Raw genomic sequence first — 113499 nt, forward strand, 5'->3', positions numbered from 1 at the left:
TGGGCGCGCTGGTGGCGGGCACCGTCGGCACGCGCGCCGCCGCGGCGGGCACGGCCGCCGTCCTGGCGGCCGCCGCGGGCGCCGGGGCGGCCGCCGGCGGGACGGGCGGGGCCGTGCACGCCCTCGCCGCGGTGGCCGCCGCCCTGGCCGCCGCCCTCCTGACGCTCCGGCACGCGGTGCGCCGCCTGGGCGGGGTCACCGGCGACGTCCTCGGCGCCCTCGTCGAGGTCGCCGGCACCGCCGCGCTGGTCGCGCTGGCCGCCGTTCCGCCGGTCCACTGAGCCACCGGTGCGGGCAATGCTTGATCCAAAAGGACGAAAGCGGTCATCGGGAGGACTACCATCGGGCTACGTGACGAGCATCAGCCTTGACAGCGCAGACCTGGTCGGCCTCGACGCCGACGCGATCGTGATCGGCGCCTCGCCGGCCGGGGCGGGCGCCGCGCCCGCCGCCGGCGCGGACGGCCTCGACCGGGCGATGGACGGCCGGCTCGCGGACGCGCTGACCGCGCTCGGCGCCACCGGCAAGGCCGGCGAGATCACCAAGCTGCCCTCGCTCGGCGCCGTCACCGCCAAGGTCATCGTCGCCGCCGGGCTCGGCGAGGCCCCCACCGCCGAGGACCTGCGCCGCGCCGCCGGCGCCGCCGTCCGCGCGCTCGCCGGCACCGGACGGGTCGCGGTCGCGCTGCCCGCCGGGTCCGCCGAGGAGGTCGGGGCCGTCGCGCTCGGCGCGCTGCTCGGCGCCTACTCCTTCGACGCCTACCGCACCGGCGACGGCCGCAAGGCGCCCGTCGCCGACATCCGGCTGGTCGCGCCCGCGGCCGAGGAGGCCGCCGTCGAGCGCGCCCGGATCCTCGCCGCGTCGGTGAAGCTCGTCCGCGACCTGGTCAACACCCCGCCGTCGCACCTGTCGCCCGAGGACCTCGCCGACGAGGCGGGGCGGGTCGCCGCCGAGTCCGGCCTCTCGATCGAGGTGCTGGACGAGAAGGCCCTCGTGGAGGGCGGCTACGGCGGCATCGCGGGCGTCGGGCAGGGCTCGGTGAACCCGCCGCGGCTCGTCCGGCTCGCCTACACCCACGCCGAGGCGTCCCGGACGCTCGCGCTGGTCGGCAAGGGCATCACCTTCGACTCCGGCGGCCTGTCCCTCAAGCCGACCGACGCGATGGACTGGATGAAGTCCGACATGGGCGGCGCCGCGGCGGTGCTCGGCGCGCTCGCCGCGATCGCCAAGCTCGGCCCGAAGGTCAACGTGGTCGGCTACCTCGCCATCGCCGAGAACATGCCGAGCGGCACCGCGCAGCGCCCGTCCGACGTGCTGCGCATCTACGGCGGCAAGACCGTCGAGGTCCTCAACACCGACGCCGAGGGCCGCCTCGTCATGGCCGACGCCCTCGTCCGCTCCGGCGAGGACTCCCCCGACCTGATCGTCGACGTCGCCACGCTCACCGGCGCGCAGCTCGTCGCGCTCGGCACCCGGACCACCGGCGTCATGGCCAACGACGACGGCGTCCGCGAGAAGGTGGTCGCGGCGGCCGAGCGCGCGGGCGAGCCGTCCTGGGGCATGCCGCTGCCGGCGGAGCTGCGCAAGGGCCTCGACTCGGCGGTCGCCGACATCGCCAACATCAGCGGCGAGCGCTGGGGCGGCATGCTCGTCGCCGGGACGTTCCTGAAGGAGTTCGTGCCGGACGGCGTCAAGTGGGCGCACCTCGACATCGCGGGCCCGTCCTTCAACAAGGGCGAGGCGTACGGGTACACGCCGAAGGGCGGCACCGGCGCCGCGGCCCGCACGCTCGTCCAGATCGCCGAGGACGTCGCCGCGGGAATTCTGTAGCGGGCCGCCCGCTTTCACCTGGCGGAGAGCAGAATAGGGTTTCTCATGGCGGCGGGGGCCCGCTACCGGTGCGCCCCGCCCGGCCCTGACGAACGGCTAGGGGGCGCCGCGACCCACGCGGTGCCGCGACAGGGGAAAGGGAGCGTCCAGTGGCCAACAGCGGCCCCTTCGACATCGTCGTCCTGGGTGCCGGCAGCGGCGGATACGCGTGCGCGCTGCGCGCCGCCGAGCTCGGCAGGTCGGTCGCGCTCATCGAGCGGGACGAGTCACTCGGCGGGACGTGCCTCAACCGAGGCTGCATCCCCACCAAGGCGCTGCTGCACGCGGCCGAGGTGGCGGACCAGTCCCGCGAGGCGGCGAAGTTCGGTGTGAAGACCACGTTCGAGGGCATCGACGTCGCCGGCGTGAACGCCTACAAGGACAAGGTCGTCTCGACGACCGTGAAGGGCCTCACCGGGCTGATCAAGTCCCGGGGCATCGAGGTCGTGCACGGCACCGGGCGGCTGACGGGCCCGACCACGGTCGAGGTCACCGCGCCCGGCGGCGGCACCACCGCGATCGAGGGCGGGCACATCGTTATCGGCACCGGGTCGCAGCCGAAGTCGCTGCCCGGCCTGGAGATCGACGGCGAGCGCGTCATCTCCAGCGACCACGCGCTGCGGCTGGAGCACGTCCCGGGCTCGGTCGTCGTCCTCGGCGGCGGCGTCATCGGCGTGGAGTTCGCCAGCGTGTGGCGCTCGTTCGGCGCCGAGGTCACGATCGTGGAGGCGCTGCCCCACCTGCTGCCGCAGGAGGAGGAGTCCAGCTCCAAGCGGCTGGAGCGCGCGTTCCGCAAGCGCGGCATCAAGTTCGAGCTCGGCACCCGGTTCGAGAGCGCCAAGACGACGCAGGGCGGCATCTCCGTCACCCTCGAAGGCGGCACGACCGTCGACGCCGAGCTGCTGCTCGTCGCGGTGGGGCGCGGCCCGGTCTCCGACGGCATCGGCCTGGCCGAGGCCGGCGTCGAGACCGAGCGCGGATTCGTCAAGGTCGACGAGTACTGCCGGACGAACGTCCCCACGATCTCGGCGGTCGGCGACCTGATCCCGACGCCGCAGCTCGCGCACGTCGGCTTCGCCGAGGGCATCCTCGTCGCCGAGCGGCTGAGCGGGCTCACCCCGCCGCCGATCGACTACGACGGCGTGCCCCGCATCACCTACTCCGACCCCGAGGTCGCCTCGGTCGGCATCACGTCCGCGGTGGCCCGCGAGCGCGGGCACCAGATCAAGGAGTTCACCTACGACCTGGCCGGCAACCCCAAGAGCAAGATCCTGGGGACGCAGGGCGAGGTCAAGGTGATCGCGTCCGTCGACGGCCCCGTCCTCGGCCTCCACATGGTCGGCGCGCGCGTCGGCGAGCTCATCGCGGAGGGCCAGCTCATCTACAACTGGGAGGCCCTGCCGGGTGAGGTCGCCCAGCTGATCCACCCCCACCCGACCCAGTCCGAGGCGGTCGGCGAGGCCCACCTCGCCCTCGCCGGCAAACCACTGCACGTGCACGGCTGAACGCCGCACAAGTAATACGAAGGAGTCGCTGAGACATGCCGGTCTCCGTCACCATGCCCCAGCTCGGCGAGAGCGTCACCGAGGGCACCGTCACCCGCTGGCTCAAGAAGGAGGGTGAGCGCGTCGAGACCGACGAGCCGCTCCTCGAGGTGTCCACCGACAAGGTCGACACCGAGATCCCCTCGCCCGCCTCGGGCATCCTGACCAGCATCACCGTCGCCGAGGACGAGACCGTCGAGGTCGGCGCGGAGCTGGCCGTCATCGGCGACGAGGGCGACGCGCCGTCCGGCGGCGGCGCCCCCGCCGCGCAGGAGGCGCCCGCTCCGCCGCGGCAGGAGGCTGCACCGCAGGAGGCTCCCCCGCAGGAGGCTCCGCAGCAGCAGGCCCAGCAGCAGGCGCCGCCGCCCGCCGCGTGGCCGCCGCCCGCTCAGCAGCAGCCCCCCGCGCCGCCGGCCCCCGCCCCGGCCCCGCAGCCCGCCCCGCCGCAGCAGGCGCCGCAGCAGCCCGCCCCGCAGGCGCCCGCGCCGGCCCCGGCCGGGCAGGCGCAGCCCGAGGCCCCGTCCGGCGACGGCCCGTACGTCACGCCGCTGGTGCGCAAGCTCGCCGCCGAGCACGACGTCGACCTCGGCACGGTGAAGGGCACCGGCGTCGGCGGCCGCATCCGCAAGCAGGACGTCCTGGAGGCCGCCCGCGCGGCGCAGCAGGCCGCCCAGCAGCAGGCCGCCGCCCCGGCCCCGGCCCCGGCCCCGGCCGCGCCGCAGGCCCCGGCCGGCCGGCACGCCGCACCCGCACCCGCGGGCGCCCCGGCCGAGCAGCTCGCGCTGCGCGGCCACACCGAGAAGATGTCCCGGATGCGGCAGACGATCTCCCGCCGCATGGTCGAGTCGCTGCAGGTGTCGGCGCAGCTCACCACCGTGGTCGAGGTGGACATCACCAAGATCGCGCGACTGCGGGAGCAGGCGAAGGCCGACTTCCAGGCCCGCGAGGGCGTCAAGCTGTCGTTCCTGCCGTTCTTCGCACAGGCGGCGGTCGAGGCGCTCAAGGCGCACCCGAAGCTGAACGCGGTCATCAACAGCGAGACCAACGAGGTCACCTACCACGACGTCGAGAACCTCGGCATCGCGGTGGACGTCCCCGAGCGCGGCCTGATGGTCCCGGTCGTGCACAACGCGGGCCAGCTGAACCTCGGCGGCCTCGCGCAGCGGATCGCCGACCTCGCCGACCGCACCCGCGGCGGCAACGTCAGCCCGGACGAGCTGGCCGGCGGTACGTTCACGCTGACCAACACCGGCAGCCGCGGCGCGCTGTTCGACACCCCGATCCTCAACCAGCCGCAGGTCGGCATGCTCGGCACCGGCGCCGTGGTGAAGCGCCCGGCCGTCATCGACGACCCGCAGCTCGGCGAGGTCATCGCGGTCCGGTCGATGGTCTACCTGGCGCTGACCTACGACCACCGCCTGATCGACGGCGCGGACGCCGCCCGCTTCCTCGCCACGATCAAGCACCGCCTGGAGGAGGGCAACTTCGAGGCCGATCTCGGCTTGTAGACGGAGTCGGGCACAAGCCGAGGCCGTCGGCCCGGGGGCGCGGAGGGCGTCCCCCGGCGGAGAACTCGGCCTCTGAGTCGCGTCTGCTCGCGTCGGAGCGCCGCCGTGCCACATGGCCGGCGGGGCTCCGCGCGTCCGGGGAAACGCGGGACCGCGTTGAGATTCTCAGCGACCGCCGGCGCCGTCGGCCTAGGCTGGGGGTATGAGGGTCACCGTCACGGGCTCGTCGGGCCTCATCGGCTCGGCGCTGGTGCAGTCGCTGCGGGAGGACGGCCACGACGTCGTCCGGCTGGTCCGGCGCGAGCCGGCGCGGGACGACGAGGCGCGCTGGTCCCCGGCGGACGGGTGCGTCGACAAGGACTCCCTGGAGGGCGCGGACGCCGTCGTCCACCTGGCGGGCGCCGGGATCGGCGACCGGCCGTGGACGAACGCCTACAAGCGCAGGATCAGGGACAGCCGCATCGTCGGCACCCGGACCCTCGCGGAGGCGATCGCGGCGGCGCAGCCGCGGCCCCGCGTCCTCGTCTGCGGGTCGGCGATCGGCTACTACGGCGACACCGGCGGCCACGAGGCCGACGAGAAGACCCCCATGGGCCAGGGGTTCCTCGCGGCGCTCGTCCGCGACTGGGAGGCCGCGGCCACGCCCGCGCGGGAGGCGGGCGTCCGGGTCGTCCACCCGCGGACCGGCATCGTGCTGACCCGCGCGGGCGGGATCCTCGGCCGCACGCTGCCGCTGTTCAGGCTCGGGCTGGGCGGCACGCTGGGCGACGGCCGCCAGTGGACGAGCTGGATCTCCATCGCCGACCAGGTCGCCGCGCTGCGGTTCCTCATCGACCACGAGCTCGACGGTCCGGTCAACCTCACCGCGCCGAACCCGGTGACGAACGAGACGTACACGAGGGCGCTCGGCCGCGCCCTGCACCGGCCGGCGCGGCTGGCGGTGCCGCGGTTCGCGCTGCGGGCGGCGCTGCGCGGGTTCGCCGACGAGGGGCCGCTGATCAGCCAGCGGGTCCTGCCGCGCCGCCTGGCGGACGCGGGGTTCCGGTTCGCGCACGAGCGGATCGAGGAGGCTCTCGCCGCCGTCCTGTGAGCCCCAAGATTCGTCAAAGTCCCGGCCGGCCCCATTCGGTAGCCATACGGTGACATTGGGACACAGCCCGGCTCAAGAGGAGAGTGAATGAGCACCGACGGACAGCCGCACATCCTCGCGATCGGCGGGGGCAGCTTCGTACCGGACGGCAGGCAGGGGCTCGCGCCCAGCCCGCTGCTGCGCTACGCGTTCGACCTGACCGGGCAGGACCGCCCCCGGGTCTGCTTCCTGACCACGGCGGTCGGCGACGGCGACGCCTACATCGCGCGCTTCTACACCGCGTTCGCCTCGATGGACGCCGAGGTCAGCCATCTGGCGCTGTTCCCGATGCCGAACATCGCGGACGTCCGGGCGCACCTGCTCACCCAGGACCTCGTCTACGTGTCGGGCGGCAGCGTCGCGAACCTGCTCGCGCTGTGGCGGCTGCACGGCCTCGACGAGATCATGCGGGAGGCGTGGCAGGAGGGGGTCGTGCTGTCCGGGCAGAGCGCGGGCGCGCTGTGCTGGCACGTCGGCGGCAACACCGACTCGTTCGGGCCGCGGCTCACGCCGCTGACCGACGGCCTCGGCCTGCTGCCGTACTCGTGCGGCGTCCACTACGAAAGCGACCCGCAGCGGCGCCCGCTGCTGCAGCAGCTCGTCGGCGAGGGGACGCTGCCGGGCGGGTACGCGGCCGACGAGTCGGTCGGCCTGCACTACGTGGGCACCGAGTTCGTCCAGGCGGTCGCCTACCGGCAGGAGGCGGGCGCCTACCGCGTCGAACCGGACGGGCCGGGGACGGCGAAGGAGACCCGGCTGGAGCCGCGCCTGCTCGCCGCACTCTGACGTCCATCCGGCCGGTTCGCGGCATAAGCTGGCCGGGTGAGCGATGTGGACGTACGCGAGCTGGTGGTGGTGCACGCGGGGTTCGGCACGGCGGCCGTCCCCTACCCGGAGGGGTGGGAGCTGCAGAAGCGCACCCACGCGCTGCGGGTGGACGACGCCGTCCCGGACACCGTCCTGCTGCTGGAGCACGAGCCGGTGTACACGGCGGGCAAGCGGACGGAGGCGCTGGACCGGCCGTTCGGCGACCCGGGGGCGCCGGTCATCGACGTCGACCGCGGCGGCAAGATCACCTGGCACGGTCCGGGGCAGCTCACCGGCTACCCGATCCTCCGGCTGCCCGACCCCGTCGACGTCGTCGGCTACGTGCGGCTGCTGGAGCAGATGATGATGGACGTCTGCGCCGACCTCGGCCTGAAGACCGCGACCGTGGAGGGGCGCAGCGGCCTGTGGGTGCCGGGCGCCCCGGACCGCAAGATCGGCTCCATCGGGATCCGGGTGGCGCGCGGCGTGACGATGCACGGCTTCATGCTCAACTGCGACAACGACCTCGGCTGGTTCGACCGGATCGTCCCGTGCGGGATCAAGGACGTCGGGTCGACGAACCTCAGCCGGGAGCTCGGCCGGGACGTCGCCGTCGCCGAGGTCGTCCCGCTGGTGGAGCGGCACCTCGCCGCGGCGCTGGGGGCGGCGGAGACGTTCCACCGCACCACGGCCCAGCTGGGCGTCTGACGGGAGGGTCCGCCCGGCGGGAGACTCCAGGCCCGCCTCAGGCCATGACCTTGTAGACGGACTGGCCCTCGGCGGCGGCCGCCTGGAAGAACGCCGTCAGTCCCTCGTAGGCGGGCCGGAAGAGCTTGTCGCGGGCGGCGCCGTCGAGCCTGCCCGCGTCCTGCACCCCGGCCCGGCCCATCGCCGCCGGGTCGTACCGCCCGGCGACCTTCCCGAACGGCGTCGCGGTCAGGTGGTCGGCGGTCGGCTTGACCCGGTCGGGCGCGAGGTAGATGACGTCCATGCCCAGTTCGTCGGCGCCGTCCTCGGTGAGGAGCCGGCCGCCGCACACGACGTCCGCCTCGGGCTGCCGCCCCTCCCACGGGTCGCCGGTGACGAGGTAGTGCATCGCCTGCCACGCCCAGCCGAGCTCGAACAGCTCCGCGGCGCCGCGCCGGCGCCAGTTCGCGTCACCGAAGACGTGGCGGGCGATCCGACCCGGATCGGGCTCCCCCTCCAGCACGGGCGGCACCCTGAGGTACGACATTGCCAGACCCACGGTGGTCCTCCTGCTGACGCTGTTGCGTGACGACAGGGAGTCACCCTAGAGAGATCCACTGTCGAGCACGTCCGAAACACGCGAATCGGCTGCGCGATCGGGGTACTGTCATACGTTCGAGATCGCTCCGATACGGCTTTGAGGCCCCGTCGGCCGGTGTGCCGGCACCGTAGATCGCGACGTAGTCTGGGACGCGTGACGACGGTGACACCCGAGGGGCGCAAGCTCCTGCGCGTCGAGGCGCGCAACAGCCAGACGCCGATCGAGCGCAAGCCCGACTGGATCAAGACGCGGCTGAAGATGGGCCCGCAGTACCGCGAGCTCAGCGGGCTGGTGAAGTCCGAGGGCCTGCACACGGTGTGCCAGGAGGCCGGCTGCCCCAACATCTACGAATGCTGGGAGGACCGGGAGGCCACGTTCCTCATCGGCGGCGACCAGTGCACCCGGCGCTGCGACTTCTGCCAGATCGACACCGGCAGGCCGCAGGCGCTCGACCGCGACGAGCCGCGCCGCGTCGCCGAGTCCGTCGCCACGATGGGGCTGAAGTACGCGACCGTCACCGGCGTCGCCCGCGACGACCTGGAGGACGGCGGCGCCTGGCTGTACGCCGAGACCGTCCGGCAGATCCACGCGGCGATCCCCGGCTGCGGCGTCGAGCTGCTCATCCCCGACTTCAACAACGTGCCGGAGCAGCTCGCCGAGGTCTTCTCGTCCCGGCCGGAGGTCCTGGCCCACAACGTGGAGACCGTCCCGCGGATCTTCAAGCGGATCCGGCCCGGGTTCCGCTACGAGCGCTCCCTGGAGGTCCTCACCAAGGCCCGCGAGGACGGCCTCGTCACCAAGTCGAACCTGATCCTCGGCATGGGCGAGACCCGCGAGGAGGTCTCGCAGGCGCTGCGCGACCTGCACGAGGCCGGCTGCGAGCTGGTCACGATCACCCAGTACCTGCGGCCGAGCCCGCGCCACCACCCGGTCGAGCGGTGGGTGAAGCCGGAGGAGTTCGTCGAACTGTCGGCGGAGGCGGAGGAGATCGGCTTCGCGGGCGTCATGTCGGGGCCGCTCGTCCGGTCCAGCTACCGCGCCGGACGCCTTTACAAGCAGGCGATCGAGGCGCGCGCTTAGCGGGGGTTGTCGGGTCAGGCGGCTGACCCGACTATCCTTGGATTCATGTCGAAAAAGCCCACGGACGGTGCCCAGGAGCGTCCGGGCCGTCTCAAGCAGATCCGCATGGTCGCCCAGGTGCTCCGCCAGGCCGACCCGAAGGCCCTGCCGATCGTGTTCGCGTCCGCGATCGGCACTCTGGTCGTCGTCATCGTCATCGGGCTGATCGCCGGCCAGCTGTGGTTCTTCGTGCCGCTGGCCGTCCTCGCGGCGCTCGCGGTCGGCATGATCGTCTTCGGCCAGCTGGCGCAGCGCGCGCAGTACAAGGTGATCGCGGGGCAACCGGGCGCGGCCGCCGCGATCCTGAAGAACATGCGCGGCAACTGGACGGTGACCGAGGCGGTCAGCGGCAACCGCAACCTCGACATGGTGCACCGCGCGGTGGGGCGCCCCGGCGTGATCCTGGTGTCGGAGGGCCCTCGCAACCGGGTCGGCCCGCTGCTCGGCGCCGAGAAGAAGCGCATCTCCCGCGCCGCCCAGCAGGTCCCGATCTACGACGTGCAGGTCGGCGACGACGAGGGCCAGATCCCGGTGGACAGGCTGCAGCGCCACCTGATGAAGCTTCCCCGCAACCTCAACAAGGGCCAGGTGTCGGAGCTGAACGACCGGCTCCAGGCGCTCCCCCGGTCGATGCAGATGCCGAAGGGCCCGATCCCGAAGGGCGCGAAGATGCCGCGGGGCCCGAAGCCGAAGATGCGGTGAGAGGACGGGTGAGGACGGCGCCCCCGCGGGGGCGCCTTCTCGTGCGCGCCTCGCTGCTGACGACGATCTAGATGTTGACGACGACCGTGCCGCCGGCGCGGTCGTGCAGGCCCCGGTAGTCGCGGTCCCAGAACAGCGCGGGCAGGACGAGGAGGATCAGCGCCGTCCTGGCGAGGCTCCGGCCGAGCCCGACGAACGGCCGCCCGTCCAGCCGCATGACGCGGATGCCGCAGAGCCGCTTGCCGATCGTCACGCCGAGGAGCGCGGTCAGCACCCAGGCCTGCAGCCCGAAGATGAGCAGCGTCCACGTGCTGCGCTCCGCCGGGTCCCAGCCGAACGCGCGCGCCAGCAGGCTCGCGACGAGCATCGACAGGGCCCAGTCGACGAACAGCGCGACGAGCCGCCGGCCGTAGGAGGCGACGGCGCCGCTGCCGCTCTCCGGCAGCCCGAGCCGCTCGCCGGGCCGGCCGAGATCGGCGCCCGCCGCTCCCGCCCCGCTCAGCCACGTCTGCGTCCACCGGGGACCGGCCGCCCGGCCCTTACCACCGCTCATGGCCCCTACGCTATCCCGTCCCGCGAGGGGTTCCGCCGCGCCTCCCCTCCACCGGCCGGGAGTGACGCGTAACACAGCGGAAACATATGGGACACCGCCGGGAAACGGCGCCGCCGTAGCTTTTCCAGAAGCCGAGATGTGCCCTGAGGAGGCCGGATGTTCAGCAGCGCCGAAGAGGTCCTGAGCTACATCAGGAACGAGGGTGTGCGATTCGTCGACTGCCGTTTCGTGGACCTGCCCGGCAAGATGCAGCACTTCACGTTCCCGGTGGAGAGTTTCGGCGAGAGCGTCTTCACCGAGGGGCTGATGTTCGACGGGTCGTCCGTCCGCGGCTTCCAGGAGATCCACGAGTCGGACATGCTCCTCCTCCCGGACCCGACCACCGCCGTCGTCGACCCGTTCCGGCAGCACAAGACCCTCAACCTGAACTTCTTCGTCCACGACCCGCTGACGGGCGAGCCGTACAGCCGCGACCCGCGCAACGTGGCGAAGAAGGCGCAGGACTACCTGCGCGGCACCGGCATCGCCGACACCTGCTACTTCGGCCCCGAGGCCGAGTTCTACATCTTCGACGACGTCCGCTTCGAGACGAAGCAGAACGCCGGCTACTACTACCTCGACTCGGTCGAGGGCGCCTGGAACACCGGCCGCGAGGAGGCGGGCGGCAACCTCGGCGCCAAACCCCCCTACAAGGGCGGCTACTTCCCCGTCCCGCCGATGGACCATTACACCGACCTCCGCTCGGAGATGGTGTCGCAGCTCCTCAACGTGGGCATCCACGTCGAGATGCAGCACCACGAGGTCGGCACCGCGGGCCAGGCCGAGATCGACTTCCGCTTCGACACGCTGCTGAAGACGGCCGACCAGCTGCTGCTCTACAAGTACATCGTCAAGAACGTCGCGCGCGCCGCGGGCAAGACCGTCACGTTCATGCCGAAGCCGATCTTCGGCGACAACGGCTCCGGGATGCACTGCCACCAGTCCCTCTGGAAGGACGGCTCGCCCCTCTTCTACGACGAGGTCGGCTACGCGGGCCTGTCCGACAACGCCCGCTACTACATCGGCGGCCTGCTGAAGCACGCCCCGTCCCTGCTGGCCTTCACGAACCCGACCGTGAACAGCTACCACCGCCTCGTCCCCGGCTTCGAGGCCCCGGTCAACCTGGTGTACTCCCAGCGCAACCGCTCGGCCTGCATCCGCATCCCGATCACGGGCTCGAACCCGAAGGCCAAGCGCGTCGAGTTCCGCGTCCCGGACCCGTCCTGCAACCCGTACCTGGCGTTCTCCGCCATGCTCATGGCCGGCCTGGACGGCATCCGCAACAAGATCGAGCCCGCCGAGCCGGTCGACAAGGACCTCTACGAGCTGCCGCCCGAGGAGGCCCGCGCCATCCCGCAGGTCCCCGGCAGCCTTCCCGAGGTCCTCGCGGCCCTGGAGGCCGACCACGACTACCTCCTTGAGGGCGGCGTCTTCACCCCCGACCTCATCGAGACCTGGATCACGATGAAGAACGAGTTCGAGATCGACCCGATCCGGCTCCGCCCGCACCCCCACGAGTTCGAGCTCTACTACGACATCTAGCAGGCCCGAGAGGCGCGCTGACGTGGCACTACGTCAGCGCGCCTCTTCGTGGTTCCGCCTCTGTTCCGCGCGCACTGCGCCTCTTCCTCGTCCCCCGCGACTGGCCGCCGGACGACGCGGCCCGCATCAAGGGCCTGCGCCACCGCCACGACCAGATCTCACCGAGTTCACCGGCACCCCTGCTCATGCTCGGCGGCCGGCTCCCCACCCCTGCACCGTGAACTCGGTTCGCCGGCTGGGGTGCGGGACTGGGATCATGTGGCTGGAGGGCGGCATGAGGGGTCAGGCCGGACGCGTCCTGCGGGACATCGAGGCACTGCGGCATGCCGCACATGGACTGCTGTCCGACAATCGGCGGATGTCCGCGGAAGCGGCCGCGGCGGCCGCGCACCTGCGGCGGGCGGCGGCTCGGGAGCGGCTCAAGGACGTTCCGGTCCCGAAGACGTCCGCCAAGCTCAGGCGGATGCGGGCGCTGATCGGGGAGGCCGCCGCCGACGGCGGCAAGGTCGTGGTCCTGCCCGGCTTCCCGGAGGTGCTGGACGCCGTCCGGGAGGCCCTCGGGACGTTCGCGCCCGTGACCGCCGGGACCCCGCCCGGCCGGCGGCGGGAGATCGCGGACGCGTTCGCCGCCGCGTCGGGGCACGCCGTCCTGCCGGCCGAGATCGGGGTGGACGGCCTGGACCCGCGCGGCGCGTCCATGGTGATCGTCTGCGAGCCGCAGGAGGATCCGGACCTCGCGGCCGCGATGATCGGCCGCGTCCACGGGGCGGGACGGGCGGGGCCGCTGCTCGTGCACAGGCTGGTGGCGCCGGGCACCGTGGACGAGCGGGTGGCGGACGACCCCGCGCGGGTCATCCGGGACGAGCGGTCCGCGGGTTCCTGACTGTGCCGCGTTTCGTCACGGGCCGCTGGCATTATGTCCGCCGGAGGGCGAGATGCCGGATCACGTCAGGCGTGTCCTGCGGGACATCGAGGCGCCGCGGCGCGCGGCGCGCGGACTGCCGGCCGAGTGCCGGCAGGTGTGCGCCGACGCGCCGGCGGCGCCCGCGCCGCCGCCGCCGGCGGACCCGCTGCCCGGGATCCGCCCGCGGGACGAGGCGGCGGAGCCGCTCGTCGCCGCGCTCCATCGGCTCGTGCACGGGAGCCCGGACGAGCCGTTCGGCCTCCACGAGTCGGCCGGGCGGACGATCGGCCGCGCGCACGGATCGGGGCGGCCCGGAGTCGTCCGGGTGCACCGGCCGGTGACGCCTGGCACGGTGGACGAGTGGATCGGCGAGGGAACGGGATGACGGACGCGGCCAAGGACGTCCTGCGAGGCGGGTACGCGCTGCTCGGCGCGGCGCGCGATCTGATCGCCGACCACCGGCGCGCCCTCGGCGCGGTGCACGCGGCGCTGGCGCCGCTGCGGTCCGAGGCGGCGCGCGAGCAGCTCGGGTCGATCCCGCTCACGCGGCTGAAGGACGTCACGGACGGCCGCCTGCGCCTCGGCCCGCTGGAGGAGGCGGGGTTCGCGAGCGTCGCGGACGTCCTGGTGGCGACCCCGTACCGGCTCCAGCTGCTGCCGGGCATCGGGCCGCAGACCGCGCGGCAGCTCCACGCGGCGGCGGCCAGCCTGGCGGAGGCGGCGGAGCGGTCGGCGACGGTGCGGGTCGACGTCGAGCGGCGGGACGAGGCGATGACGCCCGTCGTCGTCGCGCTGCACCGGCTGGTGAACGCGGGGCCGGAGCTGCCGCGGGCCCGCGCCGCCGCCGAGGAGGTGGACGAGCGGTTCGCGCCGCTGGTGCACGACGCGCGGCCCGCCGGGTCGTGGTGGCGGCGGATCCTCGCGGGGCCGGCGAAGCGGGAGCGGGCGCGGGAGGCGGTCGGCGAGCTCGCGGAGGCCCTCCGGGCCGAGGAGCGGCGGGACGCCCGGCTGCTGATCTCGCAGGCGTCGGTCGACCTGCTGCGCCCCGACGCCTCCCCTGACGAGGCGTGGATCGACTTCGAGCTGCGCGCGTCCGACTACCAGACCCTGCTGGCCGAGCTGGCGGCGCTGGATCCCGAGCGGGGCGCCGCCGAGGGGTTCCTGCCGGGCGATCTCGCGGCGCGGGTGAAGGCGCAGCCGCTCGACGACGCGTTCCGGCGGGTGTCGCTGCGCGGCTACCAGTCGTTCGGGGCGCGGTTCGCGCTCGTCCAGCGGCGGGTGATCCTGGGCGACGAGATGGGGCTGGGCAAGACGATCCAGGCGATCGCCGCCATCGCCCACCTGCGGGCCGAGGGGGCGACGCACTTCCTCGTGGCGTGCCCGGCGAGCGTGCTGATCAACTGGGTGCGGGAGATCGAGACGCGCAGCACGGTGGCGGCGCATCCGCTGCACGGCCCGGGGCGCGCGGCGGCGCTGCGGAAGTGGGCCGGGGACGGCGGCGTCGCCGTGACGACGCTGTCCACGCTGCACTCACTGGACGTCCCGCCCGACCTGCGGGTCGGCATGTTCGTGGTGGACGAGGCGCACTACGCGAAGAACCACGAGACGCGCCGCGCGCAGGCCGTCGCCCGCTGGTGCGGGCGGACCGAGCGCGTCCTCTTCCTGACCGGCACCCCGATGGAGAACCGGGTCGAGGAGTTCCGGAGCCTGGTCGCGCATCTGCGGCCCGAGGTGGCCGAGCGGGTCCGGCCGAGCGACGCGGCGATGGGCGCGCGGGCGTTCCGGTCGGCGGTCGCGCCGGTCTACCTGCGCCGCAACCAGCGGGACGTGCTCGTCGAGCTGCCCGAGGTCGTGCACGTGGACGAGCTGGAGGAGTTCAGCCGGGCCGACGCGGCGGCCTACCGGCGGGCGGTGGCGGCCGGCAACTTCATGGCGATGCGCCGGGCCGCGTACGCCGTCCCGAAGAAGTCGGCCAAGCTCGGCCGGCTGGTGGAGCTGGTCGAGGAGGCCGAGGCCAACGACCTGAAGGTGGTGGTCTTCTCCTACTTCCGGGACGTGCTGGCCGCCGTCCAGGGCGCGCTCGGCCCGCGGGCGCGCGGGCCGATCTCGGGCGCGACGCCGCCGGAGCGCCGGCAGGAGATCGTGGACGCGTTCACCGCCGACCCCGGGCACGCCGTCCTGCTGGCGCAGATCCAGGCGGGCGGGGTCGGCCTCAACCTGCAGGCCGCGTCCGTGGTGATCCTCTGCGAGCCGCAGGTGAAGCCGACCATGGAGACGCAGGCGGTCGCCCGCGCTCACCGGATGGGGCAGGTGCGGACGGTCCAGGTGCACCGGCTGCTGACGCCCGGCGGCGTGGACGAGCGGATGCTGGAGATCCTCCAGGTCAAGAGCATGCTCTTCGACGAGTACGCCCGCCGCAGCGATCTGGCCGAGCAGACGCCGGACGCGGTGGACGTCTCCGAGCAGGCCCTCGCGCGGCAGATCGTCGCGGAGGAGCAGGAACGGCTCGGGACCTAGCGCCGGGCCCGGCGTCCGGCCCCGGGCCCGTCACGTCCCCGGGACATGAAGACCACCGGCCGGCCCTTGCCCCGGTCCTGTCGTAGATCTCGTGCCGTCGCGTGTCTCGACGTGCCCCATCGGTCCCCCCGAAACGATGATGGTGTGGACTCGGACGGCCACCCGGCGATCGCCGCAGATCCTCTGAATACCGGCTCTTCCTCGCCGAACGCCCCCGGTCGGGCAGGGAAGAACGCGTGGGGGCGCCGTGTTCACGTCGGCGAGATCGGACGATCAAAGGGGATGTCATGGCCGAGGTCAGGGTCGAGCGGACCGAGGACGGGTTCCAGGCCGTCAACGCGCGGGGCGCGAAGGTCGCCATCGGGGACGGGGACGCCGAGGGCGTCTTCACGCCGGTCGAGCTGCTGCTGGCGGCGCTCGGCGGCTGCGAGCTGGTCACCGTGGAGCCGCTGACCGCGCAGCGCGGGCACCGGATGGCGCGGCTCGCCGCGACCGTCCAGGCCGACAAGGTCGCGACGAGCACGCTGGGCACGATCACGGTCACCTACGACGTGGAGCTCCCCGAGGGCGACGAGAAGGCCGGGGACGTCCTGAAGGCGGTGGCGGCGCGCGTCCACGAGCGGTACTGCACGGTCGGCGAGGCCCTCCGGGAGCCGAAGAAGGTCGTTCAGGTCGTCTAGCCGCAGGTCGCGCCCGCGGCCGGCAGCCGGCCGCGCAGGAGGTAGGCGTGCACGGCCGAGCGGACGCAGGAGTCGCCGGTGTCGTAGGCGCCGTGCCCCTCGCCCTTGTAGGTGAGGAGCGCGGCGCGCCCGCCGAGCGCCTTCGTGAGCGCGGGCGCCCACGCGTACGGGGTGGCCGGGTCGCCGGTGGTGCCGATGACGAGGATCGGCGCGGCGGACGGGGCCGACACCTCGCGCGCCGCGCCGTCGCCCGGCACCGGCCAGCCGGTGCACTGGAGCAGGCCCCACGCCATGGACTCCCCGAAGACCGGTGAGGCGTCGCGGAACGCCGGCAGGAGGCGGCGGACGTCGGCGGGCGTGTAGCGGTCGGTGGTGTCGGCGCAGGTGATGGCGGTGCCGGCGGCGGCCTGGTCATCGTAGGTCCCGTCCTGCGCCCGGCCGTTCCGGACGTCGGCGAGCATCAGCAGCAGCGTCCCGTCGCGGCGTTTCGCCGCGTCCACCAGGCCCTGGGCGAGGTACGGCCAGGCGTCCCGGGAGTACAGGGCGCCGGCGACGCCGGTCGTGCCGAGGCTCTGGGTGAGCTTCCGCCCGGACGCGGCGCGGAGCGGCTTCCGGTCGAGGCCCGCGAGGATCCGGCGGACGGACGCGGCGACCGCCGGCCCGTCCGTGCCGAGCGGGCACGCCTTGCGGCCGAGCCGGGCGCAGGCGGCGGCGAAGTCGCCGAGGGCGCGCTGGAACGCGGCGGACTGCTGGAGCGCGAGGTCCGCGGTGCCGATCCCGGTGTCGACGGCGCCGTCGAGGACGGCCCGCCCGACCCTGCCGGGGAACCGGTGGGCGTAGCCGGCGCCGAGCCGGGTGCCGTAGGAGACGCCGAAGTAGTTCAGCTTCTCCTCGCCGAGCGCGACCCGGATCGCCTCCATGTCGCGGGCGGCGTTCACGGTGCCGACGTAGGGCAGCAGGCCGCCGGAACGCTTCGCGCACTCGCGCACGAAGCCGGCGCGGCCGTCGATGTACGCGGTCTCCTCGGCGGCGGTGTCGGGGGTGTCGTCCAGGGCGGCGAGCGCGTCAAGCCGCCGGTCGTCCGAGCACCGCACGGGGGTGCTGCGCCCGACGCCGCGGGGGTCGAAGCCGATCAGGTCGTACCCGGCGCGGAGGGCGGCGTACTCGCCGGCGGTGCGGGCGAGGGTGCCGACGCCCTCGCCGCCGGGTCCGCCGAAGTTGAACAGCAGCGAGCCGGCGCGTCCGCGCCGTCCGGTCGCCGGCACCTTGACGAGCGCGAGGCCGATCTCCGGACCGGACGGCCGGGTGTAGTCGAGCGGCACCCGGAGCGTCGCACAGCGGATGCCGGCCGGGGCCGGCGGGCCCCCCGGCGGCGGCGACGGCAGGCCGGTGCAGCGCTTCCAGGCCGGGGGCCGGACCGCGGCCGGGACGGCGGGCGGCGCCGGAGCCGTGCCGGCCGCCGCGCGGGTGACGCCCGCGGTCGTGCTCCGGAGTCCGCTCGTCCCGGCGAGGGAGATCAGTCCGGAAACGGCCAGCGCGGTGGCGAAGACCACCACAATGCCGGGTATGGCCCAGAATCTGGCCATTCGTCCCTCCGTTCGTCTCACGGGGGGCGATCACGACCTACCCAGGGCCTTCTATGCTGACTCCTGATCAACTCCATAGGCTCCACACGAGGAGGGAGCGCGGCGGTATCGGTCCGGCGTCCCCGAGGCCCCTCCCCCGAAAGTCCGGATGCCGCATCAGGGTCGTACTACTCAAGGCTGAGACGAAGACCATTCATTGCGGTGATCTCATTCAGGGGGCCCTGAGGCAAAGATAGGTAGCATGGCTCAACCCGCCCCCCCAGCAGCCCGCAGAGGCCAGGCCGTCGCAAGGATGCGGCGCCGGGTGCTCACCGCGCCACCGGTCTGGCGTGAGCTCCTGCTGGTCGTGCTGTTCTACACCGGATATACGCTGACGCGCATCGTTCTGGTTCAGGACGGCACCGGCCCGGCGTTCGCCCACGCCGACGACGTCCTGCGCCTCGAACGCCACCTGGGGCTGGACGTTGAGCTGCACCTCAACCAGACGCTGCTGGCCGTCCCGTGGCTGGCGCGCACCGCCAACATCTTCTACGCCACGATGCACTTCATCGTGACGATCGGCGTCGTCGTCTGGCTGTACCGCTACCGGCCGCAGCACTACCGGTGGCTCCGCGCGTCCATCATGATCGCCACCGGGGTGGCGCTGATCGGCTTCTGGCAGTACCCGCTCGCCCCGCCGAGGTTCCTGCACAGCGAGGGCTTCGTCGACCCGGTGACCGCGCTGCACTCGCTCGGCCTGTACGCCAGCGACGCGTCCGGGAGCCTGACCAACCAGTACGCGGCGATGCCGTCGATGCACGCCGGCTGGGCGCTGTGGTGCGGGATCATCCTGGTCAGGCTGGCGTCGCAGCTGTGGGCCAAGATCCTCGGCGTGCTGTACCCCGCGACGACCGTGTTCGTCATCCTGTCCACCGCCAACCACTACGTCCTGGACGCGGTGGCGGGGATGGCGCTGATCAGCGGCACGCTGTGGGTGTCGTGGCTGCTCTACGTGCGCTGTCCGGCACCGATCCTCATCGCGCGGGCCCGCGTCGCGCACCGGCTCGCGCAGCGCACGGGACGCGGCGCGAGCCGCTCCGGGGCCGGCTCGGCGACCGCGCCGTGCCGGGCCACCAGATCCTGACCGGCGTACTCCCCCGGTAGTAGGGCCCTCCTCCGGGAGGAGGCCGGCTCCCGGCGTCCTCAGTCGGCGCCGTAGAAGACGCGGTCGACGACGGCCCGCGCGCGGCGGGCGTGGCGGCGGTAGTCCTCCAGCAGGTCCCCGGTCCCTGGATAGCCGAGGACGCGGGTGACCGCGGTGCGCTCCCGGTGGTGGTCGGTCGGCAGCAGGTCGGACGCGCGGCCCCGCACCAGCATGATCGAGCCCCGGATGCGGGTCGCCAGGCACCACGCCTCCGTGAGGACCTCGGCGTCGCGGGCGTCCAGGACGCGGGCGGCGACGGCGGCGTCCAGCGCGTCCAGCGTCCGGGGGGTGCGCAGCGCCGGGACGTCGTGGGCGTGCTTGAGCTGCAGGAGCTGCGCGACCCACTCGACGTCGGCGAGGCCGCCCGGCCCGAGCTTGGTGTGCAGCCGCCGCTCGACGCCGCGCGGCAGCCGCTCGGACTCCATCCGCGCCTTCAGCCGCCGGATCTGCCGGACGGCGTCCTCATCGATGCCGCCCTCCGGCCAGCGGACCGGGTCGATCAGCGCGCGGAACCGCTCGCGCAGCCCCTCGTCGCCGATCAGCGGGTCGGCGCGCAGCAGCGCCTGCGCCTCCCAGGGCTCCGACCAGCGGGCGTAATAGGCGGCGTAGGACGCGAGGGTCCGCACCAGCGGGCCCTGCCGGCCCTCCGGGCGCAGGTTCGGATCGATCTCCAGCGGCGGGTCGGGGGCGGGCAGCGCGAGGAGGCGGCGCAGCTCCTCGGCGACCGCGTGCGCGGCGCGCCCGGCGGCGGTCTCGTCCGCACCGGGCAGCGGGTCGTGCACGAACATCACGTCGGCGTCGCTGCCGTAGCCGAGCTCGTGCCCGCCGAACCGGCCCATCGCGACGACGGCCAGCCGGGTCGGCAGCGGCGCCCGCGACTCCAGCTCGATCTTGTTGACTGCTGCTTGCAGCGCGGCCTCGATCGTGACGGCGGCGATGCCGGTGAGCGCGTCCCCGACCGTCCGGACGTCGGCCCGGCCGAGCAGGTCGGCGACCGCGACGCGGAACAGCTCCCGGCGGCGCAGGCCGCGCACCACCGCGACCGCCTCCTCGGCCGGCCGGCCGCCCTCGGCGTGCCGGCGGACGGCCGCGAGCGCCTCCGCGCGCAGCGCCTCGTCCGGGCGCGGGGCGAGGTCGCCCTCGCCGCCGAGCAGCGCGACCGCCTCGGGGGCGCGCAGCAGCAGGTCGGTGGCGTAGCGGCTGGAGCCGAGCACCCACGCCATCCGCTCGGCGACGGTCACCTCGTCCCGCAGCAGCCGCAGGTACCAGGGGGTGGTGCCGAGGGCGTCGCTGACCTGCCGGAACCCGAGCAGGCCCGCGTCGGGGTCGGGCGCGTCGGCGAACCAGCCGAGCATCACCGGCAGCAGCGTCCGCTGGATCGCGGCGCGCCGCGAGACGCCCGAGGTCAGCGCCTCGATGTGGCGGAGCGCGCCCGCCGGGTCGGCGTAGCCGAGCGCCTCCAGCCGGATGCGCGCGGCCTCCGGCGTGAGCCGCGCCTCCTCTCCGGGCAGCCGCGCCACGGCCCGCAGCAGCGGCCGGTAGAACAGCTTCTCGTGGATGCGGCGGACCTCGCGGGCGTGCCGCCGCCACAGCGCGCTGAACTCCCCGACCGGGTCGGTGCGCAGCCCGAGGGCGCGGCCGAGGCGGCGCAGGCCGTCCTCGTCGTCGGGGACGAGATGGGTGCGGCGCAGCCGGTGCAGCTGGACGAGGTGCTCCACCCGCCGCAGGAACCGGTACGCCGAGGTGAGCGCCGCCGCGTCGTCGCGTCCGACGTAGCCGCCGCGGGACAGCTCGGCGAGCGCGCCGAGGGTGGCCCGGCCGCGCAGCGTCTCGTCGGCGCGGCCGTGCACGAGCTGGAGCAGCTGCACCGAGAACTCGACGTCGCGCAGCCCGCCCGGCCCGAGCTTGAGCTGCCGCTCGGAGTCGGCGGTGCGCCGGCCCAGGTCGGTCTCGACGCGGCGCCGCATGGCCTGGACGTCCTCGACGAAGCTCTCCCCCTCCGCGGCCTTCCACACGATCGGGGTGATCACGTCGAGGTAGCGCTCGCCGAGGCCGGCGTCCCCGGCGACGGGACGGGCCTTCAGCAGCGCCTGGAACTCCCACGTCTTGGCCCACCGCTCGTAGTAGGCGCGGTGGCTGGCGAGGGTCCGCACGAGCGGCCCCGCCTTGCCCTCGGGACGCAGCGCCGCGTCCACCTCCCAGAGCGCGCCCTCCTCGGTGCTGGCCGAGCAGGCCCGCATCATCGCCGACGCCAGCCGGGTCGCGGTGCGCAGCGCGGCGTCCTCGTCCGCGCCCTCGCTGGTCCCACTGGCGCCCCGCGCTTCCGCCACGAAGACCACGTCGACGTCGCTGACGTAGTTCAGTTCCCCGCCCCCGCACTTGCCCATGCCGATCACGGCGAGCCGGCACGTCTCGTGCCCGGGGACGCCGGCGCGGGCGATCGCGAGGCCCGCCGCCAGCGCGGCGGCGGCGAGGTCGGCCAGCTCGGCGGCGACCTCGGCGACGTCCGCCGCGCCGATCAGGTCGCGGCCGGCGAGGCCGAGCAGCCGCCGGCGGTAGGCGACGCGGAGCGCGACGAGGGCGTCCTCGGCCCCGGCCACGGGCTCCGCCGCGGACGGGTCGGCGCCCACCGCGGCCAGCAGCTCCGCCCGGACGTCCGCGGGCGCCGCCTGGCCGTCGCGCAGCACCCGCCAGTGCCCGGGATGCCGGGCCAGGTGGTCGCCCAGCGCGGCGCTCACGCCGAGGACGGCGGTCAGCCGCTCCCGCGTGCCCGGCTCGGCGGCCAGGGCCGCGCGCAGCCCGGCGCCCTCGCCCTTCTCCTCGGCGCACGCGAGGAGGCGCAGCAGCCCGTCCAGCGCGAGGTCGGGGTCGGCGGTGCCGCCGAGGGCGTCGAGCAGCTCGTCGGCGGGCCGCGCGCCGGCGGTGCGCTCGGCGTCCCGCAGCAGCCACTCGGCCCGCGCGGCGTCGGTGAAGCCGAGCCGCGCGAGGCGCCCGGCGAGGGAGGAGGAACGGCGTTCTGGCGTCCGGGACTCGGTCACAGCGTCAACCGTAATCCGGTTGGGGCTCGGAGCGTAGCTCGTCCGTTCGAATGGCGGTCAGAGGACCGCAAGGAGCCGCTTGCGCTCGAACTCGGTCACCTGCCGGCGGTAGTCCTCCCATTCGTGCCTCTTGTTGCGCAGGAAGAAGTCGAACACGTGCTCGCCGAGGACGTCCGCCATCAGCTCGCTGCGCTCCATCGCGTGGATCGCCTCGTCGAGGTTCTGCGGCAGCGGCTCGATGCCGAGGGCGCGCCGCTCGGCGACGGTGAGCGCCCAGACGTCGTCCTCCGCGCCCGGCGGCAGCTCGTAGCCCTCCTCGATGCCCTTCAGCCCGGCGCCGAGGATCGCCGCGAACGCAAGGTAGGGGTTCGCGGCCGTGTCCAGCGACCGGAACTCGATGCGGGTCGAGTGGCCCTTGTGCGGCTTGTACATCGGGACGCGGACGAGCGCCGACCGGTTGTTGTGGCCCCAGCAGATGTAGGACGGGGCCTCTCCCCCGGCGCCGGCCGCCGAGCCGACGTTGCCCCACAGCCGCTTGTAGGAGTTCACCCACTGGTTGCAGACGGCGGTGATCTCCGCGGAGTGCCGCAGCAGCCCCGCGATGAACGCCCGCCCGACCTTGGACAGCTTGAACTCCGCGCCCGGCTCGTAGAAGGCGTTGCGGTCGCCCTCGAACAGCGACATGTGGGTGTGCATGCCCGAGCCGGGGTGCTCGGTGAACGGCTTCGGCATGAAGGACGCGTTGACGCCCTGCTCCAGCGCGACCTCCTTCATCACCAGCCGGAAGGTCATGATGTTGTCGGCGGTGGTGAGCGCGTCGGCGTAGCGGAGGTCGATCTCCTGCTGGCCCGGGGCGCCCTCGTGGTGGCTGTACTCCACCGAGATGCCCATGGACTCCAGCATCATGATCGCGTTGCGCCGGAAGTCGTGCGCGGCGCTGTGCGGGGTGTGGTCGAAGTAGCCGCCGGAGTCGGCGGGCTCGGGCTCGCTGCCGTCCTCCGGCTTGTCGTTGAGCAGGAAGAACTCGATCTCGGGGTGGGTGTAGAAGGTGAACCCGAGGTCGGCGGCGCGCCCGAGCGCGCGCTTCAGCACGTAGCGGGGGTCGGCGAAGCTCGGCGTCCCGTCCGGCATGAGGATGTCGCAGAACATGCGGCCCACCCCGGGGGACTCCGACCGCCAGGGCAGCACCTGGAAGGTGGACGGGTCCGGCTTGGCGATCATGTCGGCCTCGTAGACGCGGGCGAAGCCCTCGATCGCCGACCCGTCGAAGCCGATGCCCTCGCCGAACGCTCCCTCCAGCTCGGCGGGGGCGACGGCCACCGACTTCAGGAACCCGAGCACGTCGGTGAACCACAGCCGGATGAAGCGGATGTCCCGCTCCTCCAGGGTGCGGAGCACGAACTCCTGCTGTCGCTCCAAAGCCTTCTCCCTCGGTACTGCCCTGCCGATGTCATGGGGCGGGGGACGTATGCCGGCCGCGAGAGACGGTCCGGCTACCTTGCAGTATGCCCGGTCGCTGTTACCGGGACGTTACGTTCGTACGTTCCCGCTGACCGGAAGATATCCGACTACTCGGCGTCCCCGATCCGCGCGGCCGCCGGATCGAGGACGCGGGCCAGGAACGCCCTGGTCCGCTCGTGCGACGGGGCGGCGATCACCTGCTGCGGCGGGCCCTCCTCGACGACCACTCCGCCGTCCATGAACACCACCCGGTCGGCCACCTCCCGCGCGAAGGACATCTCGTGCGTGACGACGAGCATGGTCATCCCGGCCTCGGCGAGACCGCGCATGACGCCGAGGACGTCGCCGACGAGCTCGGGGTCCAGCGCGGACGTCGGCTCGTCGAACAGCATCACCTCCGGGCCCATCGCCAGCGCGCGGGCGATCGCCACGCGCTGCTGCTGCCCGCCGGACAGCTGCGCCGGATAGGCGCCGACCTTGTCGGCCAGCCCGACCCGCTCCAGGTTCTCGCGCGCGATCCGCTCCGCCTCCGCCCGGTCGCGCTTCAGCACCTTCCGCTGCGCGATCACGACGTTGCCGAGGGCCGTCAGATGCGGGAACAGGTTGAACGCCTGGAACACCATGCCGATCCGGCGGCGGACGGCGTCGATGTCCACCTCGGGGTCGGTGACGTCGGCGCCGGCCACCCGGACCGTCCCCGCGGAGGGCTCCTCCAGGAGGTTCACGCACCGCAGCAGCGTCGACTTGCCCGACCCGGACGGGCCGATCACGCAGACGACCTCGCCCGGCCCGACATGGACGTCGACGCCGCGCAGCACCTCGTTCGTCCCGAACGACTTGCGCAGGCCGCTGATCTCGATGGCGCCGCGCGCCGTGCTCTCTCCGAGGCTCGTCATCGCTGCCCCCTGCGCTGCCGCGCCTCCAGCCGCCGCGCCAGCAGGCTCAGCGGGATCGTGATGATCAGATAGCAGATCCCGGCCACGATGATCGGGGTGGTGTTGCCCACCTGGCCCGCCAGGTCGCGGCCGAACTTCGTCAGCTCCCGCTGCTCCAGGGTGATGCCGAGGAAGAGCACCAGCGAGGAGTCCTTGCAGAGCAGCACCAGCTGGTTGGTGAGCGGCGGGATGATGATGCGGAACGCCTGCGGGATGACGATCGACCACATCGCGCGGGCGTGCGACATGCCGAGCGAGCGCGCCGCCTCCGTCTGGCCCCGGGGGACGGCCTCGATGCCGGCCCGGATCGTCTCGGCCATGTACGCGCCGGCGGCGAGGCCGAGGGCCAGGCCGGTCTGCCCGACGGCGCCGCCGGGGACGGTGGTGCCGAAGGCCAGCGGCACGCCCACGCTGATGAAGATGAAGATCAGCAGCAGCGGGAGGCCGCGGAAGACCTCGATGAAGGCGGCGGCGAACCACCGGTACGGCGCGACCGACGACAACCGCATCAGCGCGACGGCGAGGCCGAGCACCAGGCCGATCCCGAAGCCGGTGACGGTGTACACGGCCGTGTTGCGCAGCCCGACGGTGATGACGTCGGGGAACAGGTCCTTCGCGACGTCCCCGTTGGCGAAGTTGAGCCGCAGCGTGGGCCAGTCGGCCAGCAGGACGAGCAGCAGCACGACGGCGGCGAAGAGCCCGTACTGCCCGCCGAGCGACAGCTGCCGGCGGCGCCGGCGGGACAGCCCGCGCGGCGCCGCCGTCCCGACCGGTTCCGCGGTCACGAGCCGCCGCCGGCGGCCGCGGGCATTGGACCGATCCACTTCTCGTAGATCCGCTTGTACGTGCCGTCCGCCTTCGCCTGCGCGATCGCCTGGTTGGTGAGCTCGACCAGCTCGGGGTTGTGGTCCTTGCGCATCCACATGCCGTACTGCTCACCGGTGTTCAGGTTCGCGACGATCTCGAAGCCGGAGTTCGCCGGGTCCTTCAGCCAGCCCTTGACGACCGGGTCGTCCTGCACGATCACGTCGACCTGGCCGGTGCGCAGGCCGTCCAGCTCGGCGGTGGAGTTGTCGAACGAGCGCGGGTCGAAGCCCTTGCCCTTGACGTAGTCCTCGCCGGTCGTCCCCGCCTGGGAGCCGAGCTTGAGCTTCCTGGACTTCACGTCGTCCAGCGAGGCGACCCCGCTGCCCTTCTTCGCCATCAGCGACTGCGTGGCGTCGAAGTAGGGGTCGGAGACGTCCATGAACTTCACCCGGTCGGGCTTGATGGTCATGCCGCCCATCTGGATGTCGCACTTGCCGGCGTTCAGCGCGGCGCCCGTCTTCATCGTCTCGAACGGGGTGTCGACGACCTTCTGCGTGACGCCGAGCTTCTTGGCGACGAGGTCGATGATGTCGACGTCGAAGCCGACGACCTTGCCGGTCTTCTTGTCCTCCGACTGGAACGGCGGGTACGGCAGGTGGGTGCACGAGGTCAGCGCACCCTTCTCGATGAGCTTCACGCCCTGCACGGTGGCGCCCTCGTCGCCGCCGCAGGCCGATGCCGTCAGCACCAGGGCCGCAAGGCCGGCGCCCAGTGCCCATCGCACGGTCCCTCTGGACACTTTTCCTCCTGTTCGAGCATGTTTCTGATCATCGAACTATCGCACGCCGCCCGCGCGCCCGGCAGGGGCGTCCGGGTGGGACGGCCATGACCGACCACGGAGATCCGTTTCCCGGAACTTGACCTGACGATCATGGCCGCTCGACGGAGTGATCATTAGCGTGGGAAGGGCCGTGGACATCTCTCTTCTTCTCTCGATGAGCGACCGGGTGCCCGCGCTGGCGACCCCGTCGGCCATGCACCCGGAGTCGTGGCGGCTGTGCGCGCAGGTGGAGGCCTGGGCCCGCGGCCGGGGCCTCGTGCTCGGAGACCCCGACACCTCGCCGCTCGGCCGGGCCCGCTGCGAGCGGCTCGCCGCGCGCGTGCTGCCGTCCGCCGAGCTCGCCGGGGTGGACCTGTTCGCCCGCTGGCTGACCTGGACGCTCGCGCTGGACGACACGATGGACCGCCCGCCGCTCGCCGACAGCGGCAGCGCCGTGCACGCGCTCTACGACGACCTGCTGCGCGCGATGCGGCGCGGCCACGCCCGGCCGGGCGCGCGCCCGCTGGAGGCGGCGCTGGTGGAGCTGTGGCAGGCCACGTCCAAGGACATGAGCCGCGACTGGCGGCGCAGGTTCATGCTGCAATTGGAGTCGCACCGGGACGGGTGCGCGGAGGAGGCGGTCAACCGCCGGATCCGGCACGTCCCGACGGAGGCGGAGTACACGCCGCTGCGCCGGCGCGCGTGCGGGCCGTTCATGTACGACCTGGTCGAGCCGGTGCTCGGCGTCGAACTGCCGGCGCGGCTGCTGCGCACGCCGCGCTGGAAGACCGTCGCCGACGGGGTCGCCGACGTCGTGGCCTGGTCCAACGACCTCGCCTCGCACGATCTGGAGGCGGCCCGCGGCGACGTCCACGACCTGCCCGCCGTGCTGTCGCGCTCGCGGGGGCTGGACGCCGCGCAGGCCGCCGCCGCCGTCGCCGACAAGATCGTCGACCGGCTGGAGGAGGCGTGGGCGGCGGCCCGGCGGCTGCCGGAGATGCTGGAGCGGCTGGAGCTGACCGTCGCGCAGCGCGCCGCCGCCGCGCAGGTCGTCAAGGTGCTCCTGGACACGCCCCGCGCCCACATGGACTGGCTCGCCGAGTCCGGCCGCTACGAGCCCGAGTCGGCGCCCGGCCCGCTGCGCCTGGACGCGCTCGCCTCGCTGCGCTGACCGCCGGCGAGCGCGTCGCCGGACCGGGTGCGGACGTACAGGACGCGGCGCCCCATCCGGTGTCCGGTGACGAGCCCGCAGGCGCGCAGGACGCCCAGATGCTGGCTGACCGCCCCGGCCGTGACGCCCAGCCGCCGGGCCAGGTCGGTCGTCGAGGCGGGCCGGGCCAGCGCGGCGAGCAGTTCGGCGCGGCGGCGGCCGACGAGCGCGGCGAGCGCGTCGGCCCGCGGCGCGTCCGGCGGCCCCGTCTCCCAGAGCGTCGCGACCCCGCGCGGCGGATAGCTGAGCATCGGCTGGTAGGGCGGCACCATGACCGACACGTTCGGCCAGACGAACGCGCTCGGCACGAGCAGCATCCCGCGGCCCGCCGGCTCGCCGCGAAAGCTCCAGCGCCGGTCGACGGTCAGCGTCCCGGCGTGCCAGGACACCGCCTCGTGCAGGTCGCCGAACACCCCGGCGGCCCCTTCGGCGGCGAGCGCGCCCGTGCGGCGCAGCACGTCCCCTTCGAGGAGGTCGCGGACGCGCGGCCAGTACGGCTCCACGGCGACCTCCCAGTACCGTTCGAGCAGATCCGCGAGGCGCTCCAGGGTGCGCTCCGGCTCGGCGGCGAGCGCCAGCCGCGCCGGGGACGGCCGGGCGCCGCGCTCGGTCCAGCGCAGCTCGGCCGCGACGACCTCGGGCGGCGTGGCCCGGACGATCTCCAGTTCGGCGGCGAGGTCGGGCAGCGGCGTCCCCGGCGGCGGGGTGAGGAAGTCCGGGATGTAGCCGGCCGGCGGGACGACCTCGCGCAGCGGCTCCAGGCCGAGCCCGCGCAGCCGCGGCCGGACGGTGCGCACCCACGGCAGGTGCAGCGCGTGCCCGGACGGGTCGGCGAGGACCCGCAGGCTGCGCACCATCTCCCACAGCGGCGAGAACGCGAACCGGACCCGAGCCACGTCGTCCGGCGCGAACACGAACTCGATCATTTAGTCCAGGCTAAATGATTGTCGCGGTCGCGGCGGACCGCCCACCATCGAGCGAGTGACCACTCTGGAAGACACTCCCGTCGGCCCCGCCCCGGGCCGGGTCGCGGCGTTCCTGCGTCCCCGGGTCGGCGGGTTCCCCCGGCCGTTCTGGGTGCTGTGGGCGGGGACGCTGCTCAACCGCCTCGGCACGATGGTCGAGCCGTTCCTCGGCCTCTACCTGACGACCGTGCGGGGCCTGTCGCTGGCGCAGGCCGGCGTCGTGATGGCCGTCCTCGGCGCGGGCTCGCTCGGCGGGCAGATCGCCGGCGGCATGCTCGCCGACCGGCTCGGCCGGCGCGCGACGCTGACGCTCGCGACCGTCGGCACCGGCGCCGCGATGCTCGCGCTCGGCTACGCCCAGGGGATCGCCGCGATCGTCGCGGCGGCGCTGCTGCTCGGCGTGCTGCTGGACATGTACCGGCCGGCCGCGCAGGCGATGGTCGCCGACATCATCTCCCCCGCCGAGCGACCGCGCGCGTTCGGGCTGCTGTTCTGGGCGATCAACCTGGGCTGGGCCGTCGCGATGGTGCTCGGCGGGGCGCTCGCGCAGCGGGGCTTCCTGTGGCTGTTCTGGATCGACGCGCTCACCTGCGCCGGGTTCGGGCTGCTGGTGTGGCGGGCCGTCCCGGAGACGCGGGCGCGGGACGCCCGCGCCGAGCGGCGCGGCGGGTTCGGCCGCGCCCTCCGCGACCGCGTCATGGTCGGCTACGTGCTGGTCACGCTCGTGTACACGTTCGTCCTCATGCAGGGGATGACGACGATGCCGCTCGCCATGAGGGAGGACGGGCTCGGCCCGCAGGCCTACGGCCTCGCCATCGCCGCGAACGGGGTGCTGATCATCATCGTCCAGCCGCTGGTGAACGCGTGGCTGGCGCGGCGCGACCACAGCCTGGTGATGGTCGCCGGGTTCCTCCTGGTCGGGGCCGGCTACGGGCTGACCTCCCTGGCCTCGACGGTCGCCGCCTACACCGCGACGATCCTGGTGTGGACGCTCGGGGAGATCACGGCCGCGTCCGTCCTGCAGGCGGTCGTCGCCGACCTCGCGCCCGCCGACCTGCGCGGCCGGTACGGCGGCCTGTACGGGATGGCGTGGTCGGGCGGCTTCCTGCTCGCGCCGCTCGGCGGCACCCAGCTGCTCGGCGCCGGCGGGGCGCCCGCACTATGGCTGACCTGCGCCTTCCTCGCCTTCGTCGCGGCGGCGGCGCAGCTCGCGCTGGCCCCCGCGATCAGGCGCCGCCGCGCCGCCGCGCTCGCCGCCCACTTCTCGTCAAAGTGACGAAACCACCTCCGGCGTTCTACTCTGGGGGCGTGGCACAGCTCAGGATCGCGCTCGCGCAGGTGAACCCGACCGTCGGCGACCTCGACGGCAACGCCGACCTGATCGTGGAATGGAGCCGGCGCGCCGCCGACGCGGGCGCGCACCTGGTCGCCTTCCCCGAGATGATGCTGACCGGCTACCCGGTGGAGGACCTCGCGCTCCGCGCGTCCTTCGTCGAGGCGTGCCGGCGGGCCCTCGACCGGCTCGCCCGCCGGCTCGCCGAGGAGGGCCTCGGCGACCTGCCCGTCGTCACCGGCTACCTGGACCGGCGGTCCGTCGGCCTCGTCCGCTCCGGGCAGCCCGCCGGCGCGCCGCTGGACGCCGCCGCGTGGCTGCACGGCGGCGAGGTGGTGGTGCGCTCCGCCAAGCACCACCTGCCGAACTACGGCGTCTTCGACGAGTACCGCGTCTTCGTCCGCGGCGACCGGCTGCCGGTCGTCCGCGTCCACGGCGTCGACGTCGCGACCGTCATCTGCGAGGACCTCTGGCAGGACGGCGGCCCGGTCAGCGTCACCTCGGCGTCCGGCGCCGGGCTGCTGCTCGCCATCAACGCCTCGCCCTACGAGCGCAACAAGGACGACGTCCGCCTCGACCTGTGCGCCGAACGCGCCCGCGAGGCCGGCTGCGCCCTCGCCTACGTCAACATGGTCGGCGGCCAGGACGAGCTCGTCTTCGACGGCGACTCCGTCATCGTCGGCCCCGACGGCACGCCCCTCGCCCGCGCGCCCCAGTTCGTCGAGCACCTCCTCGTCGCCGACCTCGCGCTGCCCGCCGCCGCGCCCGCCGAACCCGGCCGCACGCCCGTCGACGCCCGGGACGGCACCACGATCACCATCGAGCGGCACCTCCTCACCCCCGACCCGCTGCCCGCCTACCCGGTGCTGCCGCAGAGCTCCGCCGAGCCCATGGACGACCTGGGCGAGATCTACGCGGCGCTCGTCCTCGGCACCCGCGACTACGTCCGCAAGAACGGCTTCCGCTCGGTCGTCCTCGGCCTGTCCGGCGGCATCGACTCCGCGCTCGTCGCCACCATCGCCTCGGACGCGATCGGCCCGGAGAACGTGCACGCCGTCCTGCTCCCCAGCCGCTACTCCTCGGAGGGCTCCGTCGTGGACGCCGAGGACCTCGTCAAGCGCCAGGGCGTCAACTCCCGCATCGTCCCCATCGCGGACATGGTGGACGCGTTCGAGAAGCACCTCGACCTGCACGGCCTCGCCGCCGAGAACCTCCAGGCCCGCATCCGCGCCAACGTCTGGATGGGCCTTTCCAACGAGCACGGCCACCTCGTGCTGACGGGCGGCAACAAGAGCGAGCTCGCCACCGGCTACTCCACCCTCTACGGCGACTCCGCCGGCGGCTTCGCCCCCATCAAGGACGTCTTCAAGCTCACCGTCTGGGAACTAGCCCGCTGGCGCAACGCCCAGGCGGGCGTCGACCTGCCGTTCCTGCACCCCTTCGGACAGGAGCCCATCCCGGAGGCGATCATCGTCAAGGAGCCGTCGGCCGAGCTGCGCCCCGACCAGCGCGACCGCGACACGCTCCCCGAGTACACCGTCCTCGACCCCGTCCTCGCCGACTACGTCGAACGCGACATGGGCCGCGAGTCCCTCATCGCCGCCGGACACGCCCCCGACCTCGTCGACCGCGCCATCCGCCTGGTCGACCTCGCCGAGTACAAGCGCCGCCAGTACCCCCCGGGCCCCAAGATCACCCCCAAGAACTTCGGCCGCGACCGCCGCCTCCCCATCACCAACGCCTGGCGCGAAAGAGAGAAGTAGCCCGGCCGCCCGCCCGGACCGGCCCTGCACAGAGCTGAGCGACGGGGGTTCCAGGGGGTCGCCCCCCTGGGCTAGCCCCTGTGGTGGCTTTCGCCCGGCCAGGCCTCCTCGGGCCAGGCGGGGACCTGCTCGGAGGCGTCGGGGTCGATGCCGGGGACGGTCTGCTCGCACCAGACGACCTTGCCGGCGGCGGTGCGGCGGCTGCCCCAGCGGTGGGCGAGCTGGCTGACGACGAGGAGGCCGCGGCCGTTCTCGTCGTCGTCCTCGGCGCGGCGCAGGCGGGGCAGCGCGGCGGAGCGGTCCAGCACCTCGCAGACGAGGGTGCGTTCCAGGAGGAGGCGCAGCTCGATGGGGCCGGGCGCGTAGCGGAGCGCGTTGGTGATGAGCTCCGAGGCCAGCAGCTCGGTGGTGTAGTCGAGTTCGTCGAGGCCCCATTCCGCGAGGCGGGAGCGGACGAGGCCGCGGGCGCGGCGGACGGCGGCCGGGTCGGCGGGCAGCGTCCAGGAGGCGTAGCGGTCCTCGGGGAGGCGGCGCAGCCGGGCGATGAGGACGGCGATGTCGTCGCGGTGCTCGTCGGCGTAGACGCCGGCGAGGGTCGCCTTGGCGAGCTCCTCCATGGGGCGGTCGACGGAGTCGGCGCCGAAGATGCGCTGGAGGCGGGCGAGGCCGTCGTCGATGTCGCGGCCCCGGTTCTCGACGAGGCCGTCGGTGTAGATGACGAAGAGGCTGCCGTCCTCGACGGTGAACTCGCGGCTCTCGATGGCGGCGCCGCCGGCGACGCCGAGCGGCGGGGCGGGCGGGACCTTGAGGTACTCGTTGCCGCCGGTCGGGTCGGCGAGCAGCGGCGGCAGGTGGCCGGCGGAGGCGATCTCGATCGTGCCGGTGGTCGCGTCGTACACGGCGTACACGCAGGTGGCGAAGTGCGGCTCCTGCTCACCGAGCTCGATCATCAGCTCGTGCATGACGTGCAGGGCCTCGGCGGGCGGCAGCTCCAGGTTCGCGAGGGTGTGCAGGGCGGTGCGGAGCCGTCCCATGGTGACGGCGGCGCGGACGCCGTGCCCGGCGACGTCGCCGACGATCAGGGCGACGCGGGCTCCGGGCAGCGCGATCGACTCGTACCAGTCGCCGCCGACCTCGACGAGTTTGCTGCCGGGCAGGTAGCGGTGCCGGACCTCGACCGAGGACGGCGCGGACAGCCGCATCGGCAGCAGGCTGCGCTGCAGCGCCAGCGCGGTCGCGCGCTCGCGGCTGAACAGCCGGGCGTTGTCGATGACGATCGCGGCGCGGGCGGCGAACTCCATGCCGATCTCGACGTCGTAGGCGTCGAACTTTCGGAACCCGGGGATGCGGGTGCAGGCGATGAAGCCGAGCAGGGTGTCGCGGGCGATCATCGGCAGCAGCACCATCGACACATCCGACAGCAGCTCGCCGGCCGGGCCGCGCCGCCACAGCCGGCCGATCTCGCCGGCCGCCTCCAGCGTGATGTGCGGCAAGTGGACGGGCCGGGCCGTCTCCATCACCTGCCGGTACGGGGTTCCTTCGGGGAACACGAGCACTTCGCCGACGGGGAACGTGGACGTCCAGGCCGGGTTGTTGTCGTCGGAGGTGACCGCGATGCGGCGCAGCACCGCCGAGCCGGACTCGCTGTGCACCTCGTCGGAGGCGACAAGGCTCTCCAGCACCAGCACGGACGCGGCGTTGCAGTAGTGCGGGACGACGACGTCGACGAGGCCGCGGGCGGACTGGTCGAGGTCGAGGGACGCGCCGAACCGGGTGAGCTGGTCGTCCATCAGCGCGCGGCGCATGAGGGCCGGGTCCTGGTAGCGCTCGCTGGGCGGCAGCTCGACCCGGACGAACAGCAGCGCGGCGGGCGCCGCGCCGGGTCCGCCGCCGACCATCGGCTGCACGGTGACGAGGGCGGAGGCCCCCTGCTCGCCGCGCAGGACGGTCATGACGCCGTTGCGCTCCTGGTCGCCGACCTCCAGGAGGACCTCCAGCTCGGCCTTGGCCTCCTCGCCCACCAGGTCGGTGGCCGGGCGGCCGATCAAATCCTCGGGGGCCCGGCCGAGGACGCCCCGGGCGTTCGGCCCGCACTGGACGATCCGCCTGGCCCCGTCGATGCCCAGGACCAGAGTCCTGGACGCCGAATCGGTGGCGGGCGCATCGCCTCGCGGCGCCATGACGGATCTCACCTGACGCGCTCCAGACAGCCGGTCGTCCTAGCACTACCCAGCGACAGTATGGGGCATGACACCGTCGCCAGGGGAGAAGATCACGCTTACCGTGCCGAAATCGCTTCGCTTCCGTCGTCCGCGCGTCATCGCGCGACCGTTCCGATGCCCCGCAGGAGGGTGTCGACGACGGCCTCGGCGTGCCCCTCGGGAATGGTCTCCTGCGGCCTCCGCGCCAGCAGCGAGCCGAGGAGCATCGACATCGCCACCTCCACGTCGAGGTCGGCGCGCAGCTCCCCGGTCTCGACCCCGCGCCGCAGCACCCGGCGGACGATGTCGCGGCGCGGCTCGATGATGTCGCGCTTGTAGCGGGCGTACAGCTCGGGGTACCTCTCGGCGCCGCCGGCGACGTTCCAGAAGCACCGGGAGTACCGGCGCTTGCGCTCGTCGGTCAGCGCCCGCGCCAGTTCGGCGAGGTCCTCCCGGACGGACGCGCCGGACGGCTCGGGCAGCGGCGCCTTCGCCGCGCCGAGCGCGTCCAGGATGAGCGCGTCCTTGCTGGGCCAGCGCCGGTAGATGGTGGTCTTGCCGACGCCCGCGCGGGCGGCGACCGCCTCGATCGACAGGCCCGCGAGCCCCGGCTCCTCGGCGAGGAGGTCGAGGGTCGCCTCGATGATGGCCTTGTCGGCGCGCTCACTGCGGGGCCGCCCGCCGTGCCGCCGGTCCGTCTCGCTCATGGCGTGTTCACGCTCTCACACCGCCGCCTTCTCCGGCCGCGGCGCGTCGTCTCCCGCGGCGGGGACGGACGGGGCGCGTCCCGGCATCCACTTCAGGACGACCAGCGCCCCGAGGAGGGCGATGACGGCGGCCGCGGCGGACGCGGTGTGCATGGCGTCGACGAACGCGGCGTCGGCGTGCGCGGCCAGCCGCTGCCCGGCGGCGCCCATCCGGGACGCGACGGCGTGCGCGCCCTCGATGGATTCGCCGGCGGCCTCCCGCGCACCCGCGGGCAGGGCGGTGAGGTCGCCGTCAAGGCCGCGGCGGTAGACGGAGGCGACGACGGAGCCCAGCACGGCCACGCCCATGGCGACGGCGACCTGCCGGGCGGTGTTGTTGATGGCCGACCCGGCGCCGGCCTTCTCGCGGGGCAGCGCCGACATGACCGACTCGGTGGCGGGCGGCATGACGTGGGCCATCCCGGTGCCCTGCACGAAGAAGATCACGCCGAGGATCCACATCGAGGTGTGGGTGCCGATGAACTGGTAGCTCGCCAGCGCGGCGGCGACCAGCAGCAGGCCGGTCGTGCAGACCGCCTTGGCGCCGAAGCGGCGGACCATCGCGGCGCTGCGCGGCGCGAACGCCAGCTGGGCGATCGCGAACGGCAGCACCATCGCGCCGGACTGCAGCGGGGTCAGCCCGCGCACCGACTGCATGTAGAAGTTGGCGAAGAAGAACACGCCGCTCGCGGCGAAGAAGCACAGGGCGATGGACGCGACGGCGGCCGACATCCGCGCGTCCTTGAACAGCCGGACGTCGAAGGCCGGGGACGAGCTGCGGGCTTCGTGCAGGACGAAAAGCGCGATGACGGCGGCGCCGGCGAGGATCGGGCCGAGCACGGGGAGCGCCAGCCAGTCCCCCTTCTCGCCGCCCTGGATGATCCCGTAGGACAGGACGACGAGGCCGATGACCGACAGCACGACGCCGACGGGGTCGAGCCGTCCGGGCTCGGGGTTGCGCGACTCGGGCACCAGGAACACCATGAGCGCGACGCCGACGGCGATGACCGGCACGTTGACGAAGAAGACCGAGCCCCACCAGAAGTGGGCGAGCAGGAGGCCGCCGGTGAGCGGGCCGATCGCGACGCCGAGGCCGACCGCGCCGGCCCAGATGCCGATGGCGCGGGCGCGCTCCTCGGGCTCGAACACGTTGGTGATGATCGACAGGGTCTGCGGCATGACCGCGGCGCCGCCGAGCCCCATCAGGGCGCGGGCGTAGATGAGCTGGTCCGGGGACTGCGCGTACGCCGACAGCAGCGAGGCGAGCGCGAACACCGCCATGCCGCCGATCAGCACGCGCTTGCGGCCGATCCGGTCGCCGATCACGCCGAAGGTGAACAGCAGGCCGGCGAAGACCAGCGTGTAGGAGTTGATCGACCATTCGAGCTGGCTCTGCGTGGCGCCGAGCCCCTTCTCCGGGTCGGCGATGGTCTTGAGCGCGACGTTGAGGATGGTGTTGTCGAGCACCACCACCAGGAGGCTCATGGTCAGCACGCCGAGGACGTACCACCGGCGCCGCTGGATCGTCTGGGGGTCCATGCCGATACGCAACGGTATCGTTTCGGAACTTGTTCCCGGTCCGGCCGAAATCGGGGAATCGCCGGGGGTACCCGAATCGTTTTCGAAGTGGCACCATCGGTTCCGTCTGGGTACGCCACCGTGGCGCCTCAAGACCGGAGGTTCTCGCATGTCTTCTTCTGTCGCACCCCCAGCGCAGCCGACCGCACTGTACGGCGGTACGAGCGGGCGAAGGGTGACCGTACGCGACATCGCCGCCGCCAAGGAGCGGCACGAGAAGTGGCCCATGCTCACCGCGTACGACGCGCAGACCGCGCGCGTCTTCGACGCGGCAGGCATCCCGGTGCTGCTCGTCGGCGACTCCGCCGCGATGGTCGTCTACGGCTACGAGTCCACCATCCCCGTCACCGTGGACGAGCTGATCCCGCTGACCGCGGCCGTCGTGCGCGGCTCCAAGCGCGCCATGGTCGTCGCGGACCTGCCGTTCGGCTCCTACCAGACGGGCGTCGGCGAGGCGCTGACGACCGCCACCCGCTTCATGAAGGAGGCGGGCGCGCACGCGATCAAGCTGGAGGGCGGCCGCCGGGTGATCCCGCAGGTCGAGGGACTGGTCGCGGCCGGCATCCCGGTCATGGGGCACCTCGGCCTCACCCCGCAGTCGGTGAACGTCTTCGGCGGCTACCGGGTGCAGGGCCGCGGCCAGGACGGCGACGAGCTGATGGCGGACGCCAAGGCGCTGGAGGCCGCGGGCGCGTTCGCCGTCGTCCTCGAGTGCGTCCCCGCGGACCTCGCCGCCCGCGTCACCTCCTCGCTGTCGATCCCGACGATCGGCATCGGCGGCGGCAGCGGCACCGACGCGCAGGTGCTCGTCTGGCAGGACATGGCGGGCCTCACCCCGCACACCGCCAAGTTCGTCAAGAAGTTCGCCGACCTCGACACGCTGCTCGGCGACGCCGCCCGCGGCTACGCCGAGGAGGTCGTCGGCGGCGTCTTCCCCGGCCCCGAGCACGCCTACCACTAGGCCCGCACCCCACTAGGCCCGCACCCGCTAGGCCCGCAACTGCCTGGCCTGGAGCGGCCCGGTCGCGCCCCTACTCGTCGGGGTTCGACCGGGCCGCTTCCGCATGGGGCTCCAGGACCCGGCCGTCGCGGGGCGGGGGGACGGGACGCGGTTCCGGGTCGTCCATCATGATCTCGGCGCGCAGCGTGTCGACGGCGGAGCGCAGGACGTCGGGCCCGGCGACGTTCATCAGCAGCAGGCCCAGGTTGAGGGCCATCTGCCCGTCGGTCATCTCGCTGCCGGCCAGGGCGTCCACGGCGGTGCGCAGGTCGGCCTGGTCCTCGGCGGACACGTTCTGCAGCAGCCCCAGGCAGTACGTCGGCAGCGCCAGCCGCGCCTTGGCGAACGAGACGCCCCGCATGATCTCGCCGGCCTCGTGCGCGCGGGTCTTGGCCTGCATCCGGTCGACGCCGCGGTCGGCGGCGGCGAGCAGCGAGGTCAGCAGCGTGCTCGGCCCGACCGCGACGTCCTCGTCGCCGACCCGGACGGTGAACACCGCGCTGCGGAACACCATCATCGAGCCGAGGCTCGCGACCAGCACCTGCGTCGCCGAGGCGACGTCCGGCGACCGGACGCCGAACCGCCAGCCGAAGGTGTGCAGGAGCAGCAGCGAGCCGGCCCCCGCTCCCCCGTTGATCAGCACGTACGCCCAGGTGCTCGGCACCCGGACCAGCGTGGTGGGCCGGTCCCGGTACCGGCTGACGAGCTCGGCGATGCCGACGAGGCAGCTCAGCGAGACGGCGACGGCGTATCCGAGCACCCGCTCACCCCTCGGTCAGCCGGACGACCTCGTCGATCTCGCGTTCCACGGCGACCAGGCCGCGCTCGCGCAGGACGTCCACGGCGTCGGCGACCTCCAGCAGCCCGAGCCGGGTCGCGTGGTGGATCTGCTCCAGCGACAGCGGGCCGTTCGCCGCCCTCAGCTGCGCCAGCACCCGCCGGCACGCGTCGTCGGCGCCGGCCGCGGCGGGACGGGCCTCCGCGTCCCGGGGCCCGGCGGCGGGCGCCGCGCCGGGCGCCCGGCGCGTCCCGGCGTCCCGCCCGGGAGGCGCCAGGAAGGCGCTCCACGGGTCCGCCGAACGGTTCTCTCGCATGTCCACCTGCCTGTAGCCACCCCGATGATATGTCACTGTTCGGACGCGGCGGAGGCTCCGTCCGCTCCCTCCCGTTCGGCGGGGGCGCCGCGCGGGCGCGGCGAGGAACGCGCCACGATCAGCCGGTCGCCGGGTTCGAGGACGGTGCACCGGGGGTGGTCGAACGGCAGCGTGCGGCCGTCCCGGACGACCGCGAGGGCCGGCTCGCGCACCTGCGACAGCGGCCCGCCGACCTCGTCCGGGCGCACCTCGCGCGACACCAGGTCGAGACCGCTGCCCTGGTCGAGGAGGTCCTCGATGACCTCGCTGACGCTCGGCTGGCTGGTGGACATGCCGAGCAGCCGGCCCGCCGCCTCCGACGACGTCACGACGTGGTCGGCGCCCGACTGCCGCAGCAGCGGGACGTTCTCCGACTCGCGCACCGACGCCTGGATCCCGGCATGGGGGTTCAGCTGCCGCGCGGTCAGGGTGATCAGCACGGCGGTGTCGTCGCGGGCGCTCGCCACCACGATCTCCCGCGCCCGCTGCACCGCCGCCTGCTTCAGCACCGAGCTGCGGGTCGCGTCCCCGGCGATGCTCACGAATCCGGCCTCCGCCGCCTCGGCCACGACCCGGGGGTCGGGGTCCACGACGACGATCGAGCCGCGGTCGACGCCGGTGCTCAGCAGGGTCTTGATGGCGCTGCGGCCCTTCGTGCCGTAGCCCGCCACCACGATGTGGTCGCGCACGCGTGCCCTCCAGCGTGACTTGCGCCAGTCCTCGCGGGTGCGTTCCGCGAGGACCTCCAGGGTCGTGCCCACGAGGACGATGAGGAACAGAACCCGCACGGGCGTGATGAAGACGATGTTGACGAGGCGGGCGGTGTCCCCCACCGGGGTGATGTCGCCGTAGCCGGTGGTGGAGACGGTCACCGTCGCGTAGTAGAAGGCGTCCAGCAGCGACAGCCTGCCGTCGCCGGTGTCGCGGTAGCCGCCGCGGTCGGCGTAGACGACGGCCACCACGGCGAACAGCAGCAGCAGCGCGACCCCGACCCGCTTGGCGACCGCGCGCAGCGGCCCCTGCTGGGCGGAGGGCAGCAGCACGAGCGGGCGCCGCGCCGCCTCCGTGTCATTCCAACTCGGCACCGCACCGAGCTTAACGATCAGAACGCCCGTCCGGGACCGGTCGGCCTCCCCGGCTCAGACGTCGGTGATGCGGAGGCCGGCGTGGGCCTTGTAGCGGCGGTTCATGGAGATGAGGTTGGCGGTGAACGCCTCGACCTGGTGGGCGTTGTGCAGCCGGCCGCCGTAGACGCCGCGCATGCCGGGGATCCGGCCGGCGAGGGCCTGGACGATGTCGGTGGCCTCGCGGTCGCCGCCGAGGACGAGGACGTCCAGCTCCATCTCGTCAACGCCGGGGTCGAGCAGCAGCTTGGCGGAGACGTGGTGGAACGCGGCGACGACGCGGCTGTCGGGCAGGACGGCGGCGGCCTGCTCGGCGGCGCTGCCCTCCTCGACCGGCAGCGCGAACGCGCCCTTGCCCTTCTCGAAGCCGAGGGGGTTCACGCAGTCCACGACGATCTTGCCGGCCAGCTCGGCGCGCAGCGACTCCAGCGTGGCCTTGTGGCCGTCCCACGGGACCGCGACGATCACCACGTCGGACCGCCCGGCCGCGACCGGGTTCTCGGCGCCCGAGACCGGCAGGCCCGCGCCCAGGTCGTCGGCGGCGGCCTGGGCGCGCTCGGCCTTGCGCGACCCGATCGTCACCTGGTGCCCGGCGAGCGCGAACCGGCGCGCGAGGCCCTTGCCCTGGTCGCCGGTGCCGCCGAGGATGCCGATCGACAGCCCGCTGACGTCGGGGAGGTCGTAGGGGGTCTTCTGCTGCTGCTCAGTCATGCGGCCGAGTCTGCCAAACCCGCCACGGGGTGCTTCCCCCCGGGCTCCCGCATCGCGAAAAGCGCCTGACCGGGCTGCCCGGTGCGGCACCATGGTGCCCGTGGACGCCGAGCAGATCACCATGTTGCGCGAGGTCCTGTCGACGACGGGCTGGCTGGAGCGGACCGGCGAGTTCGGCCGCGCGCTGCGGGTCACGTCCCGCACCCCGGGCGGTCTGCTGCTGGTCGGCACGCCCGGCGGCGACCCGTGGCACCTGGCGGCGCACCTGGACGACGAGAGCCGGCTCGGCGACGTCCCCGGTCTCGCGCCGACGCTGGTGCGCTGGGCGCCGCCCGCGGACGCGCCCGCGCACCTGCGGGTCGGGCTGGAGCGGCTGGAGGCGGCGCGGCGCGGCGAGACGCTGTTCGTCGTCGCCGAGGAGGACGCGCCCGTCCCGCTGCTGGAGCGGGTGGACGACGCGCGCCGCACCGGTGCGACGATCCTCGCGCTGGAGGGCGGCGACCGCGAGCTGCGCGGCCTCGCCCACGAGGCGCTGACCGTCCCGCCGGACGAGGCGCTCATGTCGTTCGACGGCGCGCAGCACCTCGTCAGCGCGGCGGCCGGCCAGGAGCCGGCGCGGACCCCGCGCGGGATCCGGCACCGGCTCGCCCGGCTCCTCGACGCGGTCTCCGGACCCGTCGTCGACTAGCGCCCGGGGGCCGGTCTGGTTGTTCTAGTCCTCGTTCTGCTTGCGCCACGCCTCGTTGCGTTCGCGGGCGAGCGCGAGGGCGTTCGCGGCCTCGCCCTCGGACGCGTACGGGCCCATCCGGTCCTTGCCAGGGCAGCCGGCCCCGTGCTCGACCTTCATGTGCTTCAGGCAGAACCACCAGTCACCGTCGTCACCGGCCATCGGCGCTCCTCTCGATCGGGCTCGGACGGGATTCGTTGCCCCGATCCCGCTGACTACACTCCATCACTATGACGACCCAGCTTCTCCGGCCCGGCAACGTTTCGCCGATGCGCAAGGTCCCGTCGAGCATCCCGCGCCCGGAGTACGTGGGGAAGAAGCGCCCGCGGACCGGCGAGCCCGACGTCAAGACGCCCGAGATCATCGAGAAGATGCGGGTGGCCGGGAAGATCGCCGCGCAGGCCCTGCGGGAGGTCGGCGAGCACGTCCGGCCCGGGATCACCACCGACGAGCTGGACGTCATCGGGCACGAGTTCCTGCTCGACCACGGCGCCTACCCGTCCACGCTGGGCTACCGGGGGTACCCCAAGTCGCTGTGCACCTCGATCAACGAGGTGATCTGCCACGGCATCCCGGACGACACGGTCCTGCGCGACGGCGACATCGTCAACGTCGACATCACGGCGTTCATCGACGGCGTGCACGGCGACACCGACGCGACGTTCCTGTGCGGCGACGTCGACGAGGAGTCGCGGCTGCTGGTGGAGCGCACGCACGAGGCGGCCATGCGCGGCATCCGGGCGGTGAAGCCGGGGCGGGCGCTGAACGTGATCGGGCGGGTCATCGAGTCGTACGCCAAGCGGTTCGGGTACGGGGTCGTCCGCGACTTCACCGGGCACGGGATCGGGACGACGTTCCACTCCGGCCTGGTCGTGCCGCACTACGACGACCCGGCCGCCACGACGATCATTGAGCCGGGGATGACGTTCACCGTCGAGCCGATGCTGACGCTGGGCACCTACGAGTACGACATGTGGGCCGACGGCTGGACGGTGGTCACCAAGGACCGCAAGCGCACGGCGCAGTTCGAGCACACGCTGCTGGTGACCGACGACGGCCATGAAATCCTCACCCTGCCGTGACATTCCTGTTGATCTAGAGTCCGATTCGCCCCCTTAGCCGGCCGGGAGACTCTCTAGAGATGAACGCCCCAGCGCCGTACGAGCCGCGGGTTCCGTCCGACAGCATGCCGCCGGGGAGAGCCGCGCTGAGCGTGACGTGGGCGGCGCTGCCGTTCCTGACCCTCGGCTACGCGACGCCCTTCACCTTCGCGGCGGCGGCGCTGTGGCGGCGCAGCCTGCACCTGATGGTGTCCACGGCGGCCTACCTCGGCGTGTTCGCGCTCGCGATGTTCCTGCTCCCGGACATCGGCAAGGACGACGGCACCGAGCGGACGGTCGGCGTGCTGCTGTTCGTCCTCGCCGTGGTGGGCTGCGGGCACGCGTTCCTGATCCGGCGCAGGGTGTTCGACCCGCACGGGCTGTCGGCGGTCGACAACGAGGCCGTGGTGGAGCGGGTCAAGCGGCGGCGGCTGCTGCGGGAGAAGGCGCGCGAGCTGGCCGCGGCCGACCCGGGCCTCGCCAAGGAGCTGCGGATCGGGCGCCCCGACCTGCCGCGCCAGTACAACGACGGCGGGCTCGTCGACGTCAACCACGCGCCGGCGGAGGCGCTGACGCTGCTGCCCGGCGTCACCCCGGAGCTGGCGGCGAAGATCGAGCGGGTCCGGGGGGAGGCGGGCGGGTTCATGTCGGCCGAGGAGCTGTCCGCCGTCGCGGGGCTGCCGCCGTCCCTGACGGGCGACCTCGCCGACTACGCCGTCTTCATCCGCTGATCGCGGGTATGCACCGGGGGTGACCCCCGAGAAGCGGAAGGACGGCGGCGACCGGCTCGCCGAGTACCGGGGCCGGCGCGACCCCGGGAGGACGCCGGAGCCCGTCCCGGAGGAGAAGGCCCTGCCGCACGGCGACGACACGTTCGTCGTCCAGGAGCACCACGCGACCAGCCTGCACTGGGACCTGCGGCTCGAACGCGACGGCGTGCTCGTGTCGTGGGCCGTCCCGAAGGGCCTGCCGTGGAGCCCGGACACGAACCACCTCGCCGTCCACACCGAGGACCATCCGCTGGAGTACGCGACGTTCGAGGGCGAGATCCCGCGCGGCGAGTACGGCGCCGGGACGATGACCATCTGGGACCGCGGGACGTACGAGACGGAGAAGTGGTCCGAGCGCGAGGTGAAGGTCGTCATCCACGGCGCGCGGGTGTCGGGCCGGTACGTGCTGTTCAGGACCCGCGGCAGGAACTGGATGATCCACCGGATGGACCCGCCGGCCGACCCGGACGCCGAGCCGCTGCCGCAGTCGCTGCGCCCGATGCGCCCGGTGGAGAGGGCCCGCCTCCCCCGCGGCCAGGACGCGTGGGGGTTCGAGTTCGCGTGGGGCGGCAAGCGGACGGCCGCCTACGTCGAGGGCGGCCGGACCCGGTTCACCGACGCCCGGGGCCGCGCCGTGGACGGCCCCGGCGGGCTCGGCTCCCGGCTCGGCGCCGAGCTGGGCGTCCGGCCCGCGCTGCTGGACGGGGAGCTGGCCGTCCTGGACGGCCGCGAGACCTACATGGTCTACGACCTGCTGCATCTGGACGGGCATCCGCTGCTGGACGTCCCGTACCGGGAGCGGCGGGAGCGGCTCGACGGCCTCGCCCTGTCGGGGCCGCTGTGGCAGACGGCTCCCTGGTTCCCCGGCGAGGGCGGCGCCGTCCTGGACGCGGCCCGCGCCCAGGGCCTTCCGGGCGTCGTCGCCAAGCGCCTGGACTCCCCGTACGAGCCGGGCGAGGAGTCCGGCGCCTGGCGGTTCGTCCCGTCCTGACCCTGGAACCGGAACGCACCGACCCGCATCAAAGGGACGTAGCACCCGCTACGGCGCGTCGCCACTGAAAACGATCAGGAGCGGATTAGAGTCCCGCCCTGAGTACGGGCGGTGGACGCGCTGGAAGGCGGGGGATCGGCATCATGATGGGCAAGACGCATGCCCTGAGCGGCGCGCTGGCGTGGCTGGCCGCCGTCCCGGTGCTCGGGTACGAGCGGCTGCTCGGCGAGCACGCGGTGTCGCTGTCGGTGGAGCAGGTCGGCGCCGGCGCCGTGGTGTGCGCGGGGGCGGCGATCCTGCCGGACATCGACCACCACAACGGCCGCATCGCCAACACGTTCGGCCCGATCACGCACCACATGTGCAAGTGGATCGGGAAGGTCTCCGGCGGGCACCGGCAGGCGACCCACTCGATCCTGTTCGCGGTCGGGGTCGGCTGGGCGATGGACACCCTCGCCACCCACTACGTCTACGCCTGGTGGGCCTGCCTCTTCATGATCGTCGGCCTGGGGCTGCGCGGCGTCGGGCTGGACTTCGAGGGCAAGGAGCCCCAGTCCGCGCTCGCCGACTGCGCGCTCGCCCTCATCGCCGTCTGGCTCATGCACAAGATCGACATGAGCTTCGTCGGGTTCGCGGTCACCCTGGGCTGCCTCGCGCACGTCGCCGGCGACTGCCTGACACCGAGAGGCTGCCCGGTGTTCTGGCCGCTGCCCTGGCGGATCGACGTCCCGGTCATCCCGAGGACGGACGGCAAGGTGGAGCGCTGGGTCGTGATGCCCGTCCTGACCCTCGGCATCGCCGTCCTCGCCGTCCGCTCGGTGCTCGGCGACTTCAGCGCCCAGTGGCTCACCCGGAACTGATCATTCGAGCAGATCCGCGAACTGGTCGCAGGTCAGCGTCTCCAAACTGGTCTCGGTCGCGTTCAGGGCGCTCAAGAGGTTGACGCTCTGGATGCCCGGGATGGCCTGCGCGGTGCACGCGATCTGGGCCTTGGCGATCCGCGACCAGTTCTTCGGCACGTTCCGCCGCCCGGCGGATCTGACGACCATCTGGGGGTGATGTCCGACCGGGCCGGTCATGTTGACGACCTTGTACGCGTCGAGCGGTCCGTGGACCTCGGTGCGCAGCCCGATCGCGCGCTCCTGCCCGGTCGGCGGCACGGTCAGCTGCCCGATCGCCAGGTTCGGCTGCCCGGGCAGGCCGGGCCGCGTCACCGGCAGCAGCCTGTGGCCCCGCACGAGGTAGACGGTGATCGTGTCGGCGTGCGCCTGCGCGGCCGGGCCCGTCCCCGCGCTGATGATCCCGGTGGGGCGGATCCCGCAGCCGGCCAGGACGGCGCACGCCGCGACCGCCGGCAGCGCGCGCGTCCACCGCGGCCGTCTCATGGGCACTCCTCTCCTTCCCCGTCGGGCAGCCACAGGGTGAAGACCGCGCCGCCCTCCGGCCCGTTGGCGGCCTCCAGCGTGCCGCCGTGCAGCAGGGCGTTCTCCTTGGCGATGGACAGGCCGAGGCCGCTTCCCTCGCTGCGGGAGCGCGCCGCCTCCGCCTTGACGAACCGGTCGAAGACCACGGAGACCACCTCGTCGGGAAGGCCGGGTCCGCGGTCGGCGACCACGACGCGGACCCCGCCCGCGTCCTCGCGCTCCGGCCGGCCGAAGCGCAGCGAGACGGGCGGGCGCCCGTGCTTGAGGGCGTTCCCGGCCAGGTTGGCGACGATGATGTCGAACCGCCGGGGGTCCAGCCGGACGAACAGGTCCGCGGGGCCCTCCACCGCCACCTCGCCGAGCCAGCCGCGCGCCTCCAGGGTGGCGCCGACCGCGTCGGCGACGTTCACGTCGTCCAGGACGAGGGCGGCGGCGCCCGCGTCGAACCGGCTGATCTCGATGAGGTGCTCCACGAGCGTGCCGAGCCGCCGGGTCTCGTCGGCGACGAGCCGGGCGGCGACGTCGCCGCCCTCGCCGCCCTCGCCGGACTCGGCGGCCTCCTCGGCCAGCACGTCCGTCATCGCGATCATCGAGGTCAACGGCGTGCGCAGCTCGTGGGAGACGTCGGCGACGAACCGGCGGGACGCGGCCTCCATCGCGCGCAACTCGGTCACCGTCCGCTCCAGCGCCTGCGCGGTCCGGTTGAAGGTGGCGGCGAGGTCGGCCAGCTCGTCGCGGCCCCGCACCCGGACGCGGGTGTCCAGCCTCCCCTCGCCGAGCGCGCGGGCGGCGGCGCCGAGGCGGCGCACCGGGCGCAGCACGCCCCGGGTGGCCAGCAGCGCGAGCCCGAGCGCCGCCGCCAGCGCGGCGGCGTCCGCGCTCAGCAGGGTGCGGGTGAACAACCTCAGGTCGGCGTCCTCCCGGCGCAGGCTCGCGGAGACGAACACCATCGGCGGCGTCGTGCGCCACGGCTCTTCCCCCGTGGTCACGTAACGGGTGGCGCGGCCGCCCACGAGCAGGTAGGGCGTACCGTGCCGGCTGACGCGCTGGAAGACCAGGTTGTCCATCGCCCGCCGGGCGAACTCGCGGGTCACGGGGACGTCCAGCGCTCCCGGCGCCGGGAGGCCGCTCTCGCCGCGCAGCGGCACGGGCACCGCCACCGCCTTGCGCCCCTCGGCCGAGCCGAGCGCGTCCACCAAGGCCGCGCCGACCAGCGGGACCACGTCGGGCGGCAGATTGGGCGGGATCCGCTGGGCCAGGGCGGTGCGCACCTCGGTGAGCACCGCGTCCTGGGCGCGCTGCAGCATCACCCGCCGCAGCAGCACGTAGGAGATGCCGGAGGCGAGCACGGACGCGAGCAGCGCGACCGCGGTGAACGCGGCCGCGAGCCGCACCCGCAGCCCGGTGAACCAGCGGCGGTGCGTCACGGCGCCGTGAACCGGTAGCCGAAGCCCCGGACGGTCTCGATCAGCCGCGGCTCGGCCGGCTCGTCCTCGATCTTGGCCCGGACGCGCTGGACGCAGGCGTCCACCAGCCTGGAGTCGCCCGAATAGGCGTGCTCCCAGACCTCGGCCAGCAGATGTTGGCGGGTGAGCGCCTGGCCGGGGCGCCGGGTCAGTTCCAGCAGGAGCCGCAGCTCGGTCGGGGTGAGGCGAAGGTCGGTTCCGGCCTTGGTGACCTTCAGCGAGGTCCGGTCGATGACGAGGTCGCCGTAGACGGAGCGGTCGACGCGGGTCTGGTCGGCTCGGCGGAGGACGGCGCGGATGCGGGCGTCCAGGACGCGGGGCTCGACGGGCTTCACCACGTAGTCGTCGGCGCCGGCCTCCAGGCCGAGGACGATGTCGAGGTCGTCGCCCCGCGCGGTCAGCAGGATCACCGGCAGCGAGTCCTCCCGGCGGATGCGTCGGCACACCTCGATCCCGTCGATGCCGGGCAGCATCACGTCCAGGATCGCGATCTCGGGACGCCGCGCCCGCAGCGCCGCCAGCCCGTCCTCGCCGGTGGCCCGGGACGTCACGCCGTGTCCCTGGCGGGTCAGCGCCAGCTCCAGGGCGGCCCGCGCGGACGGATCGTCCTCGATGAACAGAATGCTCGCCACCCGCACATTATCGGTGGCCGACGATCATGGAGCGAGTTGTGTCACAAGATCCGGACATCGCCCGCACAGGACCATGACAGACCGCCGGAACGGTGGAGCGCATGACGCTCGCGACCGTTCCGCCCCGCCCGCAGGCCCCGCCCGCAACGCTCCGTCCAGCCGGCCGGCGCCCCCGCGCGCTGCCGTGGCTGCTCGCGGCCGGCATGCTCGCGCAGGCGGCGGTCCGGCTGTGGTTCGCCCGCGCCCGGACGGGCCCGGTCGCGAACCCCGACGAGACCGGATATCTCCTCGCGGCCCGGTGGCTGGCCGGCGGGCCGGGCGCCGACCTGTCCGGGAACACCTTCTACCAGGGCGGATATCCGCTCCTGCTCACCCCGGTGTACTGGTTCTCCCGCGATCCGGTGACGGTGTACACGGCCGTCCTCGCGATCAACGCGGTCGCCGGCGCGGCGCTGTTCCCGCTCGGGTACGCGGCGGCGCGGCGGTTCGGGCTCGGCCGGCGCGCGGCGCTGCCGCTCTCCTTCGGGGCGGCGCTGCTGCCCGCCACGACGTTCTTCGGCGCGTTCGCGCTCGCGGACGCCGTCCTGCCGGCGCTCGTCATGGCGTGGCTGCTGGGGCTCGACCGCTTCGTCCGGAACGGCCGGGCCGGTGACGCGGTGCTGGCGAGCGTGGTCGCCTCGTACTCGGCGGCCGTCCACACTCGCGGGACGGTTGTCCTCCTCGTCCACGCCCTGACGCTGGTCGTCCTCACGGTGGGGCGCCGGCGGAGACGGCGCGGGGCTCTGGCCGGCGGCGGCGCGGCGCTCGCCGGATACGCCGCGGGGGCCGCGCTGAACGCGTGGCTTCGCGCCGAACTGTATCCGGGCGGCGTCCGGGACCTGGCCGGGATCCTGGAGTCCCGCCTCACCACGCTCTCCGGGCAGGCGTGGGCGTGGTCCGGGGCCGCCGGGCAGCTCTGGTACCTGATCGCGTCCACGTGGGGGCTCGCGGGCGCCGGGCTCGCGGTCGTCGCGGTGACGCTCGTCCGGCGGGGCGCCCCGGCGGCCGACCGGATCATGGCCGCCGTGCTGCTCACCGCCACGTGCGGGATCGCCTACGCGTCGTCGGCCGCGCTGCCGGACGAGCACCGGGTGGGGAACTTCGCCTACGGCCGGTACCTGTCGTGCCTCGCCCTCGTCTACGCGCTGGCCGGGGCGGCGGCCCTCCTGCGGTCGGGCGCCCGCACGGCCCTCCGGCTGGCGGCGGCGTCCGTCCTCCTCCTGGAGGGCACCGGGCTCTGGGTCACCGTCCACGCGGGCGAGCGGCTGCGCACCCACGCGTTCATCGCGTTCGACTTCCCCGAGACCACGTTCCTGACCGGCGACCGCACCGCACTGCGCATGCGGGAGGCGGCGCTCGCCTCGATCGCCCTGCTGTGCGCGCTGGCGCTGATGTCCAGGCTGAGGAGAAGGCCCCTCATGGCCGTCGGCCTCGCCGGAGTCAACCTGGCCGCGCTGACGTTCGCGATGGGCCCCTCACCCGAGCGCGTCCGCCCGGCTCCGCCGTTCCCGGGCCCGGCCGCGGGCGGGGTCGCCGCGGACGCCACGCTCAACTGGGCGATCAGGACGAAGCTCATGTACCCGGTGTGGTGGACGCGCATCGACCGGCTCGACGGCCGCCCGCCCGAGCCCGGCGTGTGCACGGTCCTGGTCCCCCTGCCGGGGGGTACGGCCCCGGAGGCGTCCTGGCCCGGGCACCCGGCGGGCTGGCGGCCGCACGCGCGGCGCGACTGGTCGATCGGCTGGGTGATCTGGCACGACCCGGCCTGCCGGACGGGTCAGTAGCGGGTCACCAGGGCGATGCGGCCGTGGTCGACGAGGAAGCCGTCGGAGACGAAGGTGACCTCGCCGCCGTACTCCAGCACCGTCTCGATGACGTCGTCCACGGCGTCGTCGACGACGTCCGCGCCCTTGAGGACGCCGGGCATGCCGTCCACCGGGACGAGTTCGCCGCGCGCCTTCACCGCCGGCGCGTAGTAGCCGCGCTCGACGACCAGGTGCTCGCCGCGGCCCTCCTCGACCAGCGGCGTGACCTCGCAGAGCCCGCCCGCGTACCGCTGGATGCTGCGCGCGGCCTCCAGCTCGGCGAGCACGCCGACCTCGCGGAGGTCCTCGTAGGCGGCGAGCGCCGGGCGGGCCGCCTCCGCGAGCACGCTGGCCGCGGCGCCCTCGAAGCTGCCGTCGACGCGCCCCGCCACGGTGATGTGCGGGCCGGCGACCTCGTCGAAGAACGCCTGGTGCCGGATGACGCCGGCGACGATCAGCGGCCGGCGGTCGCGGGCGAGGACCCGGTCGAGCGCCGCCACCGCGTCCCGCATCTGCCGGCGCTGCCGCTCGCCGTCGCCGCCCTGCGCGGCGCGCCGCGCCTGCCGCCCGGAGCCGGCCTCGTCGAGCGGCTCGGGCACGACGGGGAAGCCGCCGCCGGTCCGCTCGGTCAGCTCCTCGCCGCGGCCGTCCCACAGCCGGGTCCGCTGGTCCGACAGCGACAGCAGCCAGTAGCGCGGGGTGCGGGTGTAGGCGGCGACGAGGTCGCGGGTCGCGAACCCGGTGTCGACGACGACCCGCTCGTCCACGGGCTGGTCGATCGTGAACGCGTGGTGCTCCCCGTCCGGCGCGGCGAACAGGACGAGGCCGTCGGAGGCGTGCCGCAGGTCGATCTCCTCCGCGGCGCTCTCCAGCCCGCGCAGGACGTGGTCGGCGGCGTCGTGCGCCACCCGGTCGTCGTCGTGCAGCCGGCGCCGCACCTCGGCGAGGAGGTTGCGCAGCCTGATCGGGTCCTGCCGGTTGTCCGGGACGGAGCGGTGCGTCGGCATCAGCACCGACACCGCCGGATAGGCGCGCGGCTTGCGCAGCTCGGACAGGGTAACGGCGTCCATGATCCCCCGATCGTCGACCTTTGTTCCCTCTGTCTCTTTTGTAACTACCCGCAGGTAAACCGGGTGTAAGCGCGCGTCGATGAGCGGGCCACCGACGCTTCCCGCGCCGTTCAGACGCGCTCGATCACCGGGCCGAGGACGTCCACGAACGGCGCGTGCACCGTCACGTAGGAGAACCCGAACCGCTCGCGCCGCTCCCGTATCTGCCCGGCGATCTGGTCCGGGGTCCCGAGCAGGACGAACGGCGTGTCGAGGATCTCCTCGACGGTCATGTCCCGCATGCGTTCGGCGCGGAGCCGCTCGGCCACGGCGCGCCGGTCCGGCGTCACCTGGACGTGCTGGACCAGCACGTTCCACTCGATGCCGTCCGCCCGGTCGCCGGCCTGCTCCCGGACGAACCGCACCCGCTCCTGCGCCTCCGCCGCCGTGCCCAGCCGGAACGTCCCGGGCGGCTCGCCCTTGACCTGGTAGGCCCCGGCGATCCCGACGATGTCGGCGTACCGGGCCGCCGTCCGCAGCACGGTGTCGCCCGTGCCCCCGACGAGCAGCGGCGGGCCCGACCCGCCGAACCCGCTGCGCTGCACGGGCGCGAGCTCGGTCAGCCCGAAGTGCTCGGCGACGGGCCGGTGCCGCTCGTAGCCGTCCCCGCCGAACAGCGCGGCCAGTTCCTCGATCGTCCGGGTCATCAGCTCCGCGCGGGCGGCCATAGGCTCCCAGGGGATCCCGGCCGCGTCGAACTCCCATTTCATGTGCCCGGCGCCGAGGCCGAGCTCCACCCGGCCGCCGGTGAGCCGGTCGGCGGTGGCGACCTCGCGGGCCAGCAGGTGGGCGTTCCAGAAACCGGCGTTCAGCACGAGCGTGCCGACGCGCAGCCGCTCGGTGGCGTCCGCGGCGGCGACCATCGTCGGGAAGGGGGCCGGGGCGCCGAGGTGGTCGGGCACGAGCGCGACGTCGAACCCGTACCCCTCGCCGCGCCTGCACCGCTCGGCGAATTCGCCGCGCGAGGGGATGTCGAAGAAGTTGAAGCCGAAGCGGAAGTCCCTCATGCGATCACAGTGGCACAGTGCCACCTCAGCCGGGCGTGATGAAGGACGTCTCGTAGGCGAGGATCACCGCCTGGGTGCGGTCGCGGGCCTGGAGCTTGGCGAGGATGTTGCCGACGTGCGTCTTCACCGTCTGCGGGCTCACGAACAGGTCCTGGGCGATCTCGGCGTTCGAGCGGCCCTTGGCCATCAGCCGCAGCACGTCCCCCTCCCGCTCGGTCAGCCGCTCGTGCCAGCGCGCGCCGCCGCGCCCGCCGGACGGCCCGTGGTGCGCGGCCAGCTCCCGGATCGCCGCCGGGAACAGCAGGCTGTCGCCGTGCGCGACCATCCGGATCGCCTGCAGGATCTCCTCCGGCCGGGTCCGCTTCAGCAGGAACCCGTGCGCGCCGGCCTTCAGCGCGTCGTAGACGTACTCGTCGTTCTCGAACGTGGTCACGACGATGATCCGCGGCGGCCCGGGCACGGTGTCCAGGATGTGGCGGGTCGCCTGGATGCCGTCCAGCCGCGGCATCCGCACGTCCATCAGGACCACGTCGGGGCGCAGCCGGTGCACCTCGCCCGGCACCTCGGTGCCGTCGGCCGCCTCGCCGACCACGGTCAGGTCGTCCTCGGCCTCGATGATGGCGGCGAGGCCCGCCCGGATCAGCCGCTCGTCGTCGACCAGCAGCACCTTGATCGTCATGTTCCGGACCTTAGCGGCAGCGAGACGCGGAACCTCCACGCGTCGCCGTCGGCCCCCGCGCTCATGTCGCCGCGCAGCACCGTGACGCGCTCGCGCACCCCGGCGAGCCCGCGCCCGCCGCCGTGGCCCGCGCCGTCCCCGCGCGGCGCGCCGATCGGGTTGCTCATCTCCACCTCCAGCCGCTCCCCGGCGATGCCGAGCCGCAGCCGCACCGGGACCTTCCCCGCGTGCCGCAGCGCGTTGGTCAGGCCCTCCTGGACGATCCTGTACGCCTCCCGCGACACCGCCGCCGGAACCTGCTCGACCTGGGGATCCACCGCCGCGTCGAGCGCCACCCCGGCGATCCGGGTCTGCTCCAGCAGCCGCCCGAGGTCCTTCAGGGTGGCCTGCGGCGCCGGGCGGGACGGGTCCTCGCGCAGCAGCCCGAGGACGTGGTCGAGGTCCTCCAGCGCGGCGCGCGCCGACTCCTCGATCGCGCCGAGCGCCTCCCGCGCGAACACCGGGTCGTCGTCGAGGACCCGTCCGGCCGCCCCGGCCTGCAGGGTCACCACGCTGAGCGCGTGCCCCACCGAGTCGTGCAGCTCCCGCGCCAGCCGGTTGCGCTCGGCGAGCCGGACCGCCCGGGCCTCCGCCTCGGCGAGCCGCTCCGCGGCGGACGGCCCGAGGAGCCGCGGCGCCAGCCGGGACATCAGCGCGCCCGCCGCCACGATCAGCGCGAGCAGCGCGGCCAGCGACGCCAGCCCGATCGGCGGCCCGGCCCACTGGTGCCAGGCCCCCCGCCATCCCCAGGCCTCCAGCAGCCGGGTGTCCCAGCTCACCACGGGCGTGAGGATCAGCACGGCGGCGAACGGCGGCACCGCCAGGCTGAGCCCGCTGACCACGACACCCGCGCCGAGGTGCAGCGCGAACCACGCCGCGGCCCGGACCCGGCTCTCCCACGAGCGCGCCGACCCGGGGACGAGCGCCGCGGCCGGCCCCTTGAGCAGCTCCTTGGCGAGCGAGCCCTCCAGCAGCCGCACCGTCGGCACGAGCCCGGTCACGAACGCCCCCGCGCCGGGCAGCACGAGCAGCATGAGCACGACCATCACGACGGCGTTGCCCGGCGGGATCAGCGGGGTGACGCTCATCGCGAGGAACCAGTACGGCATCAGCAGCGCGCCGCCCACCACGAGGTGGGACCAGCGCCGCCAGGTCGTCCGCTCGATCAGCGGCCGGAACACGCGAACCACCACACGACGATCCTGACAGACCGCGCCCCGGACCCCCTCCCCCGCGAGAGGGAACCCCGGCCGCCGGCTACGGGCGGGCACGCGGAGCGCCCCCGCCGAGCGCAGCGGGGTCCAGGGGGTCGCCCCCTGGACGGACACGGCGCGGGGAGCGTTAGCGACCGGAGCGAGGAGACTCCTGCCGCGCAGCCGGGGAGCTCGGGGGGGCGTCCCCCCGGTGGGCGGCGTCCCGCTCGGCGAGCTTGGCCAGGCGGGCGTTGTAGGCGGCCAGCTCGTCGTCCTCGGGACGGCCGCCCGCCCGCTCGGCGCGGTCGGCCTTGCGGTCCATGCGGCGCGCCTGGCGCTGGTCGTCGGCGTACCACTGGAACGCCATCACGATGAGGACGATGAACGTCGGGATCTCGCCGAACGCCCACGCGATCGCGCCGCCGGTGTGCTGGTCGTGCAGGGTGGTCGTGCCCCACGGCGGGTCGACGGCCCCGTACCAGCCGCGCGCCAGCGCCTGGCTCATGTTCATCAGCGCGATGCCGAAGAAGGCGTGGAACGGCATCGTGACGAACAGCAGGATGAGCCGGGCGGGGTAGGGCAGCTTGCGCGGCGCCGGGTCGACGCCGAGCAGCACCCAGAAGAACAGCGACCCGGCCGCGAGGAAGTGCACCATCATCGCGATGTGGCCGAGGTGGTTGCGCATCGCCGACTCGAACAGCGGCGTGAAGTACAGCGCGAACGTGCTCACCACGAAGATGAGCGTCGCGACCGCGGGATGCGCGATGACCGCGAGGTAGCGGCTGTGCAGCAGCGCGGTGAGCCACTCGCGCGGGCCGCGGTCGCCGCGCACCCGGGCGGGCTTCAGCGCGCGCAGCGCCAGCGTCACCGGCGCGCCCACGACCAGGAAGATCGGGGTCAGCATGTTCAGCACCATGTGCTGCGCCATGTGCACGCTGAACAGGATCGGCGCGTACTTGGCGACCCCGGTCTGCGTGACGGCGATGATGCTGACGAGCCCGATGAGCCAGGCGGCGGTGCGGCCCATCGGCCACGAGTCGCCGCGCCGCCGCAGCCGGACGACGGCGGCCAGGTAGAGGCCGCCGAGGACGGCGGCGAGGGCGGCGAAGAACAGGTCGAACTGCCAGAGCGTCAGCAGCCGCAGCGGCGTGACCTCGGGCGGCATGTCGTAGCCGAGCAGCGACTTGACCGCCGACTCCGGCTCCGCCGGCGGGGGCGGCGCGGTGCGCGCCAGCGCGACCGCGAGGCCCATGGCGGCGGCCATCACGGCCGCCTCGACGGACGCGAACCGCGCGAACGCCCCCGGCCTGCCCTCGTCCAGGGCGGGCAGCGTCCGGGCCCGGTGCCACCAGCCGAACCAGCCGAGCACCCCGAACGCGACGATCTTGCCGAGCGCGAGCCGCCCGTAGTTCGTGGTGACCAGCTCGGCCGGGTCGGGCAGCCGGGCGATCACGTTCACCAGCCCGCTGGCGCCGACGGTGAGGTAGCACCAGACGGCCATCCGGCTGAACCGGCCGGCCATCAGCGGCAGCCGGTCGCGGCGCAGCAGCGCGTGCGCGCAGACGACGGCGAGCCCGCCGACCCACGGCGCCACGGCGGCGACGTGCAGCGCGACGCCGGTCGTCGCGGTGGCGTGGTTGGCGGCGGAGGCGGAGTGGCCGGTCAGCGGCGCGGGCAGCAGCGCGATCGCGGCCATGGCGAGCAGCCCGAACGCGGCGGCGGGCGTGGTGGTGGTGCGGGCGAGCAGCGCCACGACCACGGCCAGCAGCACCACGATCATGAGGGCGGTGCCCTGCGGGAGCGAGCCGACGTAGCTGCTCAGCTCGCTGCCGGTGAGGACGTCCCCGACCGGCTGGCCGAGGACGTCCGCGACGGTGAAGACCAGGGTGGCCGCCGCGGCGGCGGCCCAGCCCGCGGCGATCCAGGACGCGGCGTTCAGGTAGCCGATCGCGTCCTTGGAGAGCGCGGCGGCGCCGCGCCCGCCCTTGACGGGCAGGAACGCGGCGGCGGCCAGCAGGGCGCCGACGGTCAGCGCGGACAGCAGGTCCATCGCCGCCCGGGACGCGGGCAGCCCCCACCGGGTGAGGGCGCCCGCGTCACCGAGGCCGGGGATGACCTTCTCGGTGACCGAGCCGCCGAGGACGAGACCGGCCACCAGGGCGGCGGCGGCCGCGGCCGCCGCGACCGCGGCGGCCCGCCAGACGCCCAGGCTGCCCTTACTCACTTCCGGCTGCCGCCTGGTGCTTGCGCTTGGCCCGGAAGACGATGGCGGCGCCGATGCCGATGCCGACGACGAGGCCGGCGACGATCAGGATCCAGAGCACCATGCCGGAGCCCGAGTCCTCCTTCTCGGACGCCTGCTCCTGGTCCAGCTTGAGGGGCTGCTCGTTTGCGGTGGCGGCGTCACCCGTCTGCTGCTCGGCGCCGACCGCGCCGGCGGACGGCACGGACGGCTCGGACCCGCCGCCTTCCGAGGTGAACGTGAGGTCGTCGCTCTCGATCGGGTGCCCGTCCTCGCCGACGACCCGGTAGGCCACGGTGTAGGACCCGGCGGGCAGCGGCCCCGTCAGGCGCTGCGTCACCGTGCTCGTCCCGGCGCCCTCGGCCGCGCCCGCCTGGTAGGTCTTGCCGTGCTCGTCCTTGACGACCACCTTCGCCATGCTGATCTTGTCGCTGAAGACCAGTGAGACCTCGGCGATCCCGGACATCGACTGGCCCTTGGCGGGCGTGCTGCTGACCAGCCGGGCGTGCGCGAGGGCGGGCGTCGCGGTGAAGGCTCCGAGGACGAGGGCGAGGGCGGCGACGACGCCGAGCCGGCGCATGCGCCGGCGGGGCTTGAAGATGTTCATGGATGGCCGGGTTCTCTAGTGAGTTGAAGGGCTGCGTCTACCCTACTGAGCCCGCCACCATGGCACGTCCCGGGTTCCCTGGTGGCTCGAACCCGGCAAAATGACACCCATCGGCTGCCTCAGCAATCACACCCGCAGCAGTCGCAATCGCAGTCGCAGTCACAGCAGCCGCCGCAGTCGCAGCAGCTCCCGTCGCAGCCGTCGCAGTGCCGCGTGCACCAGCAGCGGTCCCCGCACGAGTCGCCGTGGTGCTCGCTCCACTCGGGCTGGAAGACGCCGCAGGTCGCGCACACGACCGCCCCGGTGAAGCAGGGCACCGGCCAGCCGGGGCGCGGTGGCCGGGGCCCGCGCCGCGACTGGTTCTCCAGGTCGGCGAAGACCCGGTCGACCGAGCGCCCCACCTCGCGGTCCAGCAGCGCTCGGACGAGCCGCGGACGCTCCAGCTCCAGGTCCGCGAGGGCGAGGCGGAGCCCGTGCAGGGCGCCGTCGGCGTGCCGGCGGGCCTCGCCGAGATCGGTGCCGGTGGCGAGGAGCGGGTTGTAGGCGCCGGACTCCCGGTCGTCGGCGAGGTCCTCGACGGCGTCGATGAGGTGCGCGAGGCGGCCGAAGAAGCGGCCCACCTCGGCGAGCGCCTCGGCGTTGGCCTCCTTGCCCGCGAGGACGGCCGTGTGCGCGAACACGGCGGCGACGGCGGTCTCGGTGGGCTCGGTCAGGTCGAGGAGGCCGAGGCCGGGCTCCGCCTCCAGGACGGGCTGGCGCGCGACGGCGTCCCGCAGCACCGACGGGTCGAAGCCGACCGCGGCGCCCGTCCGCTCGCCCGCGGCGTCCCAGCGGCCGGCCATCCGCCCGGCCGCGGCGGCGACCATGCGGCGCCGGTACGGCCCGTCGCCGTCCGCGACGTGGTCGCGGGTCTTGCCGGCCGCGAGGAGCAGCGACGCGGCGGCGGCGAGCCGGGCGCCCTGCGCCCGCGCCGTGACGACCTCGGCGGTCCGCATCCCGCGCAGCGCGCACGGGCCGGCCTTGCGGCGCGGCGGCGGCTCCGGCGCCTGCGCCTCGACCAGCACCGACACGAGCAGCCCGTCGTAGTTGGTGACGAGCCGCGCGGCCTGGCCGTGCTCGGCCCGCAGCGTCAGGCACAGCCCGCAGAGGTGGGCCATCCAGTCCTTGAACAGCGACCCGCACAGGACATGCCTGCAGGGACGAACAACACCGAACACCGGCAACTCCCCCAGCTCACGAAACTCGCAGCATTATGGACGCCGCGGACCCCGGGCCGGTTCGGTCACACCCCCACGCAGGTGAGCGCGCGGCGGTAGGCGGCCATCCGGGGCTCCTCGGCGTTGCCCGCCTCGGCCAGCACCTCGGCGAGGTCGAACCACGCCTGCGCCGCCTCCCGGGAGGACTCCATCTCCTCCAGGCAGGTCGCGGCCCGGGTCAGCACCTCGGCGGCCCGGTCCCGGCGGCCGAGCCGCACCGACGCCTCGCCGAGCACGGTCAGCGCCCCGGCGGTGGCCCGGCGCGGGGCGTCCCCGAGCAGGTCGAGGGCCTCCTCGGCGAGCGTCACCGCCTCCGCGGGGCGGCCGAGCGCGGTCTCCGCCCGGGCCAGCTCGGTCAGGCACCAGGCGACGTCGATCTCCCCGGACGAGCTGGCGCTGATCTCGCCGCGGACCCGGGTGAGCAGTTCGCGGGCGCGGCCGGCCTGGTCGGGACGGGCGCGCAGCAGCAGCCCGGCGTAGATCACGCGGAGCCGGTTCAGGTCGCGCGGGTCCTCGCCGTCGCCGGCCAGCAGCAGCGCGCGCTCGGCCAGCGTGACGCCGTCCTCGTAGTCGCCGCGGATCTCGGCGACGTAGGCGGCCTCCCAGTAGGCGACCATCCGCGCCCGCGGGCTGCCGATGCGCTCGGCCCGCTCGACGAGCTGGACGGCGAGGTGGCGGGCCCGGACGAGGTCGCCGCGCTCGATGAACGCGGCGAGCAGCGCCGCGCCGAGGTGGACGGCGGCGTCGGTCGAGTCGGCGCCGGTCGCGATGAGGTGCCGCAGCGCGCTCTCGGCGGCCTCGACGCCGGCGCTGACGTCGCCGCGCTCGCGCAGGCACCGGCTCAGCGCGACGTGCACCTTCGCCCAGTGGTCGAGGTCGGCCTCGGCGGAGGCCTCCGCGGTCAGCGCCGTCAGCCCGGCGATCGCCTCCTCCAGCTCGCCGGCGGCCTCCAGCGCGAGGGCGTGGCCCCAGCGCGCCTGGTGCAGCATCTCCGGCAGCGCGACCGCGTCGGCACTGGCGAGGACCTCGGCGAACCGGGCCCGCGCCTCGGCCGCCGCGCCGTTGCTCAGCGCGATCTCGGCGTAGTCGAGGGTGACGCGCAGCTCGTCCACGACGTCCTCGCTGACGCCGCTGACGAGGTAGGTCGCCGAGCAGTTGAGCTTCGCCGCGAGCAGTTCGACCACGCTCGGGGCCGGCACCCGCTTGTCGCTCTCGATCAGCGAGATGTAGCTGTCGGACAGCTCGGGGAAGGCGAGCTGCGCCTGGCTCACGCCCTGCCGGATCCGCAGGGCGCGGATGCGCTGCCCCAGTGTCTCCCGATCCATCGTGTGACCACCGCCTACAGAGTTTTCGCCACGGGGCGCTCGCCGCGCGGGGGGCGCGGCGGCAGCCGGCTCGATCCTCAAGTGTGCCGAGATCCAGGCCGGTCAGGCCCCCGATTCCCGTGATTCGGTACCGAAGCGTGTTCGAACTCGCACAGGGCAGGCTATAGGGGACGCAGCGCCCGCGTCATCGCCCGGTCGGCCCCGTCCCGTCCCGGATTCGGCACCGGCTAATCTGTGCACGCCCAATTTCCGGACCCACACAGCCGGAACCACGCTGCTGAAAGCGGAGCGCCCGTCATGCCCAAGATCGATACCGCCGAGACCGACGATTCACCGCCGGCCGGCGGGCGCGGACCGCTGGAGCGGCTGTTCGACCTCACCGGACGCGGGACGACCGTCGCGCGCGAGATGCGCGGCGGCGTGACCACGTTCTTCGCGATGGCCTACATCATCCTGCTGAACCCGATCATTCTCGGCGGGGCCAAGGACGTCACCGGCGCGACGCTGTCGATCCCGCAGCTGACCACGATGACCGCGCTGTCCGCCGCGATCACCACGGTGATCATGGGACTGGTGGGCAACGCGCCGCTGGCGCTCGCCGCGGGCCTCGGCATCAACGCGGTGGTGGCGTTCCAGGCGGCGCCGGTGATGACCTGGCCGCAGGCGATGGGCCTGGTCGTGATCGAGGGCGCGGTCATCGTGCTGCTGGCGCTCACCGGCATCCGCGAGCGGATCATGAACTCGATCCCGCTGGCGCTCAAGCACGCGATCGCGGTCGGCATCGGCGCGTTCATCGCGCTGGTCGGCCTCATCGACTCGGGGTTCGTCACCTCCAGCGCGACGAGCCCGCCGCTGTCCCTCGGCACCGGCGGCCATCTGGACACGTGGCCGACGCTGGTGTTCGCGCTCACCCTGCTGCTGATGATCGTGCTCTACGTGCGGCGGGTGCCGGGCGCCATCCTGATCAGCATCGTCGCCGGGACGGTCGGCGCCGTAGCCATCCAGGAGAACGCCACCGTCAAGGAGGGCGGCTGGGGCATCGTCACCCCGAACATGCCCGACAAGCTGTTCGCGGCGCCCGACTTCGGGCTCTTCGGGGAGATCGACCTGTTCGGCGGGTTCGGCCGGGCGGGGGTCATCACCGCGCTGGTCGTCCTGTTCACCCTGGTGCTGTCGGGCTTCTTCGACGCGATGGGCACGATCCTCGGAGTCAGCGACGAGGCGGGCCTGCTGGACGAGAAGGGCCAGGTGCCGCGGCTCGGCCGGATCCTGTCGGTGGACGGCGTGTCCGCCGCGTTCGGCGGCGTCACCAGCTCGTCCGCCAACACGGTGTTCGTGGAGTCGGCGGCCGGCGTCGGCGAGGGCGCCCGGACGGGCCTCGCCAACATCGCCACCGGCGCGCTGTTCGCGGTGACGCTGTTCCTCACCCCGCTCGCCGCGACCGTCCCCGCGCAGGCCGCCGCGCCCGCGCTGGTCGTCGTCGGCGCGCTGATGATGACGCAGGTCGCCAAGGTGAACTGGGACGACCTGGAGATCACCATCCCGGCGTTCCTCACCATCGTGCTGATGCCGTTCACGTTCTCGATCACCATCGGGATCGGCGGCGGCATGGTGAGCTACGCGCTGATCAAGCTCGCCAAGGGCAAGATCCGCGAGGTGTCGATCTGGCTGTGGCCCGTGGTGGTGCTGTTCCTGATCTTCTTCGCGATCAACCCGATCGAGCAGTGGCTGGACGTCCGGTAGCCGCCCCGGGGGTCCCGGGGACTCCGGGGGAACACGGCTCTGCGGCCATTTGAGACTCTCGATCGCGCTTGCGGGTGTCAAATAGTGCCGTCATGGCGTAAGCAGAAGGTAGGGCCTTACCCCCCGGCGTGAAAGGCGTGGCTGTGGTGTCCGCGGACTCTCCCTCTCGCCCGTCGCCGCCAGGTCACGTCCTGCTGGCGCCTGACAGGTTCCCGGGAGCGCTGACCGCGGCGCGGGCGGCACGGCATCTCGCGGCCGGGCTGCGCCGTGCCCGGCCGGACGTGCCGCTGGTGGAGCTGCCCGTCGCCGACGGCGGCGAGGGCACCGTGGACGCGGTGGTCGCGGCCGGGTGGCGGCGGGTCGAGGTGGAGGTGTGCGGCCCGACGGGGCGGCCGGTCACCGCGCGGCTGGCGCTGAACGGGCGCAGCGCGGTGGTGGAGCTGGCCGAGGCGTCCGGGCTGCGCCGGCTGCCCGGCGGCGCGCCGCGCCCGCTCACCGCCTCCAGCTTGGGCACGGGCCAGCTGATCGCGCACGCGGTGCGGCTCGGCGCCCGCCGGATCGTGCTCGGCCTCGGCGGCGGCGCCTGCACCGACGGCGGCGCGGGCCTCGTCCAGGGGCTCGGCGGCCGGCTGCTGGACGCGCTCGGCAAGGACCTGCCGCCGGGCGGCGCGGCGCTGCGCTCGCTGCACGCCCTCGACCTGCGCGGCCTGCCCGACATGTCGGGCATCGAGGTGGTGGTGGCGGGCGACTCCGCGGGACCGCTGCTCGGCCGCACCGGCGCCGCCGCCGTGGACGGCCCGCGCCGCGGCGCCGGCCGCGACGAGGTGCGGCTGCTGGACGCGGGCCTGCGCCGCTGGGCCGACCTGGCGGAGGCGGCGGCCCGCCGCGCGGCCCGCGACCTGCCCGGCGCCGGGACGTCCGGCGGCGTCGGCTTCGCCGCGCTGACCTTCCTCGGCGCCACGATCGAGCCCGGCCCGGCGCTGATGCTCGACCTGCTCGGCCTCGCCGAGAAGGCGCGCGGCGCGCGGCTGGTGGTCACCGGCGAGGGCGTCCTCGACGCGCGGTCGCTGCGCGGCAGCGCTCCGATCGGGGTGGCCCGCGCCGCCGCCCGCGCCGGGGCGCCGGTCATCGCGGTGGCCGGCCGCCGCCAGCTGACCGGCGAGCAGCTCCGCAAGGCGCGCATCCAGGCCGCGTACGCGCTGGCCGACATCGAGCCCGACGCCGAGCGCCGCGTCCGCCGGGCCGGGCCGCTGCTGGAGCAGCTGACGGTCGCGATCGCCGACGAGTGGCTGCCCGCGCGCCCGCAGAGTGCATCGTTCCAGTGAATCGCGTGAAGAATCGCCACTTTCCTGGCGACCGCCCGGTCACTCCCTTACCATTCGAGGCGCGGCGGACTTCAGAACTCAACAGCGGCACGAGGCGGACACGGCATGGCCGACGAGCGGTACGACTGGGCGTCACTCGGGATCGACACCACGAAGCCGAGCATCGCTCGGACCTACGACGTGGTGCTGCGGGGCAAGGACAACTTCGAGGTCGACCGGGCCTTCGTGGCCGAGATCGTGAAGATCATCCCGGAGATCTACGACGTCGCCACCTACAACCGGGAGATCCTCGGCCGCGGCGTGCGCCACCTGGCCGGGGAGGCGGGCATCCGCCAGTTCCTCGACCTCGGCTCCGGGCTGCCGACCGTGCAGAACACCCACCAGGTGGCGCAGGCCACCGCGCCGGACGCGCGGGTGGTGTACGTCGACAACGACCCGATCGTCCTCGCGCACGGGCGGGCGCTGCTGGCCGAGAACGCGAACACCACGGTCATCACCGCCGACGTCCGCGAGCCGGAGAAGATCCTCGCGCACGAGGACGTCCGGCGGCTGATCGACTTCGACCGGCCGGTCGCCGTCATGCTCGTCGGCATCCTGCACCACCTGCACGACGACGAGAACCCGCAGGGCATCGTCGAGACGCTGGTGGACGCGGTGCCGTCCGGCAGCCACCTGTTCGTCACGAGCTTCTGCGCGTCCAGCCAGGAGGCGGTCGACGCCGAGGTGCAGTACCAGGGGCTGCTCGGCACCGGGCGGTTCCGCACGCCGGAGGAGATCGGCCGCTACTTCGACGGCCTGGAGCTGCTCGACCCCGGCGTCGTCCCGCTGCCGCTCTGGCGGCCGGACGGGGACGTCCCGGACGAGCTGACCGTCGGCCAGCGCCTCATGTACGGGGGCATCGCCCGCAAGCCGTGACCCGCGCCTGAGCAGGCTCTGAGCACGCCGGCGGCGTCCCGCCCGCGACCCGGGCACGCTTTACACGATGTCATCCATATGCCCCATGCCTTGACACACTGCTCATAGCACGGGGCAGGCTCCGCCCCGCACGCTGGACACGTAGGGTTCGGTCAGCGTTGACAGAGGAGCCCCCGGTGAAGATCGGTGTGCCGCGAGAGATCAAGAACCACGAGTACCGGGTCGCGATCACGCCGGCGGGCGTGCACGAGCTGACCCGGCACGGCCACGAGGTGTTCGTCGAACGGGGCGCCGGGCTCGGCTCGGCCGTCCCGGACGACGACTACACCGCCGCGGGCGGCAAGATCCTGGACGGCCCGGACGAGGTCTGGGCCGAGGGCGAGCTGATCCTGAAGGTGAAGGAGCCGGTCGCGCCCGAGTACCACCGGATGCGCGACGGCCAGATCCTGTTCACCTACCTGCACCTCGCCGCGTCCCGCGCGTGCACCGACGCGCTCCTCGCCGCCGGCGTCACCGCGATCGCCTACGAGACAGTCCAGCTGGCCGACCGGTCGCTGCCGCTGCTCGCCCCCATGTCGGAGGTGGCCGGACGGCTCGCGCCGCAGGTCGGCGCGTACAACCTGATGGCGTCCAACGGCGGCCGGGGCGTGCTGCCGGGCGGCGTGCCCGGCGTGGCCCCGGCGAAGGTCGTCGTCATCGGCGGCGGCGTGTCCGGCCTCAACGCCGCGCAGATCGCCGTGGGGATGGGCGCGGACGTGACGGTCATGGACGTGGACGTCGACCGCCTCCGCCGGATCGACGCCGTCTACCAGGGCCGGCTGCGGACGCTGGTGTCCAGCGCCTACACGGTCGAGCAGGAGGCCCGCGCCGCCGACCTCGTCATCGGCGCCGTGCTGATCCCCGGCGCCCGCGCGCCCAAGCTGATCTCCAACGACCTCGTCGCGAGCATGAAGGCCGGCTCCGTCCTGGTGGACATCGCCATCGACCAGGGCGGCTGCTTTGAGGACTCGCGTCCCACCACGCACGCCGACCCGACCTACACGGTGCACGGGTCGACGTTCTACTGCGTGGCGAACATGCCCGGCTCCGTCCCGAACACCTCCACCTACGCCCTCACCGGGGTCACCCTCCCGTACGCCGTCCAGATCGCCGGCAAGGGGTGGCGCCGCGCCCTGCGCGAGGACGCCGCGCTGGCCCGCGGCCTCAACACCCACGCCGGGGGCCTGGTCTACGACCACGTCGCCGAGGCCCACGGCCTCCCCTGCACGCCCCTCGCCTCGATCCTGGACTGACCGGACTCACCCGCCCCCTCCCCCGTCCCGGGGGTTCGCGCGGGGCGCCCCGCCGGGTAGACAGTCCCCCATGGGCGAACTGATCCTGGTGCGGCACGGCGAGACCGAGTGGAGCCGGGACCGCCGGCACACGGGGCTGACGGACGTCCCGCTGACCGGGCGGGGCGAGGAGCAGGCCCGCTCGCTGCGCGGGGCGCTGAAGGGCCGGAACGTCGTCCGGACGCTGGTCAGCCCGGCGGAGCGGGCGCGGCGGACGGCGGAGCTGGCCGGGCTCCCGGTCGAGGAGACCGACCCCGGCCTGCGGGAGTGGGACTACGGCGGCTACGAGGGCATCACGAGCGCCGAGATCCGCGCGGAGCGGCCCGGCTGGTTCCTGTGGGACGACGGGGTGGTCCCCGGCGACGCCGCTCATCCGGGCGAGACCGTCGAGGAGGTCAGCGCGCGGGCGGACGCGGTCCTCGCGCGGGTGGGGACGCCGCCCGCGGACGGCGACGTCGTGCTCGTCGCGCACGGGCACTTCCTGCGGGTGCTGACGGCGCGGTGGCTCGGCCTGGAGCCCGCGCTCGGACGGCTGTTCGCGCTCGGCACCGGGACGCTGTCGGCGCTCGGCAGCGAGCACGGCCGGCCGGTCGTCAGCGCCTGGAACGTCCCGCCGCCGTGACCCCGGACAGCGCATAAGGTACCTGTTGGGGGATGTCCCCCAGGGGTACCCGGGCGTGCGCCCCCGGAAGGATTGCGGAGGACGGACATGGCGACCAGCGAGACCCCCACCCGCGGGTACACCGCCACCAAGGACCAGCTGCAGACCCGGCTGGCCAGGATCGAGGGCCAGGTGCGCGGCATCGACCGGATGGTCGAGGACGACCGCTACTGCATCGACATCCTCACCCAGATCAGCGCCGTCCAGGCCGCGCTGGACAAGGTGGCGCTCGGGCTGCTGGACGGGCACGTCCGGCACTGCGTGGCCGAGGGCGCCGAGGAGGGCAAGGGCGACGCGATGTCCACCGAGCTGATGGCGGCCGTCGGGAGGCTCATGCGCCGCGGCTGACCGTGCCGGCGACCGTGTCGGCGGTCACGGGCCCGGGTGCTCCGGGCCCGGTTGCTCCCCCGGCCGGCCCGGCGCCCCGTCGGCCGGCCCGCCGCGCTCCATGTTGCGGGCGAGAGTGCGCCAGCCGAGCAGGAAGTGGGCCCGCTCGGCGGGGCCGAGCGACTCCAGCGTCGCCCGCAGCGGGCGCAGCCGCCGCCACGCGAACCGCTCGATGCTCTCGCGGTGCGCCTCGGCCAGGCTGACGATCATGCGCCGGCGGTCCCGCTCGTCCGGCCGCCGCTCGACGAAGCCCCCGCGCTGCAGCTCCCCGACGAGCTGGCTGACCGTGGCGGGGCTGAGCGCCATGCGCCGCGCGAGGACGCCGACCGGCGCGGGGCCGTGCAGGACGAGCTGCGTCAGCGCGGGCACGTGCCGGGGCCCGAGCCCGGCGTCCTTCACCCGCTGGACGATCTCCTCGGCGTCGGCGTGCCCGTCCTTCATGCCGCGCGCCACCCGCCCCATGAGCTGGACCATCGTCTCCAGGTCGGCGTCGATCGACGCGTCGGCGCTGGAACGATTCTCGGACATACCTTGAAGTTCAACATATTCCGTGATGGACTGCAAAGTATTGATCTTCAAGATGTTTCACGTCTTGAGCCACGGGGACTCCGGGCTACCGGAACCTCAGGCAAGGGGGCGACCATGGCCGAAAGCCCGTCCACCAAGGTGGCGCCGCCGGGCGGTTCCGGCGGCGGCGAGCGGCTCGACCGGCAGACCATCGTGCTCGGCCTCGTGATCGTGGCCGGCACCGTGATGGCGATCCTCGACACCACGATCGTCAACGTGGCGCTGGAGACGCTCGGCCGCGACTTCTCGACCGACCTGTCCACGATCCAGTGGGTCATCACCGGCTACCTGCTGGCCATGGGGACGGTCATCCCGCTCACCGGCTGGGCCGTCGACCGGTTCGGCGGGCGGCGCGTGTGGCTCACCGCGATCGTGCTGTTCGTGGCCGGCTCCGTGCTGTCCGGCCTGTCGTGGAGCATCCAGTCGCTGATCGTCTTCCGGGTGCTGCAGGGGCTCGGCGGCGGCATGCTGATGCCGACCGGGATGGCCATCCTCACGATGGCCGCCGGCCCGCGGCGGCTCGGCCGCATCATGAGCATCGTCGGCGTCCCGATGCTGCTCGGGCCCGTCCTCGGCCCGGTGCTCGGCGGCTGGCTGGTCGAGGACGTCGACTGGCGCTGGATCTTCTTCGTCAACGTGCCCGTCGGCGCGCTGGCGTTCACGCTGGCCTGGTGGAAGGTGCCGCGCGGGCACGGCGGGCAGGGCGAGTCGGCGCTCGACCTGCGCGGGCTGGCGCTGCTGCCGCCCGGGTTCGCGCTGCTGATCTACGGGCTGTCCACCGCGAGCAGCAGCGGCGGCTTCGGGAACGCCTCGACGATCGGCTGGCTCGCCGCGGGCGCCGTCCTGGTGGGACTGTTCGTCCTGCACAGCCTGCGCCGCCGCGAGCGCGCCCTGATCGACGTGCGGCTGTTCGCCGACCGGACGTTCGCGACCGCGGCCGTCACGGTGTCCCTCGTCGGCGTGGCGCTGATGGGCTCGATGCTGCTGATCCCGCTCTTCTACCAGACCACGCACGGCGAGGGCGCGTTCGCCGCGGGCCTGCTGCTGGCGCCGCAGGGCGTCGGCGCGGCGATCGCGATGCCGGTGGCGGGGGTGATCACCGACCGGTTCGGGGCCGGCCGCATCGTCCCGGTCGGCATCGTGCTGGTGGTGGCCGGCACCATCCCGTTCGCCATGGTGGACGCCGGCACGTCCTACTGGCTGCTCGGCGGCGCGCTGCTCGTGCGGGGACTCGGGCTCGGCTGCACGATGATGCCGACCATGTCGGCCGCCCTGACCACGCTGAGCCGGGCGGCGGTGTCGCGGGCCAGCAGCACGCTGAACATCCTCGTCCAGCTCGGCGGGTCGGTCGGCACGGCGCTGCTCGCCGTCATCCTGGCCCGCGAGATCGGCGACCGGATCCCGCAGGCGGCGGGCGGGGGCGGCGCGGGGGGCGGCGTCGGCTCGATCCCCGAGCAGGCGCGGCAGCAGCTCGCGCCGAAGCTGGCCGACGCGTTCGGCAGCACGTTCTCGGTCGCGCTGATCCTCACCGCCGTGATGATCGTCCCGGCGCTGCTGCTGCCCCGCCGCGGCGCCGAGCACGACGCGGACGCGGACGCGCCGCCGCCGGCGGCGTGAGCGCCGGTCAGGACGCGATCGACCAGGTGGCCAGGCTGTTCTCGTGCTCGCGCGTGAGCCGCCTGGCCCGCTGGGCGTCCGGCGTGTAGCGGTACCGCTCCGGGACGACCAGCGACGTGCGGTACAGGCCCTTCAGCGTCAGCGTCGCCGCCAGGTCGGACGTGGGCAGCCCCGGCAGCCCGTACATGCGGCGGGCCCAGCGCGGCAGCGTCGCGACGGTCAGCGTCCCGACGGCGGGCGCGGCGAGCTTCAGCGGGAGCAGGTGCCGCGGGACGGCCGGGCTGAACATGCGGCGCAGCCCCTCGCGCGCCTCCCGGCACGCCCAGATCCGCCGCCGCATCCCCGCGTAGTACTCGTCCATCTCCGCGACGGTCGCGGGCACGTCCGCCGGGTCGAGCCCGACGACCTCGGCGGCGCGGCGCTGCTCGTCCACGAAGCTGTCGGCGTCCTCGGCGGTGAGCGGGACCCCGGCGCGGCGCGCCACGTCGAGGTAGGAGTCGACCTCGCCCATGTGGACCCAGAGCAGGTTCTCCGGGTCGTCGATCGGGAACGTCTCGCCGGTGCGCATGTCGAGGCCGGTGAGCTTGGCGTGCAGCCGGCGGACGCGGCGGCCCACCCGCTCGACGTCCTCCTCCGTCCCGTAGGTGCGGACGCGGACGAACTCGACCGTCCGGGTCAGCCGCGCCCACGCGGCGGAGGGGTCCATCAGCTCGGAGTTCTGGGCGGTCCCCCACATGGAGCGCGGATGGAGCGCCTGCAGCAGCAGGGCCCTGACGCCGCCGACCATCAGCACCGGCTCGCCCATGACCCGCCAGGTCACCGAGCCCGGCCCGAACAGTCCGTGGTCCGCACCCAGCTCGCTCAGCTCGCGCACATCGACCCCTCCCTCCCGGCCCTGACCGGGCTGAACACGTCCGGCCAGGGTAAACAAGAACTTACCCTGCCATGACGCGCGTCACACTGGCCAGGGCCGCACCGCTTTCCCGGGGTGGGCGGTGCGCTCAGGTCCCGGTCTCAAGGTCCTCGGGGTCCTCGGGGTCCTCGACGGCCTCGTCGCGCTCGCCGGCCTCGGTCTGCTCGGTGATCCAGGCCAGGTAGTCCATGCTGCCCGCCACCACCGGGGTCGCGATGATCTCCGGGGTGTCGTAGGAGTGCCCCTCGGTGATCAGGGAGGCCAGCTCGTCGAAGCGGTCGGCGGAGGTCTTGAACACGACCATCCACTCCTCCGCCGACTCGATCTCGCCCTCCCACCAGTAGGTGCTGGCGATCGGCCCGACCAGCTGGGCGCAGGCCGCGATCCGCTCGGCGACCGCCGACCGCGCCAGCTCGGCGGCCTCGGCGCGGGAGTCGGTCGTGGTGGTCACCTGCACGAAAGAGTGGGCCATGGCACGACTCCTTCCCGCTCGCCGTCCGCGCACGCCACCCGTGCCGGTCCCGCGGCTGAGACGGTCACCGGGCCGGCCGGACGACCAGCGCGCTGCCGCCGCCGCGCCGCACCGGCTCCGCGACCGCCTGGACGAGCCCCGGCCGCAGGATCTCCAGCCCCGTCGCGGCGCCGATCACGCCCGCGGGCGGGCCGGGGAAGACCTCCAGCCGGTGCCCGCGCGCCGCGAGGCCGCGGCCGTAGGCCTCGATGAACGGCTGCTCGGCGTAGACGAACGGGGTGTTGCGCTGCGTGGCGCGCGGCGCGTTCAGCGCGGCGGGCAGGTCCATGCCGAGGTCGATGCGGTTCAGCAGGATCTGCAGCACGGTCGTGATGATCGTGGACCCGCCGGGCGTGCCGACCGCGAGCCTCGGCCGCCCGTCCTTGAGGACGAGGGTCGGGGACATGCTGCTGCGCGGGCGCTTGTGCGGGCCCGGCAGGTTCGGGTCGGGCGCCTGGCCGGGCGCGGGCGGCTGGAAGGAGAAGTCCGTCAGCTCGTTGTTGAGCAGGAAGCCCCGGCCGGGGACGGTGATGCCGCTGCCGCCGAACTGCTCGATCGACAGCGTGTAGGCGACGACGTTGCCCCACTTGTCGGCGACGACGAGGTGGGTGGTCTGCGGGCCCTCGAACGCGAGCGCGCGGGTCTGCGTGCCGGGCGGGACGCACGGCGCGTAGCTCCCGTCGGGCGAGCCGGGCGCGACGGGGGCGGGCGCGGCCTCGCCGGGCTTGATCAGGCAGGCGCGCTCGCGGGCGAACCCGGCGGACAGCAGCTCGTCCAGCGGCACGTCCACCTTGTCGGCGTCGCCCACGTAGCGGCCGCGGTCGGCGTAGGCGAGCTTGGACGCCTCCAGGTAGTAGTGCAGGGCCGTGACCGGGTCGCGGGCGTCGAGGCGGAAGTTGCCCAGGATGGTGAGCGCCTCCCCCACCGTGGAGCCGCCGGACGACGACGGCGGCATGCCGTAGACGTCCATCCCCCGGTAGGGGACGTGCGTGGGCTCGCGCACCACCGCCCGGTAGGCGGCGAGGTCGCCGCGCTCCATGAGCCCGGGCCGGACGTCGCGGTCCGCCGCCGGGTCGACGGGCGGCGCGGCGACCGTCCGGGCGATCTCGCGGCCGAGCCCGCCCGCGTAGAACCAGTCCGGGCCGCGCTTCGCCAGCTGCCGGTAGGTGTCGGCGAGGTCGGGGTTGCGGAACACCGAGCCGACCTCGGGCACCTTCCCGCCCGGCAGGAACAGCCGCCGGGTCGGGACGATGTCGCGGAAGCGCGCCTCGTTCACGGCGGTCTGGTCGTGGAACTCCTGGTCGACGACGAATCCCCGGTCCGCGATCTTGATGGCGGGACGCAGCAGGGCGCCGAGGTCGCGGGTGCCGAAGCGGCGCAGCGCGAGGTCCCACTGGGCGAGGGTGCCGGGCACGCCGACGCCGAGCCCGCTGGTGACGGCCTGGTCGAACGGGAGCGGCTTGCCCGTCGCCGGGTCGATGAAGGAGTCCTGCCGCATGCGCTCGGGCGCGAACTCGCGGCCGTCGAGCGCGTAGACGCGGCGCTTCTTCGCGTCGTAGTAGGTGATGTAGCCGCCTCCGCCGATCGCGGACACGTACGGCTCGGTGACGCCGAGGGTCGCGCTCGCGGCGACGGCCGCGTCCATCGCGTTGCCGCCGCGCTTCAGGACGTCCAGGGCCGTCCGGCTGGCGTCGAGGTCGACGGTGGACACGGCGCCGCCGTAGCCGGTCGCGACCGGCTGCTTGACGGGGGGCCGCGCGGGGCCGGCGTGCGGGCCGGGCGCGGGGACCGGCGCGGCGGACGCGGGCGGGGCGGCGGGGACGGCCAGCGACGCGGCGGCGGCCACGGCGGCGACGAGGGTCGAGCGGGTACGCGACGGGGAGCGGGACACCGGCACCTCCAGACGAACACGGCGTCCCTACGGTGCCACCGATCTTCACCCGATGCCACCGTACGCACCGGCCGGCCCCGGTCGCGCAGAAAGATCATAAAGCGCTTCCCGCATGGGAAATGGCCGGTATTCGATCGGAGCGCTCCAGTAGAAATTGATTCGGCGGTCGGTTGGCCCTGCGTGAGGGAGCGGCTGCGGCACGTCGCCGACCTGCGCTTTGGCAGGTTGCGACAACGCGAAGACGACATCCAACGGGAGGAAAACGTTGCGATTATGCTCGCGCGTGGTGAATTCTTAGGGGCTTCGACGGCCATCACCTGCGAACAGCGGCGCGGGTGCATCACTCCCGGCCCCCGGCCAAAGGGGGACGAACTATGACCTGGGACATGCGCATGCGCAACAACATGTTCCGCCGGCTGCCGGTGGAGCAGGCCACCGGCCGGCTCTACGGCGGGCGGCACCGGCTCCGCGTGGTGTACCGGACCCGCGATCTCGTCGTGCTCGGCCTCGGCGTCATGATCGGCTCCGGCATCTTCAAGATCGCCGGCGAGCAGGCGAGCTCGACCGCCGGGCCCGGCGTGCTGATCTCCTTCCTCATCGCGGGTGGCGTGTGCGTGCTCGCCGCGCTCGCGTTCGCCGAGCTGTCCTCGATCATCCCGGTGGCGGGCAGCGCCTACTCCTTCGCCTACGTCGCGTTCGGCGAGGTGTGGGCGTGGGTCGTCGGCTGGGCGCTGATCATGGAGCTGCTGCTGGCCGCGTCCGTGCTCGCGCGGGTGTGGTCGCTGTACGCCACGCAGGCGCTGCACGACTTCGGGGTGCCGGTGCCCGGCGGGCTCGGCGACGTCATCGGCCAGGTGAAGGGCCCGGACGTGCTGGCCCTCGGCATCCTGCTGCTGGTCGTGCTGATGCTCGCCACCGGCAGCCGGCTGAGCCTGAAGTCGCTGTGGTACATGGTGATGGCCAAGGTCATCGTGATCGGGCTCGTCATCGCCACCGGCCTGAAGTTCTTCGACGCCGGGAACCTCACCCCGTTCGTCCCGCCCGCGCGGCCGGCGCCGGAGGGCGACCAGACGGTGCTGGACGCCGTGCTGGGCGCGTTCGGCGGCGGCACCCCGCACGTGTTCGGAGTCTGGGGGCTGTTCGCCGCCGCGCCGACCATCGCGTTCGCCTACATCGGGTTCGACCTCATCGCGACCGCCTCGGAGGAGACCGACGACGCGCCGCGCAAGGTGCCGCGCGGCATCCTCACCGCCCTGCTCACCGCGATCGTGCTGTACGCGGCGGTGGCGATCGCGCTGGTCGGCATGGTCGGGATGGACGGCTTCGCCAAGCTCAACCCGGACAAGCTGCTGCTCGCCGCCGCGTTCGACGAGGTCGGCGCGGGCGCGATGGGCAAGATCGTCGACGTGGGCGCGGTGCTCGCGCTGACCACCGTCATCCTGGTGGTGGTGATCAGCCTGACCCGGGTGGTGTTCTCGATGGCCCGGGACGGGCTGCTGCCCCGCCCGCTCGCCGCGATGAGCCGCTACAAGGTGCCGTCCCGCGCCACCCTGCTGGCCGGCGGCGCGGCGCTGGTCATGTCGCAGACGATCGACGTGCTGACGCTGGAGCAGCTCGTCGTGATCGGCACGCTGTTCGCGTTCCTGTTCGTCGCCGCCGCGGTGCTCGCGCTGCGGCACGCCCAGCCCGACCTGCACCGGCCGTTCCGGATGCCGGCGGCACCGCTCGTCGTGCTCGCGACGATCCTGGCGGTCGGCTGGCTGATGCTGAACCTCAAGGTCCAGACGTGGGCGTACTTCGCGGTCTGGATGGCCGTCGGCATCGTCCTCTACCTGGTCTACGGGCGCCGCAAGAGCCAGATGAAGCTGCTGCTGGACGCGCCGCCGGACCGCCCGGTCGCCGCGCCCCTGGCCGCCGCGCCGCCGCCCGGAGCGCTGCCGCCGGGGGTCGTCCCGGCGGGCGGGCCCGGGCTGGGCGAGCCGGTGCCGTACGCGTCCGGCGGGTGGGACGCCCCGCGGGCGCCCGAGCCGGGCGGACGGCCGGGCATGCCCGAGAGCCCCTACCCGACGGGCCGGTACTCGACCGGCCGGCAGGCGGGCGGCCAGTTCGCGCGCGACCCGTACCGGGCCCCGCCCGAGGACGCCGAGGGCTACGAGCGGGACGTCCGGAGGCGGCCGTCCGGCCCGTACTCCCCGGGCCCGACCGGCCGGCCGGCCGATCCGTACGCGCTCGACCCGGAGGTGCCGGACCCGTACGCGCCCGGCCCCCACCGGTACGACCGGTACGGCTCCGGCGAGCGGCCCTACGGCGAGCAGGCGTATCCCGGGCAGGGCTACGGCGACGAGCACGAGGAGCCGCCGGACGGCGGGAGGCACCGCCACTGAGGCCCCGTCCGGAAACTCCGCTTTTGTAGAGATCCGCCGAACGCAGCGGGCGCCGCTCCCACCGGGGGGCGGCGCCCGCTTCTTCGTCACCCCGCCCGCGCTGGACAACCGGTCCGTCCGGAGGTATGTTCTTCTCAAGTTGAGATGAACTCAGCTTGAGACTTACTCGTTCCGAGACTGATGGAGGGGCGCGGATGACCCCGGAACCGAGGCGCGACGAGGCCGAGTTCCTCGCGGGCTACGACCCGCGCGACTACGACCCGGTCGCCGTGACGGTGGACGTCGTCGCGCTGACCATCCGCGACGGCGCCCTCCACGTCCTGCTGGTCCGGCGCGGGCACGCCCCGTACGCGGGGATGTGGGCGCTGCCGGGCGGCTTCGTCCAGGCGGGCGGGCCGCTGCAGGGCGACGACGCCGAGGACCTGCCCGACGCCGCCGTCCGGGAGCTGGCCGAGGAGACCGGGCTCAGCGCCGAGGGCGGCGCGCTCGGCCGCGTCCATCTGGAGCAGCTCGGCACCTACGGGTCGCCCGGCCGCGACCCGCGGATGCGCATCATCTCCGTCGCCCACCTGGCGTTCGCGCCGGAGCTGCCCGATCCCGAGGCCGGCGGCGACGCCGCCGACGCGGCCTGGGTGCCGGTGGATGCGCTCGGCCTGACCGAGTCCGGCGAGCAGCGTCCCGGCACCACGCGGCGGCTCGCGTTCGACCACGCGCGGATCCTCGCCGACGGCCTGGAGCGGGCGCGCGGGAAGCTGGAGTACACCCCGCTCGCCACGGCGTTCTGCGGCGCCGAGTTCACGATTCCGGAGCTGCGGGCGGTCTACGAGGCGGTGTGGGGCGAGGAGCTGCACGCCGGCAACTTCCACCGGAAGGTCCTGTCGGTGCCGGGGTTCGTGGAGGGCACCGGCACGACGGCCGACCGGGGCGGCCGGCGCGGCGGGCCCCGCCCCCGCCTCTACCGCGCCGGCGACGCCCGCCTGCTCCACCCGGCGCTGCTGCGGCCCAGCCGGGAGGAGGAGATCAGATGAGCGAAGCGAACCGGGGGGCGTGGGGGGTCGCCCCCCACAAGGAACAGAGATGAGCGAAGCGAACCGGGGGGCGTGGGGGGTCGCCCCCCCACAAGGAACAGAAATGAGCGAAGCGAACCAGCTGGACGACGCGCTGGCGCGGCTGGACCGGGCGCGCGTCCCGGCCGACCTGTTCGGCGAGGACGAGGCGGAGGCGGTGCGGCGGTACCGGCGGCTGGCCCGGCTCGTCCACCCGGACGCGACGGGCGGCCGCACCCGCGACGCGTTCATCAGGCTGAGCGCGCTCTGGCGCGCCCGCCACCGCGACGATCCGGCCGTGATCACCACCCGCCGCCACGCGTACCGCCTGGACGGCGACCCGATCGGCGGCGATCTCGCCGAGCTGTACCCGGCGCGCTCCGGGTCCGGGCTCGGGGTGCTGGTGAAGATGCCGCGGGATCCGCGCGACGGCGACCTGGTCGAGCGCGAGGCGGCGGCGCTCAGCCGGCTCGCCGGGGACGGCGACGCGAGGTTCCTGCCGTACGTCCCCCGCCTGGTCGAGTCGTTCCGCCACCGGGACGCGGCGACCGGGGCGCAACGGCAGGTCAACGTGGTCGCCGCGCTGGACGGGTTCCACAGCCTGGCCGAGGTCGGGCGGGCGTACCCGGACGGCGTCGACCCGCGCGACGCGGCGTGGATGTGGCGGCGGCTGCTGGTCGGCCTCGGGTTCGCGCACAGGGCGGGCGTCCTGCACGGCGCGGTCCTGCCCGACCACGTGATGATCCATCCGGCGGAGCACGGCCTCGTCCTCGTCGACTGGTGCTACTCGGTGCTCGGAGGCCGCGGGGGCGCCGGCCCGTCCGGGCGCGTCCCCGCGATGGTCGACCGGTACGCCGGCCGGTACCCGCCCGAGGTGCCGGGACGGCGTCCGGCGAGCCCCGCGACCGACATCTTCATGGCCACCCGGTGCATGACCGGCCTCATGGGCGGCAAGGCGCCCCCGGCGATGCGCTCGTTCGCGCGCGGCTGCACGCTGCCCGCGCGGAACCGGCGCCCGTCCGACGCCTGGCGGCTGCTGGCCGAGCTGGACGAGCTGCTGGAGCGGCTCTACGGCCGGCGGCGCTTCCGCCCCTTCCACCTGCCCTCCCCGCACTGAAGGAGACCGCCATGGGAAGCGGACACTGGTCCACCGACGTCTACACCGCCCGCGCGAGCTACCGCGCGTCCACCGGCGCGAGCGCGTTCGCCTATTCCGACGGCGGCGCGACCGCCGTCCACGCCGACCTGGACCCGCGCGGCGTGACCGCCCGGGAGAGCCGGGACTCCGACGACCACCCCGAGTCGCTCGCGATCGGCGTGCTGTTCGACGTGACCGGGTCGATGGGCAACGTGCCCCGGACGCTCCAGACCAAGCTCCCCGACCTGCTCGGGCTGCTGCTGCGCAAGGGCTACGTCCGGGACCCGCACATCCTGTTCGGCGCGGTCGGCGACGCGACCTGCGACCGGGCGCCGCTGCAGATCGGCCAGTTCGAGGCCGACAACCGGATGGACGACGACCTGGGCAAGATCCTCCTCGAAGGCGGGGGCGGCGGCCAGATGCGCGAGTCGTACGAGCTGGCCATGTACTTCATGGCCCGGCACACCTCGATCGACTGCTTCGAGAAGCGCGGGAAGCGCGGCTACCTGTTCATGATCGGCGACGAGCTGGCCTATCCGAAGGTCAAGCGGAGCGAGGTCGCGAAGGTCATCGGGGGTGAGCCGGACGAGGACGTCCCCGTCGCCGAGATCGTCCGCGAGCTGCGGCGCATGTACGACGTGTACTTCATCATCCCCGAGGGCGCGTACCACTCCGGGAGCCGGGAGCTGACCGGCTTCTGGCGGGACCTCCTCGGCCAGAACGTCCTCTACCTGGACGACCTGGACGCGGTCTGCGAGACGATCGCGCTGACCATCGGGCTCGCCGAGGACGCCATCGACCTGGACGAGGGCCTGGATCACCTGGCCGAGGCCGGGTCGGACGCCGGCGCGTCGGTGTCGCGCGCCCTCGCCCGGCTCGACGCGTCCCGCGCGCCGGTCGCCGTCTCGTCCACGCCGCCGGGGCTGGACGCCTCGGGGCCGTCCGCGACGACCCGCCTCTGACCATGCCGGACCACGTGATCGTCGTCGACCTCGGTTTCGGGGACGCGGGCAAGGGCACGGTCGTCGACCACCTCTGCACCGCGGACCCCGTCGCTCTGGGGGGACGGCCCCCCAGAGCCGCCGGTGCGCGGGTGGTCGCGGCGGTCGTCCGCTTCAACGGCGGCGCCCAGGCGGCGCACAACGTCGTCCTGGCGGACGGGCGGCACCACACGTTCGCCCAGTTCGGCTCGGGGACGTTCACGCGCGGCGTGCGGACCCACCTGTCCCGGTTCATGCTGGTCGATCCGCTCGCCCTCGCCGCCGAGGCCGGCCACCTGCGGGCGCTCGGCGTCCGCGACGCGCTCGACCGGCTGACCGTGGACGGGGACGCGCCGCTGACGACGCCGTACCACCGGGCCGCCAACCGCGCGCGGGAGATCGCGCGCGGCGCGGCCCGGCACGGGTCGTGCGGCATGGGCGTCGGCGAGACGGCGTCCTACGCGCTCGCGCACGAGGACGCGCCCCGCGCGGGCGACTGCCTGTCGCCCGCGCGGCTGCGCCGCCGGCTCGCCGCCGTCCGCGACTGGTACCGCGACACGTTCCCGGGCGGCGGGGACGTCCCGGACGCCGGCGCGTGCGCCGACGCCTTCGCCGCGTTCGGCGAGAGGGTCCGGATCGTCGGCGGCGGCCACCTGCGGGGGCTGCTCCGCGGCGGGAACGTCGTGTTCGAGGGGGCGCAGGGCGTCCTGCTGGACGAGTGGCACGGCTTCCACCCGTACACGACCTGGTCGACGACGACGTTCGCCAACGCCGAGGCGCTGCTGGCCGAGGCGGGGGCGTCCGCGGTGCGGCTGGGCGTGCTGCGCGCGTACGCGACCCGGCACGGGCCGGGCCCGTTCGTCACCGAGGACCCCGCGCTCACCGCCGGCCTCCCGGACCGGCACAACGGCGCGGGCCGCTGGCAGGGCGCGTTCCGGGTCGGCCATCTCGACACCGTCGCGCTCCGGTACGCGCTGGACGCGGCCGGCGGCGTGGACGGCCTGGCGGTCACGCACCTGGACGTCGCGGGGGCGCGTCCAGACCTGCGTGCCTGCCGGGCCTACACGATGGACGGCGGGCGGGTCGAGCGCCTGGAGGCCGGTCCGCCCGACCTGGACCGCCAGGCCGCCCTCACCCGCCGGCTGCTGCGCGCGAGGCCCGTCTACGGGCCGCTCGGCGACCCCGTCGAGACGGTGGAGGACGCGCTGGGGGCGCCGGTCGTCCTGCGCTCGCACGGGCCCACCGCGGCCGACAAACGGGGTGGCCACCTTCGGACGCCCCTTGACCTCGCGCGCCGCTGAGACCAAGATCACGCTACACGCCGCGATCTTCCGGAGGTGGACGTTGCGTCTCCCCCAGCGCACCCTGTCGGCCCTCGCGGCGATCGCCGCGTCCCTCGCCCTGCTGGCCGTCCCGCCGGCGCCGGCCGCGTCGGCCGGGACCGGCGACGGGTGCGATCCGATCGACCCGGCCGCGTGCCTGCTGCCGTTCCCGAGCGACTGGTACACGGTGGCGGACGCGGGCACGGCGACGGGCCGCCGCGTCCACATGGGGACGACGATCAAGAACGCGCTGGGCCTGCCCGTGTCGCCGGGCGAGTGGAACCGCGCGGACGGCTTCTCCCCGGGCTCGATGCTGCTCAGCCGCGTCCCGGGCGTCGACCTGACCCGCACGGGGGCCGCGCCGATCACCGACATCGGCTCCTCGCTGCGCGCCGACGCCCCCATCGTGATCGTGGACACCGCGACCGGCGAACGCTGGCCGTACTGGGCGGAACTGGACGCGAACGCGCCCGACGACCGGAAGGCACTGATCGTCCGTCCAGCGAAGAACTTCCTGGAGGGGCACCACTACGCGGTCGCGTTCCGGAACCTGCGCGACGCGTCCGGGAACGTGATCGGGCCGAACGCCGCGTTCACCAAGATCCTCGGCCCGGACCTGCCCTCCGGCGACCCCCTCGCCGCGCGGCAGCGGGACGAGCGGACGGTCCTCGCCGCGCTCCAGGCCAACGGCGTCGGCCGCGACGGCCTCTACCTGGCCTGGGACTTCACCGTCGCGAGCCGGCAGAGCCTCGCCGGGCCCGTGCTGCACATGCGGGACGAGGCGCTCCGCAAGCTCGGCGACCGGTCCCCCTCGTTCCTCGTGACGCAGGTGACCGACGACGTCGACGACAAGATCGCCCGCGAGGTGAGGGGCGTCGTGTGGGCGCCGAGCTACCTCGACCAGTACGGCGGCCTGCCCGGGGCGTCCCTGCACCGCGACCGGGACGGGCGGCCCTCGCAGCTGCCCGGCAACTCCCAGGCCGTCCCGTTCCAGTGCGAGATCCCGAAGTCGGCGTTCACCTCGCCGGCGCGTCCGGCCCTCTACGGGCACGGGCTCCTCGGCAGCGAGGGCGAGGTCGACGCGGGCAACGTCAAGGCGATGGCGGCCGAGCACGGCTTCATGTTCTGCGCGACCAGGTGGATCGGCATGTCCGAGGAGGACGTGCCGAACGTGATCACGGCGCTCGCCGACCTCACCCGCTTCCGGACGGTCGCCGACCGCCTCCAGCAGAGCCTGCTCGACTTCACCTTCCTCGGCCGCGCCATGACCCGCGGGTTCGCCGGGCACAAGGCGTTCCAGAACGGCGCCGGGGCGCCCCTGATCGACACCGGGGCCGAGCTGACCTACGACGGGAACAGCCAGGGCGGGATCATGGGCGGCGCCCTCACCGCCGTGTCCCCCGACATCCGGCGCGCCGTCCTCGGCGTCCCGGCCATGAACTACAGCACGCTGCTCAACCGCAGCGCCGACTTCCCGGAGTACGCGCAGGTCCTCGACCTGTTCTACCCGGACAAGCTCGACCAGCAGATCGGCCTCGCGCTGATCCAGATGCTGTGGGACCGGGGCGAGGCCAACGGCTACGCCCTGCACATGACCGACGATCCGCTGCCCGGCACGCCGGCGCACCGCGTCCTGATGCACGTCGCGTTCGGCGACCACCAGGTGGCGCCGGTCGCCGCCGAGGTCGAGGCGCGCACCATCGGCGCCCGCGTCCACGCGCCGACCGTCCGTCCGGGCCGCAACCCCGACACGGAGCCGTACTGGGGCATCCCGGCGTTCGGCTCGTCCTACGACGGCTCCGCCATGATCGTGTGGGACAGCGGCGCCCCTGCGCCGCCGCTCACCAACACGCCGCCGACCGAGGGCGCCGACCCGCACTCGCACCCGCGCAACAACGCCGACGCGCGCCGGCAGAAGGCGGTCTTCCTGAAGACCGGCACGGTCGTGGACGTGTGCGGAGGGGGACCCTGCGTGATCGCCCCATGACGCGCACCTGAGAAGATCGGACCATGCTCCAGGTCTGCCCGAACGGAACCCGGACCGAGGGCGTACCGGTCTCGCCCGAGGAGGTCGCCGCCGCGGTCCGCGCCGCGGCCGACGTCGGCGCGCAGGACGTCCACCTGCACCCGAAGGACGGCTCGGGCGCCGACACCCTCGACGCGCTGCACGTCGCGGAGACCGTCGCCGCCGTCCGGGCGCGGACGCCGACCATCGGCGTCGGCGTCACCACCGGCGCCTGGACGGCCCCGGACCCGGCCGAGCGCGCCGCGCTCATCCGGTCCTGGACCGTCCTGCCCGACCACGCGTCCGTGAACTTCCACGAGGCCGGCGCCGAGATGGTCGCCGAGGCCCTGTTCGAGCGCGGTGTCGCGATCGAGGCGGGCATCTTCTCCGGCACCGACGCCGCCGAGCGGTTCCTGCGCTGGCCGCACGCCCACCACGTGCTGCGCATCCTCGCCGAGGTCACCGACACCGCCCCGGAGACCGCCACCGGCACCGCCAAGGCGCTCCTGCACGCGATCGGGACCCGGCACTCCCGGCCGATCCTGCTCCACGGCGAGGACGGCGGCGCGTGGCCGGTGCTGCGCCTCGCCGTCCGGCACAACCTCGACGTCCGGATCGGGCTGGAGGACACCCTCACCCTCCCGGACGGCAGCCCGGCCGGCGACAACGCCACCCTGATCCAGACGGCTCGCGCCCTCCTCGCCCCGTGACGTCCACGCCCCGTGACGTCCACGCCGCCTAAGGCGTCAGGAGCGCGGATTGTGGCCGGCGGCGTCCATGCGGGCCCAGTCGGCGTCCCACATCGCGTCGCGGTGCCGGTCGCAGCGGCGGCGGACGAGCGCGTAGGCGAACAGCACCGGGACCGCGCAGCCGAGGACGGCCGCGGAGCCCGCGTAGACGGCGTCCGTCACCGTGCGGCTGTGCGGCCGGGGACGCACCGTCGGGTCGCCGCGCTGGTCGATCCAGATCGTCCGGTGCGCGCCGACCTTGACGTCCTTCCAGCTCGGCAGCGTCCCGACGTGGGGCTGCGCGTTCGCGCCCGGCCACGTCGCCTGGACGGTCTCATGGATGTAGCGGTCGCCGACGGAGCCGACCCCGCCGGTCGAGGTGACGGTCGCGACCACCTGCCGCCGGTTCGCGTGCTCGGCGTGCTCCGCGCTCATGCCGGCGCCGTAGGACCAGTTCACGGCCAGGGCGGCCAGCGGAGGGGCCGCTCCGAGCAGCAGCAGGAGCAGCCCGAGCGCGATCAGCCGCTGCACGCGGTCCACGCGGCGGCGCAGCGCGTTTCGCTCCAGGCCGAGCCGACGGCGCAGCCGGACGAGCGGCGTGCCTCCGCGGCGGATGCCTGACCTGCGCATCTGCGTTCACCTCCCCGGGGAGCGCCATCCCGGCAAGAGGCATTCAACCTTCTTTACCGAGGATATTCCCGAGTTCGTCTATCGGCACATCGCCGCTGGCCGAATCATTTCCCAGTTCACGCCCGATATGCCCGGTTGATGACCGATTTAGGTCATCCTCCCGGCCCGGGGCGGGAGGTCGCCGCGCCCCCACCGCCAGCGCCAGCAGCGCCCCCAGCGCGCACACCCCCGCCGTGATCCAGAAAATCTCCTGGTACTCCGTGCGCAGCGCGTCCTGAAGGGCCGCGTTGTAGACCTCCATCTCCCGCGCGAACTCGTCCTTCGACATCAGGAACGGCAGCGGCGGCTTCAGATCCGCCGTCAACGCGTGGAACCGGTAGAACCCCCACGCCGACAGCGCCGACACGCCCAGCAGCATCCCCATCATCCGCGCCACGACCACCGCCGCCGACGCCACCCCGTGCCGCCCCGCCGGGACGAACGCCAGCACCGCCGACGACACCGGCGCGATCACCAGGCCCAGCCCCAGGCCGGTCACCACCAGATCGACGTCCATCCGCGGCAGCGGCCCGTAGGAGGCGCTCGCCAGATCCGCCGGCCAGCCCGCGATCAGCAGATAACCCACCGCCGACACCGCCATGCCCGCCGCCATCGGCACCCGCTCCCCCACCCGCCGCGCGACCAGTCCCCCGGCCACCGCCGCCACCGGCAGCGCCACCAGGAACCTCGTCAGCAGCAGCGCGCCCTCCGTGGTGTCCTTGTGCAGGACCGTCTGCGCCACCAGCACCACGTCCACGAGCGTCACCATCAGCGCCGCGCCCGACAGCAGGCTCACGCCCAGCGTCGCCAGCAGCGGCAGCCGCCGCACCCCCGAAAGATCCAGCAGCCGCGTCCGCGACCTGACCTCCCACACCACGAACACCGCCAGGACGGCCACACCCGCGCCCAGCACCGGCACCCCCCACGACGGCAGCGCCGACTCCTCCGGCTCCGGGTTGTACACCGCCCCCACCAGCAGCCCCAGCCCCAGCGCCAGCAGCAGCCCCCCGACGACGTCCACCCCCGGCCGCGGCCCCGCCCCGCGCCCGCCCGGTACCGCGACCTGCACCGCGACCATCGCCGCCGCCACCAGCGGCACGTTGATCCAGAAGATCGCCCGCCAGTCCAGCGCCGCCGCGACCCCCGCCCCGTACAGCGGGCCGAGCACACTCCCGAGCTCCTGCGCCGCCCCCACCGCGCCCAGCACCACCGGACGCTGCCGCTCCTCCCACAGATCCCCCGCCAACGCCATCGTCACCGGCAGCAGCGCACCCCCCGCGATCCCCTGCACCACCCGGCCCGCCGTCAGCACCGGCACATCCTGCGCCAGCGCCGTCACCACCGACCCCACCGCGAAGAACACCAGGCACGCCTGCAGCAGCGGCCGCCGCCCGAACCGGTCCGACAACTGCCCCAGCAGCGGCATCGCCGCCACATACCCCAGCAGGAACCCCGTCAGGACCGGCGTCACCCGCTCCAGCCGGTTGATCGGAACCTCGACGTCCTTCACCATCGGCACCAGGACCGTCGTCACCACATAGGCGTCCAGCGCCGCCAGCAGCACCACCGCGCCGCCCGCGCCGATCGCGACCCGGCGCCTCACCCGCACCCCCGCCGCCCTACTTCGGCGCGCTGATCTTGTACGCGGCGTCGAACTCGGTGAACGAGATCACCACCGCGCCGCCCCCCGGGAACGCCCCCCGCACCTTCACCAGCCGATGATCGGCCCGCCGCACCCACACCTGCCCGTCCATGTCCTCGCCGATCCCCGGAATCAGGCCCGCGATCTGCGCCTTCGGCAACTTCGCGCCCACCCGGTACGCCTCCGCGCCGTCCACCTTCTCCACCGCCTGCGCCACCGGCGCCTTCGCCGACGACAGCAGCATCGGAATCCCCCGCCGCGGATCCAGCACCGCCGACGGGTCGTACACGCTCGCCGCCAACGCCTTCGGCAGCTTCCGCCAGCCGCCCGTCCCCGCGTCCAGATAGATGCTGTCCCCCAGCGCGACGACCTTCATCTCCACATTCTGGCCCTGCTGCTCGATCGTCAGCGTCCCCTGCGCGTCCCCGCTCCTGAGCAGCTTCATGTCGCCGCCCTTCACGATCACCGGCGTCTTGCCGTCCGACTCCAGCGAGAACCCGACACTCTTCAACGCCCCCATCGCCTGCGCCGCCCGGCCCAGCGTCTGCGCCGCGTCGAAATCCGCCTTCTTCGCCGGCTCATCAGAGCCGCCACCGCACCCGCCGGCCACCGCCAGCGCCAGCAGAACAGGAACGAGAACGAGCATGCGTCTGGACATACGCGGGACCCTACCGACCAGTCACCACACCCGTCACTCGCCTCCGGGTATGACATCCCCCCGCCAAAAGGAGGACATCCCCACACCCCCCGCGCCGCCCCGCCGCTAAGATTGCACCCGGCGAAACCCCCACCGGCAACCGGGGGAACGGCCTCGGGGCGGTAGCTCAGCTGGTCAGAGCAGAAGACTCATAATCTTCCGGTCGCGGGTTCGAGTCCCGCCCGCCCTACGGCGATGGGCCACCCATGTCCGCGGAGAGCGCGGACCTTGTCGCCTTCGGCATTCCTTCCGGGGGGCGACCCCCGGACCCCCGATGTGGGGGCTCCGCCCCCACGCCCCCTCCCGGCTCAGGGCCGCGCGCACCCTCAACACCCACGGGGCTGATGTCCTGGGGCTCCGCCCCTCGCCCCCTCCCGGCTCAGGGCCGCGCGCACCCTCAACACCCACCGGGCGCTGTGGGGGGTCAGGCGGGCCAGGTGGGGTGGCGTTTCTCCAGGAAGGCCGTCATGCCCTCCTGGGCCTCGGGGGTCTGGCTGGACGCGGCCATCACCTCGATCGCGTAGGCGTAGGCGTCCTGTTCCGGGCGGTCGAGTTGGGCGTACATGGCCTGTTTGCCCAGGGCCTTGCTGCGGGGGCTGCCCTGGGTGGCGCGGGTGAGGAGGTCGTTGGTCGTCTTCTCGAGGTCCTCGTCGGGGACGGCGTAGTTGATCAGGCCCCAGTCCGCGGCGGTCCTCGCGTCGACGATCTCGCCGGTGAGGGCCATCTCGGCGGCCCTCTTGCGGCCGATGTTGTGGGAGATCGCGACCAGTGGCGTGTGGCAGAACCAGCCGCCCTTGCCGCCGGGGGCCGCGAAACCCGCGCTCTCGGCGGCGACCGCCAGGTCGCAGCTGGCGACCAGCTGGCAGCCGGCGGCGGTTGCGAGGCCGTGGACCCGGGCCACCACCACCTGCGGCACCGACTGGATCGTCCGCATCAGGTCCGTGCACACCTGGAGCAGGTCGCGGACGTCGGCGTGGGAGGCGCCCGCCATGTCCGCGAAGTCGTGGCCGGCGGAGAAGACCGGGCCGTTCGCGGCCAGGACGACGCCGCGGGCGTCCGTGGCGCCCACCTCGGCGAACGCCGCCGTCAGATCCTTGAGGAACGCCTTGGAGAGCGCGTTGCGGCGTTTCGGACGGTTCATCGTGATCGTGGTGAACGGGCCGTCGCGCTGAACCAGGACGTCTTTGTCATCGCTCATGCTTTGAACGTTATGTCAGACCCCCCTCGTACGGTTGACGGGTCCGAGGACCGAGGGGGTTTGCCTTGAAGCTGCTCACCGCGACCAACGCCGGCCAGGGATTGCGCGACAACGACTTCGACTGGTGCGTCGAGGGGGAACTCGTCCACATCGGGACGGTGTGCGCCCGCGACCGGGGCGACCCGGACGGCGGCTGCGGCTGCGGCCGGTCGTTCGCCGGGCTCAACTCGCACCGGGCCACGACGACCGCGATGGTCCGGGACATCCCCGGATTCGACGAGGCCGACTACGTCCTGGCGATCAGGTCCAGCCTTGAGCAGCAGGGCTGCGACCCCTCGTTCGCCGAGCACGAGGCCGCGCTGCTGCGGTGCCTCGTGCGCGACTGGCCGGTGGGGGCGATCGTCGAGCGGCGGCTGGATGAGATCGTGGTGAGGCAGGTCGTCCAGCCTTAGGGGGTGCACGATGCTCGTCGCGTTCTCGGTGACGCCGCTCGGTACGGGTGAGGAGGTCGGCGAACTGGTCGCGGAGGCCGTCCGGGTGGTGCGGGAGAGCGGGCTGCCCAACCGGACCGACGCCATGTTCACCACGATCGAGGGCGAGTGGGACGAGGTCATGGCCGTGGTGAAGGCCGCCACCGAGGCGGTGGCGGCCCGTGCGCCCAGGGTCGGGCTCGTCGTGAAGGCCGACATCCGGCCCGGGGTCACCGGCGCCCTCGACGCCAAGGTCGAGTCCGTGGAGCGCCACCTCAGCCGGTGAGCCGGTCCCGCGTCAGCGGAAGCAGGCCCGCACGCCGCTCTCGCCGCCGCGCGAGAAGCTGCGCAGCCGCTGGACGGCCGAGCCGTGGTCGCCGGGCTTCGTCCAGGGCGCCTTGTCGCCGATGACCTGGAAGGCGTCCACGAGCTCCTGCTCGTCGCCGGGCTCGAACCGCAGCGTGCCGTCGCCGGCCGACCCGTAGAGGACCGCGCCGGCCAGGCAGTCGGCCTGCAGTTCGGCGGCGGGCGAGACCAGGCCGCGCTGCAGCCGGGCCTGGACCGCGTGGCCCCACTCGTGCGCGATCACCAGGTAGACCCACGCGTCGCCGCGGGCGTAGCCCGAGCGCATCAGGTGCGCGTCCCACGCCACATAGTCGCCGGACGGGCAGTAGGCCGCGTTGTCGCGCGTCAGGCGTTCCTTGCCGCAGCGCGGCGCCCGGCGGGGGTCGCGCCCGTCGTAGAGGCCCACGACGCGCGGTGAGCTGTAGGCGCCGGTGAACAGCTCCGTCCAGTGCCGCCGCCAGAACTCGTCGGTGGTCGACGCCGCGGTGCCCAGGTCCTCCTGGAACCCGGTCTCGTCGAACGCGGCCTGCGCGCCCCGGGGCGCGGGGGCCGCGGTGCGCTGCGCGGCCGGACGGGCCTGACCGGGCGGCGGCCGCAGCTCGAACTGGCACGCGCCCGTCAGGGCGAGCGCCGCGGCGACGGCAGCTCCGGTACGCCATCGCCGCCGAAGATTCTCCCTCATGACGGGACATACGCACGCGCGCGCCCGGAGGGTCGAACCGCGCCGCGGCTGTGCTCGCCGCACAACCCGAACGTCGTTCGATTGGACCCCCGCCACGTCTTGCCCGCGGCATGTGGACGCAGGTCGCGGGCCCGTGCTGGGCTGCCCGCCACACGAACTTCTGGAGGGGCGAATGTCGAACGGGACCCTCGCGGTCCGCGATCTCTCGGTGAGCTACGGGCGGGCGGTGCGGGCCCTGCGCGGTGTCTCGTTGGACGTCCCGGCGGGCTCGGTCACGGCCGTGCTCGGCGCTAACGGGGCGGGCAAGACGACGCTGCTCCGGGCGATCTCCGGCACGCTGCCGTTCCACCGCGGGGCGGTGGACACCGGCGCGGTCCGGCTCGGCGACCGGTCCCTCGTCGGGCTGCACCCGGCCACCGTCGTGGCGGCCGGGGTCGTGCAGGTGCCGGAGGGGCGGCGGGTGTTCGGCCGGCTCAGCGTCGAGGAGAACCTGCGGGCGGGCGCGCTCGGGGCGCCCGGCCGCGGCGCGGCGGCCAAGGCGCACGGGCGGGTGCTGGAGCTGTTCCCGGTGCTCGCCGAGCGGGCCCGGCAGCGGGCCGGGCTGCTGTCCGGCGGCGAGCAGCAGATGCTCGCGATCGGGCGGGCGCTGATGGCGTGCCCGTCGGTGCTGCTGCTGGACGAGCCGACGCTCGGCCTCGCGCCGCTGATGGCCGAGCGGATCGCCGAGACCGTCCGGGAGATCAACCTGCAGGGCACCGCGATCCTGCTGATCGAGCAGAACGCCGCGCTGGCGCTGGAGCTGTCGTCGACCGCGCACGTGCTGGAGGTCGGCGCGGTCACGCTGCACGGGCCCTCGGCGGACCTGGCCGCGAGCGACGAGGTCCGGCGGCGCTACCTGGGCGTCGGCGGCGAGGAGGACGGGGGCGGCGACGATTCGGTGCCGCCGCCCTCATTGGAGCGGTGGGCCGGATGAGCGAAGCGAAGCGGGGGGCGTGGGGGGTCGACCCCCCGCAGGAGACGGGCGCGACCGAGTTGGTGGTCGAGGGGCTCACGGTGCGGTTCGCGGGGCTGACCGCGCTGGACGGGGTCGGGTTCACCGTGGCGGAGGGCAGCGTCCACGCGGTCATCGGGCCGAACGGTGCGGGCAAGTCGACGTGCTTCAACGTGCTGTCCGGCGTGTACCGGGCGAGCGAGGGCAGCGTCCGGTTCGGGGGCGCGGAGCTGACCGCGCTGCCGCCGCACCGGATCGCCGGCCTCGGCGTGGCCCGGACGTTCCAGAACATCGCCCTGTCGCGGCACCTGTCGGTCGAGGACAACCTGATGCTGGGGCGGCACCGGCTCACCAGGGCCGGGTTCGCGTCGGCGGGGCTGCGGCTGCCGCGGGCGCGCCGCGAGGACGCCCGGCACCGGGCGCGGGTCCGGGACATCGCCCGGTTCGTGGGCGTCGACGAGCATCTGGCGGCGCCGGTGGGCCTGCTCCCGTACGGCGTCCAGAAGCGGATCGAGCTGGCCCGCGCCCTCGCGATGGAGCCGCGGCTGCTGCTCCTGGACGAGCCCGTCGCCGGGATGAACGGCGCGGAGCGCAGGCGGATGGCCGAGGTGATCGGGCGGGTCCGCGCCGACCTCGGGGTCTCGGTCCTGCTGGTGGAGCACGACATGGGCATGGTCATGCGGCTGGCCGACGAGGTGACCGTCCTCGACTTCGGCCGGCGCATCGCGGGCGGCGAACCGGCGCGGGTGCAGCGGGATCCGGCCGTGATCCGCGCCTATCTCGGCGCCGCGCACGCCGCCGCGGATTCGGAGGGAAACCCTTGAGCACGTTCATCGAGCTGGTGGTCAACGGGGTCTCGGCGGGGTCGGTGTACGCGCTGATCGCCCTCGGCTTCGTGATCATCTTCAAGGCCACCGAGGTGGTCAACTTCGCGCACGCGTCGCTGCTGCTGGTCGGCGGCTACGTGACGGCGGTCCTGCACGACGACATCGGGTTCCTGCCGGCGCTCGGCGCGGGCGTCGCCGCGGCGGCCGTCGCGGGCGCGCTGGTCGAGGTGCTGGTCCTGCGCCGCGCCCGCGTCGAGAACCACGCGGTCCTCGCGATCGTCACGATCGGCGTCGACATCGTGCTGACGACCGCGCTGACGCGGGAGATCGGGTCGCAGGTCCTGTCGATGGGCGACCCCTGGCGGGACCAGATCGTGCACGTGGGGGGCGTCGGCATCGCGCAGACCCGGATCGCCGCGTTCGCGGTCGCGTCCCTGCTGATCGCGGCGTTCCTGCTGGCGTTCCGGTACACCTCGTGGGGCGTGGCGATGCGGGCGGCGGCCGAGGACGGCGAGACGGCGGCGCTGATGGGCGTCCGGCTGACCCGCGTGTCGCTGGCCGCGTGGGCGATCGCCGGGGCGCTCGCGGCGGTCGCCGCGCTGTTCCTCACCGTGTTCCCCACCCCGGGCCTGGACCGCAGCACGTCCTTCGCGGCGATGAAGGCGTTCCCGGCCGCGATCCTCGGCGGGCTCGACTCCACGACGGGCGCGCTCGTCGGCGGCCTCATCGTCGGGCTCACCGAGTCGCTGGCGACCGGCTACCAGGGCGACCTGGCGTTCATGGGGCGCGGCATCGGCGAGGTGGCGCCGTTCCTGGTGATGCTGCTGGTGCTGCTGGTCCGCCCGGCCGGGCTGTTCGGGACGAGGGAGCTGTCGCGTGTCTGAACGTCCGCTCCGGGCGGCGGCGGCCCTCGGGGGAACCCTCGTGCTGCTCGCCCTGCCCTTCTACCTGGACGCGTTCTGGCTCCAGACCGGCCTGTTCGCGATGTCGGCGGCGATCGGCGCCATCGGCCTGAACCTGCTGACCGGCGCGACCGGGCAGCTGTCGATGGGGCACGCGTTCTTCCTCGCGGTCGGCGCCTACGGGTACGTGTACCTGGCGTCCGACGACGGGCCGCACGTCACGGGCCTCGGGCTGCCGACCCCGCTGGCGTTCCTCGGCGCGATCGTCCTCGCCGGCGTCGCGGGCGGCCTGTTCAGCCCCATCGCCGGACGGCTGCGCGGCGTCTACCTCGGCATCGCGTCCCTCGCGCTGATCTTCATCGGGCAGCACGTGCTGTTCAACGCCGAGACGGTCACCGGCGGGTTCAACGGCCGGGACGTCCCGCCGCTGGAGCTGGCCGGGTTCCGCTTCGACGACAGCCCCGAGCTGGTGCTGTTCAACGTGCCGCTCGGCGCGCTGGAGCGGCTGTGGTTCCTCGCCGTCCTGCTGCTGATCCCGGCGGCGTGGATCGCGCGCGGCATCCTGCGCGGCCGGCCGGGACGGGCGATGAACACCATCCGCGACCACGAGACGGCGGCGGCCGTGATGGGCGTGCCGGTGGCGCGCTACCGGGCCGGGGTGTTCGTGCTGTCGTCGATGTACGCGGGGGCGGCCGGGGCGCTGCTCGCGCTGGTGTTCCGGCGGACCGTCCCGGACTACTTCGGCATGTTCCTGTCCCTGGACTACCTCGCCATGATCGTCATCGGCGGGCTCGGCACCGCCGGAGGGGCCGTCGCGGGCGCGGTGTTCGTGTCCGTCCTGCCCCAGCTCCTCACCCGCTTCGGCGACGACCTTCCGCTCGTCGCCGCGCCGGGCTCCGGCGGGGTCTCCCCCGCCGAGGCCGCCCGGATCCTGTACGGCGCCGCCGTCGTCGCCGTCGTCCTGTTCCTTCCCGGCGGCCTGACCGGGATGTGGCCGCGGCTGCGCACCGCCGCGTCCCGGCGCCGGGCCGCCCGTCCCCTCACCCGACTCGAACAAGAGGAGCAACCCACATGAACCGAACGGCACGCCTCACGGCGGTCGCCGCCCTGGCGCTCGCGCTGCCGCTGAGCATGGCGTCCGGGTGCAGCGGCAAGGCGACCGGCGAGTCCGGCGGCACCGGCAAGGACGGCGTCAAGACCGGCCCCGGCGTCACCGACGACACCATCCGCGTCGGCGTCGAGACCGACCTGACCGGCGTGTACGCGCCGCTCGGCAAGAGCCTCACCCAGGCGCAGCAGATGTACTTCGAGCAGGTCAACGAGCAGGGCGGCATCTGCGGCCGCAAGATCGAGCTGGTCGTCCGCGACCACGGCTACGACGTGCAGAAGGCGGTCGCCGGGTACAGCGAGATGCAGTCGAGCGTCATCGGCCTCGCCCAGTTCGTCGGGTCGCCGATGGTGACGGCGCTCAAGCAGCGGATCACCGCCGACAAGATGTTCGTGATCCCGAACGCGTGGGCGACGACGCTGCTCGGCAACAAGTACATCCAGGTCACCGGCACCACCTACGACGTCGACATGATCAACGCGCTGGACTTCCTGACCGAGGAGAAGGGGATCAAGAAGGGCGACAAGATCGGGCACGTGTACTTCGAGGGCGACTACGGCGAGAGCGCGCTCGCGGGCTCGAAGTACGCGGCCGGGAAGCTGGGCCTGACGATCGTCGAGCAGAAGATCAAGGCGACCGACAACGACATGACCGCGCAGGTCTCGGCGCTGAAGGAGGCCGGGGTGGCGGCCATCCTGATGAGCGCCGGGCCGAAGCAGTCGGCGTCGCTCGCGGGCGTCGCCCGCAGCAAGGGGATCACGGCGCCGATCGTGGCGAGCAACTCGGGGTTCTCCCCGCAGTTGCTGCAGACCGCCGCCGCGCCCGCGCTGCTCAAGGGCTTCTACCTCGCCAGCGCCGGCGCGCCGATCTCGTCCGACCTGCCCCTGGTCAAGAAGCTGGCGGACGACTACGGCAAGAAGTACCCGGGGCAGCCGCGCGACAGCGCCGTCGTCAACGGCTACACCGGCGCCGTGATCTTCGCGGACGCGCTGAAGAAGGCGTGCGACGCCAAGGACCTCACCCGCGAGGGCCTGATCACCGCGCACCGGACGACGACCGCGCACGACGGCGGCTACGGCACCCCGATGGACTTCTCGAAGGTGGACGAGCCGGGCACCCGCCGGACCTACATCCTGCGGACGGACGCCAAGGCGCTCGGCGGCATGGTCGTCGAGCGGGAGCCGCAGGAGTCCGAGGCGGCCGAGACCTACAAGGTCCCGTCCGGGTCCTAGGGCTCCTTGCGCGGATGAGCGGCGATCCGGTCGAGGGCGGCGAGGCCCTCGGCCGGTGGCCCGTACAGCGCGAGCGGCGGGGTCGTGAGGTTGCGCTCGGACTCCGCCGCCGCGCCCGGTTCAGGCCGGGGCGGGCACCCGGTTCCGCGCGGCCGGGACGACGAGCGGCATCCCGGTCTCCGGGCAGCCGATCACCCGGCACGGCAGCCGGAACACCTCCTCGACCAGCTCGGACGTCACGACCTCGGACGGGCCGCCCGCCGCGACGATCCGACCGTCCCGCATGGCGATCATGTGCGTGGCGTACCGGGCGGCGTGGTTGAGGTCGTGCAGGACGGCGACGACCGTGCGGCCCTGCTCGTGCAGCCGCGCGCACAGGTCCAGGACCTCGATCTGGTGGGCGATGTCGAGGTAGGTCGTCGGCTCGTCCAGCAGCAGCAGCGGGGTCTGCTGCGCGAGCGCCATCGCGATCCACACGCGCTGCCGCTGCCCGCCCGACAGCTCGTCCACATGCCGGTCGGCGAGGTCGGCGACGCCGGTCGCGGCCATCGACTTCGCGACGACCCGCTCGTCGTCCCGCGACCACTGCCGCAGCAGGCTCTGGTGCGGGTACCGGCCGCGCGACACCAGGTCGGCGACCGTGATGCCCTCCGGCGCGATGGACGACTGCGGCAGCAGCCCGAGCGTCCGGGCGAGCTTCTTGGCGGGCCAGTCCGCGATGGGCCGCCCGTCGAGCACGACCGCCCCGTCCGCCGGCTTCAGGATCCGGGCGAGCGCCCGCAGCAGCGTCGACTTGCCGCACGCGTTCGGGCCGACGATGACGGTGAACGACCCGTCCGGGACGGCCACGTCGAGGTTCTCGGTGATGGTGCGCTTGTCGTAGGCCAGCGTCAGCCGGGCGCCGGTGAGCCGCGCGCCGGTGGCCAGAGAGTCCTTCATTCAGATCCGTCCCGTCTTGCGTTGGGTCACGAGGAGCCAGACCAGGTATCCGCCGCCGAGGAGGCCCGTCACGACGCCGACCGGGAGCTGGTGCCCGGGGAAGGCGCGCTGCGCGACCCAGTCGGCGGCCACCAGCAGCGCCGCCCCCATGCACGCCGAGGGCAGCAGGTTCGGGCCGGTGGTGCGGGTGAGGCGGCGGGCGAGCTGCGGCGCGGTCAGCGCGACGAACGCGACCGGCCCGGCCGCCGCCGCGGCGAGCGAGGTGAGCAGCACGGCCGCGGCCAGCATGACCAGCCGGACGCGCTCGATGGGGACGCCGAGCGCGTGCGCGGCGTCGTCGCCCATCTCCAGCATCCGCAGCGCCCGGCCGCAGCCGACCATGACGAGGGGCCCGAGGACGGCGAGCGCGGCGAGCACCGGCGCGGCGTCCGCCCAGTCGCGGCCGTCGAGGCTGCCGGTCAGCCACAGGACGGCGCGGGCGGCCTCGGTGATGTGCGCCTGGGTGAGCAGGTAGCCGTTCACGCCGGTGAGGATCGCCGCGACGCCGATGCCGACGAGGATGAGCCGCTGCCCGTGCGCGCCGCCCCGTCCCGCCACCGCGTACACGGCCAGGCCGGTGAGCAGCCCGCCGCCCGCCGCGCCGGCCGCGACCGCGGCGGTGCCGCCGCCGGTCAGCACGATGACCGCGAGGACGCCGCTCGCCGCGCCCTGGCTGAACCCGAGGATGTCGGGGCTGCCGAGCGGGTTCCGGGTCAGCGACTGGAAGATCGCGCCGCCCAGGCCGAGCGCGGCGCCCACGGCGAGCGCCGCCGCCACGCGCGGCAGCCGGATCTGGTTGACGATCAGCGAGTCGGCGGGGGTGCCCCGCCCGAGCAGGGTGCGGACGACGTCGGGCGGGCTCATCGGGAAGTCGCCGCTGCCGATGAGGAGCACGCCCGTCCCGAGCGCGACGGCGAGGCAGACCGCCGCGACGGCGAACGCGCGGGGGCGGAAGCGGAACGACGGCCCGGCCGGGGTCCGGACGACGGCGAAGTGCGGCGCGCGGCTCACGACGCCGCCGCCCTGCTCAGCGGGCGCCGGACGAAGTACAGGAACACCGGCCCGCCCGCCACGACCATCACGATGCCGACCTGCAGCTCCGACGGCCGGACGGCAACGCGCCCGAGCACGTCCGCCGCCAGCATCAGCGCGGGCGACAGGATCGCGCAGAACGGGAGCAGCCGCCGCAGGTCGGGGCCGGTCAGCGCGCGGACGAGGTGCGGCACCATCAGCCCGACGAAGATGATCGGGCCGCACGCCGCCGTCGCCGCCCCGCACAGCAGGGTGATCGCGGCGATCGCGGCGATCCGGGCGCGGCCGGGGTCGGCGCCGAGCGCGCGGGCCGCGTCATCGCCCATCGCCATCGCGTTGAGCGGGCGGGCGAGCAGGAGCGCGAGCGCCAGCCCCACGGCGACGAACGGCGCGACGCGGACGACGGTGTAGTTCTGCGCGGAGGCGAGGGAGCCGACCGTCCAGAAGCGCATCCGGTCGAGGGACGCCGTGTCGAGCAGCTGCACCGCGTTCACGTAGGAGAACAGCGCGGCGTTCAGCGCGGCCCCGGCGAGCGCGAGCCGGGCCGGGGTGGCGCCGCGCCCGCCGCCCACCGCGTAGAGCAGCACCGCGACCGCGCCGGCGCCCGCGAACGCGAACCACACGAACCCGGTGAAGGACGTGATGCCGAGGAACGAGATCGCCGACACGACGGCCGCCGCGGCGCCCGCGTTGATGCCGAGGATGCCCGGGTCGGCGAGCGGGTTGCGGGTGAGCGCCTGCATCACGGCCCCGGCCAGCCCGAGCGCCGCCCCGGCGAGCAGCCCGAGCAGCGTGCGCGGCAGGCGCATGTCGTGGACGACCGTGTACGCCGCCGAGCCGGGGTGCAGCAGCCCGTCCCACGCCTCCCCGGGCGACAGCGGCTTGGCGCCGACCGCGAGGCTCAGCACGACGGCGGCCAGCAGGAACAGCAGCCCGCCGAGGAGTCCCGCCGCCTGCCACGGGCCGCGCCGCGCTCGCGCGGGCGGCCGCTGCGCGAGCGGCGGCGGCATGGTCGACAGCACCTGGCGGCCCCCCTCTGGACAAGATCTTAGGTTAGGTTAACCTAAGTGCCGCCGGGCCGACCATCCGGCAGACAGATATTGATTTTGGGAGAAAGACCGCATGTCGAACACCGGTGTCCGTCACCTCACCCGCCGCGCCTTCCTGGGCGCCGGCGGCGCCGTCGCCCTCGGGGCCCTGATCAGCGCGTGCGGCGGTGACGGCGGCGCCGACGGCACCGCGTCCCCCGGCGGCGGCGCCTGGACGTTCACCGACGACCGCGGCACGAAGGTCGACCTCGCGAAGCGCCCGCAGCGGGTCGTCGGCTACGTCGCCACCGCCGCCGCCCTCTACGACTTCGGCATCGACGAGCAGCTCGTCGGCGTGTTCGGCCCGACGAAGCTGAAGGACGGCAGCCCCGACCCGCAGGCCGGGAACCTGCCCGTCGACCGGCTGGAGATCATCGGGAACGCGTTCGGCGAGTTCAACATCGAGAAGTACGCCGCGCTCCGCCCCGAACTGCTCGCCGACAACATGTTCCTGCCGGGCGAGCTGTTCTACGTGCCCGCCGAGAGCAAGGACAAGATCTACGCGCTGGCGCCGAGCGTCGCGATCTCCGCCGGGTCCGTGGCGCTGCCGAAGCCGATCGAGCGGACCGCCGCGCTCGCCGCCGCCCTCGGCGCCGACCTGAAGTCGGCGAAGGTCACCGCCGCCAAGGCCCGGTTCGAGAAGGCCGCCGAGGCGGTGCGGGCGGCGGCCAAGGCCAAGCCGGGCCTGAAGGTGCTCGCCGCGTCCGCGAGCCCCGACCTGTTCTACGCGTCCAGCCCGAACATGAACACCGACCTCATCTACTACAAGGAGCTCGGCGTCGACCTCATCGTGCCGGACAAGCTCGACAAGAACGGCTACTTCGAGAACCTGAGCTGGGAGAACGCCGACAAGTACAAGGCCGACCTCATCATGCTCGACTCCCGCACGCAGGCGCTCCAGCCCAAGGACCTCGGCTCCAAGCCGTCCTGGAAGGACCTCCCGGCGGTGAAGGCCGGCCAGGTCATCGCATGGCAGCCGGAGCCCCGCTTCTCCTACGAGGGCTGCGCGCCGCTCCTCGAAGCGGTCGCCACCGCCCTGAACTCCGCGAAGAAGACCGGCTGAAAGGCGGCGCGATGACGACCCCGGCCCACCCGTACGCGTTCTTCGACCTGCACGTCCTGCGGTCCGAGCGGCTCGGGCCGTCCATGGTCCGGATCACCTTCGGCGGGACGGACCTGGACGGCTTCGCCACCGCCGGGCGCGACCAGCGCTTCAAGCTGTTCCTCCCGCACCCGCACCAGGACGCGCCGGTCATGCCGGAGGACAGCACCGGCGACACGTGGTTCGCCGACTGGCGGGCGCTGGACCCGGCCGTGCGCGGGATCATGCGGTCCTACACCGTCCGCGACCACCGGCCCGGCGAGCTGGACGTCGACTTCGCGCTGCACGCCGACAGCTCCTCCGGCCCGGCCGCCCGGTGGGCCGAGGCGGCCCGCTCGGGCGACCGCGTCACGATCCTCGGCCCGACCGGCCCCGACAACGGCGGCTACGACTTCCGGCCGCCGCCCGGCGCCCCGGTCGTCATCGCCGGCGACCTGACCGCGCTGCCCGCCATCGCCGGGAACCTCGCCTGGCTGCCCGCCGGGGCGTCCGCCCAGGTCTGGATCGACGTCCCGCACGCCGACGACCGGCAGGACCTCCCGACCGGCGCCGACGCGGACATCACCTGGGTCTCCCCCGGCACGCTGCTGGACGCCGTCCGCGGCGCGAAGATCCCCGGCGGCGCGTACGCGTGGATCGCCGGCGAGTCCACCGTGGTCAAGGCGCTGCGCCGGCACCTGGTGAAGGAGCGCGGCCTCGACCGCCGCGCCGTCACGTTCACCGGCTACTGGCGCCGAGGCGCCACCGAGGAGGACATCCTCGCGGAATTCGAGGCCGGCGGCAGCCCCGCCACCGAGGAGTAGGTCAGCGCAGAAGCGGGACGCGGCGGGTCAGCGCAGGTCGAACCCGCCGCTCTTCGCATGCTGCGCGAACGCTCGCCATTCAGCGGACGCGAAGAGGAGCTTGGGCCCGTCCGGATCCTTGGAGTCCCGAACCCCGACCGCGGCGGCAAGCCCCGCCACCTCGACGCAGTCACCACCGGTGTTGGTACTCCGACTGCTCTTCCGCCACTGCAGCTGCGACTGATCACCGATACTCACAGGTCCTCCAAGATCGCGTGAAGCAGCTTCAGGGTCTCTCCGGTAGGCAACGCTACGCCCCTGATCAAATCGAAAACTAGCGCATATGCCCGCACAGCGCCCGCCCGCTCGATCAGTTGGCCGCTCATGTGACCCTCTACGTAGGCGACATCAGGGTCGTCTTCGAATCTGAGCAACGTGAAAGCACCGGGGAGACCGGCATAGGCCCCTGTGGCACTCGGGACGATCTGCAGTGTGACGTTGAGGCGGTCGGAGAGATCGATCAAGTGCTGTATCTGGCCGCGCATGACCTCCGCTCCCCCGACGGGCCTCCTAAGGGCGTACTCGTCGAAGACCACGACGGCATGGCAGGGGTCCTCGCCTTCAAGGATCGCCTGGCGAGCCAGCCGCGTCGCAACGAGCTTCTCGGTTTCTTCGGGTGTCCGGCCCGTCTTCAACTGCTCGCATGCGTACTCCCGCGTCTGGAAGAGGCCGGTCACAGCCATTGCCTCGAACTTATGGATCACCCGCGCCGCCGCCTCGCGCTGGAGGAATTCGGCGAAGCCGGGCGGGAGGAGGTGGAGGTGGCCGACGCGCTGGATCCATTCCCAGATTCGAAAGAATGTCCCTTTCGTCTCGAAGAACGTGTCGCAGTCCTTCGCGAAGTTCTCGGACGGCGGGCTGTCACCCCGCTCCACCTGACCGATCCGCTGGGGCGAGTAACCGAGCTTGGCGGCGAGCTGCGGGCAGCCCAGACCTGCCATTTCGCGGTGTGCGCGCAGTTCGGCGCCGAAGTATTCGACGGGGGTCTTCGGCACTCCGAGCTCGCGGGGACGGCGGGGCATCATCGCCTCCGGGGGGGGGTGAAGGGGCGGTGGTTCCGGTCGCGCGAGACGAGTGTCGCCACCTGCCGTCCCGCTCCTTCTCGACCCTAGAGCGATTACGGTGAGCCGTGAAGCAATTACCCGAAGGAAGCAATTCACGAAGACGGATTGCAACCACTACGTCCCGAAATGTGTTCCCGACCAGCACCATGGCGAATAGGCGTCCCAGAGCAAACTGATCCCCGCCGCGGGCGGCCCACGGGCAGGTGCCCGCGCCCGGTCAGGTCGTGCGGCCGGTCTCGTCGAGGGTGAGGGTGGCGGGGTCGACGACGCCGGAGCGGTAGGCGGCGCCGGCGATGGTCTGCGCGGTGACCGGCGCGGTGATCAGCTGGAAGACGGCGACCAGCAGCAGCGGGGTCGCGGACGACACCGAGCCGGTCCGCGGGGCCAGCCCGGCGAGGACGAGCAGCAGCCCGATCGTCTGCGGTTTCGTCGCCGCGTGCAGCCGGGTGAGCAGGTCCGGGAACCGGAGCATGCCGAGCGCGCCCACCGCGCAGAACCCGGCCCCGGCGAGCAGCAGCACGGCGCTCACGACGTCTGCGGCGCTCATGCCCGCTCCCGCCTCTCCGCCCGCGCCGCCGCCAGGCGCGCCGCGCTGACCGACCCCACGAAGCCCATCAGCGCGATCACCACGAGGACCGTGGCGTTCGCGGTCTCGTCGACGACGGCCGTGTGCACCGCAATGCCGCTCACCAGCAGGACGGCCAGGACGTCCAGCGCCATGATGCGGTCGAACGTGGAGGGGCCGCGGACGAGCCGCGCGCCCGTCATCAGGAACGCGGCGCCCAGCAGCGCCAAGGCCGCGGCGTAGACGATGCTCATCGGTCCTCCCTGGTGGATTCGGTGTCTTCGGCGGTCACGAGGGCGCGCATCAGCCGCTCCTCGGTGCGGAGCACGCCGTTCCGCGCGCCGTCCGCCTCCCGCTGGGAGCGGACGGGCATGGCGTGGATGTGCAGGACGTGCCGGTCCCAGTCGGGGTCGACCAGGAGGGTGCCGGGGCGCAGGGAGATGCTCGTCGTGACGGCCAGCAGGATGAGCTCGGAGCGCGTCCGCGCGTCCACCTCGACGATCGCGCCGCGGACCCGCCGCGGCCGGTAGAGGGCGTGCCATCCGATGACGAGGCTGGAGACGAGCAGGTCCCAGGCGAACTCCAGGACCGCCGCGGCGAACCACAGCGGCCGGACCCGCCTGATCGACGGGGTGGCGGGCGTCCGGGTCAGCACGGAGACGGCGGCGACGGCGACGGCGCCGCCGGCCGCGATGAGGGCGTCGGCGCGTCCCCACAGCAGCAGCCAGACGGCGAACAGCCAGACGACCATGACGAGCCTGGACCCGGCGCGGCGCACGGTTCCGCCTATTCCGCTCATTCCGCTTATTTCGCTCATTTCGCTCCCGCGTCCAGGACGGCGTGCCGGTAGGCGTTCCGGTCCACGAGATCGCTCGCGGCGTGCCGGCTCCAGGACGCGAGCGGACCGGCGACCGCGGCGACGAGCAGCCCGGCGATGACCAGCACGGCGGTGACGGCCTGCATGAGCCGAACGCCGCCCGGCGTGTAGGACTCGGACGCGGGCGGCTCGCCGGCCTCCGCCGGGCGGGGGCGCCAGAACCCGAGCGTCCAGATCCGGGTCATCGCCATGAGGGTGAGGACGCTCCCGAGCACGGCCACGCCCGTGACGGCGTAGGCGAGCACGTTCCCCGACCCGACGCCCGCCTGGAACAGCGCGAGCTTGGCGACGAACCCCGAGGTCGGCGGCACGCCGCTCACGCTCATGGCGGGGACGAAGAACAGCACGGCGATGAACGCCGACAGGCCGGCCAGCCCGCCGAGCCGGTGCAGCGACGTCTCCCCCGTGAGGCCCTGGATCAGGTCGCTGGCCAGGAACAGCGTCGCCTGTACGACGATGTGGTGGACGAGGTAGAGGATCGCGCCGGTGAGTCCCGCGACGTCGAACAGGGCGAGGCCGAACAGCATGTAGCCGATGTGGCCGACGAGGATGAACGAGAACACCCGGTGGATGTCGTCGTGCGTCAGCGCGCCGAGCGTCCCGACGATGATCGTCACGGCGGCGAGGACGAGCATGACCCAGGAGGCGTCGTCGCGCGGGAACACCAGCGTCTCAACGCGGATGATCGCGTAGACGGCGGCCTTCGTCAGCAGCGCCGCGAACACCGCGGTGATCTTGGTGAGGGCGGCGGGGTAGCTGTCGGGCAGCCACAGGTGCAGGGGCACGATCGCGCCCTTGATGCCGAACACGACGAGGAACAGCAGGGCGAGCGCGGTGCGGGTCGCGCCCGGCAGGTCCGCCGCGCGGGCCGACAGCTCGGCGAGGTTCACCGTCCCGGCCGCCGCGTAGGTCAGGCCGAGGGAGGTGAGGAAGAGGATCGAGGACGTGAGGCTGACCACGGTGTAGGTCATCCCGGCCCGCACGCGCTCCCGGGTCGGCGTCAGCGTCATGAGGACGTAGCTCGACGCGAGCATGACCTCGAACGCGACGAAGAGGTTGAACAGGTCCCCGGCGAGGAAGACGAGACAGACCCCGGCCGTCAGCGTGAGGTAGGCGGGGTAGAACACGCCGGGCTCGTGCCCGCCGAGCCCGCCGGCGCCCTCCCCCACCGCGTGCAGCATGATCGCCAGAAGCACCGCGCTGGACACCACGAGCAGCAGCGCGGAGAGCCGGTCGACGACGAGGGTGATGCCGAGCGGCGCCGCCCAGCCGCCCGCCTGGACGGCGAGGACGCCGTCCCGGGCCACGGCCGCGACCAGCGCGGCGCTGGCCGCGACGACGCCCGCGGCGGCCAGCGGGCCCAGCACCCGCAGCCAGGTCCGCCGCCGGCGCGCGAGCAGCGCCAGCGCCGCGCCGAGCAGCGGCAGCACGAACGGCAGCGGGACCAGGACGTTCATGCGCCGTCCTCCCGCCCGGGGTGCTCCTCTTCCAGCGGCGTGGTGGCCGGCGCCTCGTCGCGGCGGCGGCGCTCGGCGCCGATCCGGCGGTCCTCGACGTCGTCGGGGACCTCGTCGCCGCCGCTGAGCTGCCGGCTCCGGTAGGCCAGCGCCAGCAGGAACGCCGTGACGCCGAAGGTGATCACGATCGCGGTCAGCGCCATCGCCTGCGGGAACGGGTCGACCATCCGCCCCGGCCCCTTGGAGCCGAGCAGCGGCGGGGTGCCGGCGCGGCCGCCCGCCAGCAGGAGGACGAGGTTGGCGCCGTGCCCGAGCAGCGTGAAGCCGACCACGATCCGGATGAGGGACCGCTGCATCAGCAGGTCGAACCCGGCCGCGAACAGCACGGCGACCGCGACGACGAGGACGAGTCCGGGCCCGGTCACGTCGGCTCCTCCGCCGGGATCTCCGGTTCCTCCAGGCTCGCCCCGAGGGTGGTGAGGATCATCAGCACCAGCCCGAGCACCAGCAGGTAGACGCCCGCGTCGAAGATCAGGTTGGTGGGGACCTCGACATGGCCGAGCACCGGCACCGTGCCGCCCAGGTGGTGCGAGCCGAGGAACGCGCCGCCGTCCGCCCAGCCGCCCGCGCCGGTCGCGACCGCGATGCCGAGCCCGGCGCCGAGCAGGGCGGCGGGCCGGACGGGCAGCGCGGCGGCGAGCGCCCGCCGCCCGCCCGGCAGGTACCGCAGGACGAACGCCATGCCCGCGACGAGGCCGCCCACGAACCCGCCGCCCGGACGGCCGTGCCCGGCGAAGAACAGGTACACCGAGAAGATCAGGATCGTCGGGGTCAGCACCCGCGACGCCGCCCCCAGCACCACCGGGGAGCCGCCCAGCGGCGGCCGTCCCGGCGCGGCGAGCCATCGGCTCCGCCGCCCGTCCCCGTCCCGCCCGCCGGGCCCGCCCCGCCGCACCCCGGGCGCGGCGAGCACCAGGCTGGCGACGCCCATCGCGGTCGCGGCCAGCACCGTGATCTCGCCCAGCGTGTCGAGCGCGCGCAGGTCGACCAGGATCAGGTTCACGACGTTCTTCGTGTGCTCCTGCGCGGCGAGCCGGGTGTAGCCGGGCCCGTCCGGCTCGGCGGTCCGGCTCAGCGACGCGACCATCAGGAACAGCCCGACGAACCCGCCCATGCCGAGGCTGATCGCGGCGGTCGCGATCCGGGCGCGGGCCAGGCGCAGGCGGGGCGGGAACCGCTCCGGGAGCCGCCGCAGCACCAGCACCAGCATGATCAGCGACAGCGTCTCCACGACGACGAGCGTGAGCGCGAGGTCGGGCCCGCCGTGCACGATGAACAGGCCCGCCGTCCCGTAGCCGGCGCCGGACAGCAGCACCACCGCCGACAGCCTGCCGCGCACCCACGTCGCCGCGACCGCGCAGGCGACCACGACCGCGGACAGGACGAGCTGCATCGGATCGTCCCAGGCCCGCGGCCCGCCCGCCGGCCACCCCGGCCCGGTGCCGCGGACCAGCCCGGCCACGAGGGCCGACCCGGGCACGGCCAGCACGGTCAGCGCGATCACGCCGAGGTACACCGGCAGGGAGCCGGTCTGCAGCCGCCGCGTCACCGCGTGCGCCCCCGCCATGGTCCCCTCGATCACGGCGTCGTAGGCGCGTTGCGCGTCCGGGAGCCGGGCGGTCGTGGAGCGCCCCGGGAACGTCCGGCCGAATGCCCCGTACAGTCCGGCGCCCGCCACCAGGGCGAGCGCCGACAGCCCGAGCGGCACGCCGAGCCCGTGCCAGACCGCGAGCTTGTAGTCGTGCCCGCCTCCGAGCGTCCCGGCGTAGGGGCCGATCAGCTTCTGCAGCGCCCCCGGGACGAGCCCGGCGGCGAATCCCGCGGCGGCGAGGACCACGACGGGCACGACGAGCCCCCAGGGGTCGCGGGGGCCCTCGTCCGTCCCGCCGGAGAAGGCGCCGTGGAGGAACCGCACGCCGTACGCCACCGTCAGCGCCGACCCGGCCACCACCCCCACCAGGACGGCGATGTCCAGGCCGCCGTGGGCGAACGCCTCGAACGCGGCCTCCTTCGCCACGAACCCGAGGAACGGCGGGATGCCGATCATGGACGCGATCGCCGCCGCCGCCGCGACCGCCAGCACGGGCAGCCGCCGGCCCGCCCCCGCCAGCCGGTCCGCGTGGCGGGTCCCCGTGGCGTGCTCCACGACGCCGACCGCGAGGAACAGCGGCGCCTTGAACAGTCCGTGGGCGAGCAGCAGTGCCGTACCGGCGAGCGCCGCCGTCCGCGTCCCGTTCCCCAGCAGGACGATGAGGAAGCCGAGCTGGCTGATCGTCCCGTACGCGAGCAGCCGCTTGAGATCGTCCTGCCGCAGCGCGATGGCGCCGCCCACCAGCAGGCTCAGCAGCCCCACCGCCAGCACCAGGGGCCGCCAGGGCGCGACCCCGGCGAACGCCGGCGCCAGCCGCGCCACCAGGTACACGCCGGCCTTCACCATCGCCGCCGCGTGCAGGTAGGCGCTCACCGGCGTCGGCGCCACCATCGCCGCGGGCAGCCAGGCGTGCAGCGGAACCTGCGCGGACTTGGCGAACGCCCCAAGCAGCACCAGCACCACGCCGACCCGCGCCGCCGTGCCGCCCGGCGGGTCCGCGACCAGCGCCGAGATCCGGTACGTCCCCGCGGCCTGCCCGAGCGTCACGAACCCGACCAGCATGACCAGCCCGAACGCCGTGGTCGTCAGCAGCGCCTGCGTGGCCGCGCGCCGGTCCGCGACCCGGTCCGGGCGCGTGTGCCCGATGAGGACGAACGAGCTCAGCGTGGTCAGTTCCCAGAACACGTACAGGACGAGGAGGTTGTCGGCGAGCACCAGGCCCGTCATCGCGCCCGCGAACGCGACCAGCGTCCCGGTCATGAGCCGCTCGGACCGCTCGAAGTACCAGCCCGCGTAGCAGAGCACGACGGCCCCGACCCCGCCGACCAGCAGCAGCATCACGATGGCCAGGGCGTCCAGCCGAAAGTCGAACACGAGCCCGAGGTCGGCCGCCCAGACGACGGTCGTGTCCAGGGTCCCGCGCCCGGCCCGGGCCGCCGCCCAAACCGCCGTCGCCGCGGGCAGCAGAGCCGCGGCGCACGCCATCACGCGCCGGTGCCGCCCGAGCGCCCAGGGCACGCCGACGGCCACGACGGCATAGATTCCGACCAGCGCCAGCATGCCGCCCGCAGCCCCCTCCCACCGTCGCAGGCGATCTACCCGGTGGACGTCCCCGAAACGGCGGACGCCGTCCGGACACGCGGCCGCACAGCCAGGCATGACGACCCGCTCGCGCGCCCGGTTCCCCACCGATCAGCGAACCGACCACAGCCGCACGGAGGCCCTGCGCCACGTCATCGGCAGAAGCGGGCGGTCGGCTAGCCGACGGCTTCACGGAGCTGGCGGAGGCGGTCCAGGTACTCGGCCGCGCCCGGCTCCGTCCCGTACTGCCCCTGGACGGCGGCGCCCAGTTCCCGGGACACCATGAGCAGACTCGGCAGCGACCTTCGTTCGCCCTGAAGAGCGCGTTCCCCGAAGTGGACGGCCCTGCTCAGGTCGCCGTCCCGGGCGGCGATCAGCCCCAGGGTGAGACGCGCCTCCGCGTTCCGCATCGGCGAGCGCTCGGCTCCGCCCGCGTCGGTCCCGAGGCGGATGACGTCCCGGGCATACATTGCCGCGAGCCTGTTCTCTGGTGCGTTCGAAGGCCGGCCGTCACCGAGCCACCGGTAGCAGTCCATGGAGTAGAAGTCCCATTTGGACGGGTCCACCGCGAAGTGGTTGTGCAGGTTGTCCGGGTAGGGCATACGCTCCAGCAGCCCGCGGCCCCGCCCCAGGGCGAGTTCGACCTGTCGACGGTCACCCATGCGAGCCCACGCCTTGGCCTTCTGGGCGTGGAGCTGCACGGCCGCCCGCGACTCGGGCGCCACGGCGCAACCGGCGTCCGCGGCGGCGATGACGCCGCGGAAGTCCCCTCGGGTGAGCGCGAACCAGGCGCGCATCTCGTACGCCCACGCCAGGACCTCGGTGTCGCCCGCCTCCTCGCCCAGACTGAGCGCCGCCCGCCGGGTCGCCTCGGCGGACTGCCGGTCGGCGGTGTCGTACTCGACGCACCCGACCAGCGCCGCGAGCCACCCCGCCAGGGACAGGACCTCCCGGCGGCGGGCCGGCGGCAGCGGCCCGTCCAGCAGAGTCGTGACGCGGCGAAGCCAGGCCCGGCCCTCGGTGAGCAGTTGATCCGCGGGCAGGTGCGCATACTCGCTGCACAGCCGGTCAACGGTGACGCGGAGCCCTTCCAGGACGTCCGGGTCGGCCGAGGAGGCGCGCAGACGGGTGATGATCTCCATCTCGTCCATGCCGGTCGCGGCGACCAGTTCGGCAGGGCCGTCCCGGCGTCCGGCCCCCGGCCAGATCGCGGCGGTGACCGTCCCGAAGGTCTCGGCTATCAGGGGCCGGTGGCCGTCCTCGGGAAGGGCCTCTCCGCTCTCCCATGCTCGGACGCGTCGCAGCATCAACGCCGCCCCCGGCAGCCGCCCGTCGGCATGGGCCCGCAGCGCCTCGACGAACCGGGACCTGTCCCAACCGCGGGCCTCCCGCTCAGCGGTGATCCGCTTCGCCCACTCCGGCCGCCCCTCCGCCACGAGACGCCCCTCCCGCTCGGCTGCTGCCTCCAGTCTCCGCGAATCATCACCATCGCCACCGCCCACGAACCCTCACGGACGACGGCAAAGGGGAGGGCGCCGCCTTGAGCGGGTGACCGTTCGAACACCGGACGCCGGAGGACGGCGGTAGAGACCGAGGCCGAGGCGCCTCAGAGAACACGAGAGCCCGGGACCTTCAAGGCATCCGGGGCCGCTCACGTCGGTTCGGGGGGGTTAATGCCTCAGGGACGCCACCAGAGCCGCGAACTCGTCCCGGCCTACGAGCAGCTTCGGGCCATGCGGATCCTTGCTGTCCCGGATACCGACCCCTCCTGGGAACCCAGCCACTTCGACGCAGTTATCTCCGGCCTCACCGCTGCGGGACGACTTACGCCAGGTTACGTCCATCGCTCTCTCACTACCTTCCGGATCAGGTCGGCCGACGCGCTCGGCGAAAGCGCATTCGCCGTCAGCCTACTGAAGGTGTCCGTCACGTCCGCCAGATCTCCCGGCTCTCCGCTCGTCTCGCCGCCGACGGCGTTTTCGAGGAACACCAGCTCGCTGCGGTCCGGCTGCGTGGCGATGGTGAACGGCGCCCGAGCCTTGCGGTGGTAGGCCATCGGGGCGATCTGGAGCGTGATGTTGTCGCGTTCCGACAGCGCGAGCAGATGCTCCAGCTGCTCACGCATGATCTGCGCGGACCCGACCTCGCGGTAGAGGACGGACTCGTCCAGCACGACGAACACGGCGGGCGGCTTCGGCTTGGTGAGGACGATCTGCCGCCGCAGCCGCTCCTGGACGGCCTCCTCGTTATCCAGGATCACCCCCGCGTACGCCTCCGTCTGGAAGAGTCCGTAGACGAGCCTGGTCTCGAAGGCGCGCAGCATGACTGCGGACGACTCAGCACGCGGAAAGTCCGCGAAGTACTTCGGATAGGTGCTGGAGCGAACGAGTTCATCCCACGTGTCGGCCAAGGCGGTGCCTGTGTCGAGCGACTTGTCCAGCCGCTCCGCGAAGTCCCTGCGGCACTTGGTACGCCCGGACTCGACCTGGGATATGTAGCTCCGCGTGACCGTCGCTCGACCGGCGAGTTCCGTCCGTGTAATGCCGACCTCTTCCCGCAGACGCCTGACCTCCGCCCCGAAGGCGGTGAGCTTCGGGGTCGGTTTGCGTGCGGCCATCTCTGGGGCCTCCGATGCGTGAGTTGAGGGAACCCACCCGCATGCGAACGTTAGCCACGCGTGTGTGTTTCGGCGCTTCGGTGGTAACGCTACGCCTTGGAGTGAAGTCTGTGCGGTGAGTTACCTACATCCGGACGCATTCCAAAGGTCGCAGCCATGTCAGCAGCAGTCGCCCCAGAGGTCCCGCCCACGCTCGTCCTCGACCCCGACGACCAGGCCCCCCGCCTCGCCCGAACGTTCCTCGCCGACCTCTTCGCCGAGTGGGGGATCAAGGACGACTACGTGGGCCGGCTGGTGGTCTGCGAACTGGTCACCAACAGCTTCCGGCACGGGCGGGGCCAGATCGTCGTCCGGATCTTCCGCGACGAGCGCGACGGCCTCCCGGTGGTGGAGGTGTGGGACGCCGGAGAGGGGCGGCCGGAGATCCAGCCGGAGAACTACGCCGCCACGAGCGGCCGGGGCCTGCTGCTCATGGCCGAACTCGTCCGCGACTGGGGGGTCCGTCCGCTCAACGAGGGCGGAAAGGTCGTCTGGGCGAAACTCGACCATCCCTGACCCGCGAGGACGACCCCGATGAACGACCCCGTCACGCTGCTACTGCTCCAGCACCTCTTCCCCACGTGGACGATCAAGCGGGACGCGCAGGGCACCTGGACGGCTGCGGGCCGCACCCTCATATCGTCCAGCGACGTCGACGGGTTGCTCGCCAAGCTCCACGTGGCGGACCCCGACGCCGTGCACCAGGCCGTCTCGCTCTTGAAAGAAAGCTGATTGTCCGGCGTCCGAAGAGCACCGACGCCCGCAGAACGTTCATCGATCTACGGGAGATCCGTCCGGTCATCCAGTCGGCGCACCGCCATGGATAAGCTCTTACCGGCGAGCCGTAGTCACGCAGCCGGTCACCAGGGACCAACAGGACCCCCGTCCACCGCGCCTGGACTGGGGCTCCGAACTGGGCTCCCCCGGTGCGTGTAGCCGATCGCGGGCGCTCAGCGCTTGGTCTCGTACCTGGTCAGGACCACGCCGTCGGGGAACGTCCGGGTCTCCGCGAGGGTCAGGTTCACCCAGTCGTCCAGCGCCGTGAAGAACGGCTGGCCACCGCCCACCAGAACCGGTGCGGTGACCAGGATGTACTCGTCGATCAGCCCGGCCCGCATCGCCGCTGCGGCGAGTGTGGCGCCGCCGATGTCCATGGGGCCGCCGTCCTCGGCCTTGAGCCGGGTGATCTCGGTGACCGCGTCATCGGTGACCAGGCGGGCGTTCCAGTCGACCGTGCTGATCGTGGAGGAGAACACCACCTTCGGCATGTCCCGCCAGCGGCGGGCGAACTCGATCTCCGCCGGTGTCGCGCCAGGCTGCTGGTCGGCGGTCGGCCAGTGGGAGCTCATCGTCTCCCACAGCCTGCGCCCGTACAGCGCCAGCTCCGTTGCCCCCACCCGGTCGGACCACCACTGGAACAGCTCGTCGCTCGGCACACTCCAGCCGAGGTCGTCGCCGGGCGCCGCGACGTAGCCGTCCAGGCTCAGGTTCATGGCGAAGGTCAGTTTCCGCACGCGTCATGCCTCCCGTGAGTCGGTATCCGCGTACAGACCACCACGGCGCAGAAAAATCATCGGTCAGACCACGCCGAGTGCCGGTCTACCACCACCCCGAGCGGATGATGCGCACAGAACGGGACTCTCAAGGCACGGGTCTCGGGCACCTGTTTGCGTCATCGCGCGGCCCCGGTGACTCCGGCTGGCTTCACGGCTGCCCGTCAGTGGCGTTCTGGCGGTCGGTTCGTGCTGGTGGCGACACCAAGACCGAGAAGTCTCGCTGGGTGCGATGCGTGATTTTCCGGGCTTCCGGAAGACCAGTGGCAAGGTGGCGCTCGGGACGGACTTGACCCCCAACTACCGGCGGGCATGATCGCATCACTCACTGCGGCGAGGGCCGTCCCCACCCCGCGGCACTCGATCACACGAGATCATCGGCTGGCGGCGTCCGCCATTACCTGACAACTTTGAGCGTCACTCTTCACGAGCAGGGGAAGGGAAGAGATATTCCTGTAGGATAAGGTTGATCTGTTCGGGATACACCAGGAAGCGATAAATCGGGCGCCCTTCGTGGACGAGGGTTCCGTAGCCGATCATGCGGCCGGATAGGGATCGATGAATGGTCACCCCTTTAAGTCCGTCCAGAGGTAGGACATTGGCATTATTGGGAGATCGACCCGAGAATATCAGCAATCGCTGATCCGTTATTACCAGATACGCCTTGTTCCATCGAACAATGTTCAGAAGCAAATCCAAGGCCAACAGAGCTGTCAGCGACCAGATTATGGCCACTGATAGGTGCCGACCGTGCGATGTCACCGGAGTGGAGATTGCTACGATCAAACTTCCCACAAGCGTTGCGGCCGGAGGCAGGAGAGCGAACGGATGTTGTCGCATAGTTATCACTTGCTCCTCATGCGGCAGCAAATAACGGACGACCGACGCCGGGGCACTATCGCTTGGAGAAATCAGTCTCATCATCTGATCCGTACTCGACGCCACCTGATCTTCACTGCCACTGACCGTTCACGGACCTGGAACACAGAGTGGAACGCCAGTTGAAGCATGGGATAGAGAGATCAGTGGTTCCATGGAACTGAAGCCGGCCATCTGGCACACCTGCCGTCCTGCAATCTCTCTCACTGGATAGTAGACAACCTCTCGGGTATCCTCCCTCAAGACGGCTAGCCAGTTGTCATTTCCAGGCAATGCGTAGCCGATGACCGTCTGGTGAGAGGCCAGAGTGATTCTCTCGGCCGGCATCCATGGCCGCTTCAACTGTTCCGCATAGAAATCGTCTCCATGCGGGACTGCATAGACGTGAAGAACGTACGGGACGAGCGCCAGAGCGACGACGGCGCCGAGCGTCTTGAGGAACGAACTGTAGCCGAGGCCCAAGTTTCCGGCCAAAAGGACGACTGCCACCACGAAGAGCAGCAGCATGAGAATGAAACGCGCGCTTTCCCACTTGTACATCGAGCGCCAATCATCTTTCGCAAGCGTGATCGCAGCAGATCCACTCATTGCGGCCGGAGAGATGAAAGCACTCGCCGTCAGCGCCAGGACACCCGCCGCCGTTCGACGGAGAAGGAGCAGAATCAGGGCGATATAAGGAAGAAAGGCAGGTATCAGCGGAACCACTGTACTCAGCAGCGTGTTCACGTACCCGCCTGAGGAAACAATCGCATTAGCAGTTGTCGGATTGTAATTCGAAACGATCAACAGTCTTGCGACCGCAATGAGCAGGAGTCCGACAGGCGAAAGAATCAGAACGAGCAGAGTTGATCGCTGAATACGGCGGAAGATGTTCATCATCACCCTCACAGGTTGACCCGCCAAGTACCCGGCTCTCTCCATCCTGGACATCTCATCGAGCACACCCGCCGTTACCGACGTGCCGCAAACCGGCCAACTGAGCATAGAGAGGGTGGGCAGCAGCGATTACGATCACTTGCGCACTGCTCTTTACGAAGGTCAGCGGCGTTGGCGCGCTGGTTGGCACATCGACGAGCACCAGGACGACTGGTGCCACAAGTACCCGCGATCGTGAAGCCATGGTCGGACGCATGGGCGGAGTTCGCGCCCTTCCTGCCCTTCGACGTGGAGATCCGCAATGCCGGCCGCGCCCCGCGCGCACTTTCCCAACGAGGCTGCAGCCTCTCAAATGCGGCTACATGGCGTTGACGAGCTTGGACCCCACCGGCATGGGGTGCAAACGCCCACGCCATGGCCTCGGTGTCGCCGTCCTCCTCGCCGAAACTGAGCGCCTCGGCCTCTTCGTCCGTGCTGGCTGTCAGGCACGGAGGAGTTCTCGGCCGCCGCAGGCGACGGCGCGTCACCGTGCCCGGACGCCGCCGCCCTGCCGTCCAGGCCGTCTGGATCGAGAGGAGCGCGCAACGAGCTGCCCCACTGGACAACGTCGGTCTCCATCGCGGCACCCCGGACCTCGATCCACCTGGCTCGGCTCGAGTTCGCTTTCGGGAAGCTTGCGCACCACACGAACCACGCGGGCGGGTGTATCGAGAGTTCGACCGCCCCGCCTCAGCGGACCGAAGCCCATGCCTACCGCGTTGGGCTCGCCCCCGTAGCGCGCCCACAGCAGCTGGATGGCCTCCGCGACCAGCGGACGGGCCGCCTCCCACTCGGCCGACGATGCCCGCCGATCAAGCCTGGGCCCCGACCGCCGAGGCACAAGGTGAACAGACCGGAGAAGCAGAGAGAACCATCAGGGCCGACAGAGCCGGGGGCCAGGGGCGGAGCCCCGGGGGCGGGCGGGTGGGGGCTGGCGGTGGCACGGGGGGCTCCGGGGGGTCGTCCCCCCGGGAAGACATAACGGGCCCCGGCGAAGGTGAGCGAAGCTCAACGAGCAGGCGAGGCCGCCGAAGCTCCCGCGATTGGACTCGAACCAATAACCTGCCGGTTAACAGCCGGCTGCTCTGCCGATTGAGCTACGCGGGATCGTGCGTGCGTTGGGGCGTGGCCCCTGGCGGCGGGTCTAGGTTAGCGCATGTGGGGGGCTGTTCGCGCACACGTTATGGATGGGGGCGGCGTTAGCGGGTATGGGGGGTGCCACGGTTCCGCCGTCAGTGGGAGTAGGACATGAAGACGCGCATGATGTTCATGGCAGGCGCCGCGGTCGGGTACGTCCTCGGGACGAAGGCCGGGCGTGAGCGGTACGAGCAGATCAAGCGGCTGTCGCAGCAGGTATCGGAGAACCCCAACGTCCAGGAGGCCGCGGGGATGCTGCGGGCCAAGGGCGAGGAGTTCGCCGGTGCGGCGCGCGGCAAGGCGAACCACCTGAAGGACCGGGTGCCCGAGCAGATGCCGGGCCGCAAGGCCGACAAGGAGCAGCCGGAGGTCTATCCCGGTTAGAGGCCGGTCTGGCGGCGCAGGTCTTCGAGGGCCTGTTCGGCCTGGGCCCGGAGGCCGGGGTCGGACGGGTCCAGGCCCGCGTCGAAGACGAACGTCCAGCGGACGTCGCCGCCGGCTGCGGGGCGCCGGCCGGCGATGCGGACCTTGCCGCCGGGGAGCTGGGCCTGGTGGCTGACGGCGATGGTGGCGGTGACGCGTTCCCGGACGGTTTCGGGGACGGAGCCGGGGTCGGTGAGGCGGACGTGGTGTTCGGGGCCCGCGGAGGTCTCGTGGACGTGGAGCCAGCCGTCCTTCCAGGTGGCGTGGTCGACGCGTTCCCAGGGGATGCGGGTGAAGCCGCCGGACGCCGTCGGGACGTGCAGGGCGGTGGTGGTGGCGGCGACGTGGGAGCCGCCGCGGGTGGGGGCGGACGCGAGGACGCGTTCGCCGCGGTCGAGGGTCAGCGCGGCGCGGACCTCGGCGGGCAGTGAACCCCTGAGCAGGCGCATGTCCTCACGTTAAGCGATCAGGCGGCCTGCGGTGCACGGCGGGCCCCCAGCAGGTCGAGGACGAGGGCGGCGGACCAGGCGTAGTCGTGGCTGCCGCGCCCGGTGCCGTCGAACGGGTCGAAGAACTCGCGGAAGCCGGACTGGCGGACGAGCCGCATCGTGGAGCCGTAGAGAAGGTCGGCGACGACGGGGAGGTCGTGGCCGAGGGCGCCGTACCAGACGAGCCAGTTGGTGCTGATCCAGGTGGGGCCGCGCCAGTAGCCGGCGCGGTCGAAGGCGGGGGCCTGGATGTCGCAGGTGGGGACGGGGTAGCCGGCGGCGCCGGCGAAGCGGGCGGACAGCAGCAGGTCGACGAGGTTGCGGACGATGGGGGCGGGCAGTTCGGGGTCGAGGAGGGGGCCGAAGGAGCCGACGGTGATGACGGGCAGCAGCCGGTCGTCGCGCAGGTCGCGGGCGCGGAAGCAGCCGGTGTCGGGGTCCCAGAGGCGGTCGAGCATGGCGTGGTGGACGCGGTCGGCGCGTTCGCGGTGGGGGGCGGGGTCGGCTCCGATGATCTCGGCGATGTCGGCGAGGGCGTGGGTGGAGGCGAGGTAGACGGCGTTGACGAGGGGGTCCTCGACGGCGAACGGGTGCGCTTCGCGGAGGTAGGCGGCCTGGTAGCCGGCCTCGCGCATGAGGGCGACGAGGCGGACGTAGCGGTCGTAGTCCTCCCCGTTGGGGAGGGTGTGGGGGCGCTGCGCGGGGGCGTAGGAGGTGGGCGGGAGCCGGAGGGCGCCGAGGGGGCGGTCCCAGGCGGGGCTGTTGTCGAGGCCGGACTCCCAGGGGTGGCAGATGGCGATGAGGCCGCTGGAATCGAGGTCGCGGGCGCGGGCGAGGTAGCGGTGCTGGGCGGTCAGCATCGGGTAGAGGCGGGCGAGGAACGCGCGGCTGCCGTCGAGGTCGGCGGCGCATTCGTGGAGGCGGAGGGCGGCGAGGGCGTGCAGCGGCGGCTGGGTGAGCCCGGAGGTGTGGACGCCGTGCGGCGCGGCGGGCTGGTGTTCGCTGCGCCAGAGTTCGGGGCCGGGGAAGAACGCGTGGCGGGCGAGGCTGGTGTTGAAGACGATGTGCGGGAGCATCCCGTCGGCCCACTGGCCGCGGAAGAGGGAGAGCAGTTCGGCTTCGGCGCGGTCGCGGCGGTGGCGGGCGAGGCCCATGCTGATGAACGCCGCGTCCCAGCTCCACTGGTGCGGGTAGAGGCCGGGCGACGCGGCGGTGGCCGTTCCGGTCCAGTTGGCGTCGAGGACCCGGGCCGCGGCCTTCCACAGCGCGGTCTCGTCGCCGGTCAGACGGGAGTTCATGTTGTCCAGGTGACCTCCTCGCAGAGGGGCTCACCGTGATTGTCACCTCAGAACGCGGTCACGGCGACCCCCCGGGGAGCGTCGATTCTCAACGCGCATGGGCGCGGGCGCGTGATTTTTTACGCTTGCGTGGCGCCTTCCAGGAGCCATTCCGCGATCTCCTCACCTGCGGCGATGCCGCGGGCGGCGGTGACGGAGGTGGCGGGGGACGTCCAGCTGGCGTCGTGGAGTTCGCCGTGGGCGGGACGGATCGACAGGTCGGCGGCTTCGAGCAGTTCGATGTCGAGGAGGGAGTCGCCGGCGGCGAGCATCGCGGACGCGCCGACGCGGCGGGCGACCTCCTCCGCGGCGGCGGCCTTGGTGAGGCGGGCGGGCAGGCAGTAGACCTTGCGCCCCTGGAGGGAGGTCCGCCAGCCGCGTTCGGCGCACCAGGCGGTGAGGTCCTCGACCCATCCGGGCGGCAGCGCGGTCCGGTCGACGACCATGTAGGCGAACAGGTCGGATGCGGTGCGCTGTTTGAGGACGAAGTCACCGCTCGCCTGCGCGAGGTGGTGCTGGACGTCCGCGAGCGGCGCGCACCCGTCCGCGACGCGGGCCCGGACGGTCTCGGCCCACGCCGGGTCGTCCTCGCCGTCGACGAGGAGGTGGCCGCCGTTCGCGCAGATGGCGTAGGCGGGCGGCTTCTCCAGCAGGTGGACGCGCCGGTACTGCTCGGGCGTGCGCGTGGTCGTCGGGACCAGCATGGCCGCCGCGGAGAGGGCTTCGAGCGTCCGCGCGGCGGGTTCGGTCAGGTAGGAGAGCGGCGCGCCTTGGTAGAACTCCACGCACAGGAGGCGCGGCATGGTCTCGTCCGGTCCGTGCAGGGCGAAGGCGGCCGCGGAGTAGATGAGCGTACGGTCGAGGTCCGAGCACACCAGGACGGTCACTGGGCGGCTCCCTTGCCGAACCGGGGGTGGATGAAGCCCATGCACGCGTAGGGGAACCGGCCGGGCTCGACCTCGTGGACGGGTACGCCGCGCTCGCCGGCGAGCAGCCTGATGTGGGTCACCTCGGGGCCGGCGTCGGCCCGCACGAGGACCTTCCACGGGACGCGCCGCAGCAGCACGCGGGTCGTCTCCCCGATGCCCGGCTTGACGAGGTTGAGGTCGCCGATACCCTCGGCCTCGGCGCAGCGCCGGACGGCCTCCCAGCCCGACCAGTCGGGTGTCCGGTCGGCGGCGCGCAGGCCGGGGAGGTCCTTGGCGACGCGTTCGGCGACGTCCGGGAAGCGCGCGCACACGGCGTCGAGGAAGGCGGCGGACACGTCGTCGCCGGCCAGCTCCCGGTAGAACTTCGCGCCGTGGAAGTCGCCCGGCCCGATCAGCGAGGCGTTCAGGACCGTCCGGCTGACCAGGCCCGACACCGTCGAGTTGAGGCACGCGGAGGGGATCAGGAAGTCGTCGCGGGTGCCGTAGAGGGGCGTGCAGCGCCCCGGGTCGGC

The 113499-nt window shown here is 73.3% G+C and carries 109 protein-coding genes and 2 tRNA genes (1 of these 111 only partly in view); 52 read left to right on the plus strand and 59 right to left on the minus strand.

The features are described 5' to 3' along the window. The 7 genes from SM611_RS09165 to lipB form a co-directional block, all read left to right on the plus strand. Nucleotides 1-281 (plus strand): adenosylcobinamide-GDP ribazoletransferase (locus SM611_RS09165; protein WP_371948746.1); only part of this gene is annotated, 281 nt, incomplete at its 5' end. 16 nt (nt 282-297) lie between these two features. Further along, the gene (locus SM611_RS09170; RefSeq protein ID WP_371948747.1) at nt 298-1830 is read left to right on the plus strand and encodes a leucyl aminopeptidase; all 1533 of its coding nucleotides are present in this window, start codon (nt 298-300) and stop codon (nt 1828-1830) included. A 149-nt stretch (nt 1831-1979) separates the two neighbouring features. Beyond that, nucleotides 1980-3374 (plus strand): dihydrolipoyl dehydrogenase, encoded by a 1395-nt coding sequence (lpdA, locus tag SM611_RS09175; RefSeq protein WP_371948749.1) that lies wholly within the window; start codon nt 1980-1982, stop codon nt 3372-3374. Nucleotides 3375-3409: 35 nt separating this feature from the next. Continuing rightward, nucleotides 3410-4921 carry a 2-oxoglutarate dehydrogenase, E2 component, dihydrolipoamide succinyltransferase gene (gene sucB, locus SM611_RS09180; RefSeq protein WP_371948751.1) on the plus strand — a complete coding sequence of 504 codons (1512 nt, stop codon included), beginning with the start codon at nt 3410-3412 and terminating at the stop codon, nt 4919-4921. A gap of 202 nt (nt 4922-5123) precedes the next feature. Continuing rightward, nucleotides 5124-6011, plus strand: a complete 888-nt coding sequence (locus SM611_RS09185) for a TIGR01777 family oxidoreductase (RefSeq protein ID WP_371948752.1) — start codon at nt 5124-5126, stop codon at nt 6009-6011. 87 nt (nt 6012-6098) lie between these two features. Further along, entirely contained in the window at nt 6099-6836 is a 738-nt protein-coding gene (locus SM611_RS09190; RefSeq protein WP_371948753.1) for a Type 1 glutamine amidotransferase-like domain-containing protein, read from the plus strand. A 36-nt stretch (nt 6837-6872) separates the two neighbouring features. After that, nucleotides 6873-7565, plus strand: a complete 693-nt coding sequence (gene lipB / locus SM611_RS09195; protein ID WP_371948754.1) for a lipoyl(octanoyl) transferase LipB — start codon at nt 6873-6875, stop codon at nt 7563-7565. Between the two features lie 37 nt (nt 7566-7602). Here lipB and SM611_RS09200 read toward each other — a convergent pair whose 3' ends face one another. Continuing rightward, entirely contained in the window at nt 7603-8103 is a 501-nt protein-coding gene (locus tag SM611_RS09200; protein ID WP_371948756.1) for a DUF1877 family protein, read from the minus strand. Between the two features lie 195 nt (nt 8104-8298). Here SM611_RS09200 and lipA point away from each other — a divergent pair, with 195 nt between their 5' ends. Both lipA and SM611_RS09210 read left to right on the plus strand, forming a co-directional pair. Next, entirely contained in the window at nt 8299-9225 is a 927-nt protein-coding gene (gene lipA / locus SM611_RS09205; protein ID WP_371948757.1) for a lipoyl synthase, read from the plus strand. Nucleotides 9226-9270: 45 nt separating this feature from the next. Then, on the plus strand, nt 9271-9966 hold the full coding sequence (locus SM611_RS09210) for a DUF4191 domain-containing protein (protein WP_371948758.1): 696 nt from the start codon (nt 9271-9273) through the stop codon (nt 9964-9966). Between the two features lie 67 nt (nt 9967-10033). On the opposite strand, the gene SM611_RS09215 is transcribed toward SM611_RS09210, so the two are convergent. Beyond that, a complete protein-coding gene (locus SM611_RS09215; RefSeq protein ID WP_371948760.1) occupies nt 10034-10519 on the minus strand; it encodes an RDD family protein in 486 nt (161 codons plus the stop codon). Nucleotides 10520-10675: 156 nt separating this feature from the next. Between SM611_RS09215 and glnA the strand changes: the two genes are divergently transcribed. From glnA to SM611_RS09240, 5 genes are all read left to right on the plus strand, one after another. Continuing rightward, complete coding sequence (gene glnA / locus SM611_RS09220) at nt 10676-12100, plus strand: type I glutamate--ammonia ligase (RefSeq protein ID WP_371948762.1); 1425 nt, start codon at nt 10676-10678, stop codon at nt 12098-12100. A 358-nt stretch (nt 12101-12458) separates the two neighbouring features. After that, nucleotides 12459-12983, plus strand: coding sequence for a hypothetical protein (locus SM611_RS09225; protein ID WP_371948763.1), 525 nt, complete (start codon nt 12459-12461; stop codon nt 12981-12983). Between the two features lie 52 nt (nt 12984-13035). Further along, nucleotides 13036-13389: a hypothetical protein gene (locus SM611_RS09230; protein WP_371948765.1), complete on the plus strand. Its 354-nt coding sequence runs from the start codon at nt 13036-13038 to the stop codon at nt 13387-13389. After that, nucleotides 13386-15521, plus strand: a complete 2136-nt coding sequence (locus SM611_RS09235) for a DEAD/DEAH box helicase (RefSeq protein ID WP_371948766.1) — start codon at nt 13386-13388, stop codon at nt 15519-15521. Before SM611_RS09230 ends, SM611_RS09235 begins: the two co-directional genes overlap by 4 nt. Nucleotides 15522-15808: 287 nt before the next feature. Further along, nucleotides 15809-16201 carry an OsmC family protein gene (locus SM611_RS09240; protein ID WP_371948767.1) on the plus strand — a complete coding sequence of 131 codons (393 nt, stop codon included), beginning with the start codon at nt 15809-15811 and terminating at the stop codon, nt 16199-16201. On the opposite strand, the gene SM611_RS09245 is transcribed toward SM611_RS09240, so the two are convergent. After that, on the minus strand, nt 16198-17787 hold the full coding sequence (locus SM611_RS09245; RefSeq protein ID WP_371948769.1) for an alpha/beta hydrolase: 1590 nt from the start codon (nt 17785-17787) through the stop codon (nt 16198-16200). The two genes, SM611_RS09240 and SM611_RS09245, sit on opposite strands and share 4 nt — an antisense overlap. A 304-nt stretch (nt 17788-18091) precedes the next feature. Between SM611_RS09245 and SM611_RS09250 the strand changes: the two genes are divergently transcribed. Then, nucleotides 18092-18910 carry a phosphatase PAP2 family protein gene (locus SM611_RS09250; RefSeq protein ID WP_371948770.1) on the plus strand — a complete coding sequence of 273 codons (819 nt, stop codon included), beginning with the start codon at nt 18092-18094 and terminating at the stop codon, nt 18908-18910. 59 nt (nt 18911-18969) lie between these two features. On the opposite strand, the gene SM611_RS09255 is transcribed toward SM611_RS09250, so the two are convergent. From SM611_RS09255 to SM611_RS09275, 5 genes are all read right to left on the minus strand, one after another. Continuing rightward, nucleotides 18970-22008, minus strand: a complete 3039-nt coding sequence (locus tag SM611_RS09255; protein WP_371948772.1) for a bifunctional [glutamine synthetase] adenylyltransferase/[glutamine synthetase]-adenylyl-L-tyrosine phosphorylase — start codon at nt 22006-22008, stop codon at nt 18970-18972. A gap of 57 nt (nt 22009-22065) precedes the next feature. Further along, the gene (glnA2, locus tag SM611_RS09260; RefSeq protein WP_371948773.1) at nt 22066-23427 is read right to left on the minus strand and encodes a gamma-glutamylpolyamine synthetase GlnA2; all 1362 of its coding nucleotides are present in this window, start codon (nt 23425-23427) and stop codon (nt 22066-22068) included. 149 nt (nt 23428-23576) lie between these two features. Continuing rightward, nucleotides 23577-24365, minus strand: a complete 789-nt coding sequence (locus SM611_RS09265) for an amino acid ABC transporter ATP-binding protein (protein ID WP_371948774.1) — start codon at nt 24363-24365, stop codon at nt 23577-23579. After that, nucleotides 24362-25189 (minus strand): amino acid ABC transporter permease, encoded by an 828-nt coding sequence (locus SM611_RS09270; protein WP_371948775.1) that lies wholly within the window; start codon nt 25187-25189, stop codon nt 24362-24364. Before SM611_RS09270 ends, SM611_RS09265 begins: the two co-directional genes overlap by 4 nt. Next, nucleotides 25186-26010 carry a transporter substrate-binding domain-containing protein gene (locus SM611_RS09275; RefSeq protein ID WP_371948777.1) on the minus strand — a complete coding sequence of 275 codons (825 nt, stop codon included), beginning with the start codon at nt 26008-26010 and terminating at the stop codon, nt 25186-25188. The genes SM611_RS09270 and SM611_RS09275 overlap by 4 nt, the downstream gene beginning before the upstream one ends. Nucleotides 26011-26206: 196 nt before the next feature. Between SM611_RS09275 and SM611_RS09280 the strand changes: the two genes are divergently transcribed. Then, complete coding sequence (locus SM611_RS09280) at nt 26207-27202, plus strand: terpene synthase family protein (protein WP_371948778.1); 996 nt, start codon at nt 26207-26209, stop codon at nt 27200-27202. Here SM611_RS09280 and SM611_RS09285 read toward each other — a convergent pair. Beyond that, nucleotides 27142-28167, minus strand: a complete 1026-nt coding sequence (locus tag SM611_RS09285; protein ID WP_371948780.1) for an ArsR/SmtB family transcription factor — start codon at nt 28165-28167, stop codon at nt 27142-27144. The two genes, SM611_RS09280 and SM611_RS09285, sit on opposite strands and share 61 nt — an antisense overlap. Nucleotides 28168-28222: 55 nt before the next feature. Between SM611_RS09285 and SM611_RS09290 the strand changes: the two genes are divergently transcribed. Then, the gene (locus SM611_RS09290; RefSeq protein ID WP_371948781.1) at nt 28223-29482 is read left to right on the plus strand and encodes an MDR family MFS transporter; all 1260 of its coding nucleotides are present in this window, start codon (nt 28223-28225) and stop codon (nt 29480-29482) included. A gap of 32 nt (nt 29483-29514) precedes the next feature. Continuing rightward, entirely contained in the window at nt 29515-31302 is a 1788-nt protein-coding gene (locus tag SM611_RS09295) for an NAD+ synthase (protein WP_371948783.1), read from the plus strand. A 71-nt stretch (nt 31303-31373) separates the two neighbouring features. Here the strand turns inward: SM611_RS09295 and SM611_RS09300 are convergent, their stop codons facing one another. The 3 genes from SM611_RS09300 to SM611_RS09310 all read right to left on the minus strand — a co-directional run bounded on the left by SM611_RS09300 (nt 31374) and on the right by SM611_RS09310 (nt 35788). Further along, complete coding sequence (locus SM611_RS09300; protein ID WP_371948785.1) at nt 31374-33482, minus strand: SpoIIE family protein phosphatase; 2109 nt, start codon at nt 33480-33482, stop codon at nt 31374-31376. 137 nt (nt 33483-33619) lie between these two features. Continuing rightward, on the minus strand, nt 33620-34210 hold the full coding sequence (locus SM611_RS09305) for a TetR/AcrR family transcriptional regulator (protein ID WP_371948786.1): 591 nt from the start codon (nt 34208-34210) through the stop codon (nt 33620-33622). Between the two features lie 15 nt (nt 34211-34225). Then, on the minus strand, nt 34226-35788 hold the full coding sequence (locus tag SM611_RS09310; protein WP_371948787.1) for an MFS transporter: 1563 nt from the start codon (nt 35786-35788) through the stop codon (nt 34226-34228). Between the two features lie 148 nt (nt 35789-35936). On the opposite strand from SM611_RS09310, the gene panB reads away from it, so the two are divergent. Continuing rightward, entirely contained in the window at nt 35937-36788 is an 852-nt protein-coding gene (panB, locus tag SM611_RS09315) for a 3-methyl-2-oxobutanoate hydroxymethyltransferase (protein ID WP_371948788.1), read from the plus strand. 70 nt (nt 36789-36858) lie between these two features. Here panB and SM611_RS09320 read toward each other — a convergent pair whose 3' ends face one another. The 4 genes from SM611_RS09320 to npdG are packed head-to-tail and all read right to left on the minus strand — an operon-like array spanning nt 36859 to nt 39795. Continuing rightward, complete coding sequence (locus SM611_RS09320; protein WP_371948789.1) at nt 36859-37587, minus strand: hypothetical protein; 729 nt, start codon at nt 37585-37587, stop codon at nt 36859-36861. A gap of 4 nt (nt 37588-37591) precedes the next feature. Continuing rightward, nucleotides 37592-37921, minus strand: a complete 330-nt coding sequence (locus SM611_RS09325; protein ID WP_371948791.1) for a hypothetical protein — start codon at nt 37919-37921, stop codon at nt 37592-37594. 32 nt (nt 37922-37953) lie between these two features. Continuing rightward, complete coding sequence (locus SM611_RS09330) at nt 37954-39045, minus strand: potassium channel family protein (RefSeq protein ID WP_371948792.1); 1092 nt, start codon at nt 39043-39045, stop codon at nt 37954-37956. A gap of 54 nt (nt 39046-39099) precedes the next feature. Continuing rightward, complete coding sequence (npdG, locus tag SM611_RS09335; RefSeq protein ID WP_371948793.1) at nt 39100-39795, minus strand: NADPH-dependent F420 reductase; 696 nt, start codon at nt 39793-39795, stop codon at nt 39100-39102. A 91-nt stretch (nt 39796-39886) separates the two neighbouring features. Here npdG and SM611_RS09340 point away from each other — a divergent pair, with 91 nt between their 5' ends. Beyond that, nucleotides 39887-40483: a hypothetical protein gene (locus SM611_RS09340; RefSeq protein WP_371948795.1), complete on the plus strand. Its 597-nt coding sequence runs from the start codon at nt 39887-39889 to the stop codon at nt 40481-40483. A 24-nt stretch (nt 40484-40507) separates the two neighbouring features. Here the strand turns inward: SM611_RS09340 and SM611_RS09345 are convergent, their stop codons facing one another. Then, the gene (locus SM611_RS09345) at nt 40508-40684 is read right to left on the minus strand and encodes a hypothetical protein (protein WP_371948797.1); all 177 of its coding nucleotides are present in this window, start codon (nt 40682-40684) and stop codon (nt 40508-40510) included. Between the two features lie 68 nt (nt 40685-40752). Here SM611_RS09345 and map point away from each other — a divergent pair, with 68 nt between their 5' ends. From map to SM611_RS09365, 4 genes are all read left to right on the plus strand, one after another. Then, complete coding sequence (gene map, locus SM611_RS09350) at nt 40753-41604, plus strand: type I methionyl aminopeptidase (protein ID WP_371948798.1); 852 nt, start codon at nt 40753-40755, stop codon at nt 41602-41604. Between the two features lie 59 nt (nt 41605-41663). Then, complete coding sequence (locus SM611_RS09355; RefSeq protein WP_371948799.1) at nt 41664-42353, plus strand: ComEA family DNA-binding protein; 690 nt, start codon at nt 41664-41666, stop codon at nt 42351-42353. A gap of 19 nt (nt 42354-42372) precedes the next feature. Next, entirely contained in the window at nt 42373-43383 is a 1011-nt protein-coding gene (locus SM611_RS09360; RefSeq protein WP_371948801.1) for a DNA polymerase ligase N-terminal domain-containing protein, read from the plus strand. Between the two features lie 143 nt (nt 43384-43526). Then, nucleotides 43527-44243 carry a metal-dependent hydrolase gene (locus SM611_RS09365; protein WP_371948803.1) on the plus strand — a complete coding sequence of 239 codons (717 nt, stop codon included), beginning with the start codon at nt 43527-43529 and terminating at the stop codon, nt 44241-44243. On the opposite strand, the gene SM611_RS09370 is transcribed toward SM611_RS09365, so the two are convergent. The 3 genes from SM611_RS09370 to SM611_RS09380 are packed head-to-tail and all read right to left on the minus strand — an operon-like array spanning nt 44244 to nt 46905. Continuing rightward, the gene (locus SM611_RS09370) at nt 44244-44768 is read right to left on the minus strand and encodes a hypothetical protein (RefSeq protein ID WP_371948805.1); all 525 of its coding nucleotides are present in this window, start codon (nt 44766-44768) and stop codon (nt 44244-44246) included. Continuing rightward, nucleotides 44765-46234, minus strand: a complete 1470-nt coding sequence (locus SM611_RS09375) for an ATP-binding protein (RefSeq protein ID WP_371948806.1) — start codon at nt 46232-46234, stop codon at nt 44765-44767. Before SM611_RS09375 ends, SM611_RS09370 begins: the two co-directional genes overlap by 4 nt. Continuing rightward, a complete protein-coding gene (locus tag SM611_RS09380) occupies nt 46231-46905 on the minus strand; it encodes a response regulator (protein ID WP_371948808.1) in 675 nt (224 codons plus the stop codon). The genes SM611_RS09375 and SM611_RS09380 overlap by 4 nt, the downstream gene beginning before the upstream one ends. A gap of 101 nt (nt 46906-47006) precedes the next feature. On the opposite strand from SM611_RS09380, the gene SM611_RS09385 reads away from it, so the two are divergent. Beyond that, the gene (locus SM611_RS09385) at nt 47007-48728 is read left to right on the plus strand and encodes a hypothetical protein (protein ID WP_371948810.1); all 1722 of its coding nucleotides are present in this window, start codon (nt 47007-47009) and stop codon (nt 48726-48728) included. On the opposite strand, the gene SM611_RS09390 is transcribed toward SM611_RS09385, so the two are convergent. From SM611_RS09390 to SM611_RS09425, 8 genes are all read right to left on the minus strand, one after another. Next, nucleotides 48722-49819: a baeRF3 domain-containing protein gene (locus SM611_RS09390; RefSeq protein ID WP_371948811.1), complete on the minus strand. Its 1098-nt coding sequence runs from the start codon at nt 49817-49819 to the stop codon at nt 48722-48724. The genes SM611_RS09385 and SM611_RS09390 overlap by 7 nt on opposite strands. 110 nt (nt 49820-49929) lie before the next feature. Then, nucleotides 49930-50865, minus strand: coding sequence for an LLM class F420-dependent oxidoreductase (locus SM611_RS09395; protein ID WP_371948812.1), 936 nt, complete (start codon nt 50863-50865; stop codon nt 49930-49932). 25 nt (nt 50866-50890) lie between these two features. Further along, complete coding sequence (locus tag SM611_RS09400; protein ID WP_371948813.1) at nt 50891-51544, minus strand: response regulator; 654 nt, start codon at nt 51542-51544, stop codon at nt 50891-50893. Beyond that, a complete protein-coding gene (locus SM611_RS09405) occupies nt 51541-52776 on the minus strand; it encodes a sensor histidine kinase (RefSeq protein WP_371948815.1) in 1236 nt (411 codons plus the stop codon). Before SM611_RS09405 ends, SM611_RS09400 begins: the two co-directional genes overlap by 4 nt. Before the next feature lie 148 nt (nt 52777-52924). Further along, entirely contained in the window at nt 52925-55000 is a 2076-nt protein-coding gene (locus SM611_RS09410; protein WP_371948817.1) for a bifunctional copper resistance protein CopD/cytochrome c oxidase assembly protein, read from the minus strand. Beyond that, nucleotides 54993-55625, minus strand: a complete 633-nt coding sequence (locus SM611_RS09415) for a copper resistance CopC family protein (protein WP_371948819.1) — start codon at nt 55623-55625, stop codon at nt 54993-54995. The genes SM611_RS09410 and SM611_RS09415 overlap by 8 nt, the downstream gene beginning before the upstream one ends. 119 nt (nt 55626-55744) lie before the next feature. Further along, nucleotides 55745-56842: a DUF5685 family protein gene (locus SM611_RS09420; protein WP_371948820.1), complete on the minus strand. Its 1098-nt coding sequence runs from the start codon at nt 56840-56842 to the stop codon at nt 55745-55747. 65 nt (nt 56843-56907) lie between these two features. After that, nucleotides 56908-58206 carry a helix-turn-helix domain-containing protein gene (locus tag SM611_RS09425; RefSeq protein ID WP_371948821.1) on the minus strand — a complete coding sequence of 433 codons (1299 nt, stop codon included), beginning with the start codon at nt 58204-58206 and terminating at the stop codon, nt 56908-56910. A gap of 297 nt (nt 58207-58503) precedes the next feature. Here SM611_RS09425 and SM611_RS09430 point away from each other — a divergent pair, with 297 nt between their 5' ends. From SM611_RS09430 to SM611_RS09455, 6 genes are all read left to right on the plus strand, one after another. Continuing rightward, a complete protein-coding gene (locus tag SM611_RS09430; protein ID WP_371948822.1) occupies nt 58504-59949 on the plus strand; it encodes an NCS2 family permease in 1446 nt (481 codons plus the stop codon). 143 nt (nt 59950-60092) lie between these two features. Continuing rightward, nucleotides 60093-61274 (plus strand): glycerate kinase, encoded by a 1182-nt coding sequence (locus SM611_RS09435; RefSeq protein WP_371948823.1) that lies wholly within the window; start codon nt 60093-60095, stop codon nt 61272-61274. Nucleotides 61275-61379: 105 nt separating this feature from the next. Beyond that, nucleotides 61380-62189, plus strand: coding sequence for an SAM-dependent methyltransferase (locus SM611_RS09440; RefSeq protein ID WP_371948824.1), 810 nt, complete (start codon nt 61380-61382; stop codon nt 62187-62189). A gap of 176 nt (nt 62190-62365) precedes the next feature. Beyond that, nucleotides 62366-63481, plus strand: a complete 1116-nt coding sequence (gene ald / locus SM611_RS09445) for an alanine dehydrogenase (RefSeq protein ID WP_371948826.1) — start codon at nt 62366-62368, stop codon at nt 63479-63481. A 70-nt stretch (nt 63482-63551) separates the two neighbouring features. Continuing rightward, on the plus strand, nt 63552-64142 hold the full coding sequence (locus SM611_RS09450) for a histidine phosphatase family protein (protein ID WP_371948827.1): 591 nt from the start codon (nt 63552-63554) through the stop codon (nt 64140-64142). A gap of 87 nt (nt 64143-64229) precedes the next feature. Further along, nucleotides 64230-64529 carry a metal-sensitive transcriptional regulator gene (locus SM611_RS09455; protein WP_067631628.1) on the plus strand — a complete coding sequence of 100 codons (300 nt, stop codon included), beginning with the start codon at nt 64230-64232 and terminating at the stop codon, nt 64527-64529. A 24-nt stretch (nt 64530-64553) separates the two neighbouring features. Here the strand turns inward: SM611_RS09455 and SM611_RS09460 are convergent, their stop codons facing one another. Then, on the minus strand, nt 64554-65096 hold the full coding sequence (locus SM611_RS09460) for a MarR family winged helix-turn-helix transcriptional regulator (protein WP_371948828.1): 543 nt from the start codon (nt 65094-65096) through the stop codon (nt 64554-64556). A 114-nt stretch (nt 65097-65210) separates the two neighbouring features. Here SM611_RS09460 and SM611_RS09465 point away from each other — a divergent pair, with 114 nt between their 5' ends. Next, the gene (locus SM611_RS09465) at nt 65211-66752 is read left to right on the plus strand and encodes a DHA2 family efflux MFS transporter permease subunit (protein WP_371948830.1); all 1542 of its coding nucleotides are present in this window, start codon (nt 65211-65213) and stop codon (nt 66750-66752) included. A 7-nt stretch (nt 66753-66759) separates the two neighbouring features. Here SM611_RS09465 and SM611_RS09470 read toward each other — a convergent pair whose 3' ends face one another. The 3 genes from SM611_RS09470 to ggt all read right to left on the minus strand — a co-directional run bounded on the left by SM611_RS09470 (nt 66760) and on the right by ggt (nt 70067). Then, nucleotides 66760-67626, minus strand: coding sequence for an oxygenase MpaB family protein (locus SM611_RS09470; protein ID WP_371948831.1), 867 nt, complete (start codon nt 67624-67626; stop codon nt 66760-66762). Nucleotides 67627-67753: 127 nt separating this feature from the next. Further along, complete coding sequence (gene cutA / locus SM611_RS09475) at nt 67754-68137, minus strand: divalent-cation tolerance protein CutA (protein ID WP_371948832.1); 384 nt, start codon at nt 68135-68137, stop codon at nt 67754-67756. Nucleotides 68138-68201: 64 nt separating this feature from the next. Beyond that, entirely contained in the window at nt 68202-70067 is a 1866-nt protein-coding gene (gene ggt, locus SM611_RS09480) for a gamma-glutamyltransferase (RefSeq protein ID WP_443112130.1), read from the minus strand. Nucleotides 70068-70441: 374 nt separating this feature from the next. On the opposite strand from ggt, the gene SM611_RS09485 reads away from it, so the two are divergent. From SM611_RS09485 to SM611_RS09515, 7 genes are all read left to right on the plus strand, one after another. After that, nucleotides 70442-72451, plus strand: coding sequence for an amino acid permease (locus tag SM611_RS09485; RefSeq protein WP_371948835.1), 2010 nt, complete (start codon nt 70442-70444; stop codon nt 72449-72451). A 194-nt stretch (nt 72452-72645) separates the two neighbouring features. Further along, on the plus strand, nt 72646-73479 hold the full coding sequence (locus tag SM611_RS09490) for an NUDIX hydrolase (protein ID WP_371948836.1): 834 nt from the start codon (nt 72646-72648) through the stop codon (nt 73477-73479). A gap of 103 nt (nt 73480-73582) precedes the next feature. After that, on the plus strand, nt 73583-74614 hold the full coding sequence (locus tag SM611_RS09495; RefSeq protein ID WP_371948838.1) for a molecular chaperone DnaJ: 1032 nt from the start codon (nt 73583-73585) through the stop codon (nt 74612-74614). 11 nt (nt 74615-74625) lie between these two features. Further along, nucleotides 74626-75597 carry a hypothetical protein gene (locus SM611_RS09500; RefSeq protein ID WP_371948840.1) on the plus strand — a complete coding sequence of 324 codons (972 nt, stop codon included), beginning with the start codon at nt 74626-74628 and terminating at the stop codon, nt 75595-75597. A gap of 2 nt (nt 75598-75599) precedes the next feature. After that, nucleotides 75600-76916, plus strand: a complete 1317-nt coding sequence (locus tag SM611_RS09505; protein WP_371948841.1) for an adenylosuccinate synthetase — start codon at nt 75600-75602, stop codon at nt 76914-76916. Nucleotides 76917-76959: 43 nt separating this feature from the next. Beyond that, on the plus strand, nt 76960-78924 hold the full coding sequence (locus tag SM611_RS09510; RefSeq protein WP_371948843.1) for a hypothetical protein: 1965 nt from the start codon (nt 76960-76962) through the stop codon (nt 78922-78924). A 23-nt stretch (nt 78925-78947) separates the two neighbouring features. Further along, nucleotides 78948-79652: a 3-keto-5-aminohexanoate cleavage protein gene (locus tag SM611_RS09515; protein ID WP_371948845.1), complete on the plus strand. Its 705-nt coding sequence runs from the start codon at nt 78948-78950 to the stop codon at nt 79650-79652. Nucleotides 79653-79688: 36 nt separating this feature from the next. Here the strand turns inward: SM611_RS09515 and SM611_RS09520 are convergent, their stop codons facing one another. The 3 genes from SM611_RS09520 to SM611_RS09530 are packed head-to-tail and all read right to left on the minus strand — an operon-like array spanning nt 79689 to nt 82639. After that, entirely contained in the window at nt 79689-80300 is a 612-nt protein-coding gene (locus SM611_RS09520) for an Rv1733c family protein (protein WP_371948847.1), read from the minus strand. A 43-nt stretch (nt 80301-80343) separates the two neighbouring features. After that, nucleotides 80344-81948 carry an MFS transporter gene (locus SM611_RS09525; RefSeq protein ID WP_371948848.1) on the minus strand — a complete coding sequence of 535 codons (1605 nt, stop codon included), beginning with the start codon at nt 81946-81948 and terminating at the stop codon, nt 80344-80346. 10 nt (nt 81949-81958) lie between these two features. Continuing rightward, nucleotides 81959-82639, minus strand: a complete 681-nt coding sequence (locus SM611_RS09530; RefSeq protein WP_371948849.1) for an LppX_LprAFG lipoprotein — start codon at nt 82637-82639, stop codon at nt 81959-81961. Nucleotides 82640-82794: 155 nt separating this feature from the next. Here SM611_RS09530 and SM611_RS09535 point away from each other — a divergent pair. After that, nucleotides 82795-82868: transfer RNA gene (locus SM611_RS09535), tRNA-Ile, on the plus strand. 234 nt (nt 82869-83102) lie between these two features. Here SM611_RS09535 and SM611_RS09540 read toward each other — a convergent pair. Then, nucleotides 83103-83876: an enoyl-CoA hydratase-related protein gene (locus SM611_RS09540; RefSeq protein ID WP_371948850.1), complete on the minus strand. Its 774-nt coding sequence runs from the start codon at nt 83874-83876 to the stop codon at nt 83103-83105. 65 nt (nt 83877-83941) lie between these two features. On the opposite strand from SM611_RS09540, the gene SM611_RS09545 reads away from it, so the two are divergent. Both SM611_RS09545 and SM611_RS09550 read left to right on the plus strand, forming a co-directional pair. After that, the gene (locus tag SM611_RS09545; protein WP_371948851.1) at nt 83942-84328 is read left to right on the plus strand and encodes a DUF7715 family protein; all 387 of its coding nucleotides are present in this window, start codon (nt 83942-83944) and stop codon (nt 84326-84328) included. Nucleotides 84329-84338: 10 nt separating this feature from the next. Then, complete coding sequence (locus SM611_RS09550; protein WP_371948852.1) at nt 84339-84632, plus strand: MTH1187 family thiamine-binding protein; 294 nt, start codon at nt 84339-84341, stop codon at nt 84630-84632. 12 nt (nt 84633-84644) lie between these two features. Here the strand turns inward: SM611_RS09550 and SM611_RS09555 are convergent, their stop codons facing one another. Then, nucleotides 84645-85373 (minus strand): neutral zinc metallopeptidase, encoded by a 729-nt coding sequence (locus SM611_RS09555; RefSeq protein WP_371948854.1) that lies wholly within the window; start codon nt 85371-85373, stop codon nt 84645-84647. Between the two features lie 172 nt (nt 85374-85545). Here SM611_RS09555 and SM611_RS09560 point away from each other — a divergent pair, with 172 nt between their 5' ends. Genes SM611_RS09560 through SM611_RS09580 form a run of 5 tightly spaced genes read left to right on the plus strand, consistent with a single transcriptional unit; the run spans nt 85546 to nt 90433 of the window. Then, nucleotides 85546-86346: an ABC transporter ATP-binding protein gene (locus SM611_RS09560; RefSeq protein ID WP_371948856.1), complete on the plus strand. Its 801-nt coding sequence runs from the start codon at nt 85546-85548 to the stop codon at nt 86344-86346. Further along, nucleotides 86343-87188 (plus strand): ABC transporter ATP-binding protein, encoded by an 846-nt coding sequence (locus SM611_RS09565; RefSeq protein ID WP_371948858.1) that lies wholly within the window; start codon nt 86343-86345, stop codon nt 87186-87188. Before SM611_RS09560 ends, SM611_RS09565 begins: the two co-directional genes overlap by 4 nt. Further along, the gene (locus SM611_RS09570) at nt 87185-88075 is read left to right on the plus strand and encodes a branched-chain amino acid ABC transporter permease (protein ID WP_371948859.1); all 891 of its coding nucleotides are present in this window, start codon (nt 87185-87187) and stop codon (nt 88073-88075) included. Before SM611_RS09565 ends, SM611_RS09570 begins: the two co-directional genes overlap by 4 nt. Then, nucleotides 88068-89168 (plus strand): branched-chain amino acid ABC transporter permease, encoded by a 1101-nt coding sequence (locus SM611_RS09575; RefSeq protein ID WP_371948860.1) that lies wholly within the window; start codon nt 88068-88070, stop codon nt 89166-89168. The genes SM611_RS09570 and SM611_RS09575 overlap by 8 nt, the downstream gene beginning before the upstream one ends. Continuing rightward, nucleotides 89165-90433 carry an ABC transporter substrate-binding protein gene (locus SM611_RS09580; protein ID WP_371948861.1) on the plus strand — a complete coding sequence of 423 codons (1269 nt, stop codon included), beginning with the start codon at nt 89165-89167 and terminating at the stop codon, nt 90431-90433. Before SM611_RS09575 ends, SM611_RS09580 begins: the two co-directional genes overlap by 4 nt. A gap of 120 nt (nt 90434-90553) precedes the next feature. Here SM611_RS09580 and SM611_RS09585 read toward each other — a convergent pair whose 3' ends face one another. From SM611_RS09585 to SM611_RS09595, 3 genes are read right to left on the minus strand one after another with little or no spacing between them, the layout of a single operon-like run. Beyond that, nucleotides 90554-91372 carry an ABC transporter ATP-binding protein gene (locus SM611_RS09585; protein ID WP_371948862.1) on the minus strand — a complete coding sequence of 273 codons (819 nt, stop codon included), beginning with the start codon at nt 91370-91372 and terminating at the stop codon, nt 90554-90556. Beyond that, entirely contained in the window at nt 91373-92422 is a 1050-nt protein-coding gene (locus SM611_RS09590) for a FecCD family ABC transporter permease (RefSeq protein ID WP_371948863.1), read from the minus strand. Continuing rightward, on the minus strand, nt 92419-93465 hold the full coding sequence (locus SM611_RS09595) for a FecCD family ABC transporter permease (protein WP_371948864.1): 1047 nt from the start codon (nt 93463-93465) through the stop codon (nt 92419-92421). The genes SM611_RS09590 and SM611_RS09595 overlap by 4 nt, the downstream gene beginning before the upstream one ends. A gap of 100 nt (nt 93466-93565) precedes the next feature. On the opposite strand from SM611_RS09595, the gene SM611_RS09600 reads away from it, so the two are divergent. Together SM611_RS09600 and SM611_RS09605 are read left to right on the plus strand one after the other, a co-directional pair. Then, nucleotides 93566-94594 (plus strand): ABC transporter substrate-binding protein, encoded by a 1029-nt coding sequence (locus tag SM611_RS09600; RefSeq protein WP_371948865.1) that lies wholly within the window; start codon nt 93566-93568, stop codon nt 94592-94594. A gap of 11 nt (nt 94595-94605) precedes the next feature. After that, complete coding sequence (locus SM611_RS09605; protein ID WP_371948866.1) at nt 94606-95436, plus strand: siderophore-interacting protein; 831 nt, start codon at nt 94606-94608, stop codon at nt 95434-95436. Between the two features lie 27 nt (nt 95437-95463). Here SM611_RS09605 and SM611_RS09610 read toward each other — a convergent pair whose 3' ends face one another. The 11 genes from SM611_RS09610 to SM611_RS09660 form a co-directional block, all read right to left on the minus strand. Then, entirely contained in the window at nt 95464-95673 is a 210-nt protein-coding gene (locus tag SM611_RS09610; RefSeq protein ID WP_371948868.1) for a DUF397 domain-containing protein, read from the minus strand. Next, entirely contained in the window at nt 95670-96470 is an 801-nt protein-coding gene (locus SM611_RS09615) for a helix-turn-helix domain-containing protein (protein ID WP_371948870.1), read from the minus strand. The genes SM611_RS09610 and SM611_RS09615 overlap by 4 nt, the downstream gene beginning before the upstream one ends. Nucleotides 96471-96756: 286 nt before the next feature. Then, a complete protein-coding gene (gene mnhG, locus SM611_RS09620; protein ID WP_371948871.1) occupies nt 96757-97086 on the minus strand; it encodes a monovalent cation/H(+) antiporter subunit G in 330 nt (109 codons plus the stop codon). Then, nucleotides 97083-97358, minus strand: a complete 276-nt coding sequence (locus tag SM611_RS09625; protein WP_371948872.1) for an MrpF/PhaF family protein — start codon at nt 97356-97358, stop codon at nt 97083-97085. Before SM611_RS09625 ends, mnhG begins: the two co-directional genes overlap by 4 nt. Continuing rightward, complete coding sequence (locus SM611_RS09630; RefSeq protein WP_371948874.1) at nt 97355-97903, minus strand: Na+/H+ antiporter subunit E; 549 nt, start codon at nt 97901-97903, stop codon at nt 97355-97357. Before SM611_RS09630 ends, SM611_RS09625 begins: the two co-directional genes overlap by 4 nt. 14 nt (nt 97904-97917) lie before the next feature. Further along, nucleotides 97918-99438, minus strand: coding sequence for a Na+/H+ antiporter subunit D (locus SM611_RS09635; RefSeq protein ID WP_371948875.1), 1521 nt, complete (start codon nt 99436-99438; stop codon nt 97918-97920). Beyond that, the gene (locus tag SM611_RS09640; RefSeq protein WP_371948876.1) at nt 99435-99863 is read right to left on the minus strand and encodes a Na(+)/H(+) antiporter subunit C; all 429 of its coding nucleotides are present in this window, start codon (nt 99861-99863) and stop codon (nt 99435-99437) included. The genes SM611_RS09635 and SM611_RS09640 overlap by 4 nt, the downstream gene beginning before the upstream one ends. Continuing rightward, nucleotides 99860-102649, minus strand: coding sequence for a hydrogen gas-evolving membrane-bound hydrogenase subunit E (gene mbhE, locus SM611_RS09645; RefSeq protein ID WP_371948877.1), 2790 nt, complete (start codon nt 102647-102649; stop codon nt 99860-99862). The genes SM611_RS09640 and mbhE overlap by 4 nt, the downstream gene beginning before the upstream one ends. A gap of 197 nt (nt 102650-102846) precedes the next feature. Then, nucleotides 102847-104106 (minus strand): NsdA family TPR-like regulatory protein, encoded by a 1260-nt coding sequence (locus SM611_RS09650; protein ID WP_371948879.1) that lies wholly within the window; start codon nt 104104-104106, stop codon nt 102847-102849. A gap of 234 nt (nt 104107-104340) precedes the next feature. Then, on the minus strand, nt 104341-104514 hold the full coding sequence (locus SM611_RS09655; protein WP_371948880.1) for a DUF397 domain-containing protein: 174 nt from the start codon (nt 104512-104514) through the stop codon (nt 104341-104343). Continuing rightward, complete coding sequence (locus tag SM611_RS09660) at nt 104505-105287, minus strand: helix-turn-helix domain-containing protein (RefSeq protein WP_371948882.1); 783 nt, start codon at nt 105285-105287, stop codon at nt 104505-104507. The genes SM611_RS09655 and SM611_RS09660 overlap by 10 nt, the downstream gene beginning before the upstream one ends. A gap of 156 nt (nt 105288-105443) precedes the next feature. Between SM611_RS09660 and SM611_RS09665 the strand changes: the two genes are divergently transcribed. Both SM611_RS09665 and SM611_RS09670 read left to right on the plus strand, forming a co-directional pair. After that, nucleotides 105444-105842 (plus strand): ATP-binding protein, encoded by a 399-nt coding sequence (locus SM611_RS09665; RefSeq protein WP_371948884.1) that lies wholly within the window; start codon nt 105444-105446, stop codon nt 105840-105842. An 18-nt stretch (nt 105843-105860) separates the two neighbouring features. Next, the gene (locus tag SM611_RS09670; RefSeq protein ID WP_371948885.1) at nt 105861-106058 is read left to right on the plus strand and encodes a hypothetical protein; all 198 of its coding nucleotides are present in this window, start codon (nt 105861-105863) and stop codon (nt 106056-106058) included. A gap of 218 nt (nt 106059-106276) precedes the next feature. Here SM611_RS09670 and SM611_RS09675 read toward each other — a convergent pair whose 3' ends face one another. The 4 genes from SM611_RS09675 to SM611_RS09685 form a co-directional block, all read right to left on the minus strand. Beyond that, on the minus strand, nt 106277-106840 hold the full coding sequence (locus tag SM611_RS09675; protein WP_371948887.1) for a dihydrofolate reductase family protein: 564 nt from the start codon (nt 106838-106840) through the stop codon (nt 106277-106279). A gap of 456 nt (nt 106841-107296) precedes the next feature. Further along, complete coding sequence (locus SM611_RS37630; protein ID WP_504230276.1) at nt 107297-107803, minus strand: PH domain-containing protein; 507 nt, start codon at nt 107801-107803, stop codon at nt 107297-107299. Nucleotides 107804-107848: 45 nt separating this feature from the next. Further along, nucleotides 107849-108640, minus strand: coding sequence for a hypothetical protein (locus tag SM611_RS09680; protein WP_371948889.1), 792 nt, complete (start codon nt 108638-108640; stop codon nt 107849-107851). 1067 nt (nt 108641-109707) lie between these two features. Next, nucleotides 109708-109780: transfer RNA gene (locus tag SM611_RS09685), tRNA-Asn, on the minus strand. A gap of 141 nt (nt 109781-109921) precedes the next feature. Between SM611_RS09685 and SM611_RS09690 the strand changes: the two genes are divergently transcribed. After that, entirely contained in the window at nt 109922-110194 is a 273-nt protein-coding gene (locus SM611_RS09690) for a YtxH domain-containing protein (protein WP_371948891.1), read from the plus strand. Here the strand turns inward: SM611_RS09690 and SM611_RS09695 are convergent. The 4 genes from SM611_RS09695 to SM611_RS09710 all read right to left on the minus strand — a co-directional run. After that, nucleotides 110191-110682, minus strand: coding sequence for a hypothetical protein (locus tag SM611_RS09695; protein WP_371948892.1), 492 nt, complete (start codon nt 110680-110682; stop codon nt 110191-110193). The two genes, SM611_RS09690 and SM611_RS09695, sit on opposite strands and share 4 nt — an antisense overlap. Nucleotides 110683-110699: 17 nt before the next feature. After that, nucleotides 110700-112019: an MGH1-like glycoside hydrolase domain-containing protein gene (locus tag SM611_RS09700; RefSeq protein WP_371948894.1), complete on the minus strand. Its 1320-nt coding sequence runs from the start codon at nt 112017-112019 to the stop codon at nt 110700-110702. Nucleotides 112020-112138: 119 nt separating this feature from the next. Then, on the minus strand, nt 112139-112945 hold the full coding sequence (locus SM611_RS09705) for an HAD family hydrolase (protein ID WP_371948896.1): 807 nt from the start codon (nt 112943-112945) through the stop codon (nt 112139-112141). Beyond that, nucleotides 112942-113499: the 3' portion of a cysteine protease StiP family protein gene (locus SM611_RS09710; protein WP_371948897.1), read on the minus strand. 555 nt of this gene lie beyond the right edge of the window; 558 of the gene's 1113 nt are visible here — the last part of the coding sequence; the start codon falls outside the window, past its right edge; the stop codon is at nt 112942-112944. Before SM611_RS09710 ends, SM611_RS09705 begins: the two co-directional genes overlap by 4 nt.

This window comes from Actinomadura monticuli (assembly GCF_041463655.1).
Classification (GTDB): Bacteria; Actinomycetota; Actinomycetes; order Streptosporangiales; family Streptosporangiaceae; genus Spirillospora; species Spirillospora monticuli.

Coding starts and splice junctions, on each gene's coding strand:
- SM611_RS09170 (WP_371948747.1), top strand. CDS start 298: ATGCTTGATCCAAAAGGACGAAAGCGGTCATCGGGAGGACTACCATCG.
- sucB (WP_371948751.1), top strand. CDS start 3,410: ATGCCGGTCTCCGTCACCATGCCCCAGCTCGGCGAGAGCGTCACCGAG.
- SM611_RS09185 (WP_371948752.1), top strand. CDS start 5,124: ATGAGGGTCACCGTCACGGGCTCGTCGGGCCTCATCGGCTCGGCGCTG.
- SM611_RS09190 (WP_371948753.1), top strand. CDS start 6,099: ATGAGCACCGACGGACAGCCGCACATCCTCGCGATCGGCGGGGGCAGC.
- SM611_RS09210 (WP_371948758.1), top strand. CDS start 9,271: ATGTCGAAAAAGCCCACGGACGGTGCCCAGGAGCGTCCGGGCCGTCTC.
- SM611_RS09215 (WP_371948760.1), bottom strand. CDS start 10,519: ATGAGCGGTGGTAAGGGCCGGGCGGCCGGTCCCCGGTGGACGCAGACG.
- glnA (WP_371948762.1), top strand. CDS start 10,676: ATGTTCAGCAGCGCCGAAGAGGTCCTGAGCTACATCAGGAACGAGGGT.
- SM611_RS09225 (WP_371948763.1), top strand. CDS start 12,459: ATGTCCGCGGAAGCGGCCGCGGCGGCCGCGCACCTGCGGCGGGCGGCG.
- SM611_RS09230 (WP_371948765.1), top strand. CDS start 13,036: ATGCCGGATCACGTCAGGCGTGTCCTGCGGGACATCGAGGCGCCGCGG.
- SM611_RS09235 (WP_371948766.1), top strand. CDS start 13,386: ATGACGGACGCGGCCAAGGACGTCCTGCGAGGCGGGTACGCGCTGCTC.
- SM611_RS09240 (WP_371948767.1), top strand. CDS start 15,809: ATGGCCGAGGTCAGGGTCGAGCGGACCGAGGACGGGTTCCAGGCCGTC.
- SM611_RS09245 (WP_371948769.1), bottom strand. CDS start 17,787: ATGGCCAGATTCTGGGCCATACCCGGCATTGTGGTGGTCTTCGCCACC.
- SM611_RS09265 (WP_371948774.1), bottom strand. CDS start 24,365: ATGACGAGCCTCGGAGAGAGCACGGCGCGCGGCGCCATCGAGATCAGC.
- SM611_RS09280 (WP_371948778.1), top strand. CDS start 26,207: ATGAGCGACCGGGTGCCCGCGCTGGCGACCCCGTCGGCCATGCACCCG.
- SM611_RS09285 (WP_371948780.1), bottom strand. CDS start 28,167: ATGATCGAGTTCGTGTTCGCGCCGGACGACGTGGCTCGGGTCCGGTTC.
- SM611_RS09300 (WP_371948785.1), bottom strand. CDS start 33,482: ATGGCGCCGCGAGGCGATGCGCCCGCCACCGATTCGGCGTCCAGGACT.
- SM611_RS09305 (WP_371948786.1), bottom strand. CDS start 34,210: ATGAGCGAGACGGACCGGCGGCACGGCGGGCGGCCCCGCAGTGAGCGC.
- SM611_RS09310 (WP_371948787.1), bottom strand. CDS start 35,788: ATGGACCCCCAGACGATCCAGCGGCGCCGGTGGTACGTCCTCGGCGTG.
- panB (WP_371948788.1), top strand. CDS start 35,937: ATGTCTTCTTCTGTCGCACCCCCAGCGCAGCCGACCGCACTGTACGGC.
- SM611_RS09325 (WP_371948791.1), bottom strand. CDS start 37,921: ATGCGAGAGAACCGTTCGGCGGACCCGTGGAGCGCCTTCCTGGCGCCT.
- npdG (WP_371948793.1), bottom strand. CDS start 39,795: ATGACTGAGCAGCAGCAGAAGACCCCCTACGACCTCCCCGACGTCAGC.
- SM611_RS09340 (WP_371948795.1), top strand. CDS start 39,887: ATGGTGCCCGTGGACGCCGAGCAGATCACCATGTTGCGCGAGGTCCTG.
- SM611_RS09345 (WP_371948797.1), bottom strand. CDS start 40,684: ATGGCCGGTGACGACGGTGACTGGTGGTTCTGCCTGAAGCACATGAAG.
- map (WP_371948798.1), top strand. CDS start 40,753: ATGACGACCCAGCTTCTCCGGCCCGGCAACGTTTCGCCGATGCGCAAG.
- SM611_RS09355 (WP_371948799.1), top strand. CDS start 41,664: ATGAACGCCCCAGCGCCGTACGAGCCGCGGGTTCCGTCCGACAGCATG.
- SM611_RS09365 (WP_371948803.1), top strand. CDS start 43,527: ATGATGGGCAAGACGCATGCCCTGAGCGGCGCGCTGGCGTGGCTGGCC.
- SM611_RS09370 (WP_371948805.1), bottom strand. CDS start 44,768: ATGAGACGGCCGCGGTGGACGCGCGCGCTGCCGGCGGTCGCGGCGTGC.
- SM611_RS09385 (WP_371948810.1), top strand. CDS start 47,007: ATGACGCTCGCGACCGTTCCGCCCCGCCCGCAGGCCCCGCCCGCAACG.
- SM611_RS09390 (WP_371948811.1), bottom strand. CDS start 49,819: ATGGACGCCGTTACCCTGTCCGAGCTGCGCAAGCCGCGCGCCTATCCG.
- SM611_RS09395 (WP_371948812.1), bottom strand. CDS start 50,865: ATGAGGGACTTCCGCTTCGGCTTCAACTTCTTCGACATCCCCTCGCGC.
- SM611_RS09400 (WP_371948813.1), bottom strand. CDS start 51,544: ATGACGATCAAGGTGCTGCTGGTCGACGACGAGCGGCTGATCCGGGCG.
- SM611_RS09415 (WP_371948819.1), bottom strand. CDS start 55,625: ATGAACATCTTCAAGCCCCGCCGGCGCATGCGCCGGCTCGGCGTCGTC.
- SM611_RS09425 (WP_371948821.1), bottom strand. CDS start 58,206: ATGGATCGGGAGACACTGGGGCAGCGCATCCGCGCCCTGCGGATCCGG.
- SM611_RS09430 (WP_371948822.1), top strand. CDS start 58,504: ATGCCCAAGATCGATACCGCCGAGACCGACGATTCACCGCCGGCCGGC.
- SM611_RS09440 (WP_371948824.1), top strand. CDS start 61,380: ATGGCCGACGAGCGGTACGACTGGGCGTCACTCGGGATCGACACCACG.
- SM611_RS09450 (WP_371948827.1), top strand. CDS start 63,552: ATGGGCGAACTGATCCTGGTGCGGCACGGCGAGACCGAGTGGAGCCGG.
- SM611_RS09455 (WP_067631628.1), top strand. CDS start 64,230: ATGGCGACCAGCGAGACCCCCACCCGCGGGTACACCGCCACCAAGGAC.
- SM611_RS09460 (WP_371948828.1), bottom strand. CDS start 65,096: ATGTCCGAGAATCGTTCCAGCGCCGACGCGTCGATCGACGCCGACCTG.
- SM611_RS09465 (WP_371948830.1), top strand. CDS start 65,211: ATGGCCGAAAGCCCGTCCACCAAGGTGGCGCCGCCGGGCGGTTCCGGC.
- cutA (WP_371948832.1), bottom strand. CDS start 68,137: ATGGCCCACTCTTTCGTGCAGGTGACCACCACGACCGACTCCCGCGCC.
- SM611_RS09485 (WP_371948835.1), top strand. CDS start 70,442: ATGACCTGGGACATGCGCATGCGCAACAACATGTTCCGCCGGCTGCCG.
- SM611_RS09490 (WP_371948836.1), top strand. CDS start 72,646: ATGACCCCGGAACCGAGGCGCGACGAGGCCGAGTTCCTCGCGGGCTAC.
- SM611_RS09495 (WP_371948838.1), top strand. CDS start 73,583: ATGAGCGAAGCGAACCAGCTGGACGACGCGCTGGCGCGGCTGGACCGG.
- SM611_RS09500 (WP_371948840.1), top strand. CDS start 74,626: ATGGGAAGCGGACACTGGTCCACCGACGTCTACACCGCCCGCGCGAGC.
- SM611_RS09505 (WP_371948841.1), top strand. CDS start 75,600: ATGCCGGACCACGTGATCGTCGTCGACCTCGGTTTCGGGGACGCGGGC.
- SM611_RS09515 (WP_371948845.1), top strand. CDS start 78,948: ATGCTCCAGGTCTGCCCGAACGGAACCCGGACCGAGGGCGTACCGGTC.
- SM611_RS09520 (WP_371948847.1), bottom strand. CDS start 80,300: ATGCGCAGGTCAGGCATCCGCCGCGGAGGCACGCCGCTCGTCCGGCTG.
- SM611_RS09530 (WP_371948849.1), bottom strand. CDS start 82,639: ATGTCCAGACGCATGCTCGTTCTCGTTCCTGTTCTGCTGGCGCTGGCG.
- SM611_RS09540 (WP_371948850.1), bottom strand. CDS start 83,876: ATGAGCGATGACAAAGACGTCCTGGTTCAGCGCGACGGCCCGTTCACC.
- SM611_RS09550 (WP_371948852.1), top strand. CDS start 84,339: ATGCTCGTCGCGTTCTCGGTGACGCCGCTCGGTACGGGTGAGGAGGTC.
- SM611_RS09555 (WP_371948854.1), bottom strand. CDS start 85,373: ATGAGGGAGAATCTTCGGCGGCGATGGCGTACCGGAGCTGCCGTCGCC.
- SM611_RS09560 (WP_371948856.1), top strand. CDS start 85,546: ATGTCGAACGGGACCCTCGCGGTCCGCGATCTCTCGGTGAGCTACGGG.
- SM611_RS09565 (WP_371948858.1), top strand. CDS start 86,343: ATGAGCGAAGCGAAGCGGGGGGCGTGGGGGGTCGACCCCCCGCAGGAG.
- SM611_RS09580 (WP_371948861.1), top strand. CDS start 89,165: ATGAACCGAACGGCACGCCTCACGGCGGTCGCCGCCCTGGCGCTCGCG.
- SM611_RS09585 (WP_371948862.1), bottom strand. CDS start 91,372: ATGAAGGACTCTCTGGCCACCGGCGCGCGGCTCACCGGCGCCCGGCTG.
- SM611_RS09600 (WP_371948865.1), top strand. CDS start 93,566: ATGTCGAACACCGGTGTCCGTCACCTCACCCGCCGCGCCTTCCTGGGC.
- SM611_RS09605 (WP_371948866.1), top strand. CDS start 94,606: ATGACGACCCCGGCCCACCCGTACGCGTTCTTCGACCTGCACGTCCTG.
- mnhG (WP_371948871.1), bottom strand. CDS start 97,086: ATGAGCGCCGCAGACGTCGTGAGCGCCGTGCTGCTGCTCGCCGGGGCC.
- SM611_RS09625 (WP_371948872.1), bottom strand. CDS start 97,358: ATGAGCATCGTCTACGCCGCGGCCTTGGCGCTGCTGGGCGCCGCGTTC.
- SM611_RS09630 (WP_371948874.1), bottom strand. CDS start 97,903: ATGAGCGGAATAGGCGGAACCGTGCGCCGCGCCGGGTCCAGGCTCGTC.
- SM611_RS09635 (WP_371948875.1), bottom strand. CDS start 99,438: ATGAACGTCCTGGTCCCGCTGCCGTTCGTGCTGCCGCTGCTCGGCGCG.
- mbhE (WP_371948877.1), bottom strand. CDS start 102,649: ATGCTGGCGCTGGTCGGAATCTATGCCGTCGTGGCCGTCGGCGTGCCC.
- SM611_RS09655 (WP_371948880.1), bottom strand. CDS start 104,514: ATGGACGTAACCTGGCGTAAGTCGTCCCGCAGCGGTGAGGCCGGAGAT.
- SM611_RS09660 (WP_371948882.1), bottom strand. CDS start 105,287: ATGGCCGCACGCAAACCGACCCCGAAGCTCACCGCCTTCGGGGCGGAG.
- SM611_RS09665 (WP_371948884.1), top strand. CDS start 105,444: ATGTCAGCAGCAGTCGCCCCAGAGGTCCCGCCCACGCTCGTCCTCGAC.
- SM611_RS09670 (WP_371948885.1), top strand. CDS start 105,861: ATGAACGACCCCGTCACGCTGCTACTGCTCCAGCACCTCTTCCCCACG.
- SM611_RS37630 (WP_504230276.1), bottom strand. CDS start 107,803: ATGATGAGACTGATTTCTCCAAGCGATAGTGCCCCGGCGTCGGTCGTC.
- SM611_RS09690 (WP_371948891.1), top strand. CDS start 109,922: ATGAAGACGCGCATGATGTTCATGGCAGGCGCCGCGGTCGGGTACGTC.
- SM611_RS09695 (WP_371948892.1), bottom strand. CDS start 110,682: ATGCGCCTGCTCAGGGGTTCACTGCCCGCCGAGGTCCGCGCCGCGCTG.
- SM611_RS09700 (WP_371948894.1), bottom strand. CDS start 112,019: ATGAACTCCCGTCTGACCGGCGACGAGACCGCGCTGTGGAAGGCCGCG.